Origin of the sequence: Streptomyces sp. 11-1-2 (assembly GCF_003595545.1) — a bacterium.
In the GTDB taxonomy this organism is placed as follows: Bacteria; Actinomycetota; Actinomycetes; order Streptomycetales; family Streptomycetaceae; genus Streptomyces; species Streptomyces hygroscopicus_B.
In genome coordinates this window covers 6,066,131-6,180,222 of sequence record NZ_CP022545.1, presented here as the reverse complement: position 1 = coordinate 6,180,222, position 114,092 = coordinate 6,066,131, and the positions used below count along the sequence as shown (strand labels likewise).

Annotated in this window: 99 protein-coding genes, 8 tRNA genes, 2 pseudogenes and 1 riboswitch (2 of these 110 running past the window's edge); of the genes and pseudogenes, 42 read left to right on the top strand and 67 right to left on the bottom strand. The window is 70.4% G+C overall.

The genetic code is table 11. The features are described 5' to 3' along the window. On the top strand, positions 1-30 hold the final stretch of the coding sequence (locus CGL27_RS26265) for an Ig-like domain-containing protein (protein WP_119990427.1). 1,173 nt of this gene lie to the left of the window's left edge; 30 of the gene's 1,203 nt are visible here — the last part of the coding sequence; its start codon lies off the left edge, out of view; it ends in the stop codon at positions 28-30. Between the two features lie 71 nt (positions 31-101). Here CGL27_RS26265 and CGL27_RS26260 read toward each other — a convergent pair whose 3' ends face one another. Continuing rightward, positions 102-1,202: a DUF3578 domain-containing protein gene (locus CGL27_RS26260; RefSeq protein ID WP_162953072.1), complete on the bottom strand. Its 1,101-nt coding sequence runs from the start codon at positions 1,200-1,202 to the stop codon at positions 102-104. Between the two features lie 161 nt (positions 1,203-1,363). Here CGL27_RS26260 and CGL27_RS26255 point away from each other — a divergent pair, with 161 nt between their 5' ends. Next, positions 1,364-4,504: a DEAD/DEAH box helicase gene (locus tag CGL27_RS26255; protein ID WP_119990423.1), complete on the top strand. Its 3,141-nt coding sequence runs from the start codon at positions 1,364-1,366 to the stop codon at positions 4,502-4,504. A 1-nt stretch (position 4,505) separates the two neighbouring features. Here the strand turns inward: CGL27_RS26255 and CGL27_RS26250 are convergent, their stop codons facing one another. Continuing rightward, the gene (locus CGL27_RS26250; protein WP_162953071.1) at positions 4,506-5,156 is read right to left on the bottom strand and encodes an ATP-binding protein; all 651 of its coding nucleotides are present in this window, start codon (positions 5,154-5,156) and stop codon (positions 4,506-4,508) included. Positions 5,157-5,356: 200 nt separating this feature from the next. Here CGL27_RS26250 and CGL27_RS26245 point away from each other — a divergent pair, with 200 nt between their 5' ends. The 3 genes from CGL27_RS26245 (at position 5,357) to CGL27_RS26235 (ending at position 6,813) form a co-directional block, all read left to right on the top strand. Further along, positions 5,357-6,202, top strand: a complete 846-nt coding sequence (locus CGL27_RS26245; RefSeq protein WP_119990422.1) for a helix-turn-helix transcriptional regulator — start codon at positions 5,357-5,359, stop codon at positions 6,200-6,202. Further along, positions 6,202-6,402: a DUF397 domain-containing protein gene (locus CGL27_RS26240; RefSeq protein ID WP_119990420.1), complete on the top strand. Its 201-nt coding sequence runs from the start codon at positions 6,202-6,204 to the stop codon at positions 6,400-6,402. The genes CGL27_RS26245 and CGL27_RS26240 overlap by 1 nt, the downstream gene beginning before the upstream one ends. A 102-nt stretch (positions 6,403-6,504) precedes the next feature. Further along, positions 6,505-6,813 carry a hypothetical protein gene (locus tag CGL27_RS26235; protein WP_240450641.1) on the top strand — a complete coding sequence of 103 codons (309 nt, stop codon included), beginning with the start codon at positions 6,505-6,507 and terminating at the stop codon, positions 6,811-6,813. 67 nt (positions 6,814-6,880) lie between these two features. Here CGL27_RS26235 and CGL27_RS26230 read toward each other — a convergent pair whose 3' ends face one another. The 4 genes from CGL27_RS26230 to CGL27_RS26215 form a co-directional block, all read right to left on the bottom strand. Then, positions 6,881-7,825 carry an aldo/keto reductase gene (locus CGL27_RS26230; RefSeq protein WP_119990418.1) on the bottom strand — a complete coding sequence of 315 codons (945 nt, stop codon included), beginning with the start codon at positions 7,823-7,825 and terminating at the stop codon, positions 6,881-6,883. Positions 7,826-7,953: 128 nt separating this feature from the next. Further along, on the bottom strand, positions 7,954-9,144 hold the full coding sequence (locus tag CGL27_RS26225; RefSeq protein ID WP_078642692.1) for a M23 family metallopeptidase: 1,191 nt from the start codon (positions 9,142-9,144) through the stop codon (positions 7,954-7,956). 11 nt (positions 9,145-9,155) lie between these two features. After that, positions 9,156-9,325, bottom strand: a riboswitch (cyclic di-AMP (ydaO/yuaA leader). A 247-nt stretch (positions 9,326-9,572) separates the two neighbouring features. Beyond that, the gene (locus tag CGL27_RS26220) at positions 9,573-10,991 is read right to left on the bottom strand and encodes a PP2C family protein-serine/threonine phosphatase (protein WP_119990416.1); all 1,419 of its coding nucleotides are present in this window, start codon (positions 10,989-10,991) and stop codon (positions 9,573-9,575) included. A 483-nt stretch (positions 10,992-11,474) separates the two neighbouring features. Further along, entirely contained in the window at positions 11,475-12,245 is a 771-nt protein-coding gene (locus CGL27_RS26215) for a DUF6227 family protein (protein ID WP_078642690.1), read from the bottom strand. Positions 12,246-12,787: 542 nt separating this feature from the next. Here CGL27_RS26215 and CGL27_RS26210 point away from each other — a divergent pair. From CGL27_RS26210 to CGL27_RS26200, 3 genes are all read left to right on the top strand, one after another. Then, complete coding sequence (locus CGL27_RS26210) at positions 12,788-13,147, top strand: hypothetical protein (RefSeq protein WP_119990414.1); 360 nt, start codon at positions 12,788-12,790, stop codon at positions 13,145-13,147. Positions 13,148-13,314: 167 nt separating this feature from the next. Next, the gene (locus CGL27_RS26205) at positions 13,315-13,869 is read left to right on the top strand and encodes a hypothetical protein (protein WP_119990412.1); all 555 of its coding nucleotides are present in this window, start codon (positions 13,315-13,317) and stop codon (positions 13,867-13,869) included. A gap of 276 nt (positions 13,870-14,145) precedes the next feature. Further along, positions 14,146-14,667 (top strand): hypothetical protein, encoded by a 522-nt coding sequence (locus tag CGL27_RS26200; protein WP_119990410.1) that lies wholly within the window; start codon positions 14,146-14,148, stop codon positions 14,665-14,667. 105 nt (positions 14,668-14,772) lie between these two features. On the opposite strand, the gene CGL27_RS26195 is transcribed toward CGL27_RS26200, so the two are convergent. The 5 genes from CGL27_RS26195 to CGL27_RS26175 form a co-directional block, all read right to left on the bottom strand. Next, positions 14,773-15,867 carry a right-handed parallel beta-helix repeat-containing protein gene (locus CGL27_RS26195; RefSeq protein WP_119990409.1) on the bottom strand — a complete coding sequence of 365 codons (1,095 nt, stop codon included), beginning with the start codon at positions 15,865-15,867 and terminating at the stop codon, positions 14,773-14,775. Between the two features lie 224 nt (positions 15,868-16,091). After that, a tRNA-Lys gene (locus tag CGL27_RS26190) sits at positions 16,092-16,164 on the bottom strand. 108 nt (positions 16,165-16,272) lie between these two features. After that, complete coding sequence (locus CGL27_RS26185) at positions 16,273-18,606, bottom strand: DEAD/DEAH box helicase (protein ID WP_119990407.1); 2,334 nt, start codon at positions 18,604-18,606, stop codon at positions 16,273-16,275. A 274-nt stretch (positions 18,607-18,880) separates the two neighbouring features. Then, positions 18,881-19,483, bottom strand: coding sequence for a hypothetical protein (locus CGL27_RS26180; RefSeq protein ID WP_119990405.1), 603 nt, complete (start codon positions 19,481-19,483; stop codon positions 18,881-18,883). Between the two features lie 197 nt (positions 19,484-19,680). Further along, positions 19,681-20,031 carry a metallopeptidase family protein gene (locus tag CGL27_RS26175; RefSeq protein ID WP_205587755.1) on the bottom strand — a complete coding sequence of 117 codons (351 nt, stop codon included), beginning with the start codon at positions 20,029-20,031 and terminating at the stop codon, positions 19,681-19,683. Positions 20,032-20,357: 326 nt separating this feature from the next. On the opposite strand from CGL27_RS26175, the gene CGL27_RS26170 reads away from it, so the two are divergent. From CGL27_RS26170 to CGL27_RS26150, 5 genes are all read left to right on the top strand, one after another. After that, a complete protein-coding gene (locus tag CGL27_RS26170; protein WP_119990403.1) occupies positions 20,358-21,950 on the top strand; it encodes a metallophosphoesterase in 1,593 nt (530 codons plus the stop codon). An 81-nt stretch (positions 21,951-22,031) separates the two neighbouring features. After that, positions 22,032-22,107: transfer RNA gene (locus CGL27_RS26165), tRNA-Glu, on the top strand. Positions 22,108-22,301: 194 nt separating this feature from the next. Beyond that, positions 22,302-23,123 (top strand): DUF1684 domain-containing protein, encoded by an 822-nt coding sequence (locus CGL27_RS26160; RefSeq protein WP_119990400.1) that lies wholly within the window; start codon positions 22,302-22,304, stop codon positions 23,121-23,123. A gap of 202 nt (positions 23,124-23,325) precedes the next feature. Then, a tRNA-Asp gene (locus CGL27_RS26155) sits at positions 23,326-23,400 on the top strand. Positions 23,401-23,404: 4 nt separating this feature from the next. After that, a tRNA-Phe gene (locus CGL27_RS26150) sits at positions 23,405-23,478 on the top strand. 90 nt (positions 23,479-23,568) lie between these two features. Here the strand turns inward: CGL27_RS26150 and CGL27_RS26145 are convergent. From CGL27_RS26145 to CGL27_RS26085, 13 genes are all read right to left on the bottom strand, one after another. Next, entirely contained in the window at positions 23,569-24,780 is a 1,212-nt protein-coding gene (locus CGL27_RS26145; protein ID WP_119990399.1) for a site-specific integrase, read from the bottom strand. Further along, positions 24,781-24,981, bottom strand: a complete 201-nt coding sequence (locus CGL27_RS26140; RefSeq protein ID WP_119990397.1) for a helix-turn-helix domain-containing protein — start codon at positions 24,979-24,981, stop codon at positions 24,781-24,783. It abuts the gene before it with no gap. Positions 24,982-25,206: 225 nt separating this feature from the next. Beyond that, positions 25,207-26,379 carry a DUF3631 domain-containing protein gene (locus CGL27_RS26135; protein ID WP_119990395.1) on the bottom strand — a complete coding sequence of 391 codons (1,173 nt, stop codon included), beginning with the start codon at positions 26,377-26,379 and terminating at the stop codon, positions 25,207-25,209. After that, positions 26,376-26,738, bottom strand: coding sequence for a hypothetical protein (locus CGL27_RS52270; RefSeq protein WP_240450640.1), 363 nt, complete (start codon positions 26,736-26,738; stop codon positions 26,376-26,378). Before CGL27_RS52270 ends, CGL27_RS26135 begins: the two co-directional genes overlap by 4 nt. After that, on the bottom strand, positions 26,735-27,646 hold the full coding sequence (locus tag CGL27_RS26125) for a bifunctional DNA primase/polymerase (RefSeq protein WP_119990391.1): 912 nt from the start codon (positions 27,644-27,646) through the stop codon (positions 26,735-26,737). Before CGL27_RS26125 ends, CGL27_RS52270 begins: the two co-directional genes overlap by 4 nt. An 89-nt stretch (positions 27,647-27,735) precedes the next feature. Next, a complete protein-coding gene (locus tag CGL27_RS26120; RefSeq protein ID WP_119990388.1) occupies positions 27,736-28,182 on the bottom strand; it encodes a hypothetical protein in 447 nt (148 codons plus the stop codon). A gap of 168 nt (positions 28,183-28,350) precedes the next feature. Continuing rightward, entirely contained in the window at positions 28,351-30,372 is a 2,022-nt protein-coding gene (gene traB, locus CGL27_RS26115) for a plasmid transfer protein TraB (protein WP_119994554.1), read from the bottom strand. A 60-nt stretch (positions 30,373-30,432) separates the two neighbouring features. Then, positions 30,433-30,990 carry a plasmid transfer protein TraA gene (traA, locus tag CGL27_RS26110; protein WP_119990386.1) on the bottom strand — a complete coding sequence of 186 codons (558 nt, stop codon included), beginning with the start codon at positions 30,988-30,990 and terminating at the stop codon, positions 30,433-30,435. A 17-nt stretch (positions 30,991-31,007) separates the two neighbouring features. Then, complete coding sequence (locus CGL27_RS26105; RefSeq protein WP_119990384.1) at positions 31,008-31,511, bottom strand: hypothetical protein; 504 nt, start codon at positions 31,509-31,511, stop codon at positions 31,008-31,010. Between the two features lie 36 nt (positions 31,512-31,547). Next, positions 31,548-31,931, bottom strand: coding sequence for an RRQRL motif-containing zinc-binding protein (locus CGL27_RS26100; protein ID WP_119990383.1), 384 nt, complete (start codon positions 31,929-31,931; stop codon positions 31,548-31,550). Continuing rightward, complete coding sequence (locus tag CGL27_RS51080; protein ID WP_205587754.1) at positions 31,931-33,085, bottom strand: hypothetical protein; 1,155 nt, start codon at positions 33,083-33,085, stop codon at positions 31,931-31,933. Before CGL27_RS51080 ends, CGL27_RS26100 begins: the two co-directional genes overlap by 1 nt. Continuing rightward, positions 33,082-33,417 carry a hypothetical protein gene (locus CGL27_RS26090; RefSeq protein WP_119990381.1) on the bottom strand — a complete coding sequence of 112 codons (336 nt, stop codon included), beginning with the start codon at positions 33,415-33,417 and terminating at the stop codon, positions 33,082-33,084. Before CGL27_RS26090 ends, CGL27_RS51080 begins: the two co-directional genes overlap by 4 nt. Beyond that, a complete protein-coding gene (locus tag CGL27_RS26085; RefSeq protein ID WP_119990379.1) occupies positions 33,414-33,677 on the bottom strand; it encodes a DUF6284 family protein in 264 nt (87 codons plus the stop codon). The genes CGL27_RS26090 and CGL27_RS26085 overlap by 4 nt, the downstream gene beginning before the upstream one ends. 411 nt (positions 33,678-34,088) lie before the next feature. Between CGL27_RS26085 and CGL27_RS26080 the strand changes: the two genes are divergently transcribed. From CGL27_RS26080 to CGL27_RS51075, 4 genes are all read left to right on the top strand, one after another. After that, entirely contained in the window at positions 34,089-34,931 is an 843-nt protein-coding gene (locus CGL27_RS26080) for a GntR family transcriptional regulator (protein ID WP_119990377.1), read from the top strand. Then, a complete protein-coding gene (locus CGL27_RS26075) occupies positions 34,928-35,608 on the top strand; it encodes an HAD-IA family hydrolase (protein ID WP_240450639.1) in 681 nt (226 codons plus the stop codon). The genes CGL27_RS26080 and CGL27_RS26075 overlap by 4 nt, the downstream gene beginning before the upstream one ends. A gap of 299 nt (positions 35,609-35,907) precedes the next feature. Further along, positions 35,908-36,450 (top strand): NUDIX hydrolase, encoded by a 543-nt coding sequence (locus CGL27_RS26070; RefSeq protein ID WP_078642653.1) that lies wholly within the window; start codon positions 35,908-35,910, stop codon positions 36,448-36,450. Positions 36,451-36,534: 84 nt separating this feature from the next. After that, entirely contained in the window at positions 36,535-36,912 is a 378-nt protein-coding gene (locus tag CGL27_RS51075) for a nuclear transport factor 2 family protein (RefSeq protein WP_018088611.1), read from the top strand. A 153-nt stretch (positions 36,913-37,065) separates the two neighbouring features. On the opposite strand, the gene CGL27_RS26065 is transcribed toward CGL27_RS51075, so the two are convergent. The 3 genes from CGL27_RS26065 to CGL27_RS52260 form a co-directional block, all read right to left on the bottom strand. Then, positions 37,066-38,187 (bottom strand): IS630 family transposase, encoded by a 1,122-nt coding sequence (locus CGL27_RS26065; RefSeq protein ID WP_240450638.1) that lies wholly within the window; start codon positions 38,185-38,187, stop codon positions 37,066-37,068. Positions 38,188-38,271: 84 nt separating this feature from the next. After that, on the bottom strand, positions 38,272-38,733 hold the full coding sequence (locus CGL27_RS52265; RefSeq protein ID WP_240450637.1) for a hypothetical protein: 462 nt from the start codon (positions 38,731-38,733) through the stop codon (positions 38,272-38,274). A gap of 734 nt (positions 38,734-39,467) precedes the next feature. Further along, positions 39,468-40,049 (bottom strand): hypothetical protein, encoded by a 582-nt coding sequence (locus CGL27_RS52260; RefSeq protein WP_240450636.1) that lies wholly within the window; start codon positions 40,047-40,049, stop codon positions 39,468-39,470. 287 nt (positions 40,050-40,336) lie between these two features. Between CGL27_RS52260 and CGL27_RS26050 the strand changes: the two genes are divergently transcribed. After that, entirely contained in the window at positions 40,337-41,695 is a 1,359-nt protein-coding gene (locus tag CGL27_RS26050) for an MFS transporter (protein WP_078642652.1), read from the top strand. A 150-nt stretch (positions 41,696-41,845) separates the two neighbouring features. Beyond that, a complete protein-coding gene (locus CGL27_RS26045) occupies positions 41,846-42,937 on the top strand; it encodes a DUF1152 domain-containing protein (RefSeq protein ID WP_119990376.1) in 1,092 nt (363 codons plus the stop codon). Positions 42,938-43,163: 226 nt separating this feature from the next. Here CGL27_RS26045 and CGL27_RS26040 read toward each other — a convergent pair whose 3' ends face one another. Further along, complete coding sequence (locus CGL27_RS26040; protein WP_119990375.1) at positions 43,164-44,390, bottom strand: ABC transporter permease; 1,227 nt, start codon at positions 44,388-44,390, stop codon at positions 43,164-43,166. Positions 44,391-44,500: 110 nt separating this feature from the next. Here CGL27_RS26040 and hrpA point away from each other — a divergent pair, with 110 nt between their 5' ends. From hrpA to CGL27_RS51070, 3 genes are all read left to right on the top strand, one after another. Further along, positions 44,501-48,427: an ATP-dependent RNA helicase HrpA gene (hrpA, locus tag CGL27_RS26035; RefSeq protein ID WP_119990374.1), complete on the top strand. Its 3,927-nt coding sequence runs from the start codon at positions 44,501-44,503 to the stop codon at positions 48,425-48,427. Positions 48,428-48,565: 138 nt separating this feature from the next. Continuing rightward, positions 48,566-48,640: transfer RNA gene (locus CGL27_RS26030), tRNA-Asp, on the top strand. Between the two features lie 115 nt (positions 48,641-48,755). Then, on the top strand, positions 48,756-49,016 hold the full coding sequence (locus CGL27_RS51070; protein ID WP_119990373.1) for a DUF6274 family protein: 261 nt from the start codon (positions 48,756-48,758) through the stop codon (positions 49,014-49,016). Between the two features lie 450 nt (positions 49,017-49,466). Here CGL27_RS51070 and bldC read toward each other — a convergent pair whose 3' ends face one another. Next, positions 49,467-49,673: a developmental transcriptional regulator BldC gene (gene bldC / locus CGL27_RS26020; protein ID WP_003949541.1), complete on the bottom strand. Its 207-nt coding sequence runs from the start codon at positions 49,671-49,673 to the stop codon at positions 49,467-49,469. Positions 49,674-50,170: 497 nt separating this feature from the next. Beyond that, positions 50,171-51,007 carry a hypothetical protein gene (locus CGL27_RS26015; protein ID WP_059146546.1) on the bottom strand — a complete coding sequence of 279 codons (837 nt, stop codon included), beginning with the start codon at positions 51,005-51,007 and terminating at the stop codon, positions 50,171-50,173. A 175-nt stretch (positions 51,008-51,182) separates the two neighbouring features. Between CGL27_RS26015 and CGL27_RS26010 the strand changes: the two genes are divergently transcribed. Beyond that, a complete protein-coding gene (locus CGL27_RS26010; RefSeq protein ID WP_240450635.1) occupies positions 51,183-52,337 on the top strand; it encodes an amino acid dehydrogenase in 1,155 nt (384 codons plus the stop codon). 368 nt (positions 52,338-52,705) lie between these two features. Continuing rightward, the gene (locus tag CGL27_RS26005) at positions 52,706-52,960 is read left to right on the top strand and encodes a DUF3073 domain-containing protein (RefSeq protein WP_078642646.1); all 255 of its coding nucleotides are present in this window, start codon (positions 52,706-52,708) and stop codon (positions 52,958-52,960) included. Between the two features lie 120 nt (positions 52,961-53,080). On the opposite strand, the gene purM is transcribed toward CGL27_RS26005, so the two are convergent. From purM to CGL27_RS25990, 3 genes are all read right to left on the bottom strand, one after another. Beyond that, the gene (gene purM, locus CGL27_RS26000) at positions 53,081-54,148 is read right to left on the bottom strand and encodes a phosphoribosylformylglycinamidine cyclo-ligase (protein WP_078642645.1); all 1,068 of its coding nucleotides are present in this window, start codon (positions 54,146-54,148) and stop codon (positions 53,081-53,083) included. A 40-nt stretch (positions 54,149-54,188) separates the two neighbouring features. Further along, positions 54,189-55,748: an amidophosphoribosyltransferase gene (gene purF, locus CGL27_RS25995; protein ID WP_119990372.1), complete on the bottom strand. Its 1,560-nt coding sequence runs from the start codon at positions 55,746-55,748 to the stop codon at positions 54,189-54,191. Between the two features lie 189 nt (positions 55,749-55,937). Continuing rightward, positions 55,938-56,726, bottom strand: a complete 789-nt coding sequence (locus CGL27_RS25990) for a sterol carrier family protein (protein WP_119990371.1) — start codon at positions 56,724-56,726, stop codon at positions 55,938-55,940. A 93-nt stretch (positions 56,727-56,819) separates the two neighbouring features. Between CGL27_RS25990 and CGL27_RS25985 the strand changes: the two genes are divergently transcribed. Beyond that, a complete protein-coding gene (locus CGL27_RS25985; RefSeq protein ID WP_119994551.1) occupies positions 56,820-57,218 on the top strand; it encodes a nuclear transport factor 2 family protein in 399 nt (132 codons plus the stop codon). Between the two features lie 95 nt (positions 57,219-57,313). Here the strand turns inward: CGL27_RS25985 and purL are convergent, their stop codons facing one another. The 3 genes from purL to purS are packed head-to-tail and all read right to left on the bottom strand — an operon-like array spanning position 57,314 to position 60,521. After that, positions 57,314-59,563 (bottom strand): phosphoribosylformylglycinamidine synthase subunit PurL, encoded by a 2,250-nt coding sequence (gene purL, locus CGL27_RS25980; RefSeq protein ID WP_119990369.1) that lies wholly within the window; start codon positions 59,561-59,563, stop codon positions 57,314-57,316. Beyond that, positions 59,560-60,240 (bottom strand): phosphoribosylformylglycinamidine synthase subunit PurQ, encoded by a 681-nt coding sequence (purQ, locus tag CGL27_RS25975; protein WP_093463487.1) that lies wholly within the window; start codon positions 60,238-60,240, stop codon positions 59,560-59,562. The genes purL and purQ overlap by 4 nt, the downstream gene beginning before the upstream one ends. Next, positions 60,237-60,521 (bottom strand): phosphoribosylformylglycinamidine synthase subunit PurS, encoded by a 285-nt coding sequence (gene purS, locus CGL27_RS25970; protein WP_078642640.1) that lies wholly within the window; start codon positions 60,519-60,521, stop codon positions 60,237-60,239. The genes purQ and purS overlap by 4 nt, the downstream gene beginning before the upstream one ends. A 303-nt stretch (positions 60,522-60,824) precedes the next feature. Between purS and CGL27_RS25965 the strand changes: the two genes are divergently transcribed. The 5 genes from CGL27_RS25965 to CGL27_RS25945 all read left to right on the top strand — a co-directional run bounded on the left by CGL27_RS25965 (position 60,825) and on the right by CGL27_RS25945 (position 62,477). Further along, positions 60,825-61,142 carry an Lsr2 family protein gene (locus tag CGL27_RS25965; RefSeq protein WP_078642639.1) on the top strand — a complete coding sequence of 106 codons (318 nt, stop codon included), beginning with the start codon at positions 60,825-60,827 and terminating at the stop codon, positions 61,140-61,142. A gap of 104 nt (positions 61,143-61,246) precedes the next feature. Further along, positions 61,247-61,318: transfer RNA gene (locus CGL27_RS25960), tRNA-Gly, on the top strand. A gap of 81 nt (positions 61,319-61,399) precedes the next feature. Next, positions 61,400-61,475, top strand: a tRNA-Gly gene (locus CGL27_RS25955). Between the two features lie 191 nt (positions 61,476-61,666). Beyond that, positions 61,667-62,287 (top strand): response regulator transcription factor, encoded by a 621-nt coding sequence (locus CGL27_RS25950; RefSeq protein WP_059146535.1) that lies wholly within the window; start codon positions 61,667-61,669, stop codon positions 62,285-62,287. Between the two features lie 117 nt (positions 62,288-62,404). Beyond that, a tRNA-Gly gene (locus CGL27_RS25945) sits at positions 62,405-62,477 on the top strand. A gap of 53 nt (positions 62,478-62,530) precedes the next feature. Here CGL27_RS25945 and CGL27_RS25940 read toward each other — a convergent pair. The 4 genes from CGL27_RS25940 to purD all read right to left on the bottom strand — a co-directional run bounded on the left by CGL27_RS25940 (position 62,531) and on the right by purD (position 69,040). Continuing rightward, a complete protein-coding gene (locus CGL27_RS25940; protein WP_119990366.1) occupies positions 62,531-63,451 on the bottom strand; it encodes a phosphoribosylaminoimidazolesuccinocarboxamide synthase in 921 nt (306 codons plus the stop codon). A 316-nt stretch (positions 63,452-63,767) separates the two neighbouring features. Next, positions 63,768-65,279, bottom strand: coding sequence for a N,N-dimethylformamidase beta subunit family domain-containing protein (locus CGL27_RS25935; RefSeq protein WP_119990364.1), 1,512 nt, complete (start codon positions 65,277-65,279; stop codon positions 63,768-63,770). A gap of 273 nt (positions 65,280-65,552) precedes the next feature. Continuing rightward, positions 65,553-67,400 (bottom strand): hypothetical protein, encoded by a 1,848-nt coding sequence (locus CGL27_RS25930; protein WP_119990362.1) that lies wholly within the window; start codon positions 67,398-67,400, stop codon positions 65,553-65,555. A gap of 374 nt (positions 67,401-67,774) precedes the next feature. Beyond that, positions 67,775-69,040 carry a phosphoribosylamine--glycine ligase gene (gene purD, locus CGL27_RS25925; RefSeq protein ID WP_119990360.1) on the bottom strand — a complete coding sequence of 422 codons (1,266 nt, stop codon included), beginning with the start codon at positions 69,038-69,040 and terminating at the stop codon, positions 67,775-67,777. 601 nt (positions 69,041-69,641) lie between these two features. Here purD and CGL27_RS25920 point away from each other — a divergent pair. Then, positions 69,642-70,376: an SLATT domain-containing protein gene (locus CGL27_RS25920; protein WP_119990358.1), complete on the top strand. Its 735-nt coding sequence runs from the start codon at positions 69,642-69,644 to the stop codon at positions 70,374-70,376. A 90-nt stretch (positions 70,377-70,466) separates the two neighbouring features. On the opposite strand, the gene CGL27_RS25915 is transcribed toward CGL27_RS25920, so the two are convergent. The 3 genes from CGL27_RS25915 to CGL27_RS25905 form a co-directional block, all read right to left on the bottom strand. After that, positions 70,467-71,117 (bottom strand): hypothetical protein, encoded by a 651-nt coding sequence (locus tag CGL27_RS25915; protein ID WP_014053817.1) that lies wholly within the window; start codon positions 71,115-71,117, stop codon positions 70,467-70,469. 200 nt (positions 71,118-71,317) lie between these two features. Further along, complete coding sequence (locus CGL27_RS25910; protein ID WP_119990357.1) at positions 71,318-72,037, bottom strand: GntR family transcriptional regulator; 720 nt, start codon at positions 72,035-72,037, stop codon at positions 71,318-71,320. A 243-nt stretch (positions 72,038-72,280) separates the two neighbouring features. Further along, a complete protein-coding gene (locus tag CGL27_RS25905) occupies positions 72,281-73,642 on the bottom strand; it encodes an aspartate aminotransferase family protein (protein WP_078642631.1) in 1,362 nt (453 codons plus the stop codon). A 307-nt stretch (positions 73,643-73,949) separates the two neighbouring features. Between CGL27_RS25905 and CGL27_RS53580 the strand changes: the two genes are divergently transcribed. The 4 genes and pseudogenes from CGL27_RS53580 to CGL27_RS25885 all read left to right on the top strand — a co-directional run bounded on the left by CGL27_RS53580 (position 73,950) and on the right by CGL27_RS25885 (position 81,441). Then, positions 73,950-77,288, top strand: a complete 3,339-nt coding sequence (locus tag CGL27_RS53580) for a protein kinase (RefSeq protein WP_346345741.1) — start codon at positions 73,950-73,952, stop codon at positions 77,286-77,288. Between the two features lie 51 nt (positions 77,289-77,339). Continuing rightward, positions 77,340-79,151 (top strand): DUF4328 domain-containing protein, encoded by a 1,812-nt coding sequence (locus CGL27_RS25895; RefSeq protein ID WP_119990355.1) that lies wholly within the window; start codon positions 77,340-77,342, stop codon positions 79,149-79,151. Between the two features lie 95 nt (positions 79,152-79,246). Further along, positions 79,247-79,822: an IS607 family transposase gene (locus tag CGL27_RS25890; protein ID WP_119990353.1), complete on the top strand. Its 576-nt coding sequence runs from the start codon at positions 79,247-79,249 to the stop codon at positions 79,820-79,822. Then, positions 79,815-81,441: pseudogene (locus tag CGL27_RS25885) on the top strand (IS200/IS605 family accessory protein TnpB-related protein). The gene CGL27_RS25890 and the pseudogene CGL27_RS25885 overlap by 8 nt, the downstream one beginning before the upstream one ends. Before the next feature lie 6 nt (positions 81,442-81,447). Here CGL27_RS25885 and CGL27_RS25880 read toward each other — a convergent pair. Then, entirely contained in the window at positions 81,448-82,731 is a 1,284-nt protein-coding gene (locus tag CGL27_RS25880) for an adenylosuccinate synthase (RefSeq protein WP_119990351.1), read from the bottom strand. 214 nt (positions 82,732-82,945) lie between these two features. On the opposite strand from CGL27_RS25880, the gene CGL27_RS25875 reads away from it, so the two are divergent. Next, positions 82,946-83,968 carry a hypothetical protein gene (locus tag CGL27_RS25875; RefSeq protein ID WP_119990349.1) on the top strand — a complete coding sequence of 341 codons (1,023 nt, stop codon included), beginning with the start codon at positions 82,946-82,948 and terminating at the stop codon, positions 83,966-83,968. Positions 83,969-84,352: 384 nt separating this feature from the next. Here CGL27_RS25875 and CGL27_RS25870 read toward each other — a convergent pair whose 3' ends face one another. Continuing rightward, positions 84,353-84,889, bottom strand: a complete 537-nt coding sequence (locus tag CGL27_RS25870; RefSeq protein ID WP_119990347.1) for a MarR family transcriptional regulator — start codon at positions 84,887-84,889, stop codon at positions 84,353-84,355. 92 nt (positions 84,890-84,981) lie between these two features. On the opposite strand from CGL27_RS25870, the gene CGL27_RS25865 reads away from it, so the two are divergent. Next, on the top strand, positions 84,982-85,899 hold the full coding sequence (locus tag CGL27_RS25865; RefSeq protein ID WP_078642626.1) for an ABC transporter ATP-binding protein: 918 nt from the start codon (positions 84,982-84,984) through the stop codon (positions 85,897-85,899). Continuing rightward, on the top strand, positions 85,896-87,548 hold the full coding sequence (locus CGL27_RS25860) for an ABC transporter permease (protein WP_119990345.1): 1,653 nt from the start codon (positions 85,896-85,898) through the stop codon (positions 87,546-87,548). Before CGL27_RS25865 ends, CGL27_RS25860 begins: the two co-directional genes overlap by 4 nt. A gap of 147 nt (positions 87,549-87,695) precedes the next feature. Here CGL27_RS25860 and CGL27_RS25855 read toward each other — a convergent pair whose 3' ends face one another. From CGL27_RS25855 to CGL27_RS25830, 6 genes are all read right to left on the bottom strand, one after another. Then, positions 87,696-88,922, bottom strand: a complete 1,227-nt coding sequence (locus CGL27_RS25855) for a cytochrome P450 (RefSeq protein WP_078642624.1) — start codon at positions 88,920-88,922, stop codon at positions 87,696-87,698. A 382-nt stretch (positions 88,923-89,304) separates the two neighbouring features. Further along, positions 89,305-90,000 (bottom strand): response regulator transcription factor, encoded by a 696-nt coding sequence (locus CGL27_RS25850; RefSeq protein ID WP_078642623.1) that lies wholly within the window; start codon positions 89,998-90,000, stop codon positions 89,305-89,307. Continuing rightward, positions 89,997-91,415, bottom strand: coding sequence for a histidine kinase (locus tag CGL27_RS25845; protein ID WP_240450634.1), 1,419 nt, complete (start codon positions 91,413-91,415; stop codon positions 89,997-89,999). Before CGL27_RS25845 ends, CGL27_RS25850 begins: the two co-directional genes overlap by 4 nt. Positions 91,416-92,506: 1,091 nt before the next feature. Continuing rightward, the gene (locus CGL27_RS25840; protein WP_119990342.1) at positions 92,507-93,364 is read right to left on the bottom strand and encodes a class I SAM-dependent methyltransferase; all 858 of its coding nucleotides are present in this window, start codon (positions 93,362-93,364) and stop codon (positions 92,507-92,509) included. A gap of 23 nt (positions 93,365-93,387) precedes the next feature. Next, the gene (locus tag CGL27_RS25835; RefSeq protein ID WP_119990340.1) at positions 93,388-93,732 is read right to left on the bottom strand and encodes a VOC family protein; all 345 of its coding nucleotides are present in this window, start codon (positions 93,730-93,732) and stop codon (positions 93,388-93,390) included. A 1-nt stretch (position 93,733) separates the two neighbouring features. Next, complete coding sequence (locus tag CGL27_RS25830) at positions 93,734-93,913, bottom strand: CopG family transcriptional regulator (RefSeq protein ID WP_119990337.1); 180 nt, start codon at positions 93,911-93,913, stop codon at positions 93,734-93,736. A gap of 25 nt (positions 93,914-93,938) precedes the next feature. Between CGL27_RS25830 and CGL27_RS50210 the strand changes: the two genes are divergently transcribed. After that, complete coding sequence (locus CGL27_RS50210; RefSeq protein WP_162953070.1) at positions 93,939-94,721, top strand: hypothetical protein; 783 nt, start codon at positions 93,939-93,941, stop codon at positions 94,719-94,721. 123 nt (positions 94,722-94,844) lie between these two features. On the opposite strand, the gene CGL27_RS25820 is transcribed toward CGL27_RS50210, so the two are convergent. The 13 genes from CGL27_RS25820 to CGL27_RS51065 all read right to left on the bottom strand — a co-directional run bounded on the left by CGL27_RS25820 (position 94,845) and on the right by CGL27_RS51065 (position 108,664). Next, positions 94,845-95,687, bottom strand: coding sequence for an IS5 family transposase (locus CGL27_RS25820; RefSeq protein WP_119990333.1), 843 nt, complete (start codon positions 95,685-95,687; stop codon positions 94,845-94,847). A gap of 100 nt (positions 95,688-95,787) precedes the next feature. Continuing rightward, the gene (locus CGL27_RS25815) at positions 95,788-96,663 is read right to left on the bottom strand and encodes an alpha/beta hydrolase (RefSeq protein WP_119990331.1); all 876 of its coding nucleotides are present in this window, start codon (positions 96,661-96,663) and stop codon (positions 95,788-95,790) included. A 3-nt stretch (positions 96,664-96,666) separates the two neighbouring features. After that, positions 96,667-97,875 (bottom strand): kynureninase, encoded by a 1,209-nt coding sequence (gene kynU, locus CGL27_RS25810; protein WP_119994550.1) that lies wholly within the window; start codon positions 97,873-97,875, stop codon positions 96,667-96,669. Between the two features lie 298 nt (positions 97,876-98,173). Then, positions 98,174-99,196 (bottom strand): tryptophan 2,3-dioxygenase family protein, encoded by a 1,023-nt coding sequence (locus tag CGL27_RS25805; RefSeq protein WP_240450633.1) that lies wholly within the window; start codon positions 99,194-99,196, stop codon positions 98,174-98,176. A 195-nt stretch (positions 99,197-99,391) separates the two neighbouring features. Continuing rightward, positions 99,392-99,805 carry a DUF3151 domain-containing protein gene (locus tag CGL27_RS25795; RefSeq protein WP_078642619.1) on the bottom strand — a complete coding sequence of 138 codons (414 nt, stop codon included), beginning with the start codon at positions 99,803-99,805 and terminating at the stop codon, positions 99,392-99,394. A 107-nt stretch (positions 99,806-99,912) separates the two neighbouring features. After that, entirely contained in the window at positions 99,913-101,637 is a 1,725-nt protein-coding gene (locus tag CGL27_RS25790; protein WP_119990329.1) for an MFS transporter, read from the bottom strand. A gap of 256 nt (positions 101,638-101,893) precedes the next feature. Next, a complete protein-coding gene (gene fbaA, locus CGL27_RS25785; RefSeq protein ID WP_078642618.1) occupies positions 101,894-102,916 on the bottom strand; it encodes a class II fructose-bisphosphate aldolase in 1,023 nt (340 codons plus the stop codon). A gap of 176 nt (positions 102,917-103,092) precedes the next feature. Further along, the gene (gene pyrE / locus CGL27_RS25780) at positions 103,093-103,638 is read right to left on the bottom strand and encodes an orotate phosphoribosyltransferase (protein ID WP_119990327.1); all 546 of its coding nucleotides are present in this window, start codon (positions 103,636-103,638) and stop codon (positions 103,093-103,095) included. A gap of 115 nt (positions 103,639-103,753) precedes the next feature. After that, positions 103,754-104,569, bottom strand: coding sequence for an aldose 1-epimerase (locus CGL27_RS25775; RefSeq protein WP_119990325.1), 816 nt, complete (start codon positions 104,567-104,569; stop codon positions 103,754-103,756). A 25-nt stretch (positions 104,570-104,594) separates the two neighbouring features. Then, positions 104,595-105,536 carry an SRPBCC domain-containing protein gene (locus CGL27_RS25770; RefSeq protein WP_162953069.1) on the bottom strand — a complete coding sequence of 314 codons (942 nt, stop codon included), beginning with the start codon at positions 105,534-105,536 and terminating at the stop codon, positions 104,595-104,597. A gap of 354 nt (positions 105,537-105,890) precedes the next feature. Beyond that, the gene (locus tag CGL27_RS25765) at positions 105,891-107,486 is read right to left on the bottom strand and encodes a polyamine aminopropyltransferase (RefSeq protein WP_119990324.1); all 1,596 of its coding nucleotides are present in this window, start codon (positions 107,484-107,486) and stop codon (positions 105,891-105,893) included. A gap of 120 nt (positions 107,487-107,606) precedes the next feature. Continuing rightward, complete coding sequence (locus CGL27_RS25760; protein WP_014053793.1) at positions 107,607-108,197, bottom strand: DUF2617 family protein; 591 nt, start codon at positions 108,195-108,197, stop codon at positions 107,607-107,609. A gap of 251 nt (positions 108,198-108,448) precedes the next feature. Then, positions 108,449-108,664: a hypothetical protein gene (locus tag CGL27_RS51065; protein WP_205587752.1), complete on the bottom strand. Its 216-nt coding sequence runs from the start codon at positions 108,662-108,664 to the stop codon at positions 108,449-108,451. A gap of 307 nt (positions 108,665-108,971) precedes the next feature. Here CGL27_RS51065 and CGL27_RS25750 point away from each other — a divergent pair, with 307 nt between their 5' ends. Beyond that, positions 108,972-109,352, top strand: a complete 381-nt coding sequence (locus tag CGL27_RS25750) for a VOC family protein (RefSeq protein ID WP_119990322.1) — start codon at positions 108,972-108,974, stop codon at positions 109,350-109,352. Between the two features lie 21 nt (positions 109,353-109,373). Here the strand turns inward: CGL27_RS25750 and CGL27_RS25745 are convergent, their stop codons facing one another. From CGL27_RS25745 to CGL27_RS25730, 3 genes and pseudogenes are all read right to left on the bottom strand, one after another. Further along, positions 109,374-110,318 (bottom strand): DUF5996 family protein, encoded by a 945-nt coding sequence (locus CGL27_RS25745; RefSeq protein ID WP_119990320.1) that lies wholly within the window; start codon positions 110,316-110,318, stop codon positions 109,374-109,376. 225 nt (positions 110,319-110,543) lie between these two features. Further along, entirely contained in the window at positions 110,544-111,077 is a 534-nt protein-coding gene (locus CGL27_RS25735) for a flavoprotein (protein WP_119990318.1), read from the bottom strand. Continuing rightward, positions 111,074-111,454 (bottom strand): annotated as a pseudogene (locus tag CGL27_RS25730) (transcriptional regulator); the annotation flags it as partial. The gene CGL27_RS25735 and the pseudogene CGL27_RS25730, both read right to left, overlap by 4 nt. Before the next feature lie 315 nt (positions 111,455-111,769). Here CGL27_RS25730 and CGL27_RS25725 point away from each other — a divergent pair. Further along, a complete protein-coding gene (locus tag CGL27_RS25725) occupies positions 111,770-112,942 on the top strand; it encodes a pyridoxal phosphate-dependent aminotransferase (protein ID WP_240450632.1) in 1,173 nt (390 codons plus the stop codon). A gap of 194 nt (positions 112,943-113,136) precedes the next feature. Continuing rightward, positions 113,137-114,092, top strand: the 5' portion of a protein-coding gene (locus CGL27_RS25720) for a hypothetical protein (RefSeq protein ID WP_205587751.1). The gene runs 232 nt beyond the window's last position; only the first 956 of its 1,188 coding nucleotides appear in the window; it begins with the start codon at positions 113,137-113,139; its stop codon lies off the right edge, out of view.

The following is a 114,092-nucleotide window of genomic DNA, read 5'->3' as shown; positions in this document are numbered from 1 at the left end:
TCCTGGCAAAAGCTCAGCGCTCTGCGCTGAGTCTTCGTACCGATGTGGTCACCCGCACCGGTAGGGCGCGGGTGACCACAAACACGCAGGGCGAAAGATCGTTACTGCTCGTCAGCCATGCCCCAATCGACAGCCATGGGCGACCCCGCCCACCCATCCACCGTCTTCCAGACGGACGCGATGCCCCGCTTCTCGAGATAGGGGGCATACGCCTTGATGTCCTCGGTAAAGAGCGCCAGAAGGAACGGCTCCTCCTTCCCCCGCTCCTCGTACAGGAAGTGGCTGTACTCGTAGAGCTGCCCCAGTGCCTCACGCACTGCCTGGGTGGGGTTGCCCCGCTTCACCGTCTTGGCTTCCACCAGCCACTCCGCACCATCCCGCCGCAACACAATGTCCTTCGGGTGCATCTTCTTTGTGATCGGCACGAAGCCGCGCTGTTCGATGTACTCGCCGAACAAGCGGACCAGCACTTCGTGGCTACGGGACTTCTTGATCTTCCGCTGGCGGATAAGCACGTAGTAGTCGCTGCCATCCTTCGGGCGGAAGCCGTTCAGCCCTGCGTGTTCCTCTGGCTTATCCTCCACGCGCTTGGTGACCGGTATCCCGTTGGAGGCAATCTCGTCCCTGAACGCCCGCTCCACGGCAGCCGCATGTTGAAGCACTTCGGCCATGTGCCAGAGGTCCTCACGCAGGCTGATCTCCGTGGGCATGGCGCTGGTGTCGTAAGCGCGTGCTGCCACGCTCCCCGCCTCATAGGAGCGTGCTCTCAACACGTCGCACCTGAAGTCCGGCTGGGCATCCCAGCCCTCCACCAGGTCCTCGGCTAGCCCGCCTCGCAGATGCTTAGCCCTGTTCCTCAGATACCTACGGCGCTTCTCGCCCTCACCCAACTTCGCTTGCAGTGAGGTCACTCCTTGTTGGAGCGTCAGGGTCACCGTGCTGAGGTCAGCCGCGAAGATGTAGGCCAGGTAGAGCCCCTTCTTTGGGTCACTCGTGATGTCGGGGTCGTACACGCCGATCCACGGGGTCCGGCTGGCACCACCGCTTCCCCCATTGCCCTCGGCCTCAAAGCCCCCGGGTAGCAGGTGACTCCACTCCTCCCCTGCCCTGCGAAGAAGATCTTGCGCAGGGACGCCCGACGACGTCCCCTTGTCTTCGTCGTAGGTCAGGGCGAGTTCAAGGAGTAGATCACGTATGTCCATGCTCAAAAACTATGCACGAACGGACCGACAAGGACACGACTCGATCATGTTCGATCACCCCTGGGCTGCGTGGTCCGCAGCATCTCGGTGGATCCACCTGAGGACTGTCAGGGGCCGCTGGTACAACATCATGGGGACAATCGAGACGGGGAGGCGCTGCGATGGCCGATCACCTTGCGGACCAGACGACCCCGGTGCCTGGGCTGTATGAGCGGCTGATCACCTCGCGGATCGAGGAACAGCTCAGCGCCCTGGATGCCAGCGGGTGGAAGACCATCCGACAGAAGGTTGGCGAGCACTCCTCGCCTCACGTACTCGCCCGCCACATCGGCGAGACCGTCCGGCAGATCTTCATCACCCTGTCGACCGATGAGCAGGTCGTCGCGGCGAATCACATTCTCGAGTCGATGAGCACCCTGGACGGGGCCAAGCAGTGGGTGGACCTTGTCGCAGACGGGCCTCATCAGCTGACGGCCATTGCCGAGCAGGAAGCGCCGGGCGTCTACAGCGTCCGTCCGGCCACACCACTATCTGAGACCGCGCTGATCACCAACGCGCCCGAGGATCCCAACCTTGGCTTCGAGCTGAGGGCCGAGCTGGCCACGGCCGACCGCGTCGATCTGCTCTGTGCGTTTGTGAAGTGGCATGGCCTACGCGTCCTGGAAGAGTCACTCAAAGCGGCTCGCGATCGTGGAGTGCCGATCCGCGTCATCACGACCACCTACATCGGCGCTACGGAGCGGCGTGCGTTGGACCGCCTCGTGACGGAGTTCAGCGCCCAGGTCAAGGTCAACTACGAGTCGCGGTCCACGCGTCTCCATGCAAAGGCATGGCTGTTTCGGCGAAACAGCGGCTACGACACCGCCTACGTGGGGAGTTCCAACCTCTCCAAGGCGGCGCTTCTCGATGGCTTGGAGTGGAACGTCCGCTTGTCATCCGTAGCGACACCACCGGTGTTGCGGAAATTTGAGGCCACCTTCGACTCGTACTGGGCTGAGCCCGCCTTTGAGACCTATGACCCCCAGCGCGATGCCACTCGGTTAGACGAGGCCCTCATTCTGTCCAGCGGTAAGCAGAAGGCCGATACCCACGCCATCAGCCTGTCCGGCCTTGAAGTACGTCCGTATCCCCATCAGCAAGACATGCTCGAGCGACTCCGCATCGAGCGTGACATCCACAGCCGGCACAGGAACTTGCTCGTCGCAGCAACCGGGACCGGCAAGACGGTCATGGCGGCCCTCGACTACAAAGCACTGAAGCACGCCCATCAAGGACGTCCCCTCAGCATTCTCTTCGTGGCCCATCGCCAGGAGATCCTCAAGCAATCGCTGCGCACCTACCAAGAGGTGCTCGACGACGCGAACTTTGGTGAGCTGCTCGTCGGAGGAGAGGTACCGAAGGACTGGACGCATGTCTTCGCCAGCGTTCAGTCCCTCAACGCCCGGTCTCTTGAGGAGTTCACTCCTGACCACTTCGATGTCGTGGTCATCGATGAATTCCACCATGGCGTTTCCCCCACCTATCGGCGCATCATCGACCATTTTGAGCCCATCGAGCTCCTTGGGCTGACCGCCACACCTGAGCGGATGGACGGGAGGAACGTCCAAGATGAGTTCTTCGACGGACATATCGCAGCCGAGATGCGGCTATGGGAAGCGCTGGAGAACGATCTCCTCAGCCCGTTCCACTACTTCGGCATCGCGGACAACACCGATCTGGAAGGGCTCACCTGGAAGCAAGGCTCATACGTCGCAAGTGAGCTCAGTCAGGTCTACACCGGCAACCACGCTCGAGCTCGGCTCATCGTCAAGGCCGTCCAGGAGAAGGTCAGCGACCCAGGAACCATGCGAGCGTTGGGGTTCTGCGTCACCGTGGCACACGCCCACTTCATGGCTGACTTCTTCCGTCAGGCGGGTTTCAATGCCAGGGCCCTCGACGGTTCCACTCCTGCCGCTGAGCGCGCCCAGGCCCTGAGGGACCTCCGCGAAGGCAACGTACAGATCCTCTTCTCAGTCGACCTCTTCAACGAGGGGCTTGACGTGCCGGATGTGGACACCCTCCTCTTGCTCCGCCCCACCTCCAGCGCCACGGTCTTCCTCCAGCAGCTTGGCCGGGGGCTTCGGCGTACGCCAGACAAGCCCGTCCTCACCGTGCTCGACTTCATCGGCCAGCACCGTAAGGAGTTCCGATTCGAAGAGCAGTTCCGTGCGCTGACGAACTTCACCCGTCACCGGCTGACTGAGCACATGGAGCGAGACTTTCCTCAGCTCCCTTCTGGTTGCCAGATCATCCTGGACCGCAAGTCCAAGGAACGGATCCTGGACAACATCAGAAGCCAGATCAATGTCAACGTGCGACAGTTGGCACAAGAGGTTGCTGCGTATGCCGAACCGCGACTCGACGCCTACCTTCGCGAGAGTCGCCGCGAGCTCAAAGAGCTCTACCGGGCCAACAACTCTTGGACGGTCCTGCTGAGGCGAGCCAATCTCCTCACCGGCGAGCCCCCCGAAGGGGAGGCCGCACTTCTCAAACGCGTCTCTGCATTTCTCCACGTCGGTGACCCACAGCGCGTAAACGCCTACGGCCGGATGCTCGCCGATGACGCCCCGGGGTACGACTCACTCGACCCCTCAGGGCAGGCGTACGCGCGGATGCTCTTCTTCTCCTTGTGGCCACTGGGCGGTGGGTTCAGCAACTATGCCGATGGCTTTGAGTCGTTGCGCCAGCAGAGCGCCTTCCGAAGCGAACTGAGTCAGGTGTTGGCGTACAACCTGGAGCACACCGACCACTACCCCATCCCGCTCTTGGGTGAGCATGGCGGCCTACCCCTGGCCATCCATGCTTCGTACAGCCGGGAGGAAATTCTCCCTGCTCTCGGGCAGGCAGAGGTAGGCGGCTTCGTGCCAGGGAATTTTCGCGAGGGTGTGAAATGGTGCGAAGGGATCCAGACGGACGCGCTCCTGATGACGCTCGAGAAGGACGATAAAGACTTCTCACCGCAGACCCGGTACAAGGACTTTGCGATGAGCTCAGACCACTTCCACTGGGAATCGCAGAACCAAACGTCTGATTCCTCCCCCACGGGACAGCGCTACCAGCAGCACCGGGAACGAGGATCCCATGTGCTGCTCTTCGTCCGGCGCTACAAGAAGACGGACATTGGAGGGCCTCAGCCCTGGATGCTGCTCGGCCCTGCCGAATACGAATCCCACGAGGGCAGCAAGCCCATGGGCATTGTCTGGCGACTCCAGCATGAGCTGCCCGCCGACGTCTGGACCTACTCAGCCATCGCAGCGGGGTAACTCAACCGGCTGCGTGCAGCTCTGCCTCGAAGTGCGTTTGGGCTCGGTCCAAGGCCGTATCGGGATCCTGCCCATGGGCGCGAAACCAGTGGAGCAAATCGGCAATCAATGCGATCGCCGCCTCCTCCCAGCCTGCCAGCCCCAGTCGAGTCGGAGAGCTTGATCGGGCCACAGATCGGCCATAAAGGGTGAGCAGAGCCTCGGCACGGTGAACTTGGGGGCTGTCTACATGAGCGTCGTTCCTGGCGAGCTGAGTGGCGATCTCACACCAGGTGGTCTTGCCCGTCTCGGTCGGGACCACTCCCCAACGGTCCGCCACCGCCGTTACTAACGCCAAGCCGCGGCCCGACTCGGCTGTGCTTGTTGCGCTGAGCAGCGTCGGTAGTGCCCTGCCGTCCGGGTCGTGGACCTCGATGCGCACATGGGTGCCATTCATAGCGACCACCAATGTCGTCGGAGTCCCGATGCCGACATGGGTGATGACGTTGGTGACGAGCTCGGTGACGCAGGTCTGTGCAACCTCAACCAGGTTAGGCAGTCCCCACACCGTCAGGTGTGTACGCACGATCCGACGCAGGGCCGCGACTCCGCTGGGCTCCGCAAGGAAGGGAAGGTCCCATGCCTTCCTCGACATGCAGTGTTCGATGTCCATGACTCAGCCTTTCGCCGTTAGGCGACCACCACGTCATCACCCCTGGCGATCACGCGATGGCTCTTGGTTACTTCACGTGAGAGCATGGCAGCGCATATCCCGACGTGCAATGTGCAGATACGGATTCGCTCGATCGAGTGATTGGCGGGCCTCCCATCGCCCGACAAGACTGAACGGCCCCTACGTATCGAGGAGTTAGCGTGCCCGGATCACCCACCGCGCGACGCCGTCGCCTGGCGATTGAGCTCAAGAAGCTCCGTGAGGAACACCAACTCACCTGTGGCCAAGTGGGCAAAGAACTGGACTGGAGCGGTTCGAAGGTCAACCGCCTAGAGACTGGCCAGGGCCGCGTGCAGCCGTCTGACGTCGATGCCCTCTGCCGGTTCTACGGAACGTCTGATGAGCTTCGTGAACTTCTCAAGGACCTCGCCAAGCAGTCCAAGACGCGTGGGTGGTGGCATGCGTATGGCAGCGCCGTGCCCCCGTGGTTCTCGGTCTACGTTGGGCTGGAGCAGGCCGCCTCGGGACTACGTACGTACGAGTGCGAGTTTGTCCCCGGCCTGCTTCAGACGGCCGACTACGCACGAGAGCTCCATCTCGCCGCCCCTGCTCAGGACCCCAACGATGTCGAGCGCATGATCAACGTACGGATGGAGCGCCAGGCGCTCCTGACGGGCACGGGTTGTCTCGACCTGTGGGCGATCCTCAACGAAAGCGTGCTGCAACACACCATCGGCAACGCCAAGATCATGCGCGGCCAGTGCGAGCACTTACTGAACATGGCGGAGTTGAAGAACGTCACGGTCCAGGTGCTGCCGTTCGATGCTGGCACCTACCCTGCCGTCGGGGCATTTACGATCCTGGGGTTCCCGGACCAAGAGGATCCCGACATGGTGTATCGCGACGGCCTGACGGACGCGGTGTATCTCGAGCGTCCGGAAGAGATCGCTCTCTACGCCAAGGCGTTTGACAATCTACGCGCTCTGTCCTTGAGTCCTCAGCGGTCGAATGACCTGATCAGACGAGCGGCGCAAGGACTGTACTGATGACTGATATATCGCCTCTCCAATGGCGGAAGAGCAGCTACAGCAATGGCAGCGGAGGCAACTGCATCGAGACAGCCGATCTGGCGAGCGAGGGTACCGCCGTACGGGACTCCAAGGATCCGGACGGGGCCATGCTCGGGTTCTCGCACCGCGCGTGGGCGGACTTCGTGACGGCCGTGCGGGATAGGCAGTTGGGTTGAGGTGCGTTTTCGCGAAGATCTGACCGTCTACTTCGTACGTCGACCTGCCTACCCTGCCGAAGCGCCTTGCCCAGTGCAGTGGCTGCGGACGATCATTCGGGGATGAGAGCCGAGGTGCAGCTATTCGTTGTCGATGGGCCGCTTCCCGATGTGGGGGCGAGTGGAGAAGAGATCGACAGGCGCGTCGAGCAACTTGATGCGATCTCCAGACCTGTCACGGCCCAGGAGGCCAGGGCTCTGGCCGATTGCTTTGGGCCGGACGATTGCCATGGCGTCGCCTGGTCGCTGCTGCACCTCATCGAGACGGGCCCGAACCCCGTCCTCACCGTCAAGCCCGCGCCGGACGCCAATGAATGGCAGGACCGTCTCTGGACACGGGCCTTGAATGCGGGCCTCGTGCGGGAGGAGTGACGAGGGCGGGCTGGTCTGGTCTTGGGGGCGCCCGCCCTCGTTGGGGTTCTGCCTGGTCGGCCGGCGGTCAGTCCGACGCCGAGGTCAGCAGGTCCAGTTCCGGTTGGGTCAGCTTGAGGTCGACCGACGCCAGCAGGGGCGGGAGCTGGTCGACGGAGCGGGCGCTGGCGAGGGGGGCCGCGACCGTGGGCTGGGCGAGGAGCCAGGCGAGGGCGACCGTGGTGGGCTCGGTGGCGTGGTTGGCGGCGACGTCGTCCAGGGCGGCGAGGACCTTCTGGCCGCGCTCGGTCTCCAGGTACTTGGCCGCGCCGGTGGAGCGGGGGCTGTCGACCGCCGTGCCGGGGCGGTACTTGCCGGTGAGGAAGCCGGACGCCAGGGAGTAGTACGGGATGGTCGCCAGGCCGTGGCGGGCGGCGACGTCGGCCAAGTCGCCCTCGAAGGTGTCGCGCGAGACCAGGTTGTAGTGCGGCTGGAGGGCGACGTAGCGGGCCAGGCTCTCCTGGGTGGAGAAGGCCAGCTGGGCCTCCAGGCGCTCCGCGCTGACGTTGGACGCGGCGATCTCGCGGACCTTGCCCTCTCTGACCAGCTCGTCCAGGGTGGTGATGATCTCCTCCACCGGCACCGACGGATCGTCGTAGTGGGTGTAGTAGAGGTCGATGTAGTCGGTGCGCAGCCGCTGGAGGGATTCCTCGACGCCCGTTTTGATGGCGGACGAGGTCAGACCGCGGGGCTCCGGGTAGCCGGCGCCCACCTTGGTGGCGAGTACGACGTCGGAGCGGTTGCCCCGGGAGGCGAACCAGTTGCCGAGGACGGTCTCGGACTCGCCACCCTCGTTGCCCGGCACCCACGCGGAGTAGACATCGGCGGTGTCGATGAAATTGCCGCCCGCCGCCACGAAGGCGTCGAGCACCCGGAAGGACTCGGCCTCGTTGGCGGTCCAGCCGAAGACGTTCCCGCCGAGGGAGAAGGGGAAGACGGACAGATCGCCGATCTTCTGTGTGTTGTCAGCCATACGTTTTTACAACAGGTGGCTGGGCGGGGTTGTTCCTGGGGGCGGCCCCGTCGGGACGTAGCCCCGTCGGGACGTAAACCGGCGGCCCTGGCGTCAAGGGGGGAGAGAGCGCCAGAGCCGCCGGAGTATCAGGGGTTCATCCCGTGCTGGCGCAGCCAGGGCATCGGGTCGATCGGCGAGCCGCCGCCCGGCCGGACCTCGAGGTGGAGGTGCGGGCCGGTCACATTGCCGGTGGCGCCGACGCGGCCGATGACGTCGCCCGCCGTCACCTTGCCCGAGGTGACGACCATCGAGGACAGGTGGCAGTACCAGATCTCGGTGCCGTCGCTGAGGGTCAGCACGATGCGGTAGCCGTACGAACCGGCCCAGCCCGCCTGGGTGATGGTGCCGCCGTGCACCGCCTTGGCCGGGGTGCCGGTCGGGGCGGCGAAGTCCTGGCCGGTGTGGTCGGCCGACCAGATGTCGCCAGCCTGGCCGAAGCTCGCGGTCAGGGTGTACGAGCCGACCGGGAGGGTGTACGCGGCGGCGAGCCTGGCCTGGCGCTCGGCCGCGGCCTTCTTCTCCGCCGCCTCCTTCGCCCGCTGCTCGGCGGCCTTCTTCTCCGCCTCTGCCTTGGCCTTCCGCTGGGCGGCCACCTCCGCGGCCTGGTCGGACGCCTTGTCCGCGGCGGCCTTCGCCGCGGCGGTGCGGCTGTCCTCGTCCGCCGCGTTCTGCTGGTTCTCGGCCTGCTGGAGGATGCGGGCGCGGAGCGCCTCGCCCGCGTCGGTGGTGCCGCGCTGCTCGTCCTCGCTGGTGAGGCCGGCCTGGGAGAGGGGGGCGGCGGCCGTCTGCGGGCCGCTGCTGTCGTCCGACGTCCAGGAGCCGATGCCTGGCAGGTCCTTGGCGGCGGGCAGGCTGGCTTTGACCTCATCGGCGACGTGGCCGAGATCCGGCATGGAAATGGGCGGCTTGGGACGGTCCTTGGCGCTGGCCATACCGCCCGCGCCGACCGCGGCGATCACGCCGACCCCGAGGACGGCGCCGCTGCGCGCCATGGTCCCGCCCCGCTGCTTGGCCACGCGGTGCCGGCCGCGTACGGGAGCGATGGACTCCTCGGTGGGGTTCCACTCCTCCCAGGGCTCGGTCTCGAATCCGGCACCCGGGCCCTCGAACGCGTCCCCATTCGCGTCCAGGTACCGATCGTCGGGGGCGAAGTGGCCGTCCCCGGAGCTCATCCCGCCGCCGGCGTCAAAGCCGGGGCCGTAGGCGGTGGCGGTCCCCAAACCGCCTCCCCGTGTGCGATACGGGGCCTCGTCCAGGGCAGACCTGTTGGACGCCACGGAGGCGCACTCCTTTCCTTCCTTCTCGCCTACCGGGTTAGCTGACGGGTTCGGAGCAGGAAGGTCTCCTACGGGTCAGGTTCGACCCGATTCACCCCAAGGTGTTGGTTCCCCGGTTCCCTTGGTGCTGCTGGTGGTGCGGTACTGCCAGTGTGCGTACGGGATTCGGCGACGGCGCACGGTGCCGCCCTTGCGACGGTTGTGACGACCGCGCTGCGTTATCGAACGTTAATAGAGAGCGCGATGTGATTCCAAGCTGTTCTGAGGAATCCGCGCACCTTTGGCATGAACTTAGCGCTCAAGAGGGGACAAAAGAGGGCGAATCAAAGCACTGGCCAAAGGTTCGCAAAAACGCGTGCGGACCGATCGTGCAGCAATTGTTATGCGGAGGGGGCTCGGTCGACTACGCACGGTATGGACCCGGTCGGCTACGGACGGTGTGGGACGCCGCTGTCCCCCGTATGGCCGCCGCGGCTCGCACCGCCGTCGCCGTCGTGCCCGCTCCCTCGGCCGTCCCGCTGCCCATTGCCCCGGTTGCCCCCATTGCCCTGCCCGTTCCCCCGTCCGTTCCCGCGGGCCGGGGTCCGGCGGACCGCCAGCAGCGCCATGTCGTCCGATGTCCCGCCGTCCGTATGGCGCTCGACATCGGCGACCAACGCGTCGAGCAGCTCCTGCGGATCGGCGAAGCGGCGGCCGCGCAGCCGCTTCTCCGGGTCGTAGAACTCGCCGTCGCGGTTTCGGGCCTCCGTCACCCCGTCCGTGAACAGCAGCAGCGTCTCCCCCTCCTCGAACCCCAGCTCCATCACCCGGTCCGGCCACCCGGCCAACTCCCCCATCCCCACCGGCAGCGCCGACATCTCCGGCTCCAGGGCACGCACCGCGCCGTCCTCCGCCATGAGCAGCGGCGCCGGATGGCCGCGGTTGATCAGCCGCAGAGTGGAATCGCCGCGCGGAATTTCGGCCACCACGGCCGTCGTGAACCCCTCGAACACCTCCAGGTCGGCCCGCCGGGCACCCTCACGCTGCAGCGCCCGCTCCAGGCGGCCCACGAGCGCCTCCAGGGTCGTCTCCTGCTCCGCCGCCTCCCGGAAGCAGCCGAGGAGGATCGCCACGACCTCCACCGCCTGCAGCCCCTTGCCGCGTACGTCCCCGACGATCAGCCGTACGCCGTGCGGGGTGTCCTGGACCGCGTACAGGTCACCGCCGATCGCCGCGTACTTCTCCGCCGGTACGTAGCGCGCGGCGATCTCCAGCCCGGCGAGACGGGCGGGCGGCGCGGGCAGGACGGCGCGCTGGGCCGCCTCCGCGACACCGCGCGCCGAGGCGAGCCGGTGATAGCTGCGGCGTACGACACGGTTGATCGCCACCGCCAGCACGGTCACGGTGGCGACCGTGACGATCTCGGTGGCCGCCTGGGTCGGGTCCTTCACACCGTGCAACTCCGCCAGCAGACAGGTCGCGAGGACGGCGACGCAGGCCATGATGACGGTCTGGCGCAGCGGTAAGAGCGCCGCGGCGACCAGGGGGGCGGCGGCGAAGAAGGGCGAGGCGGTGTAGCCGGACGGGGTGGCCAGGTCGAAGCTGACGCCGCCGAGGAGGAGGATGGCGGGAAGCCAGCGGGCCACCCGGCGGCCCGGCAGCCCCTTGCCCTCATCCTCCGCCGGGCCAGGTCCCGCGGTGGGCCCGGTGAGCCCGTCGGCGGAGGCGCCACCGGCCGCGGCGCCGGTGGCGATGAGCGTGTGCAGGCGGGTGTGGCGGCGGTGGGCGTGCGGGCGGCTCAGCCGGGGCCAGGCCGTACGCCACTCCGTACGGGCGCCCGTACGAGCCCTGCTCCCTCGCACCCGCACCGGCTTCTCTCGCTTCCCTGGTCCGCGTCCCGCCGTCGTCACAGCGTCGCCGTCGTCACAGCGTCGCCTTCGCCGCCCTCGCCACCCTCGCCGCCCTCGTCACCTTCGTCACCAGGCTTCCGGCTGACGGGCTGCCAGGCGAATCGGTGTCGGCCAAGCGGGTGCTGGACGGGCGCCGTGAGCGGGCCCGGCTACCGCGCGTGCGCCGCGGGCACGCGACGGGCACGCGGCGGGGGCACTGCGGGCACGCGAGGGGACACTGCGGGCACATGGCGGGCACACGGCGGCGCGTCAGGGGCTGTGGGCGCGTCAGAGCCACGAGGCGTCAGGGGTTACGCGGCGGGCGCCCTGTCGGCCCGTCAGGGGCCACGAGAGCGTCAGCGGCTACGGGCGCATCAGAGGTTCGGATACGCCAGAGGTTACGGATGCGCCAGAGGTGACGGACGCTTCAGAGGTGACGGATGCGCCAGCGGCACCGATGCGTCAGAGGTCGACGCCGAGCGCGCGGGCGTGACGGTCGGCCGCGAGCTCCGCCGAGACCTCGTCGAGGTACACCTCGCACACCAGCCGTCCGTCCCGGGTGAGATTGTGCTCCAGCTCCCACAGCACGACCTCGTCCCCTCCCGCGAGCAGGAAGGCGTGCTCATAGAAGCGGCACCAGGTCGCGTCGGGACCGCCGGAGCGGCGCCGGGGCTTGGGCGCGAGGGCGATGTCATGGGCGAACGCGGTCGCCAGCAGCCGCTCGGTCTCCTCGCCCGGGCGGTCGGCGTTCTCCGCGCGGCGCAGGACGCGACGGGCGTGGTCGGCCGAATTGTCGGCCACATACGCACGGGAGCTCTCCAGGGGCTCGGCCGTGTGCAGTAGCTGGTCCGGGAGCCACAGCGGTAACCCGTCGAGCTCCTCCCAGCGGGCGCCGCCGAGGCGATCATGGACGCGGCGCTCGGCCAGCGTCAGGGCGTCCTCGTCCGCGTAGAGCTCGTACAGCGGGCGACCGCCCTCGCCGGTGTTGTGCTCCAGTTCCCACAGCAGCAGGCTGCTGCCGTCGGGGAGCAGGAAGACATGCCGGTAGGTGCTGTAGCCAAGCTGGCCGCACCGCTCATTGCACTGCCGGCAGGACCGCAGCTCGGACTGGTGCATCAGGGCGCTCCGCGCCTGGGCCAGCACCGCCTCGCCGATCTCGAAGCCGTTCTGCGCACGGGCGAGCAGCCCGTCCATCAGCTCGGCCGGGGTCCCGTCCGCTCGTGAGTGCCCCATGTCTCTCCTCCCGCCTCCCGGCGTTGATTCGCCGCGCCCCCCGGGCGACCACCTCGCGCACTTAGCGTAGCGGCGCGAACACGCGCCGCGCTGCGGTTCCGCGAAGCTGTCGGTGTGACTGTGCCTCACTCACTCCTGCGTCGCAGGGCTTGGATGTATCACTCGTCCGACCGGTCGAACAAGTGCGTGGGCGGGGCAGGGTGGGCCGGTCGGCCACCGTGGGCGCCGGGTCCCAGCGCGTCCAGGCTCCCTCTGCCGGGGATCGCCGGGGATCGCCGGGGAGTCGCCGGGGAGTCGCCGGGGAGTCGACTTCCCCTCATTCAATTAAAGGGATTCAGGTGTCCACCGGGCCGAGTCGGCCCGAGCTGGGCCAAATGGACCTTGCGCGGTCCCCCTTAGCGGGATTCTCGGAGAACACGCGCCGGAAGAGCCGCACTATGCCGGACGGGTGAAGCTGACTGGCAGCCCGAAGCCTTAACTGATGAGCTTCGTTGTGTCATGCGTCCGTGGAATTCGCGGAGCAACCCAGACGGAGGAATTAAGTGAACATCGGCAAGAAGGCGATTCTCCTGACCGCGGCCGCCGGCGCTCTGGTCATCGGTGGTGCGGGCGGTGCCCTGGCCAACAACAACGACGACTTCATCGTGCAGCTCAACAGCTGTGACACGGCCACCGGTGCGACCAGCAACCTCGGCGGTGTCGCTCCCACCGGCGACATCAACATCGGTTCGGACTGCGTGAACTTCACCAACAGCCACGGTTCGGTCGTGCAGGCCAACGACTGCGACACGTCCACCGGCATCACCCTTGTCACCGGCGCTGCCGCCCCGACGGGCGACACCAAGATCGGCTCGAACTGCGCGAACATCGCCACCGACGACGACAGCGTCAAGCGTCACTGAGTCGCTGACCCTTTCATGGTGTTCCCGCCCGCGGTAACACCATGAGGCATCCCCCCCGTTGGGAATCGCGGCCCTGGAAGCTTCTCTTCCAGGGCCGCTGCCATGAAAAAGGTTTTTCGGTGACGGTGCCGAGCGCACCGCACCGAAAGCCAGATTGGAGGCTCTTTATGCACATGCGCAAAAGGTCGGCGCTCCTTGTGGCCGCCGTGGGTGCGCTGCTCATCGGCGGTGCGGGCGGAGCCGACGCCACCGATCCCGGTCCCAGCCGCGCGGCAGGCGCCAACGGCGGGAAGCAGAGCAATCGCTGCACCACCAGTTCCGTCGTCGGCGCCGTCACCGTGGCCGCAGGCCCGACCGAGATCAGCAATCAGACCGACTGCGTCAACACCGCCGAGTCGGGTGTGTCGGAGCAGGAGAACCGCTGCCGTACCCACTCCGTCGTCGGTCCGATCACCGTCGCGCTGGCTCCCGGATCCGAAATCAAGAACGGGACCAACTGCGTCAACGTCAGCAAGTCGGGTGATGTGACGAAGCAGAGCAATGACTGTCGCACCACCTCCGTGCTGGGCCCGATCACGATCGGCCCCGGCTCCGACGTCACCACCGAGACCAACTGTGCCAATGTCGCCGGCTCCGACCCCCAGAACGGAAGTCAGGGGACGAGCGCGAACGGCACGAAGAGCGGTAAGAGCGGTGGCCAGGGAAACCGTCAGCGGTCCTGAAACACCGAGCTCACCGGAGTTCGCCACCGAGCTTCCGGAAAAAGCTGCTCGACATGAACGCGGCCTTGGGGAAATTTCCCCGGGGCCGCGTTCATTTTTTGCGAAGAGAAACCCACCGACTTCCGCACCGACTGAATATACCTTTGCTGAATATACCTTTACTGTGGCGGATGGGTGATGCTTCGCATAGTCCCGGATCCCGCATTGCGGAAATCTCGTTCAAGGGGTGTCTGCGGAATATTCGCGGAGAAGACCCGATATGGAGGCACCAGAACAATGCAGATCGGCAAGAAGGCAGCTCTCATGGCCGCGGCGGCCGCGGGCACAATGGTGGTCGGCGGCGCCGGTAGCGCGAGTGCTCATGGGCTCTTCCCGCAGTCCAGCAGTGCTCAGCGAAACCACTGTGAGACCAACACCGGCGCCACCACCAACACCGGTGCCGCGGCCCCGACCGGTGACATCACCCTCGGCTCGGACTGCGTGAACTTCGCGCAGAACGTGGGTTCGGTCTTCCAGTCCAACGAGTGTGACACGGCCACCGGCCCCACCCTCATCACCGGCGTGGCCGCCCCGACCGGCGACACCAACATCGGCTCCGACTGCACGAACATCGCCGTCAACGAGCCGGCCCCGGTCGTGGTCGTGCACAAGGACCCGCCGAAGAAGCACAAGGCCAAGGACTCGCACCACAAGGCCAAGAAGGTCCACAAGGCCAAGGCCGACCCGCACAAGGCCAAGAAGCACCACAAGGCCGCCAAGGCCAAGGTGAAGGCCAAGAAGAAGGACTGCAAGCACTGACGGCCGATCTCGCGATCGAGCGTGCGGCGCCCCCGGAAGCAGCGGCTTCCGGGGGCGCCGCGGCATTCAGCCGGGTCGTTCAGCGGCGTGCTTCAGCGGCGTGGGTCAGCATCCCGCGAGAGCCGGCACGCACTGGTTCGGGTTGTTCCCGGAGACCGTGGTCGCGGCGAGCGAGATCGTGCCGCCGTCGGTGAAGATGCCGCCGCCCTGGCCGCCATTGGCCGTATTACCGGTGACCGTGTCGCCGATCATTTGTGTGGTGCCCGCGTGCTGGAACAGACCACCGCCGTTCAGCGTGGCGGTATTTCCGGACACGGTGGTGGCCAGCACGCGCAGTGCGCTGCCCATATTGGCGATACCGCCACCGAAACTGCCGGCGGTGTTCTCGGCGACCCGACTGCCGTTGATCGTGAGATCTCCGACCGCGGTGGCGATGCCGCCGCCCTCGAAGTTGGTGGTTCTGTTCCGCGCGACCGTGACGGCGCCCAGCAGCGTCGCTCCGAAGTTGCTGACGCCGCCGCCCGAGCTGGACGCGGTGTTGTCGGAAATGTTGCCGCCCGAGACGCTGAGGGTGGCCGACGTATTGATGTGGATGCCGCCGCCGTCCCCCGCGGAATTGTGCGTCACATCCGTGGCCGAAAGGACCGCTGAGCCGCCCGAGGCAACCTCGACGCCACCACCGATGTTGCTCGCGGTGTTGCCCGTGACCGTGGCGTTGATGAGCCTCAGTGAGCCCGCGTCGAAGATGCCACCACCGTCGGTGCCCGCCCCCGAGGTCGCCTGGCCGCCCGAGAAGGTCACGCCGTTGACCGTAAGGCTTCCACCGGGCCCGATCTCCGCGAGCCGGAAGTCGCCCGCGGACGCACTGCGTCTGATGGTCGCTTGGGTCCCGCTGATGGTCACGTCACGGGTGATGAGCGGCAGTCCGTCGGCGCCGTTGGGGCCGGTGTACGCCGCGGTACCCAGTGTGTACACACACCCCGTGGCCAGGGAGACGGACCCGCCCGATGGTGAGCTGTTGGCCTCGCTGACCGCGGTGATCAGCGCCGCCACGTCCCCGCAGGGCACCGGTGCCGCCTTCTCGCCCGCCCCTCCTCCGCCTCCCTTCCCTTCGGCGGACGCCGGTGCGGAAACCGCCCATGCCGATACCGCCAGCGCCATGACGGGGATCAATCCGCGGATCGTTGTCGCGAGTCGCACGAGGAGTCTCCTTAAGCGTTTCCGAGCAGCGGGTCAGACGCAGCAGGTTCAGGCTCTGCGGTCGAGTACCGTTCGGCATCTGCTCAAGCGCCGGTCGAGTGAGACTCGATCTTCTGTACGACGAGGGTGTGAACACCCCGCTCCCAGGCCGCGGAAGACCGCGCGACCGGACCTTCAGAAACGATGAAACCGCAGGTCACCGATGGCGCCTGCGGTTTCCGAGGTGGGTCATCAGGGGCTCGAACCCTGAACCAATGGATTAAAAGTCCACTGCTCTGCCAATTGAGCTAATGACCCGCACCCCCGCAGCATAGCTCGGCCAGTGGCCAACACCCGAGCCAATACCCTCCGGGAGCGAAGGGCCGTGCAACAGCGCGGTGTTGCACGGCCCTCTTGACGGCCCGATCAGCCGTTGCGCTTCCAGCGCGGCTTGTCGGCGCGCCGGTCGAAGGACGAGCCGCCGGAGCGCTCGTACGAACGGCCGCCGGTGGAGCCGCCCCGGTGGTCGTCACGGCGGGCCGGGCGGTCGTCGCGACGGTCGCGGTTGAACGGACGGTCCCCGCCACGGTGGTTGTGGTCGCGGCGCTCGAAGGAACGGCCGCCACGGTCGTTCTCCCGGCGGTCGCGGCTGAAGCCGCCACGGTCGTCACGGCGCTCGTACGGACGGCCGCCACGGTCGTCCCGCCGTCCGAAGTTGCCACGGTCGTCACGGCGGTCGCGGTTGAAGCCGCCACGGTCGCGGTCGTTGCTGTCCCGACGGTCGAAGGAACGACCGCCACGGTCGTTCTCCCGACGGTCGCGGCTGAAGCCGCCACGGTCGTCGCGACGGTCATCGCGGCGGTCCCGGTTGAAGCCGCCACGGTCGCGGTCGTTGCTGTCCCGACGGTCGAAGGAACGACCGCCACGGTCGTTCTCCCGACGGTCGCGGCTGAAGCCGCCACGGTCGTCACGGCGGTCGTCGCGACGGTCATCGCGGCGGTCCCGGTTGAAGCCGCCACGGTCGCGGTCGTTGCTGTCCCGACGGTCGAAGGAACGACCGCCACGGTCGTTGTCCCGGCGGTCGTACGAGGAGCGGCGCGGCGCCTCGTCGCCACCCACGCCCTCGGCGGCGTCCGCGGCCTTCACCGCGGGCACGGTCGCGGGCTCCGCCGTACGCTGCGCCGGCAGCGTCACAGCGGCCTCGGCCACCGTCTCCGCCCCGGCCTCGGCCGCGGGCTCCACCGGTGCCACGGTCTCGCCGCGCTCGCGCGCCGCCCGCGCGGACAGCCGGTCGGCCTCCTCGCGGAGCTCGACCGCGCGCCGCTGCACCCGCTCCAGCTCCCGGCTGAGGTCCTGCGCCTCGCGCTCGGCCTGCTTGGCGGCGTTCGAGGCCGCCTCCGCCTGCACCTCGGTGAGCGAACGCGCGCCCGTGATCAGGGCCACGTCCTCGTCGAACGCACCGCCGCCGCCGACGATGTGACGCGAGGCGTCGACGCCCGCGTCCTCCATCAGCCGGAAGATCTGGCGGCGCTGGTGCGGCAGGGCCAGCGAGACGACGGTGCCGCTCTGGCCCGCCCGGGCCGTACGGCCGGAGCGGTGCAGATAGTCCTTGTGGTCGCCGGCCGGGTCCACGTTCAGCACCAGGTCGATGCCGTCGACGTGGATACCGCGCGCGGCGACGTCCGTGGCGACGAGCACATTGACGTACCCGTCCTTGAAGTCGGCCAGGGTGCGGGTACGGGCGCCCTGCGTCATGCCGCCGTGCAGCGCGTCGGCGCGTACGCCCGCGTCGCACAGCTGCTCGGCGACGCGGTCGGCGCCCAGCTGGGTCCGTACGAAGATGATGGTGCGGCCCTTGCGCGCCGCGATGGCGGCGGTGACCGGGGCCTTGTCCTTCGGCTTCACGACGAGCACGTGGTGGGTCATCGTGGTGACCGCGCCCTGTGCCGAGTCGACCTCGTGGGTGACCGGGTCGACCAGGTAGCGCTTGACCAGGCTGTCGATCTCGTTCTCCAGCGTCGCGGAGAACAGCAGCCGCTGGCCGCCCTGCGGCACCAGGTCCAGAATCTCGGTGACCTCGGGCAGGAAGCCCATGTCGGCCATCTGGTCGGCCTCGTCGAGGACGGCGACCTGGACCTTGTCGAGGGACGCGGCGCCGCGGTCGATGATGTCGCGCAGCCGGCCCGGGGTGGCGACGAGGATGTCGACACCGCGCTCCAGCGCGTAGATCTGATTGCCCATCGAGGTGCCGCCGCAGACGACCTTGAGCTTGAGGCCGAGGACGTCGCCGTAAGGCTGCAGCGCGTCGCTCACCTGCATCGCCAGCTCGCGGGTCGGGGTCAGGATGAGGCCCCGGGGGCGCTTCTTCTCGGTGTGTCCGCCGGCCAGCGTGGTCAGCAGCGGAAGACCGAACGAGAGGGTCTTGCCGGAGCCGGTACGGCCGCGACCGAGGATGTCCTTCCCGGCCATGGCGTCGGGGATGGTCGCCGCCTGGATCGGGAAGGGCGTGGTCACGCCGTTCTGCGCCAGCTTGCGGACGATCTGTTCGGGGAGGCCGAGGTCGGCGAAAGTGATGTCGGGCGCCTTAGGGGTCTCGGGGGCTTCCGTGGCGGTTTGCTCAGAGGACGCCGTTGACGCCGTCTGGTCGGCTTGCTCGGCCTGCTCGTCGCGCTCGTCCCGTTCGAACGGCTCGGCCGGAGCGGTCAGCTCGCTCGGCTCGTCGACAGCGGGCATGACGGCGTGATCAGTGGAAACGGACATGCGAAATGCGAAACCTTCCGGAGTCTCGGCACGCGCCCAAACTCCGTGTTGTCGCAAACGACCGCCTCTATGCGGTCAGCCACGGGATGGCAAGGAACGCGCCTCACGGCGCACTTTTACGAGGCGCCGGGCAAATGGGATCAAACGATCTACCACCATACGCACCTTCACCCCTCAAGAGCAAATTAGCTCCGTCGGTGGTGGACAGCGGTGCCAGGCGGGGGGCTTCTGGGCCTGGGTCGTCGCGGGGTCGGCCCGTGACGTCCGGTGTCGCTCAGCCCGCCGGCTGGGCCGGCGGGGAGGCGGGCGCGGTCGGGGGCTCGGCGTCGGTCGGCTTCGGGTCCGGCGCGCTCGGCGGCGGGCTCGTCGGCCGGGGCGCGGGTGGCGCGTCGGACGGGGTGGCGCCGCCCGGCTGCGGCAGGGCGGTGGGGGCCGGGCCATGGTGCGGGGCCCCGTGCTTACCGGGCGGGGCCGAGGGCTCGGTCTCGGGGTCGGTCGCGGAGGCCGAGGCCGACCGGTCCTCGCCGTCCTTCCGCTTCTCGCCCTTCTTCCCCTTCCCGTCCTTCTTGTCCCGGTCGGAGTCCTCGTACGCACGCCCCCTGCCGTCCGACCGCACCGCGGCGCCGCCCGTGTCCGCCGCGTCACCCTTCTGGTGGGAGCCGCGGTGTTTGTCCGGCCGCTCGGGGTCGTCGGCGATGCTCATGCAGCCGCCCAGCGCCATCGTGACGGCCACGAGCGCCGCGAGCGCCGCCCCGCGCGCCGCGGGATGGGGCGCGGGATGGGGCGCGGGATGGGGCGCGCGCCGGGAGGGCCGGGACGTCCGGGGGGAACGGGCGGTGCGAGGAGCGGGGGATCCGGGCACGGGGAATCCAGGCATGCGCGGGACACCTCCAGACGGCAGGGATGTGACGCCCTGCCCAACTGGCCCCGCCCCGCCCAGGACACGCATACGGCGCGGACCCGGCCCATCGCGTAGACCGCGCGTCCGGCGTCGGTCGTAGGCGGGGGCGGCCGGAGGCCGATACCGGCTGCGGACCGGGGTAGGCAGAAGCCGGGGCCGGCAGAGGGCAGGGATCAGCCGTAGCCGAGCACGTGCAGCCGGGCGTCGTCGATCCCGAAGTGGTGCGCGATCTCATGGACCACGGTCACCTCGGTCTCCTGGACGACGTCCTCCCGCGTCTCGCTCATCCGCAGCGTCGGACCCCGGTAGACCGTGATCCGGTCCGGCAGGACGCCCGCGTACCACTCACCCCGGTCGGTGAGCGGCGTCCCCTCGTAGAGCCCGAGCAGCTCGGGATCCTCCGCCGACGGCTCGTCCTCCACGAACACGGCGACGTTGTCCATGAGGCGTGTCAGCTCCGGCGGAATCCGGTCCAGCGCCTCGGCGACCAGTTCCTCGAACTCCTCGCGCGTCATCTCCAGCACGAGGCCATTGTCAGGCAGCCGGGCCCGGAAAAGGAGCGGTCCGCGCCAAGGCATCCGCGCCGGACGCAGGACAGGCACCTGGCGCGCCGCCACCGCACAGGCACCTGGCGCGCCGCCACCGCACAGGCACCTGGCGCGCCGCCACCGCACAGGCACCTGGCGCGCCGCCACCGCACAGGCATCAGACGCGCCGCCACCGCACAGGCACCGGGCGCACCGCCGCCTCCCCCGGCACCAGGCGCACCGCACCGCACCGCCCGCCCGCACAAGGCCCGCCCCCGCCCCGCCCAGGCATACGCCCCCGTACGGCCGGGCATACGGGAGCAATGGCCCGCGAACCGCTCCGGCTGGTCCGTGCCACCGCTCAGCGCGCACGTACCGCGGCCGTCTCCCCCATTCGCCGCTTCCGCCGCCCCTCGCAGACGCCCTCCCCCGCCGCCTCCCCCAACGCCGCAGCGTTCGATCCCTCGGCGCTAGACCCCACCGCGCGCCCCCGCCCCCTCGTCCGCGCCGCCGGGCTGGCCGCCGTGACCGTCCTCGGCGCCTGGATCGGACTGCTGGTGGTCGGCAGCGTCCATATCTCCGTGGGCCCCATGGACACCCGGATGGCGCTGCGGCCGTCCCTCACCGGCGGCACCAAGATCAACGTGGCCCCGCTCGGCGCACTCGAGCTGGACAGCCACCACGCTCCGCTCCGCCTGGACGTGGATGTGGACCGGCTCGACCCCATACGGTCCCAGGCCCTCGTCCACCACCCCGAGCGGCTCTCCGGACTGCAGGACGAGGTCGCGACCGATGTCACCCGCGGCACCCTCGGCCTCGCGTTCCGCTCCTGCGTCGCCGTCGTCTTCGGCGCCACCGCGCTGGGCCTGGCGGTCTACGGCCGTCCGCGCCGGGCGCTGGCCGCCGGGGGGCTCGCGCTCACGCTGCTGACCGCCTCCGGGGGCGCCGTATACGCGACCTGGAACCCCAATTCCGTCCTGGAGCCGCGCTACTCCGGGCTGCTCTCCAGCGCCCCCTCGGTGGTCGGCAACGCGCGCAGCATCGTGAGCGATTTCGACGTGTATCAGCGGGAGTTGGCCCGGCTGGTGACCAATGTCACCCAGCTCTACGAGGCGACCTCGACGCTCCCCGCGTATCAACCCGATCCGACCACCATGCGGGTGCTGCACATCTCGGACGTCCATCTCAATCCGGCCGCGTGGCACATCGTGGAATCGCTGGTGCGGCAGTACAAGGTCAGCGTGATCATCGACACGGGCGACACGATGGACCACGGCACCGCCGCCGAGAACGGCTTCCTCGACCCCGTCTCCGACCTCGGCGCCCCCTACGTCTGGGTGCGCGGCAACCACGACTCGGCGTCGACCCAGCGCTACCTCGCCCAGCGCAAGGGGGCGCATGTGGTGGACCACGGCGAGGTGATCAACGTCGCCGGGCTGCGGATCGCGGGCATCGGCGATCCGCAGTTCACCCCCGACCGTTCCAGGGCGGCCGCCGGTGACGCGGCCGAGCACAGCGCCGGGCGGCGACTGGCCGAGGCGATCCGGGACCGTAAGGCCACCGGCGCCCCGGTCGACATCGCCCTCGCCCACAACCCGATCGCCGCCCGGGAGACCGACGGCACGGTGCCGCTCGCCCTCACCGGCCATGTCCATCACCGCCGTACGGAGGTGCTCCCCGGCGGCACCCGGCTGATGACCGAGGGGTCGACGGGCGGCAGCGGGCTGCGCGCGGTGGACGACGGCACACCGGACACGGTGCAGGCTTCGGTCCTCTATCTGGACCGGGACACGCGACGGCTCCAGGCGTGGGACGAGATCGATCTGGGCGGTCTGGGCCTGGCGAAGGCCGAGGTCAGCCGTCATCTGCCCGCCGAGAACCGCCCAGGGGCGACGCCGACACCCACCACTCCGTAAACCGTTTTGGCGAACCTCACCGGCATCCCATATGCTTCTCGCGTCCCCGAAAGCGCCGCAAGGCGCCCAGGTGGGCCATCGGCCCTCATCGTCTAGTGGCCCAGGACGCCGCCCTTTCAAGGCGGTAGCACGGGTTCGAATCCCGTTGGGGGCACCACTTTCATTTAGTCACCGCAGGTCGGAACGTACCTGCCGGTGACTTTTTTTATGCCCACACGCACTCCGGAAACCCCGGAACTCCCAGAACGCCCAGAACTCCCCGGAACTCCAGAACTCCCGGAATGACTTCCTCCCCCACGGGGTTGTACGCGACGGACCCGCCGCAGACCCCACGCACGCGAGGGAGCGCAGATGACCGTCCAGGACGTCGACCGGATGAGCTTCGCCGAGGAGTGGGAGCGGTGGCACCGCGCCCATGAGCAGGCACTCGCCGACCCCCACGGCTTTCTCGCGATCACCGGCCTGCACTGGCTGAGCCCGGAGCCTGCCCGCTTCGAGGACGCCCCCGGGGCGTGGTCCAGCGGCCCGGAGGGCGTGGTCGTGGAGCTGGCCGACGGCGAGGAGCTGACGATCGACGGCACGGCGGTGCACGGACGGTACGCCTTCGGGGCGATCGCCGAGCGGGACAGCCTGTACGCGGGGTACGGCGACGCGGTGATCGAGGTCGCCAAGCGCGGCGGCCACGACATCGTCCGCCCCCGCCACCCCGGCAACCCCCTCCGCACCGCCTTCACCGACACCCCCGCGTTCGCCCCCGACCCCCGCTGGGTCCGCGGCGGCCGTTACCTCCCCTTCGACGAGCCGCGCGCGATCACCGTGGGCGCCGTGGCGGAGGGGCTGGAGCACGTCTACGACGCGCCCGGCCAGGTCGAGTTCGAGCTGAACGGCGAGACCTTCCGGCTCACCGCCTTCAACGGCAAGTGGCCCGGCAGCCTGATGGTGCTCCTCACCGACGCGACCTCGGGCGTGACCACCTACGCCGCGAACCGCTCCCTCCAGATCGACGCCCCCGACGACGCCGGCCGGGTCACCCTCGACTTCAACCGCGCCACCAACCTCCCCTGCGCCTACACCGACCTCGCGACCTGCCCCCTGCCGCCCGCCGAGAACCGGCTGCCGGTCGCGATCGAGGCGGGCGAGCGGATCCCCCTGGAGCGCGGCGGCCGCCCCTGAACCGGGCCGACACCGGCCGTGTCCTGACCCCTCGGTGAGCGGTCAGGACACGGTCAGAGGTCTGATACGCTGATCCAGCGACAACGACGCGGCGGAGAAAAATCAAGGCCCCGGTTCGAAATCGCGAGGAGTGCGAATCCACGGCGGGAAATCCCGTTGGGACCGCACCCCACATGTGCGAGACTCGTGCTCGTACACGCAAGGTCCTGTGGAGCAGTTTGGAGTGCTCGCCACCCTGTCAAGGTGGAGGCCGCGGGTTCAAATCCCGTCAGGACCGCTGCGGCTGGGTAGCTCAGTTGGTACGAGCGTCCGCCTGAAAAGCGGAAGGTCGCCGGTTCGACCCCGGCCCCAGCCACCGCAGCCCTCACCAGGGCACACGCCCTCTCCGAAGATCATCGGAGAGGGCGTTTTCGTGCCCGTGACATCACCTGGTGACATCAACCGCTCAGGAAAGTGCCTCGTCCAGCCGTTCCAGCGCCCGGCGCTTCTCGTCCAGCGAGGCGTGAGCGTAGACACCCATGGTCACCTCAAGGTCGCTGTGTCCGGCAATCTGCATCACCACGTGCGGCGGCACCCCGAGGTCGAGCAGCAGGGTGACGCAAGTGTGACGAAGATCGTGGAAACGGTGAGTCAGCCCGTACTTCCGGCGGACCGGCCCCCAGCTCCGGCGAAGGTTGTCCGGCTCGTACGGCGTCCCGATCCGGGACGGGAACACCAGGTCGTGCTCCCGCCACTCCATACCGGCCGCTGCCCTCTCCTGCGCCTGCCGCTCCTGGTGCTCTCGCAGAGCGGCCAGGGCCAGAGGCGGTAGAGGCAGGGTGCGCTGTGAGGTCTTGGTCTTGGGGAGAACGATCCTCAGCTCACCGCCGACCCGCTGAAGGTTCGTGGCGACCGTGAGCGTGCCCTTGTCCAGATCCACGGCGGCCCAGTGGAGTCCGAGCAGTTCGCCGCGGCGCATCCCCAGCGTCATGGCGAGCACGTACAGCGCGTACATGCGGTGCTCACGCAGTTCCTTCAAGACCAGCTTGGCCATGGATGCCGAGAGACCTTGGCCGGTCCCGTACGAGGGCGTGGTGACCTGGACCAGCTTGGCGACGTTCCTGGTGATCAGTTCCTCTCTGACTGCGTGCTGGAGCCCGTTCCGAAGGACTGCGTGGATGAACTGGACCATGCGCGGCGAAAGGGTGGACTGGCAGCACTGCCCGGCAGCGCAGCACTCCGAGCGCTTCCGCTGTGCGTCCCATTCGTGCTTGCAGCACTGGCACTCGGCCCGGACCCGGTTGATCCAGGCGCGTACCTCCTGTGCGCGCAGCGTCCGGATCTTCTTCTTGCCGAGCCCAGGTACGAGGTGCGTGCGCACCACGCTTTCGTAGCCCTGGTACGTCTTGGGCCTCCGGTTGGGCTTGATTTCCTCGGCCAGCCAGTAGGTGAAGTACTCCTTCACCGTCGCGTTCGTGTCCGGGATCGGTACGCCGCTGTGCTCCATGGCGTGCAGCTCGACCAGCTTCTCGTGCGCCTCGTCCCAGGTCTTCCCGTAGACGAACTTCCTCTTCCTGTGGCCTGAGGCAGTCGTGACGTAGGCCATGCCCATGTACCGGCCGTCTTTGCGCTGGGTGATCGAACCCGCGCCGTTGGGGTTCTTACGGCCTCGGGGCATCTATGCAGCCTCCTTGAGCTGTTCATCAATGAATGTGCGGAGCGCATCGGCGGGGACCCGTCGCGCCCGGCCGATGGTGAAGCTCCGGAGTTCGCCGGAGCGGATGAGGTCGTAGACCTTGAAGCGGCTGAGCCGCAGGGCCGCCATGACCTCAGGGACTGTCAGGAGTTCGTGCGTCGTCGGCAGGCTCGTGATGCTCATTGGGGCAACGCCTCCGTGAACGGCTGTAGGGGCGCCCGGCCCCTCCCTCTCAGGTCCGCTACTTCCGCTACCTCCGCTACCGCCCTGGTCAGGGGCATGATCCAGGTAGCGGATTGGGGTAGCGGTAGCGGATGGGTGCCGCTACCGGCGCCCGGAGCGGGCCGGGGCCGGTAGCGGCAGGGTGGTGCTCGGTAGCGGATGATTCGCGCTGATCCGCTACCGGTTTTAGGGCTCTGACCTGCCCGGTAGCGGAGGTAGCGGAAGTAGCGCTGTTTCCGGGGGTGGGGGGCAGTAGCGGGCCCAGGCATCGGCGAGATCGGCCGCGTAGTAGCCCTTGAGGACCCCGCCGCCGGTCTTGATGTTCCGAGCGGTGACGGGCCGGTTGTCGGCGGTCATGTACTCGCGCAGCAGCTTGGCCAGCCCGCGGGAGTCGAGCGGCTTGCCGCCCATGTCGGCCCAGGGGGCTTCGTCCAGGCTGTGCAGCCGCTCCAGCACCGCGACGGTGGGAAGTCGGTCGATGCCGTTGAGCACGTGGTCCCGCAGATCGGTCAGCAGCCGGATGCCGACGCTGCCTTTGTCATCTGCCTTGGCCGCGTTGACCAGCTCCACGCACGCCGCGCGGGCCCGCTCCGGCCAGTCCCCACCGGCCGCATCAGCGACGGCGATCAGGGGCTCCCAGACGTCCGCGGGCCGGTCGGTCACCTCCTCCGGCATGGCGGGGAAGACCCCATCGACCAGGTGCCGCACGCTGTCAGCCCAGGCCGCGAGCCGGTCCCGCAGCGCGTGACCCTCTTGGGTGTGGACGCGCTGCCGGAACGGCTGGACCTTCTCGTTCCTGGCCCGGCGGCGCATGCGGATGATGACCGAGCGGGTCAGGATCGTGTCGGGCAGCGAGCCCAGCCCCGCGACGGCCACGCCCGCGTAGGAGGGGAACGCCTGCACGCTCTGGTTCCCGCCGTCTCCCACGCACCGGTAGGTGACGCCGGAGCGGCGGTGACCTGCGTTGAGGAACCCGCGCAGCTCTTCGTTGTCTCCTGCCTTGGGGCCGAAGACGGTATCGATCTCATCGAAGAGGATCGTGGGTCGTCCCTCGGCACCGGAGACGGCCCGGAACAGGGCCGCCGCACTGGCGTTGACGGCCACCATGGGCTGAGGCACCAGGGTTTCCACGATCTCCAACGCCCGGGACTTCCCCGACCCCGGTTCCGGGGAGAGGAACGCCAGGCGCGGGGTGGAGTCGAAGCAGTCCAGCAGGTGCGCGTGAGCGTCCCAGAGCGTGACAGCGACGTAGGCCGCGTCGAGCGGGAAGACGTTGAACCGGCGGTGGAACTGCTCCACCTCGTCGAGCAGGGCCGCGCCGTCTGTCGTGGCGGTGGTCTGTGCTGCGGGGCTGGTCATGCGGCGAACCGCCTTTCCGTCTCAGCAGCCGCGGGGGTGCGGTGGGGGCATTCGCCGACGCGTACGCGGGTGGTCAACTCGATGACCGCGGTGCGACCGACCGCGCGTTCGTGGTGGCCACAGCGGCACAGCCAGTCCGCGATAGGCACACGCTTCAGCAGGCCGCGGATCTGGAGACCCGGCGTGATGCCGCTCACCGTGACCTGGTGCGGGTCAGGACGAACAGCAGAAGGGACGCCCTGACGGGCGACGTCTTTCGGCGCGCTACGACCGTCCCGAGTCTGGGCCGGTTCGGCGGTGCTCGGCTGGTCGGGGGTGCTGGGCAGGCTCTTCAGGTGGGGGCGGGGAGGGGTGCTCATGCGGTCCTCCGCTGCTGGTTGCGTGCGATGGACCAGTTCAGACCGCTGCGGATGGTGGTGCGGCACTCGGCATCCGGCAGTCCGGCCCACGCCCCCGCCTCCTGAAGAGCCTCCTCCACCACCGACCGGGGAAGGTCGCCCCACACGATGAACCGCCCCAGGGCCCGCGCCGCGCGCAACAGGGTGGCGTTACGCTCACCCTCGCCAGCGTGCTGCACCGCCGCCGTCTCCGCCGTCAGGGCCGTAGAGGCGTAACGAGAGGCCCTGTACGACGCGCGGACGGACGACGGATCGATGACGGCCCGCGCAGCCTGACGGGGCGACAGGAGGGCATACAGCCACCCCGGGAGCGGGGCGACCGGCGCCGGATCGGTCACGGCGTACGTGCCGCGCGGGGTGGTGCTGCCGGGGGCGACGACGTAGCCGCCCCAGGCGCGGGTGTCGATCCGCTTGCCCAACCTTCCGGCGCTGTTGCCCAGCCGGGCGCCCTCGGGGGCGGTGAAGTACAGGTGCTGCCCGCCGCTCGCGGTCCGCACCGTGAGGGTCGTGGGGACGACCTGCCCGGCGCGCTCGCAGAGCGCCGCAAAGGTCGTCACGCCGGAAGGCGTGTCCGCGCTGCCCTTGTGCTTGGGCATGTCGAGATCCACGACGACCAGCCCGGACGGGCCGGTGGCGATGCCGACGTTGAACGGCACATCGCCCCAGGCACGACGGATGCGGCCGGGGTCGGTGGTAGCGCGGTCCTCCCACTTGCGGTGGAAACCCGCGCAATCCCCGATACCGGGGCAGGACTCCTCACCGTGCAGCGCTGGCCGCTTGGTGCCGGGGCGGAGAGGGAAGACCGCCCAGCCGCGTTCGGCAGCGTCCATGGCCGCGCGCAGCAGTGCGGAACGTGCTTCATGGGTCATGCTGGAGACCTCCAACAGGTCTGTTGAGGCTGGTTGGGCCGGGGCGACCGCGCTTCTTTGGCGAGATGGGGCGGTCGCTCCGGGCATATCTAGTTGTGGAAGTGGTTGCGCTTGATGACTGCCTTGCGGATGTTGACCGTGGTCCCGTGGCTGGGGCGGTTCGCGCTGAAGATCTGCACGGCGATCCAGCCGCCGAAGATGACCGCGGCCAGGATGATGAGCTGTGTGATGAATGCGGTCAGGGCAGCGATGAACGCAGTGAGCAGGAACAGCCCGCCACAGACCGCGGCGAACCCGATCCCGCCGAGGGCGATGTTCACCGCCGTGGGGGAGATGGCGGGCTTGGCCGTGACGGGTTCGGGCTTGACCGGCTCGATGGCGTAGCCGGTGATGACCCGACCGTCCGGCAGCACGACGCTTTGAACCTGAGCCGCCGTGCCCGGCTGCACGGGCACCAGGGGTGCGGCGGTCGGGTGCGGGGTGATGGGTTGGGGGTGGTGGACTTCGACGGCCGGGGGCCGGTCGAGGTGGGTCATCGCGAATCCCTCCGGGATGCCCGCGGGCCCGCGCCGAGGGGTGGCGCGGGCCCGCGCATCGGGTGTCAGGCTCGGGTGTCACGGGTGTCACGCGGGGGGTGTCACGCGTTTCTGACAGCGGGTTTGCCTAGGGGTTTGGGTGTCAGGCGGCCGTGACGGTGTCAGGCGTCAGGCGGCCGTCAGGGCGGGGACGATGCGCCACCGGCCGGTCGTGTTGGTCGGCTCCAACCGGCCCTCCATCGCGGCCTCCTTCAGCCGCGCGGACACCCACGGGCGGGAGAGGTTGTTCCGGTCGCACCAGTCCGTGAAGTCCTTCGGACCCACGACCATCCGGCCCTCTTCCTCGAACTCCTCCAGCGCGCGGGCGAAGAGCTCACGCGCCTCGGCCGGGGAGGGCTTGCGACCGGTGTCCTGCCCGAAGATCGGGGCGTCATCGCCCTGCTCCGGCTCGGGCAGCTCGGCCTCGGGGTCAATGTCGGCGTCCTCGGGGTCCACCAACAGCCCGTACTCCATGTCGCCCTCCTCCTCCACGGTGTCCGGTGCCACAGCCTGGTCGTGGCCGGGGGTGGTGCGGCCGGTGTAGAGCCGTCCAGCGACCCCGGAGGCTGCGCCCGCGGTGATGGGGTCGGCGGTGGCGCCGTTGCGCTGCGCCCAGGAAGCCAGCACCTCCATGAGCGAGACCGCGCGGTGGCTGAACGCCCGCGTACGGCCCGGAGAGGGGTACCGGTCCTCCGGGACACCGGGCGAGACCAGGTAGCAGTACCCGGGGCGCCGGTTGCCCCACGCGCCCGGGTGGGCACCTGCGTCCAGCACCGAATCCGGCAGGGAGAACCCCTCATCGCGCGGGTCGCACCCGAGGGCGAGCACGGAGGGCAGGGAGGCGCGGGTGCTGGTGCTCATCTGGTCATAGCTCGGCCGCTGGAGCGAGACCACCAAAGAGATGCCGGCAGAACGGGCCTCCTGCGCGATGCCGGTGAACGCGTCATCCCCCAGCGCGCGCAGAGTGTTCGCGGCCTCCTCCATCCAGGCCACCAGGAACGGCATCCCGGGGCAGCCGCACGCGCGGCCATCCGGGCGGCAGGTGTGCTCCGGGCTGTCCTGCACCTGCGCGCACTCCGGGACCCACTGCCGGTAGCTGTGGGCACCGAGCCAGCGTGTCCGGGCCGGGATGGCTGCCTTGACGCCCTCCACCATGACCTCGGTGTCGGGGCCGCCCTCCACGCCCCAGTCCAGACCGGGACGCAGCGGCCCGAAGTCCTGGAACGCCTTCGGATCGGACAACCACACCAGCACATCGCGGCGGGAGAGAATCTCCGTGAGCAGGTTCAGTGCCGCGTCGCCCTTGCCGGAGCCGGTGCCGCCCGCGATCAGCAGGTGCGTGGAGTTCCGCTTGACCTCCGGACTCGGGTCACCGGGCAGCCACAGCATCAGCGGGGCGCCGTCGTCGTAGCGGCCGATGACCAGCGGATCGGCGATCGAACCGCCCAGGTCGGACGGGCCTTCCCACTCGACCGTCTCGGCCAGCATGTCCTCCGGCACGATCACCAGCTCGCCGCGCCGTGCCGAGTCGGCATCGGGCGTGTACCGCACGGCCGACGTCGGCAGGTCCAGCGCGGAGGCGATGTGAGCCAGCGCCTTCGTCACATCATCGTGGGTGTGCTCCCCGGCCGCCCCAGCGATCGGGGCAGTGACGCGGTTCGGCTCCACCTTCGCGGCCCCGATCTGCGCCCGCGCCAAACCGACCTTCTCCAGCAGACCCTTATCCCCGCTGGAGCCTTCCGCGTCGGTGTCGGTGCGGCGCATGGCCATGCGCACGTTCCACGACAGCGCCACACCAGGCCCACCCATGAGGTAGAGGTCATCGATCGGGCCGGTGGTCGGTCCGGCCAGGCAGGCGGCCGTGAGCCAGGCCGACCCCGCGGCCACCGTGATGGCTGAGTGGAGACGGCGCTGTTTGCCGGTGGTGCGGCCGACCCACCAGGTGGTGCCGGTCAGGGCTACGGACGCCAGGGTCAGGCCGACCCCGGCCCCGGCACTGTTGGCCCACCGCTCGTGTCCGAGGGCCCCGGCCACGCCGGTGGCGGCGATGCCGAGCCACGGGGGGAGGTGGGGCTTGACGCGGTGCAGCAGGTATCCGCTGATGCTGCCCCCGCCCGACCCGCCGCGCGGGTCCATGATGTAGCCGTTCATGGTGCCGTCGTCGTTGTAGGCGGTCACCCTGTTGCTGCGGGCCATGGCCGCACCTCCTTCTTACTGCTGGGTGAAGTCCATACGCGGCTGCTGAGGCTTCCGGGCACGGTGACGGACGCGGCTGATCTCTTCCTCGTACTGCTGCTGGAACGTGGAGTAGGCAGCCGCGGCGTTCTTGGCCGCATCCCGCAGCGCATCCGCGGACTTCTGCATCTTCCGGGCCACCTTCTGCGCCCGGATGCGCGAGCCGAACGTCTTGCCCTCGGGGTCCGGCACCGCGCTGAGCACGCCCTTGAGGATCTCGGCGCCCATGGCCACCTCGATGGAGAGCGTGACGGCCGCTGCACGGATGCTGTTGCAGTAGAACCGCACCTGCGCCGGGGAGGTGAACTCCGGGGAAGGCAGCAGGGCTTCGGAGTGCGGACGAGAGCCGTTGGCGTGGGTCTTGTTGCGGTTGTTGTTGACCGTGACGTTGATCGGCGGGACGAACGAGCCGCCCATCGCGCCGACGAACCCGCCCGCGGCAGCGCCCGCGTTGGCGAACTTGTTGGGCTTGCCGTTGTCCGCGCGGCCGTTGGTGGGCCGGTGCGGGCGCTGGCCATTGGTGTGCTGAGCCATCAGACGGTCCCCTTAAGTCAGTTGGCGGTGCGGCGGACGATGAGCCAAGTGGTCTGTGCGGCGATCAGGTTCAGCAGCCACCACAGCTCGAGCGGACCGGCCAGCGGACCGAACCCCGCAGCCGAGGCGGCCCAGGCGATCCCGGAGGTGCCGAGCAGGGCCGCGGCTATGCGCCAGCCCCACACCGTGCCATCGGCGGCAGGGCGACGGCGCTGCGCGATGGCCAGCCACAGCGCCGGGACCACCGCGGCGGGGGCGAGCACGAGGGCGGACCACCAGGCCAGCACGTGCAGGAGCGCGGTGATGGGGAAGGCCAGCAGGCCGAGGGTGAGCGGGGCGAGGGCGCGGCGGTGCTTCCACAACCACCGCGCCGCGGCGTCCAGGGCCAGGCGGGTCAGGGTCGGACGTTCGGGCACCACGACCACGAACGGATCGGAGCGGCGCCCACGCTGACGCGGGATACGAACGGTGGTGACGCCCGCCGCCGTCTTCACGGTGCGGGCACGGGTACGGCTGGACACAGCGAATCTCCCTCAACAGGACTGCAGTGGAGTGGGTTAGGCGGCGCGCTGTTCCTCGGGGAAGGCGCAGGGGACGCACAGGCCGAGCGAGGTCGGGATGCAGTACCCGGCATCGGTCCGGCAGGCGGGGCAGGTGCGGCGGGTGAGCATCGCCGCGGCGAGCGCCGCGGACTTCGCGACAGTCATCGGCCGCACCGGCTTGGCCTGGTCCAGCCGGTACAAGAACGCGACCTGCGTCCCACCGGCACGGCGGTTGGCTCGCATGATCTGTGCCTGTATCGGCTGCCCGCCGGGACGTAGTCCGCGGGCCCGTAACTGGCGCCTCGTGGCCAGCCCATCCGGGGCGAACTGCCACGGGAAGGTGGGGATGCCGTAGCGGGCGCCGGAGGGGTCGTAGCACTTGCCGAACGCCGGGGACATCAGACCGCCACCGCCGTTACGTCAGGCTGACGAGAATCGGTAACGGCGTTGTTCCACTCGGCCCGCTCGGGGGCGGATCCCTGGTCCCGGAGACGCTGGTAGATCTTGTGGACGTAGGAGGTGGAACGGGTGGACTTCCGGGCCGCCTCCGTGATCGTCTCCCCCCTCATCCAGCACACGCGGATGACGCGCAGCGCCTCCTCCGCGGGCAGCTTCTCCGACTCCACGGCCTCGTCCTCAGCCGAGGTGGAAACCGGGGGGACGGTGAGCTCATACACCCGGCTGTCACCACAGATGACCAGCGGCGACGGCTCTACCACCGCCGGTACCGGCGCGGGAGCCGGGGCAGGTGCGGGGGGTGCGGTGGCCGGGGTGGACACCGGGGGGACGGTGAGCTCATACACCCGGCTGTCACCACAGATGACCAGCGGCGACGGCTCTACCACCGCCGGTACCGGCGCGGGAGCCGGGGCAGGTGCGGGGGGTGCGGTGGCCGGGGTGGACACCGGGGGGACGGTGAGCTCATACACCCGGCTGTCACCACAGATGACCAGCGGCGACGGCTCTACCACCGCCGGTACCGGCGCGGGAGCCGGGGCAGGTGCGGGGGGTGCGGTGGCCGGGGTGGACACCGGGGGGACAGGGGCGGATTCCACCAGGGCGTCCACCGTTTCCACCTCAGCGCGCAGTTCCGCGATTTTGCCGAGGATCGCGCGCCGGTAGTGGGTGATCGCTTCGGCCAGAACGATCAGGAGGACAGGGGGGATGGAGTGGAGCACCAGCCCCGCCGGATCCACCTGACGAGGAACGCCGAACGCGCTCCCCTCCGGCCACAGCGAGCCCCAGCAGTTCATGACCCAGGTGCCCAGACCGGCGAACCAGCGCAGCCCCGAGGCCCAGCCGGAGGGGTTCACGCCGTACTCCGACAACCGGCCATCCACGATCAGAACGGCCCCGAGCGCGACCGCAACCATGGGGTCCAACAGCCACGCGATCCACGGCGATACCTCGTGCTGGATGGCGAACATCGTGACGTTGGTCGCGGTGAACGCCAGCGCCACCAAGGCCACCAGCACCAGGACCGTCGTCAGCCCCGACTGAAGCCGGTTCAACGCGGCGATCTGAGCCCGCGGCAGGGCGGACCTGCCGTTCATCGGGCGTCCCTCCCCGCGGCCGTAGCCGGGGCGAGGACATCGCCGTAGGCGACCAGGAGCAGCTCGGCACCCGCGTAGTCGGTGGTCAGGGACAGGGCACGGGTTTGGCCGCCGCCCTGCTCACGGCACTCCACCGCGTCCGGAGCGATGCCCAGGGCATCACGCCATGCCTCGAAGTCAGTCAGGCCGTCGTGAAACGACAGCTCCAACTGGTTCGGGTAGATGGTGGACACGTGCGCGTGCGGTGCGGGCAGGTGCCCGAAGTCCGCAGCCAGCAGGCGCAGCGCCCGCAGCGGCACGGCCAGCTCATCGAGCGTCAACGCGTCGTTCACGCCCCCACCCCCGTCACCGGAGCGACCTGGTTGGTCAGCTCCAGCCGGGCGGCCAGCACCTTACGGCGAGCCCGCCGCAAACGGCGTGCGTCCAGCTCGGACGCGGGCCGGTCCAGCAGGCTGATCCGCACGTCCAGCAACTCGACTTCCGCCTCGATGAGCGGCGTCTCGTACGCAATGGCGTCCAGCTCCGCGGCGGTCGGCTCGCGGTCGGACAGGTCAGCGGTAACAACCGCCTGAAGTGCACCGATGTGCTTCATGGGTCGTGGTTCCTCTCAACGGTTGGAACGGCCCGAAACAGCGGCCCCGGTGTTCGAGCACCGGGGCCGCACGCCGTTCACGGGTGGAGTGCCCCGGGCCGGATTCGATCCGGCGCCCTCACGGCGAGATGCCGGGGCTGGTTGTGCGTCGTCTCCTTCGGGAACACGAGCTCCCGTTTCAGGCAGAGACGTGACCTTTCGGTCTGTGCCCTCCGGTTGACCAGGGGTCCGGGTCCCTCGGCCCGCTCTGTCCCGGGCCCCTATTCGTGCGTCGGAGCAGCCCAAAGAAGGCCCTCCGGGCCGCCTCCGGTCTTGCTCGGTGGCGACGTGTTCAACATAGCCAACCTGCTTAGGCAGGTCAACCAGGATGGGTAGCTCGCCTAGGCTGGGCAGGTGCCTTACCATGGCGGGATGAGCCTTGACCCGAACGACGACCGACCGCCGTACATGCAGGTCAGCAGCGTTCTACGAGCGGAAATCCTCACAAGGAAGTTCGAGCCCGGAACGCAGTTGCCGTCAGGCCCGGACCTGGCCAAGCGGTTCGAGGTAGCCCGCGGGACGGTGACCAAGGCGCTGGACTTGCTGAGGGACGAAGGACTGATCGTGACCCGCAAGGGGTCCGGCTCCTTTGTGCGGGAGCGCACGGAACGACCTGTCGGCCTGCGCCCCCACCTCGAAATGGCATTCGCAGATCCGCACGTGACGGTGGACTTCGCGGGGTTCAGCAGCGAGACGCTGCACGGCGCGATGCAAGAACCACTCGACAAGATCCGCGCCGGGCGACTCCGCCCCGAGTCGATCATGGTCCGGCTGCTCCTGCCGGACACCACAGCCCCCATGGCGGTGCCCACGCTCGTGGACGGCCTCGCGGACGACCCAGCCCTTCGCAATCGCGCCCGGGACATCGCTCTGACGCACGCGGCCGGTATAAAGCACTCGGTCGAGGTGCTGGCCGAACTCGGCCTCGTCGAGAAGGCGACAGTGGAGGTCAAGGTCTACCGTGCGACGTCACTCTTCAAGCTCTACGTCCTGAATCACCGTGACGTGTTCTTCGGCTTCTATCCGCTGCGAGAGCGCACTCTCACGGTCGAGGGGGAAGCCCGTACGTTCTTCGACATCACCGGCAAGGACACGACACTCTTCCACCACGCTGCCGGTCCTGACGGAGAGTCGATGGGATCGCAGTACGTTCAGCAGGCCACGAAGTGGTTCGAGAGCATCTGGGACACAATCGCCTACGAACGCGAGGCATGATCATGGCACCCGAGACCCTCGATGGAACCCTGGCCCCCGTACGGCACGTGCTACTCGACTTCGACGGCCCAGTGTGCTCGGTCTTCGCGGGCTTCTCCGCCGGTGACGTCGCCCGAAGTCTGGTTGCACTCCTGGGCGGCCCCGACGGTCCACCACCGGGGCACGAGGAATCCGACCCCTTGGCGATGCTCCGCCGTATCGCTGAGACCCGGGAAGACCTGGTCTCAGCAGCGGACTCGCACCTCACCCAACTAGAAGTCGAGGCCGTTGAGCGGGCCCGACCTACGCCGGGGGGCGTCGCCTTCATGGAAGCCTGCACCGCTACCGGCCGCTCGGTGTGGGTGGTCAGCAACAACGCAACAGCGGCCATCGACCGGTACCTATCCGATCACGGGCTCCGCGACCTGGTCGCGGGCACTTTCGGTCGTACCGCCGGTCGTCCAGAGTCGATGAAGCCTTCGCCGGAACTCCTCATCGCAGCCATGCGCGCGGCTGACGCGAAACCTGGCGAATGCGTGTTCATCGGGGATGCGGTCCGGGACGTCGAGGCCGCCCACGCGGCCGACATGAAGACGATCGGGTACGCCAACAAGCCGGGCAAGGCAGATGCTCTGTCCGCGGCTGGAGCTGTCGCGGTGGTGACCTCCATGGAGACGCTGGCAGCAAGCGTCACCTGACATCAACACTGACATCAACGTCCACAAACAACGGCTCACATGCACGCACCTTGACGCTCAATCAGCCTGACTCGGCCCCGAGCGGTAGGGTCCCCCAGCTCGCCTGAAAAGCGGAAGGTCGCCGGTTCGACCCCGGCCCCAGCCACCGCAGCCCGACCAGGGCAAAGCCCCCTCCCGGTCCGTCCGGAGGGGGCCTTTTCGTTGGCACAGCGGCGATGTCTTACAGCTCTGGTACGCACCGTAAGAGCGCGGGCCCAGGGAGTGAAGCTGGCACCGCGTCGACGAAGGGGAGTGGGCTCATGCGGTGGACCGTCCATGGCGAACGGCAGATCTACAGCAACCCTTGGGTCAACCTGTGGCTCGTCGACGTACAGCAGCCGGACGGCCGCCGTTGGGAACACCATGTCGTACGCATGCGGCACCTCGCCGTCGCCGCCGTGGTCGATGATCACAAGCGCGTCCTGATGATGTGGCGCCACCGGTTCATCACCGACGCCTGGGGCTGGGAACTGCCCATGGGGCTCATCGAGCCCGGCGAGACCCCGGAGCGGGCCGCCGCCCGCGAGGTCGAAGAAGAGACCGGCTGGCAGGTCGAGGCGATGAAGCCCCTGGTGTACGCACAGCCTGCGAACGGGATCACCGACTCCGAGCACCATGTCTTCCGCGCCGATGGGGCCACCTACACCGGGCCGCCGACAGAGCTGAACGAATCGGACCGGATCGAGTGGATCCCCCTCTCGGAGATAAGGGGGATGATCGACCGCCGCGAGATCGTCAGCAGCGGCAGCCTGGTCGGCCTGCTGTATCTGCTGCTGGACGAGGCGACCAAGAGCGCCGGCTAGTGCTGTGACCGGGATGGTTCACCGTGGTCGGGAGACGGCTCACGGGACGAGCGCGGTCCGCGCGGCGACTGGTATTACTGGTGCATGCAGGAAGAGACCGCACGGTCCGCGATCGACACGTTCATCTCCGCGTTCAACGCCTCGGACGACAGCTATGTGACTGCGCTGCTCTCCCAGGCCCTAACCTCGGACGTGGTCTTCTGGGGACCGTTGGGCCGCAGTGAGGGGATCGAGGCGGTCGAGCGGTTCGTGCTGGACATCCGGCGCCACCCCGCGGGGACCGGCACGATGGTGCGCTGTTCGGCGGTGGACATGCCGGGCGAGTGGGCCCGGTACCAGTGGGTCTTCACGACGCCGGATGGAGGCCCCCGCCTGGCGGGAACGGACGTCGTCCATCTGCGGCGGAGCCTCATCGACCAGGTCATCGTCTTCGCGGGGGAGATCGAGCCGTCCGCCTCTTGAGTCATTCTCCTCTGGCGCCGTCCTTCTCCTGAACCGGCCCCGTTCGGGGCTCCGGGTCTGCCCAGCCGAGATCATCTTCACAACACTTCGGTCGTCCGCGCTTGGCCACGAGCGGACCGATGATGCGCTGTGGCTGTGTAAGTTCGCGGTTGGTCAGGCTGCGGTGTTGAGGGGGCGTCCGCCCCAACGGATGCCCTTCTCGCTTCGGATGCGGGCGCGTTCCTTGCGTTCGGCGTCCAGGACGTCGCGGTGGCGGGCGTTGGCGTTGCGCCAGCGTAGATAGGCGTGCAGGGCTCGTGTCTGCACGGTGTGGTTGGGGTGGTTGGAGTTGGCGATGGTGAACTGCCTCAGCGGTCCGAAGTGGGCCTCGATGGGGTTGGCCCAAGAGGCGTAGGTCGGGGTGAAGCACAGCTCGACCTTGTGCTTTGTAGCCCAGCGGCGGATGTCGGTGCCTTTGTGGGCGGACAGGTTGTCCAGGATCACGTAGCTGGGGACGCCGTCGGGCCGGGCGGCGCGGATCGACTTGAGCGCGGCCAGCGTGTTCGCGGCACCTTTCTTGCGGCGGTTGACGCCCCACAACATGTCGTCGCCGACCGAGTAGCAGCCGTGGAAGTACCGGACTCCATGGGTGCGGTGGTAGGTGGCCGGCACCCGGTCGGAGTGTTTCCGTTCGGCCCGGCCCGAGCCTGCGGTGGGCCGGATCCCGAGTGGGCCGAACTCGTCGAACGCGAAGACCCGGTCGGGGAAACGGTCCAGGACGTGCTCGATCCGGTCCAGCTTCGCCTCGCGGTCGGGGTCGGTGGATTCCTTCCAGGTCTTGGTGCGCTGGAAGGTGGCTCCACGGCGGGCGAGCAGGCCGCGTAACGCCTCGCGGCCGATACGGATCACTCGGCCGTGGACTGTGCGCAGGTAGGCGACGAGTTTGCGTAGCGACCAGCGAGTGAAAGGCTGGCCGAGCTTGGTGGGGCGGGTGGTGCCCGCCTGGACGACGAAGTCCTCGTCGTCATCGCTGAGCAGGCGGGGACGGCCTCCCACCCACCGAGGGTCCAGGCAGGCCAGGCCGATCTCGTTGAACCGGTGGATCACATCGCGCACGGTGTCCTCGTCGGCCGCCACCAGCTGGGCGATCACCGGCACCCGATTCCCGCCGGCCGAGGCCAGCAGCATCATCGCGCGCCGATAGCGCACCGAGTTGGTGCTGCCCCGGCGCAAGATCTGCTGCAGCCGCTGCCCCTCCTGGTCGGTCAGCCTGCGCACACGGACAGGCTCGGCCACCGCGCCTCCAGCGGTCGGATCGGACGTCACCGCACATCCAACCGCCACGACGACCAACCCGGCGAACCTATGCGGTCACAGCACCTAGCCAAGTGACTCTCGCATCCGCTGCTCGAACCTGATCACCGGTGCCTCACGGGCGTACGGAGCCAGACGGCGGTGGAATTCATGGACATGCCCAGCGACCCGGGGAAAGTCGATCACGGTGTTCAGCTCGAGTGCGAGTCCGGCGCTGTGACATGCGTCGCCGAGCTTGCCCTGCTCGAGCTGGGTGCTGGCGAGCCAGAAGGCGTGGAGAGCCCGTCCGCGCTGCTGTCCGGATGTTTCCCGGCGCAGTCCCTCGGCGATGAGAGGTTCGGCCCGTGGTGCCTCGCCAAGTCGGGCCAGGGCGATTCCGGTGTCGACGATGAGCTTGGTCTCGTCGAAATAGCGCACCCAGGAGGGCGCCTCGTCCGTCCGGCCGCGTGCGCATTCGAAGGAGTCGCGGGAACGGTCGATGGCCACATAGGTGGCCTGCAGGCTCATGCAGGACAGCACATTGGCCACGAAGAGACGATCTTCCTGCTCCCGCGAGAGGCTAAGGGCCTGGCTGAAGTAGATACGTGCCGTGCTGTACTGACAGGCATCGAAATACGCCCAGCCCGGCCCGCAAGACGGGCCAGCTCTGCGGCGAGGGACCGTAGGTCCCGGCCCAGTGCCTCCCCAGCGTGCCGCATCACCTGTGTGACGTAAGTGAGACTTCCGACGACCGCAGGCCGCATTGGCGCACCACCGTGCTGGTCGTCCCGACGCCAGTAGAACGCCAAACCGAGGCTCTGGGGCCCCCGAGAGCTTTCCGGACTGGGGTTCGACCTTCTCCGTAAGTGTCACCGGCTCGTGAACGCGGCTCACCTCTGGCACGAAGCAGTGAGCGATGAAACAACAACAAGCACTGCTGAACAGTCAGGGTTTCGGGCGGCCGACGGCCTGCTGATCAGCGCGTATACAGATTTCGTCTGGGCTGCAGGCGAGGCGCTCAGGGATCCGCACTCAGTCTGACGTCATACGCCAACCCGTACGCCAACAGCAGCAGACAACCACGGTCAACTAAGCACCCCCAGGCACCCACGACCGGGCCCAGCCGGGCACCGGCACGGCCTGAAAAGCGGAAGGTCGCCGGTTCGACCCCGGCCCCAGCCACTGCCGCCCCTACCAGGGCACAGCCCCCTCCCGGTGCATCCGGAGGGGGCTTCTTCATCGCCTGCGACGCCTACGGGGGAACGCGTGTCTTGCATGAACGATCAGACGTTGGCGCAGATCGCGAAGACGCTGATGCCCACGTTGTCGGTGGAGGTCTGGCGGCCCAGCCCGATCCAGCCCCGTGCGTCATTGGTGGGGAAGCTGCCGACGAGGATGGCGGTGTCGCCCCGGGCCTCGGCACCGCCGCCGATGACCTTCTTCCCCGGCGGGCAGTACACCGTGCGCCGCTGGAAGTTCGGGACGTTCTCATTGGGCAGGGTGACCACCTCGTAGCCGGGCACACCCTCGCCGGGGCGGGGTGCTTCTTGGGAAGCGGTCGCGTCCGACTGGGAACCGGCGGCCCCGGAGCTCTGGGAGCCGGTCGCCCCGGAGCCCTGGGAGTCTGTCGCCTCGGAGCTCTGAGACTCGGTCGCCTTGGAGCCTTGGGACCCGGTCCCCTCGGCGCTCTGGGCCATGGTCCCCTCGGCGCTCTGCGACATGGTCCCCTCGGAGCCTTGCGACATGGTCGCCTCGGCGCTGTAAGAGCCGGTCGTCTGGTCGTCGCCGCCCTGTGTCGCCGACGCGACGCCTGGTGTCAGCGCCATGGTCAATGCCGCGGCAGCGATGACGAGCCTTCCACGCATGTGTGTCTTCTCCTTCGTCACGGGCCCCTGGACGGGACCGACACCGTGAAAGCGTGACCAGGCGAAGCGGAGAGTAAGGCATGAAAGTATGCAAATCCCACGAACGTGGGACGCGTAAGAGGCGTACGGGTGCAGCTCTCCCGAGCGGCCGAAGACCGCCGGTTCGCGCAGTGTCCCGGTGAGCGGAACGTCGCCATTCCCGCCATGAGAATCAGCGGCGAACAATCCCCGAACACAACCGAGCCGCAGGTCTTGATCCCATCCGAAGCGGCCATTGGAGAGCCGACATGGCAGACGTGAAGGGCACCCCGAGCGAAGTACGCAAGGCAGCGATCGCAAGTTTGTTCGGTAGCGCATTGGAGTGGTACGACTTCTTCCTCTATGGCACGGCCGCCGCGCTCGTGTTCAACACCCTGTTCTTCCCGACCTTCAATCCGCTGGTGGGGACGATCGCCGCCTTCGGCACCAACGCGGTGGGGTTCCTCGCCCGGCCGTTGGGCGGCATCATCTTCGGGCACTTCGGGGACCGGATCGGCCGAAAGTCGATGCTGGTGACCACCCTGGTGATCATGGGCGTGGCGACCTGTCTGATCGGCCTGCTGCCCACCTACGCCACCGTCGGGGTCTGGGCGCCGGTGCTGCTGGTGGCGCTGCGGATCGTGCAGGGCATCGCCGTCGGCGGCGAGTGGGGCGGCGGGGTGCTGATCGTCAGCGAACACGCGCCGAGCCACCGCCGCGGCTTCTACTCGGCCTGGAGCCAGACCGGCGTGGGGCTCGGGTTCGTCCTCTCCGCCGCCGCCTACGCGCTGGCCCAGGAGGTGACCACCAAGGAGTCCTTCCTCGCCTGGGGATGGCGCATTCCATTCGTGGTCGGCATCCTGCTCACCGCCGTCGGACTGCTGATCCGGCTCCGGATCATGGAGACACCCGCGTTCCAGGAGAAGGAGTCGGAGCCGAAGAAGTCCACCCCGCCGCTTCTCGACGTCATCCGCACCCACCCCAAGTCCATCCTGATCGCCTTCGGCGCGCGGGTCGCCGAAACCGGTGCGAGTTACCTCTTCCTCACCTTCAGCCTCTCCTACGCGTCCGAGATCGGAGTGGGCAAGGGCGTGGTGCTGGCCGCGCTCGTGGTGGGGATGCTGTTCGAGTCGTTCGCGATGCCCATGTTCGGGGCGCTCTCCGACCGCATCGGACGCCGACCGGTGTATATCGGGGGCGCGATCGCGGTGATCGTCTGGGCGTATCCGTTCTTCGCGTTGTTCGACTCGCGCAATCCGGTGCTGATCTTCGTGGCGATCTTCGTGGCGGTCGTGATCGGCCACGGGGCGATGATCGGTACCCAGCCGGCGTTCTTCACCGAACTTTTCGCCAGCCGGGTGGCCTACAGCGGGCTCGCCCTGGGGCATGAGCTGGCGTCGATGATCGTCGGCGGGTTCTCCCCCATCGTCGCCACCGCGCTGCTCGCCTGGTCGGGCGCGTCCTGGCCGATCGCACTGTTCCTCATCGGCATGGGCCTGGTCACCGTGTTCGCCGTGGCGGCCGCTCCCGAGACCAACCCGAACGTCCTCGGGGACGGCAAGGCCCGGCAGGAGGCCGAGGCGGAAGAGAAACCCAAGCCGTCCGATTCATCGCCGATTCATTCATAACCGGCCTCCGTAATCGGCCTCCGTAATCGGCCTCCATAACCGGTCTCGCCCTGCCCCGCCCGCCGCCGGTGCGGCCGGGGCAGGGCGACGGCTGGGCGGGGCATGCCCGAAGTACGACGGTATCGGCCGTTCCGGCCGTACGCTGGGCTGATGACGCGGCTGATCGTGGCGGGGGGAGGTGGCGGGGACGCCGTTGCCGCCGCGGTGATCGACCGGGCTCTGTACGGGCACGGGACGGCCGACGACCGGGCGGTGGTCCTGACCTACGCCTGGGACCGGCTGCTCGTCGATCCCGTCCCCGGGCCCCGGGGAGCGGCCGACTTCACCGGTCTGCGGACGCTCACGCCGAGCGTGTACGCCGTGCCCAAGAACGCGAGGCCGGTGGCGCCGGCCGGGTCCACACTGCCCCGGCTGGCAGCCGAGCTGCCGCACACCTTCGCGCTGCTCGACCCCCACCACGGGGTGGAGGGCATGGTCCGGCAGCTCGAAGAGCTGATCGAGCACCTGGCCCCGGTCTCCATCGACCTGCTGGACGTGGGCGGCGACATCCTCGCGCGAGGGGATGAGCCCACGCTGCGCAGCCCGCTCGGGGACGCGCTGTCGCTTGCCGCGTGTGCGCAGGTGACCGCGGAGATCCGGCTGCTGGTCGCCGGGCCGGGGCTGGACGGGGAGATCCCGGTGGAGGTGCTGCGCGAACGGCTGGGGTCGGTGGTCCACACACTGACCGCCGAGGACGTCACGCCCATCGGCCCCGTCATGGAGTGGCATCCGTCGGAGGCCACCGGCATGCTCACGGCCACGGCGCGGGGGGTGCGCGGGCTGTGCGAGGTACGGGACGCGGGGCTCACCATCCCCCTGACCGACGACGGGCCCGTGGTCCATGAGGCGGATCTCGACGCCGCGTTCCGCCGGAACCGGCTCGCCGGGGCCATCGCCGACACGACCGGTCTCGCCGAGGCCGAGCGGCACTGCCGGGACATCTGCGGATACTCGGAGATCGACTACGAGCGGGAGAAGGCCGCGCGGTCCGGGTCGGCGCCCGAGGGCCCGTTCCGGCCCAGAGCCGTACTGGCCGGGGTCGCCGGCTTCGCGGAGGAGGCCCGCGCCCGCGGGGTCAGCCACACCACCTTCCGCCACCTCACCGAGGCCCTCGGCCTGAGCGGTGTCCAACGCGCCGATCTGCGGGCCCTGCTGATCGGGACTCAGTCCGAGCGGTACGACGCCCCGCTGTGGCGGCTGTGATCACCCGGATGGGCTATAGTTGATCTCGCAACGCCGCCCCCGCGGGGCGGGAGTTGATGCGTCGGTCGTCTAAGGAAAGATACTCGTCTCCAAACGAGGGATGTAGGTGCAAGGCCTGCTCGGCGCTCCTTAGGAAAGTCCCTCCCCTGATCTCAAGGGGAGGGACTTTTTCGTGTGCCCACAGCGCGCCGCACCGCACCGCGCCGCACCCCACCGCTCTCCCCCCTCAGCACCGCGTCGGCGTCGCCCTCGGCGGCCGCCCTCCCGGGTGGCGGTGGCGCCAGGTCCAGAAGACCACGGCGGACACCAGACACCAGCCCCCCAGCACCAGGAAGGGGAAGGGGTGCTGGTGGCGGGGGAAGTAGATCGCGGTGTGCTGGGCGTTGACCGAGGCACCCGGCGGGAGCCAGCGGCCGACGGTGCCCAGGAGGGAGGGGAGCAGGGGCCAGGAGACGGCGCCGCCGGAGGAGGGGTTTCCGAGGATCACCATCAAACCCCAGGTGGGGAGGAGCGCCCAGCGCCCGAAGAGGACGTTGAACATGGAGAACACCAGCCCCGAGGTGAACATCGTCAACGCCAGGATCGCCCACGACTCCGCGAAGGGGAGCCGGAGCGATTCCAGCCCCCAGTCGACGATCGCCGCGATCGAGAAGGCGCCGAGCAGGGCGTACGCGAGGTTGAAGGCGATCCGCTCGGCCGGGTTGAGCTCGGCGGCGTTGACACTGAGCTGGATGGCGCCGAGGAAGCCGATGATCGTGGCGGCCAGGGAGATGTAGAAGACCGCGAGTCCACGCGGATCGCCGGGCTGCAGCGGTTTCAGATCCCTCACCGTGACGGGCACCCCGGAGGCCCGGCCCACCTTGCCACCCGCCTGGCTGAGCACCTGGGCCACGGTCGCCCCCGCCGCGCCCGCGACATCCAGCTCGAGGCCATGGTCGCGCGCCCGCAGGATCGCGAAGACCCGCTGCTCCTCCAGGGACCAGCGGGCCTTCGCATAGCTGGGGTAGGGGTGCAGCCGGAGGGACGCGTTCAGGGCCTTCTCCATCCCGGTGAGGAACCGGTTCCGCAGGGCGGCGTCGTCATCGGTGATCACGACGGCGGTGGGGATGTTCCGGGGGGTGGGGTTGGCGAAGGCGAAGGTGTACGAGCCCGCGAAGAGTCCCGCGCCCGCGGAGATGAGCAGCACGATGACGGTCGCGGGGAAGAAGGCGGTGTGCTTGAAACGGGCCCATGGGGAGAGCCGGTCCGCCCCGCCCCTGCCCGCGTCCGCCCCGCCCCCGCCCTCGGCGGTCGCGCCCCCGCCCCCACTCGCGTCGCCTCCGCCCCCACTCGCGTCGCCTCCGCCCCCGCTCGCGTCGCCGCTGCCCCCACTCGCCTCGCCGCTGCCCCCACTCGCGTCGCCCCCGCCCGCGTCGCCCTCGCTCGCGCCTGCGCCGCTTTCGTCGTCCGCCATGCGCCCACGCTAGAACGGACAATCCCGGCATACCGTGCGACGTGGCCCGGACAACACCCGGCGGAAATGGTTCGCCAGTCGTTTTGCCGAGGTGAGATCCTGGGATCCGTATGTCCACCACGCCTGCCCCCGCCCTGCCCGCCCTGCTGGAGCGGCTGCCCGAGCTGATGCTGCGCGACCAGCAGCGGCTGGGCCGCCGGCTCGACGGCGCGCGCCGGATCCGTAAACCCGAGGCCCGAGCGGCCGTGCTCGGTGAGATCACCGAGGAGATCACGCGTGCCGAGCTGCGGGTCGCGGACCGCCGCGCCGCCGTGCCGGCCATCACCTATCCGCAAGAGCTGCCGGTCAGCCAGAAGAAGGACGCGATCCTCGAGGCCGTCCGGGATCACCAGGTGGTGATCGTCGCAGGTGAGACCGGCTCCGGAAAGACCACCCAGATTCCGAAGATCTGTCTGGAGCTGGGGCGCGGCGTCAAGGGACTTATTGGCCATACGCAGCCACGCCGTATCGCCGCCCGCACCGTGGCCGAGCGCATCGCCGAGGAGCTGCGGTCGACGCTGGGCGAGTCCGTCGGCTGGAAGGTCCGCTTCACCGATCAGGTGGGGCAGGACACCCACGTCAAGCTGATGACCGACGGCATTCTGCTCGCCGAGATCCAGACCGACCGCGAGCTGCGCCAGTACGACACGATCATCATCGACGAGGCCCATGAGCGCAGCCTCAACATCGACTTCCTGCTGGGCTATCTGGCCCAACTGCTGCCCCGCCGCCCCGACCTCAAGGTCGTGATCACCTCCGCCACCATCGACCCGGAGCGCTTTTCCCGCCATTTCGGCGACGCGCCGATCGTCGAGGTCAGCGGGCGTACGTATCCGGTCGAGGTGCGCTACCGCCCGCTGCTCGAGGAGGGCGGCGAGGACAGCGACCGCGACCAGATCACCGCGATCTGCGACGCGGTCGACGAGCTCCAGGCCGAGGGGCCCGGCGACATCCTGGTCTTCCTCTCCGGTGAGCGGGAGATCCGCGACACCGCCGACGCGCTGAACAAGAAGAAGCTCCCGGTCACCGAGGTCCTTCCGCTGTACGCCCGGCTGTCGCACGCCGAGCAGCACCGGGTCTTCCAGAGACACACCGGCCGCCGGATCGTGCTGGCGACCAACGTCGCCGAGACCTCGCTGACCGTCCCCGGTATCCGCTATGTGATCGACCCGGGCGCCGCCCGGATCTCCCGCTACAGCCATCGCACCAAGGTCCAGCGGCTGCCCATCGAGCCGATCTCCCAGGCCAGCGCCAATCAGCGCAAGGGCCGCTGCGGCCGGACCAGCGACGGCATCTGCATCCGGCTGTACTCCGAGGACGACTTCCTCACCCGCCCGGAGTTCACCGACGCCGAGATCCTCCGGACCAATCTGGCCTCCGTCATCCTCCAGATGACCGCCGCCGGCCTCGGCGACATCGAGAAGTTCCCCTTCATCGACCCGCCGGACCGCCGCAATGTCAAGGACGGCGTCCAGCTCCTGGAGGAGCTGCACGCCCTGGACGGCAAGCAGAAGGACCCACGGAAGCGGCTCACCCAGGTCGGCCGGAAGCTGGCCCAGCTTCCGGTGGACCCGCGGCTGGCCCGGATGGTGCTGGAGGCGGACCGCAACGGCTGTGTCCGCGAGGTCATGGTGATCGCGGCGGCGCTGTCCATCCAGGACCCGCGCGAGCGCCCCTCGGACAAGCAGCAGCAGGCGGATCAGCAGCACGCCCGCTTCAAGGACGAGTCCAGCGACTTCCTGGCCTTCCTCAATCTGTGGAAGTACATCCGGGAGCGGCAGAAGGAGCTGTCCTCCTCCGCCTTCCGCCGGATGTGCCGCAATGAGTTCCTCAACTACCTGCGCATACGCGAATGGCAGGACATCTACAGCCAGCTCCGCACGGTCGCCAAGACCATGGACATCCATATGTCCGAACAGGACGCGGCGCCCGATCACGTCCATACGTCGCTGCTGGCGGGGCTGCTGTCCCATGTGGGGCTCAAGGACACCGATAAGAACGAGTACTTGGGCGCGCGCAGCGCCAAGTTCGCGGTGTTCCCCGGCTCGGCGCTGTTCAAGAAGCCGCCGCGCTGGGTGATGTCGGCGGAGCTGGTGGAGACGTCCCGGCTGTGGGCGCGGGTCAACGCGAAGATCGAGCCGGAGTGGATCGAGCCGCTCGCCCAGCACCTGGTCAAACGCACCTACAGCGAACCGCACTGGGAGCAGAAGCAGGCCGCGGTGATGGCGTATGAGCGGGTCACGCTCTACGGGGTGCCGATCGTCGCCCAGCGGAAGGTCAACTACGGCCGGATCGACCCGGAGACCAGCCGCGATCTGTTCATCCGCAACGCCCTGGTGGAGGGCGACTGGCGCACCCACCATCAGTTCTTCCACGACAACCGCAAGCTGCTGGGCGAGGTCGAGGAGCTGGAGCACCGGGCCCGGCGCCGCGACATCCTCGTGGACGACGAGACGCTCTTCGACTTCTACGACCAGCGGATCCCCGAGCATGTGGTCTCCGGGGCCCACTTCGACTCGTGGTGGAAACACAAGCGGCGCGAAGAGCCGGAGCTTCTCAACTTCGAGAAGTCGATGCTCATCAACGAGCGGGCGCAGGACATCACCAAGGACGCCTACCCGGACTCCTGGCGCCAGGGGAAGCTCAAGTTCAAGGTGACCTATCAATTCGAGCCGGGGGCGGACGCGGACGGTGTGACCGTCCACATCCCGCTGCAGGTGCTCAATCAGGTCACCGCGGACGGTTTCGACTGGCAGATTCCGGGGCTGCGGGAGGATCTGGTCACCGAGCTGATCCGCTCGCTGCCCAAACCGGTGCGCCGTCACTACGTCCCGGCGCCGAACTATGCCAAGCGCTTCCTGGAAAGCGCTGTCCCCCTCCAGGAGCCGCTGACCGCGGCGCTCGGGCGTGAGCTCCAGCGGATGGTGGGCGTACGGATCGAGCCGGAGGACTGGGACCTGGCGAAGGTCCCCGACCACCTCAAGGTCACCTTCCGGGTGGTGGACGAGCGGCGCCGCAAGCTGGCCGAGGACAAGGACGTGGAGGTGCTGCGGCAGCGGCTGCGGCCGAAGACGCGGGCCGCGATCTCCAAAGCGTTCGAGTCCTCCAAGGAGGGCGTGGGGATCGAGCAGCGCGGCGGGCTGACCCGGTGGACGGTCGGGACGCTGCCGCGCACCTTCGAGACGCGCCGCGGCGGCCAGCCGGTCAAGGCGTATCCGGCGCTCGTCGACGAGGGCGCCTCGGTGGCCGTACGGCTCTTCGACACCGAGGCCGAGCAGCGGGAGGCGATGTGGCGGGGGACGCGCCGGCTGATCCTGCTCCAGCTCCCGTCCAGCCCCGCCAAGTTCGTCCAGGGCAAGCTCTCCAACCAGGCCAAGCTGGCGCTCTCCAGCAGCCCGCACGGCGGTGTGCAGGCGCTCTTCGACGACTGCGTGGCCGCGGCGGCCGACCGGCTGATCGCGTCCCGTGGCGGCCCGGCCTGGGACGAGGAGTCGTTCCGCAAGCTCTTCGACGCGGTGCGCAGCGACATCACGGACGCCACGCTGGACACCGTGCGCAAGGTCCAGGAGGTGCTGGCGGCCTGGCAGTCGTGCGAGCGGCGGCTCAAGGACACCAGGAGCCCGGTGCTGCTTCCGTCCCTCACGGACATCAGGGAGCAGCTCTCGGAGCTCATCGCACCGGGCTTCGTGACCGCGCACGGCGTACGGCGGCTTCCGGACCTCATGCGCTATCTGGTGGCCGTGGACCGGCGGCTGCAGCAGCTTCCGGGCAACGCCGACCGGGACCGCGCCCGGATGGCGAAGGTGCGGGAGATGCGGGACGAGTACGCCTGGCTGCTGGAGCAGTTCCCGCCGGGGCGCCCGGTGCCCCAGGAGGCGCTGGAGATCCGCTGGATGATCGAGGAGTTGCGGGTCAGCTACTTCGCGCACGCCCTCGGTACGGCCTATCCGGTGTCCGACAAGCGCATCGTGAAGGCCATCGACGCGGCGGCGCCGTAAGGGTGTCCCAGGGGCTCCGGCGGCCCGCCGGAGCCCCGCCGGGCGCGAGTTCGACCGCACCCCCTGACCTGCTGTAGAGTCTGCATCGCAGCGCACACCAGCGCGGCGCAGGGCGACGAAGTCGCAGGCGTCACTGTTGGTCCTGTGGAGCAGTTTGGAGTGCTCGCCACCCTGTCAAGGTGGAGGCCGCGGGTTCAAATCCCGTCAGGACCGCTTAACCGGAAGGCCTGGATCCGCATATGGATCCGGGCCTTTGTCGTCTTGACGGCGCACCACACCCAGAGGTACCCAAGCTAAAAGGCGCGGGGGCGCGCGGGAGGTGCGGCGTATGACGACGTCCGCGAGGCATGAGACCAGGGCGCTGCTGCGCGCCCATCTGGCGGCTGCCGCGGGCAACCGCCACTTCACCCGGCACTGTCCGATCTGCCATCGCCTGCTGCGGCTGGCGATGGAGCCCTCGGCGGCCGAGGAGGCGGGTGACGGGGCCGGCAACGGGGCTGGCAACGGGGCTGGCGACGGCGCCGGAGACGAGGCCGGCGACGGGGCCGACCAGGAGGCGACGGCCGCCGCTCCACCGCCAACTCGGTAAGCCCTTACCGCAGTTGCCCATTAGCGCAACCAGTGGACACAGGGCAATGGTTGGGCAGTGTGACGGGAGTCACCGAATGAGTTTCCGGAGTGAGGGAACTTACACCCCGCTCACCATGGGTCAATTTAATATGTGCAATTGCACCGTCTGTCCGCGGTGGCCCGAACGCCCCCCCGAGGACCCCCCGGGGGCCTCCCGGAGACACCGCGGGACACCCCGGGCAAGCCGAACGATTGCCCCTCCAGGGGCACTTGCGACCCCTCTGGAGGCACCCTCCGGAAGGCCGTTCCCAGGCATAAAAAGATCGCGCCGGACCCGGCGGAGTCCAGCGCGATCAACGACGCACCCATGTCGAGCGGTGGCGGGCCTGTTGGGGCAGGCACCCGTCGTGTGGAGCTATACAGGCGAAAACCGGGCTGGGGGCCCGGAAATGCCCGGTTATGCGGTTGTTCAGGCCTCGCTGCGCTGCTGCGGGATGCCCGCAAGAAGTGCACGGACCTCCGCTTCGCGGTAGCGCCGATGCCCTCCGAGCGTGCGGATGGACGTGAGTTTGCCTGCCTTCGCCCAGCGAGTGACCGTCTTCGGGTCCACGCGGAACATCGTGGCAACCTCAGCCGGGGTCAGCAGCGGCTCGGCATCAGGGGTGCGAGCGGTCATGAGCGGCCTCCTCGGGAGAACCGAACCATCACGGTTCTTTCCTCTAAATTCTGCACCTTGACCCGCGTTGCCCGAAATGGCGGACGCGGGCCGAGTCGGTTATAGGACGAACGGCTTGTCCTCGGCACTACAACTACACCATCTGTCCAGCCCCGTCGGCCAAACCGATGGAATTGCCCTCTCAGGTGTCCAACCTCAACGGAAGCCGATGGACCATGCCATAGCGGACAGTCACACGGCCGTGACGATCAGTCACAACAGGATCAGGGGTAACCAGATCCATCAAGGAGTGCAATACCGATGAATCCGCCCATAGTTGGGCGAAAGGAGTCCCTCCCGGACTCCTTGTCCTATTTTGACACGAGGATGGGCGATTACCGCAAGGCCCGAAGTCAGTGCTTTAGGTCACGATTGAGGCAATGGCCCGGATCGGGACCTACGTCCCCGTCTGTTCCGGCCGACCGTCAACCAGCCGTCCGGCGCCGCTCCGGTCGCGCTCAGCTCGCGTTCTGCCGCCCGCGGATCACGCTCCAGCGGTCGGTCAGCCGCTCGTACGCGCTGCCCGCCCGCTCCCCGTCCCCGTCACGCAGCGCCGCGAGGCCCTCCGCCACGTCCGCGGCCGAGTGATCCTCCTCGAGCTGCCCGGCCGGCAGAGTGTGCACCAGGCCGCCGTAGTCCAGCTCGACCAACGACCGGGGGTGGAACTCCTCGAGCCACCGGCCGACGTCCACCAGTCCGTCGATCAGCGGCCCTTCGCCGAGGGACTCCTTGAGCACCTTAAGGCCACGCGCAACCCGGCGCCTGGCCTGGACCATCGGGGTGCGGTAACGGAGAATGAGGCCGTCGTCACCCTTGGTGAATTCGCGCTCCTCGTCCCCGAAGAGCACGAACCAGCGCACCGGCACATGCCAGGTGGCCGAGCGGATCCACGGCCGGGCGTCCGGGTTGCGCTCCAGCCACCGCTCGAAGTCCGCCACCGCCTGCCGGCGCACCACCGGGGGCAGGGCCGCGTCCAGGAGAGGCCCGGGAAGGCGCTCCGGCAGCTCCTCCAGGGCCAGCCAGCCCCTCAGCCGCGTACGCCACGGACAGACGCATGTGACGCCGTCCACGAGCGCCACGAAGGCGTCCGCGCTCTCGTGCACCGGAACCGCCACCGGAGGGACCGGCAGGAGGTCCGCGAGCGAGCGGCGCAGCTCGTCCTGCGCACCGGGCAGGTCGTCGCGCTTGGCATACCGCGCCCAGTGCGATCTCTCCGGCTCCGGAAACGCTGCCAGTGGCTCATAGACCCGGAGATACGCCGCGTACGGGACAATCACCGAAGACGCCAAGGTCACACGCGCTCCCTCAAGGCTGAGACCACCGCCAGGGGCTCCCTCACCCCACCTGACGGCATCGTCCCATGCCCAGTATCCGGACTCGTCGGGGACATGGCCGATCCCCTGGGACCCCAGGGCTTACCCTCTTGCCCACGGCCCTCCCCACCAGTCAGGAGGGCGTCTACCCCGACCTATGGGAGTCACCACCGTGACCGACGTACGTCACACCGTCAGCGTCGACGGTCCGACGGAGAGTCGCGTGCCGAACCCTCTCTCACCGCTTGCGACGCTGTTCCGGTCCGATCTCGGCGGGCATGAGCAGGTCCTGCTCTGCCAGGACCGCGAGAGCGGCCTCAAGGCCGTCATCGCCCTCCACTCGACCGCCCTGGGCCCGGCCCTCGGCGGCACCCGCTTCCACGCGTACGCCTCCGAGGAGAACCCCGAAGAAGCGGCGCTCCTCGACGCCCTCAACCTCGCCCGCGGCATGTCCTACAAGAACGCGCTCGCCGGGCTCGACCACGGTGGCGGCAAGGCCGTGATCCTCGGCGATCCCGAGGAGATCAAGACCGAAAAGCTGCTGCTCGCCTACGGCCGCTTCGTGGCCTCTCTCAGCGGCCGCTACGTCACCGCCTGTGATGTGGGCACCTATGTGTCCGACATGGACGTCGTCGCCCGTGAGTGCCCCTGGACCACCGGCCGCTCCCCCGAGAACGGCGGCGCCGGCGACTCCTCGGTGCTGACCGCCTTCGGTGCCTTCCAGGGGATGCGGGCGTGCGCCCAGGCGTCCTGGGGCGCGCCCACGCTGCGCGGCCGCCGGGTCGGCATCGCGGGGGTCGGCAAGGTGGGCCACCACCTGGTCGAGCATCTGCTGGAGGACGGCGCCGAGGTCGTGGTCACGGATGTGCGCGGTGAGTCGGTGGACCGCGTGCTGGCCCGCCACCCCCGCGTGCGGGCGGTCCGGGACACCGACGCGCTGATCCGCGACGACCTGGACGTCTACGCCCCGTGCGCGCTCGGTGGCGCCCTGGACGACGCCACGGTGCCCGTCCTGACCGCGAAGGTGGTGTGCGGTGCGGCCAACAACCAGCTGGCCCACCCGGGGGTCGAGAAGGACCTGGCCGGCCGCGGGATCCTCTACGCGCCGGACTACGTGGTGAACGCCGGTGGTGTCATCCAGGTGGCGGATGAGCTGCACGGGTTCGATTTCGATCGGGCCAAGACGAAGGCGGCAAAGATCTTCGACACGACTTTGGCCATATTCGATCGGGCACAGACGGACGGAATCCCGCCCGCCGCCGCCGCCGACCGGCTGGCCGAGCACCGGATGGCGGAGGGCCACGACGCCTGAGCCGTGGCCCGCAGGCGCCTGAGAGCTTCTGGGCGCAGCCGTGGGCAGGCCGTGCGGGATCTTGCCGGAGGCCGCCACACGGGGGCGTGGGAGCCCCCTGGGAGCCATCGGCGAGAGATCCCTCACGGCCTGTCGGCGGGTCGGCCCGCAAGACACGTTAAAATCGCAGTTGACCAGCGAGGAACGGGCTCCTCGCGGGTTCTGCCTCGTGGCACGTCGTGTGGGCGACGTACCGTATGGCCACAGAAGCAGGTACCGTTGAAGCCCTACGGACCGGTCTCTCTTATGAGAGTCCGCTCCGATTTATGAACGTGAACGCGTGTCAAGACTCTGGGGCCGTCGAGCCCCGTCGTTGAGGGGGTCGAGCCATGGGGCGCGGCCGGGCCAAGGCCAAGCAGACGAAGGTCGCCCGCCAGCTGAAGTACAACAGCGGTGGGACGGATCTCTCACGCCTGGCCGAGGAGCTGGGCGCATCGCCAACGAATCAGCCGCCGAATGGCGAGCCGTTCGAGGACGATGAGCTGGACGACGACCCGTACGCACAGTACGCGGATCTGTACAACGACGATGAGGACGAGGACGACGACCAGTCGGATCCGTCTCCGCAGCGTCGCCGCGCCTGAACCAACCGTTCCAGGCGCTCGGCTTTTCGCCGCACACCTCCACCGGTCCGGGGTACCCGCCTCGGACCGGCTTCTGTGCTGTCCGCGCACGTCGCGCGGTCAACTCAGCCCGCATGGTCATCAGCTCGCATGGTCACCGGTCAGCGTCACCGCTTCCGCGTCCTCGGCCGTGCGCTCGGTGATCTCACCGCTGACCCAGGCTTCGACACCGCGGTCGGCGAGCGTGGTGAGCGCCACATCGACGGAGTCGGCCGGGACCACCGCCATCATGCCGACGCCCATGTTGAGGGTCTTCTCCAGCTCAAGACGCTCGACCGAGCCGGCCTGACCGACCAGCTCGAAGATCGCGCCGGGGGTCCAGGTCGAGCGGTCCACGACCGCGCGCAGCCCCTCGGGGATGACTCGCGCCAGGTTGTTGGCGAGCCCGCCGCCGGTGATGTGCGAGAAGGCGTGCACCTCGGTGGTGCGGGTGAGGGCCAGGCAGTCCAGCGAGTAGATCCGGGTGGGCTCCAGCAGCTCCTCCCCCAGCGTCCGGCCGAGCTCCGGCACCTCGCGGTCCAGCGCCCAGCCGGCCCGGTCGAAGAGCACATGGCGGACGAGTGAGTACCCGTTCGAGTGAAGTCCGGACGAAGCCATGGCGATCACCGCATCACCCGTTCGGATGCGATCGGCGCCCAGCACCCGATCGGCCTCGACCACGCCCGTACCGGCCCCGGCGACATCGAAGTCATCGGCGCCCAGCAGCCCCGGGTGCTCGGCGGTCTCGCCGCCCACCAGGGCGCAGCCGGCGAGGGTGCAGCCCTCGGCGATGCCCTTGACGATGGCGGCGACGCGCTCGGGGTAGACCTTGCCGACGCAGATGTAGTCGGTCATGAAGAGCGGCTCGGCACCGCAGACCACCAGGTCGTCCACGACCATGCCGACCAGGTCGTGGCCGATGGTGTCGTACACGCCCATCCGCCGGGCGATGTCCACCTTGGTGCCGACCCCGTCGGTGGCGGAGGCGAGCAGCGGACGCTGGTAGCGGGCCAGGGCGGAGGCGTCGAAGAGCCCGGCGAAACCGCCGAGGCCGCCCACGACCTCGGGTCGGCTCGCCTTCTTGACCCACTCCTTCATCAGCTCGACGGCGCGGTCACCCGCCTCGATGTCGACGCCCGCGGCGGCGTAGGTGGACCCGGACTCAGGCATGACGTTGAGATCTTTCGTATCGGGGATGACAGGCGTGCGCTCAGGGACGGCGCAGGGCGTCGGCGCCGCCGACACCAGCGGTCAGCGTCGTCACACCGTCGGCGTCGGCGCTGTTCGGGGCCTGTGTTTCGGACTCCAGGAGGTGCTTGCCCAGCAGCCCCGGATCCGGCAGCTCCATCGGGTACTCACCGTCGAAGCAGGCACGGCACAGATTCGGCTTGGCGATCGTGGTCGCCTCGATCATGCCGTCGGTGGAGATGTACGCCAGCGAGTCGGCGCCCAGCGACTTGCCGATCTCCTCGACCGAGAGGCCGTTGGCGATCAGCTCGGCGCGGGTGGCGAAATCTATGCCGAAGAAGCACGGCCACTTGATCGGCGGGGACGAGATCCGGATGTGGACCTCGGCGGCACCGGCCTCACGGAGCATCCGCACCAGGGCGCGCTGGGTGTTGCCGCGGACGATCGAGTCGTCGACGACCACCAGGCGCTTGCCCCGGATGACCTCCTTGAGGGGGTTCAGCTTGAGCCGGATGCCGAGCTGGCGGATGGTCTGCGAGGGCTGGATGAAGGTCCGTCCCACATAGCTGTTCTTGACCAGTCCGGAGCCGTACGGAATCCCGCTGGCCTCGGCGTAGCCGACGGCGGCGGGGGTGCCGGACTCGGGCGTCGCTATGACCAGGTCGGCGTCGGCCGGGGCCTCCTTGGCCAGCCGGCGGCCCATCTCGACCCGGGAGAGGTACACGTTCCGGCCCGCGATGTCGGTGTCGGGGCGGGCGAGATACACGTACTCGAAGACACAGCCCTTGGGGCGGGCCTCGGCGAAGATGGTGGAGCGCAGCCCGCTCTCGTCGATGGCGACCATCTCGCCGGGCTCGATCTCACGGATGAAGGACGCGCCCACGATGTCCAGGGCGGCCGTCTCGGACGCCACCACCCAGCCGCGCTCGAGGCGGCCGAGGACCAGCGGGCGGATGCCCTGGGGGTCGCGCGCCGCGTACAGCGTGTGCTCGTCCATGTAGACGAGGCTGAAAGCGCCCTTGACCTTGGGCAGCACGATGGGGGCCGCCTGCTCGACGGTCAGCGGCTTGCCGTCGTCGTCCACCTGGCCCGCGAGCAGGGCGGTGACCAGGTCGGTGTCATTGGTCGCCGCGACCTGGGTGGCCCGGCCGCCGTCCCGGGGCAGGGCCGCGACCAGCTCCGCCAGCTCGGCGGTGTTGACCAGGTTCCCGTTGTGGCCGAGCGCGATCGAGCCATGGGCGGTGGCCCGGAAGGTCGGCTGCGCGTTCTCCCACACCGAGGCTCCGGTGGTGGAGTAGCGGGCGTGACCGACCGCGATATGGCCCCGGAGGGAGCCGAGAGAGGTCTCGTCGAAGACCTGGGAAACCAGGCCCATGTCCTTGAAGACGAGGATCTGGGAGCCGTTGCTCACCGCGATGCCCGCGGACTCCTGTCCGCGGTGCTGCAGTGCGTACAGCCCGAAATAGGTGAGTTTGGCGACCTCTTCACCCGGTGCCCAGACTCCGAAGACGCCGCAAGCGTCCTGGGGGCCCTTCTCACCGGGGAGCAGGTCGTGGCTGAGTCGTCCGTCACCACGTGGCACGTCATCGAGTCTAGGCCAGTTCGGCGGTGCCTCCGAACGAGGGACCCGTCAGGGGGGCGTAAGTCACATTCCCCGCACCGCTCCGGGCCCCCGGAACCCGTGCCCGACCTGCGAACGGCCAGGGGCGGATATCCGTGGCCGAGGCAAGGATCACATCTCGCGCCCCGAAAAGGATCACATCGCGGGCGCTCAGCCGAGCACGGGCAGGTGCGCGGAGAGGTCGGCGCGGTCGCCGCTCGCGGTCAGCGGCGCCGACTCCAGGGCATCGGCCCAGGTCAGACGGCCCGTGGCGAGGCGGACCCAGGTCAGCGGATCGGTCTCCACGACGTTCGGCGGGGTGCCACGGGTGTGCCGGGGGCCCTCGACGCACTGGACCACGGCGAACGGCGGGATCCGGAGCTCGACCGAGCCGCCGGGCGCCTTCTCCGCGAGGGCGTCGGCGAGCACCCGGACCGCGGTGGCCAGCGCCTGGCGGTCGTGCCGTACGGGCACTCCGGTGGCGGCCGTCAGATCGTCGGCGTGGACCACGAGCTCCACACAGCGGGTGACCAGGTAGTCCTCCAGCCGCATCGCGCCGACGCGGGTGGCCAGCAGCCGGTCGCCGGGCGCGACGGAGGCCGCCTCCGCGAACCGCGCCTCGGCGCGCTCCAGCAGCTCGCCCAGGTCCTCACCCGCCGCGAGGGCACGCGTCTCCTCGTCGATCGGCCCGGAGTGCGCGGCCAGCGCCGCGGCCCAGCCATTGACGGCGACCTCCCGCGCGGGCGGCGCGGGCTGCTCCAGGAGCCGGACGACGGAGGTCACGGCCATCGCCAGATGCGCGACCAGCTCCCGGACCGTCCAGCCGCCGAGCCGGGTGGGGGCGTCCAGGCCCGCGTCGTCCAGCCCCTCGGCCGCCTTCCGCGCCAGCCGCAACTGCGCGATCACGGCGGTACGGGTCTTGGCAAGGTCGTACGTACGGGCGCGAGTACGGGGCGGCATGGCGCCGAGCCTATCGACAGCCCGGCGGGGCAGGCGGAGGATGAATGAAAGGAGATAGGGCGGTATCAATCAGGATGAAAGGTGTGAATGACCATGGGCGAGCATCCCGATGCCGCCGTGGTGCGCCGCGCATGCACCGCGTTCCAGCAAGGCGATCTGGACACCCTCTCCACGCTGCTGACGGCGGACGTCGTCCAGCATGTGCCCGGTGACAACATGCTCTCCGGACACCACAAGGGCCGGGACGCGTGCATGGATCTGTACCGCACCGAGTTCGAGGAGACCGCCGGCACGCTGCGGGTCGATCCGGAGTCGGTGATGCCCGACGGGCGCGGGCATGTGATCTCCGGCCACCACGTCCGCGCCGAGCGCGGCAACCGCACGCTGGACATGAAGACCGGGCTGTTCTTCACCATCGTCGGCGGGAAGATCAGCGACATCGACCAGTGCGTCGAGGACATTGACGCCGCCAACGCCTTCTGGGGCAAGTGAGCCCCCGCAAGGCCCGAAGCGACCGTACGGCCCGCTCCCTGCCGTCAGGGAGCGGGCCGTACGTCGCAAGGACGCAGGTTCTCAGGACAGCAGGCTCAGGCCAGCAGGCCCGGGATCGTCGCCTCGTACGGCTCCCTCAGCTCGGCCAGCGGGATGGAGAACTGCCCCTGGACGTCGATCGCGTCGCCGTCGATCACACCGATACGGGCCGCCGGAAGCCCCCGCGCCCCGCACATGTCCTTGAAGCGGACCTCCTCGCTGCGCGGTACGGCGACGACCGCCCGGCCCGCGGACTCGGAGAACAGCAGGACGAACGGGTCCAGACCGTCGGGGACGACGATCCGGGCGCCCTTGCCGCCGCGCAGACACGACTCGGTGAGCGCCTGGATCAGACCGCCGTCGGACAGGTCGTGGGCGGCGTCCACCATGCCGTCGCGCGAGGCCGAGATCAGGATCTCGGCGAGCAGCCGCTCCCGCTCCAGGTCCACCTTCGGCGGCAGTCCGCCCAGGTGGTCGTGGATCACCTGGGACCAGGCCGAGCCACCCAGCTCCGCCGTGGTGTCGCCCAGCAGATAGAGCAGCTGGCCCTCCTCCGCGAAGGCGATCGGGGTGCGGCGGGCCACATCGTCGATCACGCCGAGGACGGCGACGACCGGCGTCGGGTGGATGGCCACCTCGCCGGTCTGGTTGTACAGCGACACATTGCCGCCGGTGACCGGGGTGCCCAGGGTCAGGCAGCCGTCGGCGAGGCCGCGGGTGGCCTCCGCGAACTGCCACATGACCGCGGGGTCCTCCGGCGAGCCGAAGTTGAGGCAGTTGGAGATGGCGAGCGGGGTGGCGCCGGACGCGGCCACATTGCGGTACGACTCGGCGAGCGCGAGCTGCGCCCCCGCGTACGGGTCCAGCTTGGCGTAGCGGCCGTTGCCGTCCGTGGCGACGGCCACGCCCAGGCCGGTCTCCTCGTCCACGCGGACCATGCCGGAGTCCTCGGGCTGGGCGAGGACCGTATTGCCCTGGACGAAGCGGTCGTACTGATCGGTGATCCAGGACTTGGACGCCTGGTTCGGCGAGGCGACCACCTTGAGGACCTGCTCGCGCAGCTCCTCGGCGGTGGCCGGGCGCGGCAGCTTGTCCGCGTCGTCGGCCTGGAGCGCGTCCTGCCACTCGGGGCGGGCGTAGGGGCGCTCGTAGACGGGGCCCTCGTGGGCGACGGTGCGCGGCGGGACGTCGACGATCTGCTCGCCGTGCCAGTAGATCTCCAGCCGCTCGCCGTCGGTGACCTCACCGATGACGGTGGCGATGACGTCCCACTTCTCGCAGATCTCCAGGAAGCGGTCGACCTTCTCGGGCTTCACGATCGCGCACATGCGCTCCTGCGACTCGCTCATCAGGATCTCCTCGGGGGAGAGCGAGGAGTCGCGCAGCGGCACGGTGTCCAGCTCGACCCGCATACCGCCGGAGCCGGCGCTGGCGAGCTCGCTGGTGGCGCAGGACAGGCCCGCGCCGCCGAGGTCCTGAATGCCCTCGACCAGGTCCTCCTTGAAGACCTCCAGGGTGCACTCGATGAGCAGCTTCTCCTGGAAGGGGTCGCCGACCTGGACGGCGGGGCGCTTGGTGGGTTTCGAGTCGTCGAAGGTCTCCGAGGCCAGCACGGAGACACCGCCGATGCCGTCGCCGCCGGTGCGGGCGCCGTAGAGGATCACCTTGTTGCCGGCGCCGGACGCCTTGGCGAGATGGATGTCCTCATGCTTCATCACGCCCACGCAGAGCGCGTTGACCAGCGGGTTTCCCTGGTAGCAGGGGTCAAAGACGACCTCGCCGCCGATGTTGGGCAGGCCCAGGCAGTTGCCGTAGCCGCCGATGCCCGCGACCACACCGGGCAGCACCCGCTTGGTGTCGGGGTGGTCGGCGGCGCCGAAGCGCAGCGGGTCCATCACGGCCACCGGGCGGGCGCCCATGGCGAGGATGTCGCGGACGATGCCGCCGACGCCGGTGGCCGCGCCCTGGTAGGGCTCGATGTACGAGGGGTGGTTGTGCGACTCGACCTTGAAGGTGACCGCGTAGCCCTGGCCGACGTCGACGACACCCGCGTTCTCGCCGATGCCGACGAGCAGGGCGTCGCTCTCGGGGGCCTTCTCACCGAACTGCCGCAGATGGACCTTGCTCGACTTGTACGAGCAGTGCTCGGACCACATGACGGAGTACATCGCGAGCTCGGCGCCGGTGGGGCGGCGGCCCAGGATGGCGCGGATGCGCTCGTACTCGTCCTGCTTGAGACCGAGCTCGGCCCAGGGCTGCCCGTCGTCCGGGGTCTGCGCCGCGTGCTTGGTGGTGTCCAGGGTCATGCGCTGACCAGCCTCTTGAGGATCGAGGTGAAGAATCCGAGACCGTCGGTGCGACCGGTGCCGATCAGCGGTTCGACGGCGTGCTCGGGGTGGGGCATGAGGCCGACGACATTGCCCGCCGCATTGGAGATACCGGCGATGTCGCGGAGCGAGCCGTTGGGGTTGAGCTCCTCATAGCGGAAGACGACGCGTCCCTCGGCCTCGAGTTCATCGAGCACACGCTCATCGGCGACATAGCGTCCGTCGATGTTCTTCAGCGGGATGTTGATCTCCTGACCCTGCTCGTATGAGCGCGTCCAGGCGGTCTCCGCGTTTTCCACTCGCAACTTCTGATCGCGGCAGATGAAGTGCAGATGGTTGTTCCGCAGCATCGCACCGGGGAGGAGATGGGTCTCGGTGAGAACCTGGAAGCCATTGCAGATGCCAAGCACCGGCATACCGGCCTTCGCCTGATCGATCACCGACTCCATTACCGGAGAGAACCGGGAGATCGCTCCGGCGCGCAGATAGTCGCCATAGGAGAAGCCGCCCGGCAGGATCACCGCGTCGACCTGCTTGAGGTCCTTGTCGCGGTGCCACAGCGGTACGGCTTCGAGACCGGCGGTGCGGACCGCGCGCTGGGTGTCGCGGTCGTCGAGCGTGCCGGGGAAAGTGATGACTCCGATGCGTGCGGTCACGACTCGGCCTTCACGGCGGTGGCGTCGGCGCCCTCGCCGACCTCGACCTTGACGGAAAAGTCCTCGATCACGGTGTTCGCCAGGAAGGTCTCGGCGATCTCATGGATACGGGCGAGGGCGGCATCGTCGACCGGGCCCTCCACCTCGAGTTCAAAGCGCTTGCCCTGACGGACATCGGCGATCCCCTCGAAACCGAGGCGGGGCAGCGCTCGCTGCACCGCCTGGCCCTGAGGGTCGAGGATCTCCGGCTTGAGCATGACGTCGACTACGACGCGTGCCACTGGCACTCCCGGTGGTGTGGTGCTGGTGCGTAAGGCGGTGGCCCAAGACTACCCCGGCGAAAATTCTACGCGAGTAGATACGCAAGGGTTCGGTCACGTTTAAGCATCGTCGGTGGCAACCGATGGGGAAAGGTCGGGGAAAAACGTATGGTCCCGATCGCGGCGTGACACGCGGATGGAATTACCGGGGTTCACAATGCAATGCCAGTCGCTGTACAAATGAAAAAGCATTGTTGGACACAACTGGACAGCTGACATCTTTGCACGTCAACGCATCGATGCAGCCCGAAAGGACCGATATCCGTGGCGCAGCGCGTAGTAGTCACGCTCTCCGACGACCTCGAGGGCGGCCAAGCGGAGGAGACGGTCACGTTCGGACTCGACGGCAGGTTGTACGAGATCGACCTCAACTCTGCCAATGCGTCGAAACTGCGCGACGCCCTCGCGCCGTACGTGGAGGCCGGTCGCAAGCGGGCCCGCTCGGGCAAGACGTACCGCCGCACCGATGTCGCCCCGGACCCGGCCGCGGTGCGCGCCTGGGCCAGGTCGAACGGCATGGAGGTGCCCCCGCGCGGCCGGATCCCCAAGAAGGTCTACGAAGCCTTCAACGAGTCGGCCTGAGTGACCCGTTCAGCCGAGTTGCACACCACCCCGGGTGATCCGCTAAAGTCTGGAGCACGCCGAGGGGCGAGGCCGAAAGGCCGAAGGCCCGAGGAAGACACCATGCGGGTGTAGCTCAGTAGTAGAGCGCCCCCTTTCCAAGGGGGAGGCGCAGTGTGCGATCCCTGTCACCCGCTCTCATCGTCTATCGCCCTCTTGCTGAAGAGGATCAGGTAGAGTGATGCACGCGCCGATCGGTGAAAGCTGGTCGGAGGCATGCGGACGTGGCTCAGTTGGTAGAGCATCACCTTGCCAAGGTGAGGGTCGCGAGTTCGAATCTCGTCGTCCGCTCCAGATCTGAGGCGCCGGTCGAATCGACCGGCGCCTCAGGCGTTTTCAGGCCCAGAATCCCTGGCCGGGGCCGGGGCGGGAGCGAACGGCGGTGCCGCTGAGGGAAAGTGACGGCGTGCCGGGTCGGTGTGGTCCCGCTGGAAGGGGCCCCTGTGCGAGGGCCGCGCTGGATGAGGTCCCGCTGGGAGGGGCGTGTGAACGACACCGCGGCGATCCGGGTGCTGCTGGCCGACGACGAGCATCTGATCCGGGGCGCGCTGGCCGCCCTGCTGGCGCTCGAGGACGATCTGCTGGTGGTCGCGGAGGCGGCGTCCGGGCCCGAGGCGCTGGCGATGGCGCGGGCGCACCGGCCCGATGTGGCGGTACTGGACCTCCAGATGCCGGAGGCGGACGGGGTCTCGGTGGCCGCGGCACTCCGGTCGGAGCTGCCCGGCTGCCGGACGATGATCGTGACCAGCCACGGCCGGCCGGGTCACCTCAAGCGGGCCCTGGAGGCGGGGGTGCGCGCGTTCGTACCGAAGACCACCTCCGCGCAGCGGCTCGCGGAGATCATCCGCACGGTGCACGGCGGGTCCCGCTATGTCGACCCCGGACTGGCCGCCGACGCGATCAGCGCCGGGGACTCCCCGCTGACCGCGCGGGAGGCGGAGCTGCTGGAGCTGGCGGCGGACGGCGCCTCCATCGCGGAGATCGCCCAGCGCGCCGCGCTCTCCCAGGGGACGGTCCGGAACTATCTGTCGGCCGCGGCGGCGAAGCTGGGGGCGGAGAACCGGCACGCGGCGGCGCGGATCGCCCAGGAGCACGGCTGGCTTTGAGCGGCTCCCGAGCGCTCCGCGCCGCCACCCTGAGCGGCCTCGACACCCGGGTGGTAGTTCACCGGTCGAGGGTTTGGTTATAGTAGAGGCGCGTCGAACCGGAAAAGTCCGGCGCAGGCGGACGTAGCTCAGTTGGTAGAGCGCAACCTTGCCAAGGTTGAGGTCGCGAGTTCGAGCCTCGTCGTCCGCTCCGTGCACCAAGGGTCCCGGCCGATCGGCCGGGACCCTTGGTCGTTCTCCGGCCTACTTCCAGCGGGTGCCGGTCAGCAGCTCGTAAGCCTCCGCGTACTTCGCCCGCGTCCGCTCGACGACCTCCGCCGGGAGCGGGGGCGGCGGCTGCTCGCCGGCGCGGTCCCAACCGGAGGCCGGGGAGGTCAGCCAGTCGCGGACGTACTGCTTGTCGAAGGACGGCTGCGCGCGGCCGGGCTGCCACTGGTCGGCGGGCCAGAAGCGGGAGGAGTCCGGGGTCAGCACCTCGTCGGCGAGCACCGGCTCGGCGCCCTCCGCGCCCAGGGTCGCCTCCGCGTAGCCGAACTCGAACTTGGTGTCGGCGAGGATGATCCCGCGGGCTCGGGCGATCTCCCGGGCCCGGTTGAAGATGGCGAGGGTGGCCTGGCGAAGCTGGGCGGCGGGCTCGGCGCCGATGCGGTGGGCCACCTCCTCGTACGCCACGTTCTCGTCGTGCTCGCCGACCTCGGCCTTGGTGGCCGGGGTGAAGATCGGGGAGGGGAGCTCGGAGCCGTCGGTCAGCCCCTCGGGGAGGGCGATCCCGCACACCGTACGGGTCTCGCGGTACTCGGCCAGGCCGGAGCCGGTCAGATAGCCGCGCGCCACGCATTCGACCGGGACCATCCGCAGCGACCGGCACACCAGGGTGCGGCCCTCCCAGTCGGCGGGGGCGCCGGGGGGCAGCTCGCTGGACAGGACGTGGTTGGGCACGAGGTCGGCGAGCAGATCGAACCACCAGAGGGAGAGCTGGGTGAGGATCTTGCCCTTCTCGGGGATCTCGGTCGGCAGGACCCAGTCGTAGGCGGAGATCCGGTCGCTGGCGACCATGACGAGCTCACCGCGCTCGTTCCGGTAGAGGTCGCGCACCTTGCCGGTGTGCAGGTGCTGAAGGCCCGGAACCTCGACCGGTTCGGGCTTCTCGACGAATCCGGACACGCTTCCTCCTGATGCTTTTGTCCATTTGTCCCAGCCCTCCTCGATTCTGCCGCACGAAGCGGCGGTGACCGGCGGCGGGGCGCGGACCGCTGGGCCCGGCGGTTCGGGTTCCGCTTCCGGCCGGTTCGAACACCTCGCAGGAGGAACTCGTACGGCAGGACGCGCGCCGGAGGGTTTCGGGACACGCGACGGAGGGCCCCGGATGGGTCCGGACGGGGCTGGGTCCGGAGGGGGCCGGAGGGCTCCGGACGGGGCCGTATGGGAGGCATCTCACCGCAAGCCGCAACCCACACGGCCCCGATCGGGTCCGCCCGCCTCAGCCCCGCTTGCAGATCCGATCCAACAGATTCGCCGTCGCCCGCTGAATCCGCTCATCCGTATGCCCCGGACGATCGAGCGCGGGCGACCACGCAAACGTCCCCGACGCGAACACCAGAGCGCCACTCGGGGCACGGTAGAGCGAAGTCTCCTGGTGGCGGACAACCCCCTCCGTGTCCTCGTACGGCGAGTGGGCCAGCAGGATGCGGCGGAGGTGCTCGGGCAGGACCGTGCGCGGGAAGTAGCGGTCGGCCTCGCCCGCGACCAGGCCGGGCAGCTCATCGCCCTCCTCCGCGCCCGTGGCCTCCCACAGCCAGTGGCCGGCGTTGCGCACGATCAGCGGGCTCGGCTCGGGCACCCGGCCCGCGTACTGGATGCCGATCAGTTGCTGTTCGGGCGCGGTCTCGCGCCACAGCGCCGAGCGGCCGGGGCCGCGGCGCTTGCGGCAGGTCAGCAGCCGGTCCGGACCGGAGGGCGAGGCGGTGAGCTCGACCTGCCAGTACATGGTGTTGGCGGAGAGGAAGACCAGCGAGGTGCCGCTGTCGCGGGCCGATTCCACGGTCCGGCGCATCGGCGCCGACCAGTACTCGTCGTGGCCGGGGAAGACCAGCCCCCGGTAGCGGGTGGGGTCGACCCGGCCCGCGTGCAGATCGCTCACCTCGGCGTAGGCCAGGTCGTAGCCGTAGCGCTCGGCCCAGCGGATGAAGTCGTACGCGTGGCCCACATGGAGGGGCAGCCCCGCGCCCGCGTACGGCCGGTCGAAGGAGACGGTGATCGCCGCCTCCGACTCGCCCAGCAGTTTTCCCCGCTCGTCCCAGGCGTGGTAGAGGCTGGCGCCGGTCCGGCCGTCCTCCGGGTAGAGGTTGTACGCCTGCCAGGTGAGGTCGGGGAGGACGAGGAGGAGATCGGCGGGGCGGGGGTCGTGGACGGTGAACGGGATATGGCTGCGGTAGCCGTCCACGGTGGTCAGCACCGCGACATAGGCGCCGGGCTTCCAGTACGAGGGGATCTGCAGCCGCCAGGACAGCCACCAGTGGTGGCAGGAGACGGTGCGGTCGGCAGTGAGCGGGGGCGGCTGGACGATCCCGGACAGCCGGGGGCTGGTGGTGATCTTCAGCGCGCCGGCGCCGTCGTAGTAGCCGATGCGGTAGATGTCCACGCTGAACTGCTGGGGCGGGTCCACCGTGATCCGGAAGTCGATGGCCTCGCCGGGGGCCGCCGCGGAGGCGGAGGGGAAGCCCTTGATCTGCCGGTGGACATCGTCGGCGGTGCGGGGGCCGGGGATCCTGGCGGACCCCTTCGCGCGGACCCGCCCGGCCGCCCGGTCGATGGCCCCGGGGTGGGCCCCGGAGGGCTGGACATGGTCGACGTACCACGGGACCACCCGCCCGGTGTCGTCGAAGTAGTTCTCACTGTCGCGCAGCCAGGGCAGCGGGCCCTGGCCGAAAGGATCCGTCACCGCGTGCGCGAGCGCTCCTGACTCCCAGCGCCGGATCTGGTCCGTCCCCACAATTGTTCCCCTCCCCTGCGTGCCCGGCGGCGCCTCGCCCCGCTGTCCTCGCACACCGCACCGCAGCGGATCCGGCCTTGTGGGCCGGGCTGCGGGGCCGGTCTGGCGGTCCGGGCCGGTGGGCCGGAACTCGTGGGCCGGGCGGACAGCGACCGGTCCAAGCACATCACATTGCGCACCCACTCCGTCACCGATAGTCGCTAATTGCCGGGAACAGACGCCGAACGCGCGACAAGGCTGGACATAGGACCGGATCCGGCGCAGTATGCGCGCCTACACCAGCCGGACGGGCTTTTCCGGACGGACCCCCACCTCGCCGAGCCAGACGCGCAGCGGCCCGTCGTCGCCGTCCTCCACCAAGCTCAGCACCGGATGGGCCAGATCGGCCCGTCGCCGCCCGCCGACGAGCAGCGCGGGCCCGTCGAGCCAGTCGAGGCCGGGGGCCGCGCCCGCGCTGTCCACGGCGGCACAGCAGACCATGGCGGTCACATGGTCGGCGAGCAGCTCGCGGCCGGTGCGCGGCGGCTGCAGCGGGAACGCCGGGGCGAAGTCGTCGATCCACGGGTCGCCGCCGGACCCGCCCGCGGCCCCCTCCGCCCCCGCCGCGGGACCCTTGCCGTACGCCCGGGTGGCGGCGGCCTCCTCACGGGCCACCTCGACGCTGAGCCGGGCGGCGAGCCCGGGGGCGCCGCCGTCGGGGGCGTCGGCGGGGTCGGCCGCGGTGGCGGTGAGCCGGTCCATGACCCGGGCCAGGGTGGGCGGCGCGGGCGCGCTCACGGGGGCCGGTGCGCGAGCGGCACCGACGAGGTCGTGGGTGTCCTCCCGCTCGTCCAGGAGCCGGTTCAGCCGGGCGGCCTCCTGCCGCCATTTGCGGTCCACGACCTCCTCCGGATACGCGCTCCAGTCGACCGGGGACCAGTCGGGGCCCGGCTCCGGCGGGCCGCCGTGGAAGAGGCGGGCGGCCAGCAGCGAGGTGGCCTCGTCCATCACCCCGGGCTCCTCCAGGAGGTCGCAGGCCGGGCGCTCGCTCAGCCGGGAGGTGAACCCCTCGGCGAGCCGGTCGCGGCGGGAGAGCTCGGTGAGCGCCGAGACCACGCCCGCGTCCAGCCGGGAGGGCCAGCGGCCCATCCGCCAGGCGGGCAGCGCGACCCGGGTCAGCAGCCGGTCCCAGCCCGCGTAGGCGAGGCCCACCTGCTCCTGGGCGACGATCCGCAGCCCGTAGTCGACCGACCGGGCCCGCTCGGAGGCGGCCGCGGCGACCGCGCGCTCCATCTCGGCCGCATGGTCCCGGCAGCCGCGCAACAGCAGCCGGGCGACCCAGCCGACGAAGGCGAAGGCGGGGCGGCGCACCACCGCCACCAGGGCGGGCGCGGGGCCGGACGACGGCTCGCCGCCCTGGGCCGCGACGGCCACGGCGGCGTCCAGCCCGCGCACGAAGCGGCGGGCGGCAGCTATGTCGGGGTGGACGGACGGGCCGGTGCCCGCCACCACCGGGGCTAGCAGCGCGCGCAGCTCGGCGACCCGCATCCACCACAGGAACGGCGAGCCGATCACCAGCACCGGCGCCTGCGGGACCCGCCGCTCGGGGCGGTCCACGATCCGGTCCGCACCGCTCGCGGGGCCGGGGGCGCCCCGTGCTGAGCGGGGCTCCTCGACCGCCAGGGCGCCGCGGTCCCTATGCTCCCGGCGCTGGGCATGCGCCGGATGCGTACGGTCCTCCAGCCAGCTGTCGCAGTCGGGGGTGAGCGCTATGGCCGAGGGCGCGGGCACCTCCAGGCGCTCGGCCAGCTCGCGCACCAGCCGGTAGAGATCGGGTGCCGTCTCCTCGGCGATGGGCACCGTCGGGGTGAGCGCGGGCCTGGCCCGGACGACCACGGCGGCCACGGCCGCCGCCAGCAGCAGGACCAGCAGTGCGCCCCCGGTCACCACCCAGCGCAGGGCCGTCCAGCCCTGGTCCTGGGAACCGCCGACGCTGCCGGTGGCGCTTCCGGCCAGCAGCACGACGGCGGCCGCGGCCGGGAGGAGCGCGACCGCGAGCGCGGTGCTCCGGATGCGCAGTACCGCCAGGGCGCGAGCGCGCGCCGCCAGGGCACCTGCTTCGGTACCTGCCACGGTTCTCATCACCCCCTACTGTCCGGCCGATGTTTGTACAGCGGACGACGGCGGCGTTTGTCTCCCCACCCACTGTCGCACTGGCCGCCCACTCCGCAATGCCGGTGGGCCAGTTGCCGCACCTCGCCTGAGCGGCACACTAGTTGGGGGCCGGGCGTGCGTCAGCAGGATGCGGAAGCGCTCACCCGATGGAATGGCCTTGGGTAAAACCGGGAACTTCGCGATGGCGACGCCTGGCCCCGTGTGAACAGGCACAAGCGGGCTTCGGGACCGTTCGCGGGCCCGCCTGGGACACCGCTTGAGACTCTTCTTACAGCGTCTCTTAAGCGTCGCTTTACGAGTCTTACGGCTTGTCCTTACAAGGCCGCTCTTACGGCTTGTCCTTACGAGGCCGCTTCGGCCGCAGCCTTCGCGGCGATGTCCGAGCGGTGGTGGGAGCCCTCCAGGCCGATCCGGCCCACCGCGCGGTAGGCCCGCTCGCGCGCCTTCGCCAGGTCGGAGCCGGTCGCGGTGATGGAGAGCACCCTGCCCCCCGCGCTCACCACCTCACCGGACGCGCCGTCCCGCTTGGTGCCCGCGTGCAGGACGTACGCCTTGGGGCCGTCCTGCTCGGCCACCTCCTCCAGCCCGGTGATCGGGTCGCCGGTGCGAGGGGTGTCCGGATAGTTGTGCGAGGCGACGACCACGGTCACGGCGGCGCCGTCGCTCCAGCGCAGCGGCGGCTCGGCCTCCAGACGGCCGGTGGCGGCGGCGAGCAGCACCGCGGCCAGCGGGGTCTTCAGCCGGGCCAGGACCACCTGGGTCTCCGGGTCGCCGAAGCGGGCGTTGAACTCGATCACGCGCACCCCGCGCGACGTGATCGCCAGGCCCGCGTACAGCAGCCCGGAGAAGGGCGTGCCGCGGCGGTGCAGCTCGTCGACGGTGGGCTGGCAGACCGTGGCCACGACCTCGTCCACCAGCTCGGGGTCGGCCCAGGGCAGCGGGGAGTACGCGCCCATGCCGCCCGTGTTCGGGCCCTCGTCGCCGTCGTGGGCACGCTTGAAGTCCTGGGCGGGCTGGAGCGGGACCACGGTCTCGCCGTCGGTGATCGCGAAGAGGGAGACCTCCGGGCCGTCCAGGAACTCCTCGATCACCACCCGGCCGCAGGCCAGCGCGTGCGCGCGGGCGGCCTCGACGTCCTCGGTCACCACGACGCCCTTGCCCGCGGCCAGGCCGTCGTCCTTGACGACGTACGGCGCGCCGAACGCGTCCAGCGCCTCGTCGATCTCGGCGGGCGTGGTGCACACATAGGCGCGGGCGGTGGGTACGCCCGCCGCCGCCATCACGTCCTTGGCGAATGCCTTGGAGCCCTCCAGTTGCGCCGCCTCGGCGGATGGCCCGAAGGCCGGGATCCCCCGTTCGCGCACGGCGTCGGCCACCCCCGCCACGAGGGGGGCCTCCGGCCCCACGACCACGAGGCCCGCCCCCAGGGAGGCGGCGAGGTCGGCGACGGCGGCGCCGTCGAGCGCGTCGACCGCGTGCAGCTCGGCCACCTCGGCGATGCCGGCGTTGCCGGGGGCGCAGTGCAGTGCGGTGACGTCGGGGTCGAGGGAGAGAGCGCGGCACAGGGCATGTTCGCGGGCGCCGCCGCCGATGACGAGGACCTTCACGGTATGCAGCCTATTGCCTCGGGCAGGAGGCGCTGCGCGGCGGGGGCTGCCACCCTGCACGCGACGGGGCTACCGCACCGGGGACCACCGCACGGTGGGCCCCTCCGCCCATTGCCTCGGGCAGGAGGCGCTGCGCGGCGGGGGCTGCCACCCTGCACGCGACGGGGCTACCGCACCGGGAACCACCGCACGGTGGGCCCCTCCGCCCATTGCCTCGCGCGGGAGGCGCTGCGCGGTGGAGGCTGCCACCCTGCACGCGACGGGGCTACCGCACCGGGAACCACCGCACGGTGGGCCCCTCCGCGCTGGGGCCGCTGCTGCGTGGGGCAGCGCCTTGGGCGGTGGGTGAGGTGTCCGGCCGTGGATTTCGTCTCGCGCCTTCGGCGCAGGGACGCGGCCCCGGCCGAGCCGACCAGCCCCGGATCCGGTGAGCGGGGCCACTCTTTTGGGTGAGGAGTGGGCGGTCCTATACCCGATGGGGCAGCTCTTACGGGCTGAAAACCCGTGATCGGGTCTTCGTGGCCAGCCGTTCGGCGGTAGGAATGGTGGTCGCGCATCAGCCGCGCGCCAGGAGAAACGCCGCCGCAGAGGGAGTTGCACGGTGAGTCAGCCGGAGATGCAGCCCGAGGGGCTCCCTCGGCAGGAGGGTGCGAGAGCCCAGGGTGACCTGCTCGGTCGGCCCTTCCCGCACGGCGACTGGGGGGAGCCGGCGGAGCGGCTCGACGAGTTGTACCGGTGGGTCGAGGAGGGAGCCCTGGAGGTCGCGGGGTGGTACCTCGCCGAACGGGTGTGGAAGCGGCGGACCGCCCGGGTGCTGCGGGTGGGCGCCGCGGTGGCGGCGGTCGTGGCGGGCGTGCTGCCGCTGCTGGATCTGAACGGGGCGCTGGACGGCGGCGCCGGCTGGGGCGCGCTGGCGCTGCTGCTGGCGGCCGCCTGCGTCGGCGGCGACCGGTTCTTCGGGCTGACGTCCGGCTGGATGCGGGACGTGGCCACGGCGCAGGCGGTGCACCGGCGGCTGGAGGCGCTGCAGTTCGACTGGGCGTCGGAGAGCGTGCGGGAGGTGCTGGGCCCGACCGAGGGCACCGCGAGCGAGGCCGTGGAGCGGTGTCTGTCGGTGCTGCGGCGGTTCTGCGAGGACGTGTCGGAGCTGGTACGGGCCGAGACGGCGGGCTGGATGGTGGACTTCGGGGCCGGTGCGGCACCGCTGGTCACGCAGGCGCTGATGGCCCAGGGCTCCCGTCCGGACAGCGGGAGCCCCGCGAGCCGCTTTCCGCTGCCGCCGGGCTCCGCCCGGCCCAATATGCCGCGGCAGCGTCCTCCGGAGCCGCCCCGCTGACGGCCACGACGCCTGTCGAAGACGCTGCCGGAGACGCCTGTCGTGTAGGCCTGTCGCAGACGCTGGTGGAGCGGTAAGCCGAAGGAGCGATTAGCTGAAGACGATCATCGAGCCCTGGCCCAGGCTGCGCGTCGCCGCGGCGTGCAGACCCAGCCAGACATGGCGCTCCCGTGCGAAGGGGCTGTCCTCGTACGGGACCGAGGCCGCCGGCTCCTCCAGGCTCGTGGGGCGGGCCGGGGGCGCGGGGGCGGCCGGAGGGTTGGACGGGTCGATACCGAGCGCCGGGGCGACCGCCTCCAGCTCGCGCAGCAGGCCGTGGCTGGATCCCAACGGGCCGCCGCCCTCGAGGAGTTCGTCGTTGGACAGCGGGCTCTGGAAGTCGACGGGGACATACGCCCCCGCGTGGTCGTAGTGCCACACCAGATGCGACTGCTGGGCCGTGGGCTCGAACATCTCCAGCAACTGCTCGTAGTCCCCGCCCAATTCGTCCACCGGCGTCACCGCGAGTCCGCACAGTTGCAGCAGATAGGCACGGCGGAGAAAGTGCAGCGCGTCGTAGTCGAAACCGGCCACCGGGGCGACATCCCCGGACAGTCCCGGCATATAGCTGAAGACGGGTACGGGCGGCAAACCGGCATCACTGAGCGCCTTGTCGTACGCGGCGATCTCTTCGGCGAAGGGGTTGTCGGGGCTGTGGCACAGCACATCGACGAGGGGGACCAGCCAGAGGTCACATGCCACGCGATCTCACTCTCGTATCCGTACGGTCGATGGTCGGCCCAGCGTAATGCCCCGCGTACGCGTCGCGAAGAGTGCCGGAAGCCAACCCTGGCGGGTCGGTTCACCTGCCGCCGCTCCGGCCTCCCCGGCCTCCGGCTCACTCACCGCCCCGGGGAACCGCTGACGGGCCGGGAGGAGTTCGGGAAGAGTTCAGGAGGAGATCAGGGGGAGTTGACCTCCGACGTCCGGTTCTGCGCGCGCGACTCCTCCCGCTCCACCAACCGCTCGATCAGCGCACGGAAATGCGCGTTGTACGCCACTATCAACCGCTCCGAGTCATGCGGGTCCCCGCGGGTGACCGCCGCGGTGAGCTCGGAGTGCCCCGTCCAGAGCTGGCCGCGCAGATCGGGTACGCGACGCAGATACGGCACCGTGAAGACCCAGGTCTGCACGCGTAGCCGCTGCAGAAAGTCCGACACATACGGATTGCCCACCAGCCCGCAGATCTCGCGCCAGAAGCGCAGGTCATAGCCGATGAGGATGTCCAGGTCACCGGAGCGGGCGGCCCGCTCGGCCTCCTCGGCCCGCCGCCTTACCGAGGCCAGCACCTGCGGGGTCATGGCTTTCAGCTCGACGTAGTGCCGGAAGACCCCCTCGACCACCATCGTGCGGGCGTCGACCATGTGCCGGAAGTCGTCGATGGTGAAGTCGTGGACCCTGAAGCCCCGGTGCTCCTCGACATCGAGCAGCCCCTGGGAGCACAGGTCCAGCAGCGCCTCCCGGACGGGGGTCGCGGAGACGCCGTACTGCTGGGCGATCTCCTTGACGGTGAACTGGCGCCCCGCAGGGAGCCGGCCCGCGAGCACCTCGTCACAGAGCGCGTCGGCGATCTGCTGCCGCAGGGTGTTCCGCTTGACCGGGCTGGCGCCGGGCACGGGCATCGAGGACCGTCTCCTTCCACGGCCGTCGGTGTAAGAAAGCGGACGGCCCTCGCATCACGATATGCGAGGGCCGTTGCGCGGAACACGCAGAGTGCGGCAGTGGTCTACACCGGGCAGCGGTCGGGCGGCGGCCGGAGTGCAAACGGGCAGGGAAACGAGGACGAGCCAGGCAGCCATCCGGGGTCGGCCCGGGGACGGCCCGGGGGCGGCCCGGGGGCGGCGTTCCCCGGGCCCCCGGTGCGGCTACGCCGTATGCGCGTCGGCCGCGGCCAGCGCCTCGTCCAGGATCGCGAGCCCCTCCTTGGCCTCGGCCTCGGTGACGGTGCACGGCGGCACCACATGGGTGCGGTTCATGTTCACGAAGGGCCACAGACCGCCGCGCTTGCAGGCCGCGGCGAAGTCGGCCATCGGCTGGTTGTCCGGTCCGCTCGCGTTGTACGGGACGAGCGGTTCGCGGGTCTCCTTGTCCTTGACGAGGTCCAGCGCCCAGAAAACGCCGAGGCCGCGCACCTCGCCGACCGAGGGGTGGCGCTCGGCGATCTCCCGCAGCCCCGGGCCGATCACGTTCTCCCCGATCGCGGCGGCGTTCTCCACGATCCCCTCCTCCGCCATCGCGTTGATCGTCGCGACGGCCGAGGCACAGGCCAGCGGGTGGCCGGAGTAGGTGAGACCGCCGGGGTAGGGGCGCTGGTCGAAGGTCGCGGCGATCTCGGCGGAGATCGCGACGCCACCGAGCGGCACATAGCCGGAGTTGACGCCCTTGGCGAAGGTCAGCAGGTCCGGGGTGACGCCGAAGTGGTCGGCCGCGAACCAGTGGCCGGTGCGGCCGAAGCCCGCCATGACCTCGTCCAGGATGAAGACGATGCCGTAACGGTCGCAGATCTCGCGGACCCCGGCGAGATAGCCGGGCGGCGGGACCATGATCCCGGCGGTGCCGGGGATGGTCTCCAGGATGATCGCGGCGATGGTCTGCGGGCCCTCGAAGGCGATGGTGTCCTCGAGGTGGCGCAGCGCGCGCTCGCACTCCTGCGCCTCGCTGTCGGCGTGGAAGGGCGAGCGGTAGCGGAACGGCGCCCAGAAGTGCACCACACCCGCCGAGGCGCTGTCGGAGGCCCAGCGCCGGGGGTCGCCGGTGAGGTTGATCGCGGTGGCGGTGGCCCCGTGGTACGAGCGGTAGGCGGAGAGCAGCTTGGGGCGGCCGGTGTGCAGCCGGGCCATCCGGACCGCGTTCTCCACCGCCTCGGCGCCGCCGTTGGTGAAGAAGATCTTGTCGAGGTCGCCGGGGGTGCGCTCGGCGACCAGCCGCGCCGCCTCGGACCGTACGTCCACGGCGAAGCCCGGGGCGATGGTGCACAGCTTCGCGGCCTGCTCCTGGATCGCGGCGACGACCTTGGGGTGCTGGTGGCCGATGTTGGTGTTCACCAGCTGGCAGGAGAAGTCGAGGTAGCGGTTGCCGTCGTAGTCCCAGAAGTACGAGCCTTCGGCGCCCGCGACGGCGAGGGGGTCGATGAGGCCCTGCGCGGACCAGGAGTGGAACACATGCGCACGGTCGGCGGCCTTGACGGCGGCGCCGGCCGCGAGGTCGGGGCTGGGCTGCACGGACACGTTCGGTACCTCGGATCGCTCGCGGGTCGGGGTGGAACCAGCGTACGGACCGGGCCCCCGGGCCGGGCACCGACAGGCTGTCAGGGTTTCGGGCCTGTCACCGACACCTTGCCGGGCGGCGGCGCCCTTATCGCCGCCGCCGGTGATCGGGGCGCGGCGTCCGGATTTCGCTCCCCGGCCCGGGAGTGACACAGGACGGATACGGAACCGATAACGGATCGTCCGCGTCGTCCACTTCGCTCTCAGCCGCCTTTATTCTCTCCAAGGGGCTGATCAGGGGGATTCACGGGGAAGGGGCGATCGACGCATGGAAGACCTGGGGGCCGAGGACCCTCGATGGATCGGTGAGTACCGGCTGCTCCGGCGCCTTGGCGCGGGTGGCATGGGCCGGGTGTTCCTGGCCCATTCTTCGCGCGGCCGTACGGTGGCGGTGAAGCTCGTCCAGACCGAGCTCGCCCAACAGGCCGAATTCCGGCGGCGGTTCAAACAGGAGGTACGGGCCGCACAGCGGGTCGGCGGCGCGTGGACCGCGCCGGTGCTGGACGCCGACACCGAGGCCGCCACCCCATGGGTCGCCACCGGCTATATCGCCGGTCCCTCCCTGCACGCGATCGTCTCCGGGTCGGGCCGACTGCCCGAGCGGACCGTCCGCATCCTGGCCCACGGCCTCACGCAGGCCCTGCGCGACATCCACGACGCCGGTCTGGTCCACCGCGACCTCAAACCCTCCAACGTCCTGGTCACCATCGACGGTCCGCGCGTCATCGACTTCGGTATCGCGCGGGCGCTGGAGACCGTCACCGACGGCATCCTCACGCGCAGCGGCGCCGTCGTCGGGTCGCCCGGTTTCATGTCGCCCGAGCAGGTGCGCGGCGAGCGGGTCACCCCCGCCAGCGATATCTTCTGCCTCGGCTCGGTGCTCGCCTACGCGGCGACCGGCCGTCAGCCGTTCGGCACGGCCAACAGCGGGGTGCACGCGGTCATGTACCGCATCGCACAGGAGGAAGCGGACCTGGAGGGGCTGCCGGAGGGGCTGCGCGAGCTGGTCACCGACTGCCTGAAGAAGGCCCCGGACGACCGGCCCTCGCTGGAAGCGCTGCTGGACCGTACGGCCGGTGCGGACGACGACGGCGAACCGTGGCTGCCGGGCGGGCTCGTCGCCCAGCTCGGACGGCATGCGGTGCAGCTCCTGGAGGTGGAGACGCCCGCGGGGCCGGGGGTCCCCGCTGTGCCGGGTATGCCTGCGCGGCCGGCCGTACCGCCGATGGCCGGGGCGGCGGGACCCGCCGCGTCCATGGCCGGGGCGGCAGGGCCTGCCGCCCCGCCGCCGCCCTCCGCGCCGCCGTCGGCCACGTCGTACCCGCTGGCTCCGGCGGAGCCCCCCACGCCCCCGCCACCCACCACACCGCCGCTCCCCTCGGCCGCGCCCCAGGCGGGCGCGGCGCTCCCCCCGGCTCCGTCGGCGCCTCCTTCGGCGGGCGCGGGACAGGGCGGCACGGCCCAGCCGGGCGGGCACGCCGCCGGACCGTACGCCGCCGCGTCGCAGGAGGGCGCGGGACAGGCCGCCGGACCCGCGACGCCCGGCGGGCACCCTGCCGCGCCGTACAGCGCCACACCGCGGGCGGGCGGGGACCAGGGCACCCCGGACCCGGCCGGCGGGCCGCAGGCCGGGTCCGGGGTGCAGGCCGCCGCGTCGTCGGCCGACGGCGCGCAGGCCGGTTCGGGCCACGGCGGTTCGGGCCACGGCGGGCCGGGGCAGGGCGGGCCGCAGCAGGGCGCGCCGCAGCGGGCCGCCGCGGGCCAGGACACCCCGGGCCACCCCGCCGCCGCGCCCGCAGCGCCGGGCGGGGCAGCCGCCGGGCCGCAGGGCGCCGCGCCGAGCCACGACGCCCCGCACGCCGCCGCATCCGGAACACCTGCAACCGCCGGAACACCCGGAACACCCGGCCGACCGTCCGCCGCGCCCCAGGCAGGCGCGGCGCAGGCAGGTGCAGGGCAAGCAGGCGCAGGGCAGGCAGACCCAAGGCAGGCGGACGCGTCCCCGGCCGGTGGAAGCCAGGGCTCCGCCTCTGCCGCGACGCCGGGCGGGCCGCGGAAGGGCGCGCCCTCCTCCGCCGGACCACAGGCGGGCGAAGGCCAGGGCACACCCGGACACCCCACACCGCCGCACGCCGGAACGGGCGGCGCGGCAGCCGCGTCGCCCAACTCACCCGGCGGCGACGGGTCACAGAGCGCGGCGCCGTACGCGGCGCCACAGGCAAGCGGCGCGCAGGGCACACCTGGGAGCGCCACACCGCCGCAGGGCGTGCCGCCCCACGCCACACCCGGAAGCCCCACACCGCCACACGCCGCACCCGCCCATGGCGCTCCCGGCACCCCCACCCCACCTCACGCCGGAGCGGCTCCCGCCGCGCCCAACTCGCCCGGTTCCGCCGCCCCCTACGCCGCCCCGGCGTACGGCTACCCGCCGCACGCCACCCCGTCGCAGCCCGGCGCGGACGGCGAGCCGCAGACGCCGCCGCACGCCTTCGGGCCGCCCGCCGTCACCTCGTTCGGGCCCGCCCCGTCCCCAGGCCAGGCAGCCGCCGCCACGCCCTCCGTCGGCTTCGGCGGGCCGAGCGGACCAAACGCACCGGCGGCACCCGGTGGACCGGGCGGGCCCGGTGGCCCCGGTGGCCCCGGGTCCGGCTCGCCGCAGCCGCCACAGCCCAAGCGCCGCCGTAAGACGCTCATCGTCGTCTCGGCCGCCGTCGCCACGCTGCTCATAGCCGGGGTCGCCGCCCTCGCCGTGGTCAAGGGGAACGACGACAAGGGCGACAAGGCCAAGACCGACTACGACAAGATGACCCATACCCCGCCCGCCAGCCCGGATGGCGCCAACTCCAAGGCGCCCACCGGTGGTTCGGGCGCGCCCGATCCGTCCGCGACCAAGCTGGACACGACCGGCGATGTGCCCACGGAGTATCTGGGCGCCTGGGAGGGCGAGATCAAGGAGAGCGGCTCTTCCACCGGCAAGATCCGCCGGATCGTCCTCTCCCAGGGGCCGGTCGGCGCGTTCGTCGCCGAGACCCTGACCTCCGACTCGGACTCGTTCTGCCAGGACTCGGCCAAGCTCAAGTCGGCGGACAGCCTGCTGCTCATCGAGGACGACGAGGTCACCACCAGCATTCCCGAGGACAGTTGCAGCACGGTCGGCGAGCAGACCCTGCGGATAGGCAACGACGGCACCCTCGCCTGGAGCACCACGGACGGCTCCTACGAGGCGACGCTGCGCCCCTCGAAGAGCGGCGGCAAGCCGATCCCCTCCTCGTACGAGGGCACTTGGCTGGCGAAGGACGCGTTCGGGAAGCAGGACGCCACGCTGAAAATCACCATCAAGCAGGGCGCGATCGGCACCGCGGTGGCCCAGGAGGTCGCGGACAGTAAGAAGTACCACTGCGAGGGTGACCGGGTCCTGGCCTCGGTGGAGAAGGGCCTCGTCCTCAGCCCCTCGAAGTTCACGGGGGGTACCCCTAAGAATCTCTGTGGGCCCGGCACGTCACTGGCGTTCACCTCTTCCGGACATGACAAGCTGCGTGTCGAGTATGACGACCCGGACGATTACAGCGATGAGACGATGACACAGACGTTCACCCGCCTCGACTGATCGGCCGATCGGCGCAGGGACTATCGGCACAGGGACAGGAGCCACACCGCGATGGAGAACCTCGGGGCCCAGGACCCGCGGTGGATCGGCGAGTACCGGCTGCTCGGCAAGCTTGGCGAGGGCGGAATGGGCCGGGTCTATCTCGCCCGCTCCGCCCGCGGCCGCACCGTCGCAGTGAAGCTCGTACAGGCCGAACTCGCACGACAGCCCGACTTCCGCGGCCGCTTCAAGCGGGAGGTGGAGGCGGCCACACGGGTCGGCGGCCAGTGGACCGCCCCCGTACTCGACGCCGATACCGACGCCGAGGTGCCCTGGGTGGCCACCGGCTACATCGGCGGTCCGTCCCTGCACAGTGTCGTCGCCGAGGACTTCGGGGCACTGCCCGAGCGCTCGCTGCGGATCCTGGCGAACGGACTGGCCCTCGCGCTGCGCGACATCCACGGCGCCGGGCTGATCCACCGCGACCTCAAGCCGTCCAACATCCTCATCACCATCGACGGTCCGCGCGTCATCGACTTCGGCATCGCGCGCGCCCTGGACGCCGTGGGCTCCACCACGGGCGGCAATCTGACGATGACCGGCGCGGTCGTCGGCTCGCCCGGGTTCATGTCGCCCGAGCAGGTGCGCGGCGAGCCGGTCACGGCCGCGAGCGATGTCTTCTGCCTCGGCTCGGTGCTCGCCTTCGCCGCCACCGGACGTCAGCCCTTCGGCAACGTGGACAGCGGGATCCACGCCCTGATGTACCGAATAGCCCAGGAGGAGCCCGATCTGGTGGGGCTCCACGAGGGGGCGCGCGGGCTGGTCACCGCGTGCCTGAACAAGGACCCGGCCAAGCGGCCCTCGGTGGACGAACTGATCGCCGCCACCCACCCGGTGACCGACGACGGCGAGCCCTGGCTGCCGGGCGGACTGCTCGCCCGGCTCGGACGGGACGCGCTGCAGCTCCTGGAGGTGGAGGCCGAGAACGCTCAGCCGGGCGCCATGGCGACGCAGCAGGGCCCGTCGGCGTACGGCCATCCCCAGGCCGCCCCGCACACCCCGCCCGGCCCCTCCGCGTACGGCACGCCGTCGGCGTACGCGACACCTCACGCCCACGCGGCCGGGGGGCCCGCGTACCAGGTGCCGCCGCCCACCCAGCCCTGGCAGGGCGGCTATCAGACGCCGCTGGGCTATCCCGCCCCGGGCACCAGGCTGAAGCCGATACGGGGTCTGGCCACCGCTTTGATGAGCATGTTCGGCGTCTGGCTGGTGCTGACGCTGCTCGATATGGCGCTGAACATCTCGCTGCTCGACACGTACTTCGCGCTCGACAACGGCACGGTCACCACCGACCTGCTCTACAGCAAGAAGAGCGAGGTCGAAGCGATGGACACCGGCACGGGTGTCGCCGCGCTCGTGCTCATCGTGCTGTGGCTGGTCTGGTTCCGGACCGCCTACATCAACTCCACTGTGCTCAACCCCGGCCGGCAGCGGTTCGGCAGCGGCTATGCCGTGGGCGCCTGGTTCATCCCGGTCGCCCAGTTGTGGCTCCCCAAGCAGATCGCCAACGACATCTGGACCTCGAGCACTCCTCCGGGGCCCGGACGTCGCGGACGCGGTGTGCTGCACTGGTGGTGGACGTTCTTCGTGATCATGTTCCTCATGTTCCCGGTGAACGGGATCAGCGAGATGGTCGGCGACAACATCCGGGAACAGCGGCCCAGGGTCGCCATCAGCATCGCCGACGACGTCCTCGGCATCCTGACGGCGCTGCTGGCCATCGCGGTGGTGCGGCAGATCACCAAGATGCAGGAGCAGCGGGCCACGGCTCCCGTCGGTCAGGCGCAGCAGCCCGCCGGAGTGTTCGGCCCGCCCGCGGCGTAGTGACGCCGACGCGCGGGCCGCTCTCCCGTCCGAGGGTCAGAGGGTCTTCAACTGCTGGCCCTCGAAGTCGGGTAAGTGAGTGTCGTTGTCAGGGCGTGAATCTCACGGAATGGGCGAAGAAGCAGGGTGTACATCCGCAGACCGCGTATCGCTGGTTCCGTGAAGGGACGCTGCCGGTGCCGGCTGAGCGGGTCGGCCCGCGCACGATCCTTGTGAACGTGGGGGCCAATGCCGCGCCCGAGGCAGTCGGCGGGCTGGGTCTGTATGCCCGCGTCTCCTCGCACGATCAGAAGGGCGATCTGAAGCGTCAGGTCGCCCGGCTGGTCCGGTGGGCTGCCACTGCGGGCCACCGGGTAGTGCGGGTGGAGTCAGAGATCGCCTCCGGCATGAACGGTGCTCGTTCCAAGGCCAGGCGGCTGCTTGCCGATCCGGCCGTGCAGGCGGTGGTGGTGGAGCACAAGGACCGCCTCGGTCGCATGAACGTCGAGCTGGTTGAGGCCACCCTGTCCGCTGCCGGGCGCCGCCTGATCGTGCTGGACGACGGCGAGGTCGAGGACGACCTGGTACGGGACATGGTGGAGGTGCTGACCTCTTTCTGTGCCCGCCTGTACGGGCGCCGGTCGGCGAAGAACCGGGCCCGCAAGGCCCTTGAGGCCGCCGAACATGGCTGACCTCCGTTCGATCGATCCGCCGTTTGTTGCTCCCGGGCCGTGCGGTGTTGCGATCCGCACCAGCCTGGGGCGCCTCACCAGCGAGGATGACAAGGTGCTGCGCTTGGTCGGCGCGCACCTCGGTTCCCTCGCCTCGAGAGACCTGGGGCGCAGGTGCGCTGACGGGCTGGAGCACTCCACGGACACGTGGGCCCAGCGGAAGCGGGCCCTGACGCAGGAGTCGTCGTCGCGGTGGGCCGGGTCGATCACGAAGGCCAGCCATGATCAGTGGGCGCTGGCCCGCCGCGCTCAGCTTGCTCACATCCACGGGCTGGAAGCGGGCATCAGGACGATCGCACACCGGCTGTCACTGCCGGTCGGGCAGAAGGGCACCAAGCGGGCTCCGGGCGGCTACCGCAGCGCACAGGAGCGGTTCGCCAAGACACGGCGCCTGCACGTGCTTCAGGACCGGCTGACCACTGAGCGGGCCGACCGTGAGGCCGGGCGTGTCCGGGTAACACGGGGCGGCAGACGACTGCTCAACACCCGCCACAACCTGGTTAAAGCGCAGCTCACCGCCGAGCAGTGGCGCCGACGCTGGGAGGCCGAACGCTGGTTCCTCGCCGCCGACGGGGAGCCGGGCAAGCGGTTCGGTAACGAGACGATCCGCGTCACGCCGGACGGCGAGGTCAGCATCAGGCTGCCCGCGCCGCTGGCGTATCTGGCCAACAGCGACCACGGCCGGTATGTCCTGGCCTCCCGTGTGGTCTTCCGGCACCGGGGCGATGAGTGGGCCGACCGCGTCGGCGCGAACCGGGCGGTGGCCTACCGCATCCACCACGACGTGCCCCGGGGCCGCTGGTATGTCACCGCGTCCTGGACGACCCCGCCGGCTCTGACCGTGCCCCTGGCCCAAGCCCGCACCGGTGGTCTGATCGGCGTGGACACCAACACCGACCACCTGGCCGCGTGGCGGCTGGACGAGCACGGAAACCCGGTGGGCCGGCCGCGCCGCTTCTTCTACGACCTGTCCGGCAGCGCGAACCACCGGGACGCCCAGGTACGGCACGCCCTCACCCGGCTCCTGCACTGGGCCCGCACGGCGCAACCTGTCCATCGCGGTCGAAGACCTCGACTTCACCGCCGAGAAAACCCGGGAGAAGCACGGCCGCCGCAAGCGGTTCCGCAAGCTCATCTCCGGCATGCCCGTCGCCAGGCTCCGCGCCCGGCTCGTCAGTATGGCCGCCGAACTCGGCATCACCGTCGTGGCCGTCGATCCGGCGTACACCTCCCGCTGGGGTGCCGAGCACTGGCAGAAGCCCCTCACCTCGAAGACTCGCAAGACCACCCGCCACGACAGCGCTGCCGTGGCGATCGGACGACGCGCCCTCGGGCACCGTATCCGGCGACGGACGGCACCGCCCCACGACGACCAGAGCGATCGTCGTGGGCATCGGACCGCCCAGGCCGGGCACGGCACCCGGGGGCGTGAGGAACCCCGCCCCCGCATTCCCGGACCACGCACAGGATGCATGCCGCCGGACGCGGAGCGAACGCGGGCGACCAGTGCATCCACAACCGTTCGGGATGCGCCAGATATGCAGGTTTGGGTCCAAGACTCACTCCTGCTCACTGATTAGGAACGGTCAGAGGAACGAGTTGATCTGGATGGTCTCGTCGCGGCCCGGTCCGACGCCGATCGCCGAGATCGGGGCGCCCGACATCTCCTCGAGCGCCTGGACGTACTTCTGCGCGTTCTTCGGCAGCTCGTCGAAGGTCTTGGCCTGGGTGATGTCCTCCGACCAGCCCGGCAGGGTCTCGTAGATCGGCTTGGCGTGGTGGAAGTCGGTCTGGCTGTACGGCAGCTCCTCGACCCGCTTGCCGTCGATCTCGTAGGCGACGCACACCGGGATCCGCTCCCAGCCGGTGAGCACGTCCAGCTTGGTGAGGAAGAAGTCGGTCAGGCCGTTGACCCGGGTCGCATAGCGCGCGATGACCGCGTCGAACCAGCCGCAGCGCCGGTCGCGCCCGGTGGTCACACCGCGCTCGCCGCCGATCGTGCGCAGCTTCTCGCCGTCCTCGTCGAGGAGCTCGGTGGGGAACGGGCCCGCGCCGACGCGGGTGGTGTACGCCTTCAGAATGCCGATCACGCGGTTGATCTTCGTCGGGCCCACTCCGGTGCCGGTGCAGGCGCCGCCCGCGGTCGGGTTGGAGGAGGTGACGAAGGGATACGTGCCGTGGTCGACGTCGAGCAGGGTGCCCTGGCCGCCCTCGAAGAGGACGACCTGGCCCTGGTCGATGGCGTTGTTGAGGAGCAGGGTGGTGTCGGCGACATAGCCACTGAGCGGGTCCGCGTAGCCCAGCAGCTCCTCGACGACCTGGTCGACCGCGATGGCACGGCGGTTGTAGAGCTTGGCCAGCACCTGGTTCTTGTTGTCCAGGGCCGCCTCGACCTTCTGCCGCAGGATCGACTCGTCGAAGAGGTCCTGGACCCGGATGCCCACGCGGTTGATCTTGTCCGCGTAGGCCGGGCCGATGCCGCGGCCGGTGGTGCCGATCTTCCGCTTGCCGAGGAAGCGTTCCGACACCTTGTCGAGGGTCGTGTGATACGGCGTGATCAGATGGGCGTTACCGCTGATCAGCAGCTTGGATGTGTCGACGCCACGCTCATCCAGTCCGCTCAGCTCGGAGAGCAGGACCGCAGGGTCCACGACGACACCGTTGCCGATGACCGGGGTGCACCCGGGCGACAGGATTCCGGACGGGAGGAGGTGCAGCGCGTACTTCTGGTCGCCCACCACCACGGTGTGACCGGCGTTGTTACCGCCCTGGTAGCGCACTACATAATCGACGGAGCCGCCGAGCAGATCGGTGGCCTTTCCCTTGCCCTCGTCACCCCACTGAGCACCGAGCAGCACAAGTGCGGGCACAGGCGTACACCCCTTCCGGGCGGGGCATGTCCAACGTGCATGGTGACGTGCGCCACCACAAGAGCCGTCGAACCGGTGCCCCGGATAGACGAAGCCCCTGGCGCAACAGCGACAGGGGCTCTTGCACCGAGAGATTACCTGAGGAAGGACCGAGGTGTCGGCTCCAGATCCCCGGCCCCCTGCGCCGGACACCGTCCGGGGGCGCCCGCTGCTCATGGTCATCGACCCCAACGCCCGGCGAACGGACGGGGAGTCGGTGCGGATCGCGAAAGATGTGCTCTGTGCGGGCGCGCAAACGAAAATCTGCCTGCCGGACGGCCCGGAGGAAGTCGAGCGGGCGCTGGCCCGCCGGGGTGCCCGCCGGCCGGTGCTGGTGGGCGACGACCGCGCCCTGCTGCGGATGGTGGAGCTGCTCCACCGGCGGCGGGAGCTGGCGGACGCGGCCCTGTCGGTGATCCCGGTCGGCGGCTCCGCGACGGTCGCCCTGGCCCATTCGCTCGGAGTGCCGACGGACGCGGTCGCCGCGGCCCGTACGGTCCTCGACGGGACCGCGCGCCCGCGTGATCTGCTGGTGGACGAGAGCGGCGGGGTGGTCCTCGGGGGCCTGCGGATCCCTTCCGGACGCGCTCCTTACGGTGCGCACGAGACACCGGGCGGCGGATGCGACGCGGCAGCCGGGCCGGACGGGCACGACCCGGGCCCGCACGACGGCGGGGCGAGGGGCTGGGACTGCCGCTGCGATCCCTGCGACCGCGACCGCCGCCGGGCCGAGGACGACGGGGACGGCGGAGGTGACGGAGAAGGCGGGGGCCCGCCCGGCGGCGATCCGGACGGCGACGGCAACCGGCCGTGGTGGACCCCGGCGGCCCGCACCGCCCGTACCGCGCTGACGCTGCTCTCGCTCCCCGTGATCGGGCTGGCCGGCGGCGCCCGGCGGCCGGCGCATCCGCCGCCGCAGCGGCTGCGGATCGAGGCGGACGGGGTGCTGCTGACCGATCTGGACCGGCCGGTGGAGCGGGTTTCGGTGTCGACGGCCACGCCGGGCGGCGGGCTGGCCGAGGTCGTCGTCCATCCACACGCGGCGGACGGTCCGCTGCGCACCCGGGCGCGGGCCGTCACCGTCTCCGGCCCGGACTTCCGCTATCACGCGGACGCGCTGATCCGGGGCCCGGTGCGCAGCCGCACCTGGACGGTCCTGGCGGAGGCGTGGTCTCTGATGCTGCCCCACCGCCCTTGAGCGACGCTAGCGCGGCCACAGGGCGGCACACTCGCCGCGGCCGGGCCGGACGCTCACGGGCACCGGGCCGGGCCTTGCGCCACCGGGCCGGAGCCTTGCCCCGCCGGGCCGGGACGCGGCCGCCCCCGGGCGGGAAGCACGGCCTTGGCGCCCGGGACACCGCCGCCGCGGCCGGACACTCAGCCCGGGACACGACCGCCACTCGGTCGGACGCGCACACGGCACCGGCCCGGGGCGGACAGCCAGGGCGGCGGGGTCGACGCACGAGCGCCGAGCGCGGCGGCACCGGGGCACAGACGACGAGCGCGGGGCGGCACCGGCACAGAGGCGCCGAGCGCGGGGGCGCCGAGCGCGCGGGGCACCGGGGCGCCGCTCGCGCCGTCGCTACCCCGCCTCCGCCTCGCGCGCCTCGGCGGCGCGGTCCGCGGCCTGGTGGGCGCGCCAGCGCTCCAGCATCTTGGGCAGCTCCTGCTGGACCCATTCGAAGAAGTCGGCGGTCTCGGTGATCCGCAGCCCCGCCGGGGTGCCCGGGCCGAGCACCTTCACGCCGTCCCGCATGGTGGTCTCCCAGCGGGCCAGGATCTGGTCGCGGCGGGTCAGGGTCTCGTACCAGACCTCGCTGTAGAGCCGGTAGCGATCGCGGCGGGAGCCCGGCTCGCGCTCGCGCACCACCATGTCCACCTGGGACAGATAGCGGATCGCGCCCGAGACCGCGGCCGGGCTGATCCGCAGCTGCTCGGCGAGCTCGGCGGAGGTGAGGGCCCCGGCGTCGGAGACGAGAAGCGCCGCGAAGACCCGCGCCGCCATGCGCTGCATACCGGCCTCGGCAAGATCGGCCGCGAACCGCTCGACGAACCTGGACACCGCCGCTTCGTCCCGCGCATCACCGGGCGCGTCCTCCGGTTCGATCGTCTCCCTCACCGCTTCATCATCTCCTCTCTTCGTCACATCATCATAAGTTTATATGGTTCCTTAACTTCACAATTTTGTGAAACTAGCGTAGCTTCGAAATCATGAAAACGGCAATCTCCGTGTCCGGCCTCCACAAGTCCTTCGGCCGGACCCACGCGTTGGACGGCCTCGACCTCGAAGTCGAGGCAGGTGAGGTCCATGGCTTCCTCGGGCCCAACGGCGCCGGGAAGTCCACCACCATCCGGGTCCTCCTCGGTCTGCTCCGCGCCGACTCCGGTGCGGTGCAGATGCTCGGCAAGGACCCCTGGCACGACGCGGTCGACCTCCACCGCCACATCGCCTACGTCCCCGGGGACGTCACCCTGTGGCGCAACCTGAGCGGCGGAGAGGTCATCGACCTGTACGGACGGCTGCGCGGCGGGCTGGACTCCGCACGCCGCGCCGAGCTCCTGGAGCGGTTCGAGCTCGACCCCACAAAGAAGGGCCGTACGTACTCCAAGGGCAACCGGCAGAAGGTCGCCCTGGTCGCCGCGTTCGCATCCGAAGTGGAGCTGCTGATCCTCGACGAGCCGACCTCCGGGCTCGACCCGCTCATGGAGGAGGTCTTCCGCGAGTGCGTCGCCGAGGAGCGCGACCGCGGTCGTACGGTCCTGCTCTCCAGCCACATCCTCAGCGAGGTCGAGGCGCTCTGCCGGAGGGTGAGCATCATCCGCAAGGGCAAGCGGGTGGAGTCCGGCTCGCTCACCGAGCTGCGCCATCTGACCCGTACGTCGGTCACCGCCGAGCTCGCCGAAGAGCCGAACGGCCTGTCCGGCCTCCCCGGTGTGCACAACGTGGACATTCAGGGCCGCCAGGTCAAGCTCCAGGTCGAGACCGACAAGATGGACGCCGTGCTGCGACAGCTCACCCAGGCCGGGGTGCGCAGCCTCATCTCCACCCCGCCCACCCTGGAAGAGCTCTTCCTCCGCCACTACCAGGACGACATCTCGCACACGGAAGCCGAGGCGATCGTCCGATGACCGCCGTAGCCGACGCCCGGGTCTCCCCCCGCACCCGCGGATCGGCCCGCGATCTGGCCGGCACGGGCACGCTGTTGCGGCTCGCCCTGCGGCGCGACCGGATCATGATGCCGGTGTGGGTGCTGTGCCTGGGGCTCACGGCCAGCAGCACCGTCGGCCGTCTGAAGAGCGCGTACGACACCCCCGCCCGGCGCGCCGACCTCGTCCACGACATGAACGGGAACGGCTCGACACGGGCCCTGTTCGGCGCCGCCTTCGACGATTCACTCGGCGCGCTCACCGTCTGGCGCGTGGGTGCCTTCCTTACGGTGTTCGCCGCGATCATGAGCCTGCTGATCGTGATCCGGCACACCCGTGAGGAGGAGGAGACCGGCCGTCAGGAGGCGCTCTCCGCCGGCATGGTCGGCCGCCGCGCCGGTCTCACCTCGGCCCTGCTCGCCGTGGGCATCGCCAACGGCGCGGTGACCCTGCTCATCGCGGGCAGCCTCGCGGGCCAGGGCGGCACCGGCGCGCTCGCCCTCGGCCTCGCCGTCGGCCTCGCCGGTATGGCCTTCGGCGGGCTGGCCGCCGTCGCCGCCCAGCTCACGGAGAACGCACGGCTGGCCCGGGGGCTGAGCTCCGCCGCGGTCGGCGTCGCCTTCGTGCTGCGCATGGCGGGTGACGCCGCCGAGGACGGCACCAAGAGCTCCGGCCATGTCCTGGTCTGGCTCTCGCCGCTGGGCTGGGCCGAGTACGCCCGGCCGTACGGGGGCGAGCGGTGGTGGCCGCTGCTGCTGATCGCCGTGCTCGCCGCGGCCTCGATCAGCCTCGCGTACTCCCTCGCGGGCCGTCGCGACGTGGGCGCCAGTTTCTACGCCAGCCGTCCCGGCCCTCCGGCCGCGGGCCCGCTGCTGAACGGCGTCTACGGCCTGGGCTGGCGGCTGCAGCGCGGTGCCCTGCTCGGCTGGGCCGCGGGCTTCGTCTTCGCGGGCGCCATCTTCGGATCCATCTCCGACGGTGCCGACGACTTCCTCGGCGACAGCAACCAGACCCGCGACATCATCCAGCGGATGGGCGGCGCCCAGGGGCTCAACGACGCGTTCCTGGCCGCCATGGTCGGCGTCCTCGGCACCATCCTCGCCGTCTACACCGCCAGCTCCGTGCTGCGGCTGCGCAGCGAGGAGACCGACCAGCGTGCCGAGCCCCTGCTGTCCAACGCCGTGGGCCGGCTGCGCTGGGCCGGGAGCCATCTGGTCATCGCCTACCTCGGCCCGGTCGTCATCCTCGCCATCGGCGGTCTGGCGCTCGGCCTGGGGTACGGCGTCGCGGCGGGCGATCTGGCCGACCAGCTCGGCCGCTGCATGGGCGCCGCCCTCGCCCAGCTCCCGGCGCTGTGGGTGCTCACCAGCGTGACGCTCTTCCTCGTGGGCGTATTGCCGAAGTACTCGGCCGCGGCCTGGGCCTTCGTCGGCTGGGTGGTCGCCCTGGGCTGGATGGGCCCGGCGCTGGAGCTGTCCGATTCCGTCATGAACACCTCGCCCTTCAGCCATCTGCCGAAGCTGCCGGGCGACGAGGTGACGGCCGCACCGTTCCTGTGGCTGCTGCTTCTCTCGGTCGTTCTCGCCGCCGGAGGACTGGTGGGTTTGCGCCGCCGTGACATCGGCGGCTGACCCCCGTCGGCCCACCACACCCCGGCAACCGCCCCCCGTTGTCCACAGGCTGTGGACAACGGGGGCCCTTTCGTCTGCGCAGTTTGCCGGCTGCTGTCTGCTGCGTCTGCTGTCTGCCGCGTCTGCTGTCTGACCGCCGTAGTCCGCTCAGAGCTCGACCAGCAGCTCCCGCAGCCCGCGGATCACGAAATTCGCCTGCGGCTCCGGCTCCTTGACCAGCCGCATGCCGGGCGCCTTACGGAGCAGCGCGCCGAAGGAGGCGGCGAGCTCAAGACGGGCCAGCGGGGCGCCGAGACAGTAGTGGATCCCGGCGCCAAAGCTGACATGGGGGTTGTCGGCGCGGGAGAGATCGAGGGTGTCGGGGCGGTCGAAGCGAGCTGGATCGCGGTTGGCCGAGCCGAAGAGCAAGGCGACCTCGCTGCCGCGCGGGATGACCGTGCCGTCGACCTCGATGTCCTCCAGCACCCAGCGCTCGAAGAGCTGCAGCGGGGTGTCGAAGCGCAGGAGTTCGTCCACGGCGGTGGGCAGCAGCGCGTCCGGGTCGGCGCGGAGCAGGGCGAGCTGCTCGGGGTGGCGGAAGAGCGCCCACCAGCCGTTGCCCGTGGTGTTGACCGTGGCCTCATGGCCCGCGTTGAGCAGCAGCACACAGGTGGAGATCATCTCCTGCTCGGTGAGCCGGTCGCCCTCGTCATGCGCGGCGATGAGCCCGCTGATCAGATCGTCCCCCGGGGCCTTGCGGCGCGCGCCGATCAACTCGCGCAGATAGCCGGAGAATTCGAGGGACGCGCGCACCGCCCGGCGCGCCGTCTCCTCGCTCGGCCCCAGCTCGTACATCCCGCAGATGTCCGCCGACCAGGGCCGCAGGGCGGGGCGGTCGGCCGGTGGAATGCCGAGCATCTCGGCGATGACCGCGACCGGCAGCGGTTCGGCGACCGCCGCGATGAGATCGCCGCCGCCCGAGGCGACGAGGGAGTCGACGAGTTCGTCCGCGAACCGCCGGATCGTCGGCACCAGCGCCTCGACGGTCCGCGGGGTGAACGCCTTGGAGACGAGCCGCCGCAGCCGGGTGTGGTCCGGCGGTTCGAGATCGAGCATGCCGTGGTCGTTGAGGGTGTGGAACGGCTCGTGCTCGGGCGGCGGCGCGGTGCGGCCGAACTCCTCATGGCTGAAGCGGTGCAGATAGGTGCGGCCGAGGCGGCGGTCCCGCAGCAGGGCGCTGACGTCAGCGTGCCGCGGGATCAGCCACTGGCGGGAGGGCTCGAACCAGTGCACACGGCCGCGCTCGCGCAGCGCGGCGTACGCCGGATACGGGTCCGCGACGAACGACGGCTGCCACGGGTCGAAGGCGGGGGCTTCCGCACGGCTGCTGCTCATCCCCGGACGGTACCGCCGGTTCCCCGCGGCCTCCAGGGCCTGCTCAGCCTTGGGGCATGCTCAGCGCCTGGCGGCATGCTCAGCCTCGGGGGCCCGCTCAGCGTCTGGCGGCATGCTCAGCCTCCGGGACCTGCTCACCCCCGGGGCATGCTCAGCGCCTGGCGGCATGCTCAGCCTCCGGGACCTGCTCACCCCCGGGGCATGCTCAGCGCCTGGCGGCATGCTCAGCCTCCGGGACCTGCTCACCCCCGGGGCATGCTCAGCCTTTGGGGCCCGCGCAGCCTCCGGGGCCCGCGCCTGTGGGGCCCGCGCAACCTTCGGGGCCTCTCAGCCTCCGGGGACCTCCTCAGCCTCTGGGGCCGCTCAGCCTCCGGGGGCCTCTTCAGCCTCCAGGGGTGACCAGGCGGGCCTCGTACGCGAACACCGCCGCCTGGGTGCGGTCGCGCAGCCCCAGCTTCACCAGGATCCGGCTGACATGCGTCTTCACCGTCGACTCGGCGACGATCAGCCGCGCGGCGATCTCGGCGTTGGAGCAGCCCTGGGCTACCAGCACCAGCACCTCGTTCTCCCGCTCGGTCAGCTCGGCCAGCCGCCCCTGCGGCGAGGGAAGCGGGCCGCCGAGCCCGGCGGCCTCCCCGATCCGCGTGAAGGTGGTGATCAGACGCTTGGTGACGGTCGGGGCGAGCAGCGCCTCGCCCGCCGCGACGACGCGTACCGCCTCGCCGAGCTGACGGGCGGAGGCGTCCTTGAGCAGGAAGCCGCTCGCTCCGGAGCGCAACGCCTGGTAGACGTATTCGTCCAGATCGAAGGTGGTCAGGACGAGCACCTTGGCGTCCGCGTCCGCCGCGACGATCTCACGGGTGGCCTCGAGGCCGTTGAGCTCCGGCATCCGGATGTCCATCAGAACGACGTCGGGGCGCAGGGCGGCGACCTGGGCGATGGCCTGGCGCCCGTCGACCGCCTCGCCGACGACCTCGATATCGGGCTGGGCGTTCAGCAGCACGGAGAAGCCCTCGCGGACCATCACCTGGTCGTCGGCGATCAGCACGCGGATGGGAGGAGTGACATCGGTCGTCATGGCTTCATCGTCTCCCCTTCCGGGGCGGGCCCCTTCGTCGGCCCCGACGCCGCCGGTCCGGACGCCTCTGACCCGGAGGGCCCGGACGGCCCTGACGGCCCGGACGGCCCTGACACCTCCGCTTCGGGAAGCGCCGCGGCCGGGATGAAGACCGCGACCTCGTAGCCGCCGTCCTCCTCCACCGCTCCCGCCGTCATCTCCCCGTTCAGCATCGCCACGCGCTCCCGCATCCCGAGCAGCCCATGGCCCATGCCCGGCGAGGGGCGTACGGGCTGGGTGGGTGGGCCGTTGACGATCCGCAGGCCCAGACCGCCGAGGACGTACGCGATCTCGACGCGGGCGGTGGAGCCGGGGGCGTGGCGCAGCGCGTTGGACAGCGCCTCCTGGACGATCCGGTAGGCGGACAGCTCCACACCGGAGGGCAGCGGGCGTACGGCGCCGGTGATGACGTGCTCGACCGTCAGCCCCGCCGCCCGGACCCCCGCGAAGAGCGTGTCGAGCGTGGCGAGGGTCGGCTGGGGCGCCTCGGGGTCGGCGTCGGCGTAGGCATCGGGGTCGTCGGCGCGGACGACGCCGAGGAGGCGGCGGAGTTCGGTGAGCGCGGCGACCGCGTTCTCGCGGATGGTCGCGAAGCTGGTGGCCAGCTCCTCGGGCGGGTTCGCCACCCGGTAGGGCGCGGCTTCCGCCTGGATGGCGATCACGGACATGTGGTGCGCGACGACATCGTGCAACTCGCGGGCGATGGTGGCGCGCTCCTCCAGCAGGGTGCGGCGGGAGCGCTCCTCGTAGGTGGCCGACTGCTGCACTGCCACCTGCTGCTTGGTCTCGCGCAGACTGCGCCGGGCGACGACGGCGCCCACGATGACGCAGGAGGCGACCACCATGGGAAAGGCGTTCGTGGGCCGCGCATTGATGCCGAGTTCACAGGCGAACCCGAACCCGGCCGTGAGCAGCAGCATCCGCCCGGCCACCCGCGGGCGGTTCTGGGTCGCGACGATCACCATCACCGCGATGTGCGAGGCGAAGAGGGTCGTCGGCCAGGGCCACATGCTCCCCCCGTACGTGTCGGCGATGCCCAGGCCCCAGACGACGGTCGCCGCGAACGACAGCCACCAGGCGCCGATCGGCCGGTAGAGCGCCAGCAACAGCGGCACACCGCTGAGCAGGGCCAGCCCTACGCCCTCGGTCTCGCCCGCCACGGCCATGAGATAGAAGGCGAAGGCCACGATCGCGGCCTGCGGCAAGCACGGCGCGAACGGCCGCATCGCCCGGGGCATCCGGCGCACCAGCACATGCGTGGCGGCCAGCGGCGGCACCGGGCGGAGGGCGAACGCGCCGGTGATCAAGTCCTTCCGCAGATCGGAGAACGCCCGGCGGATGGTGCGGAGTTCGGTCCGCGGAGTCGTCTGGGTCACGGCGTCCACGGTAGAGAGCGCCTGCGGCGCCGTCGTCCCCGGGAATGTGGATTGTGCGGCATCCGCCTCAAGTACTACGCGGCTGGGCGCGCGCTGCGGTGGGGCGCGGCCGGGGGCGCTGCGGCGCTGGGCGCCGGATGCGCCAGGGGTTGCGTGGCCAGGTGCACTGCGGCGCCGGGCGCCGAGTGCGCCGCGGGTCGCGCGGCCGGGAGCGCTGCGGCGCTGGGCGCCGAGTGCGCCGCGGGCCGCGCGGCCGGGAGCGCCCGGATGCCGTGTGGCCGGGAGCGCCCCGGCTACCCGGCCAGGTGCGGTACGGCACTGGGCGCCGGATGCGCCGCGGGCCGCGTGGCCAGGGGCGCCCGGATGCCGTGTGGCCAGGAGCGACCCGGCTACCCGGCCAGGTGCGCTACGGCGCCGGGCGCCGGATGCGCCAGGGGTTGCGTGGCCAGGTGCGCTACGGCACTGGGCGCCGGATACGCCGCGGGCCGCGCGGCCGGGAGCGCCCGGATGCCGTGTGGCCAGGAGCGACCCGGCTACCCGGCCAGGTGCGCTACGGCGCTGAGCGCCGGATACGCCAGGGGTTGCGCGGCCAGGTGCGCTACGGCACTGGGCGCCGAGTGCGCCGCGGGCCGCGCGGCCGGGAGCGCCCGGATGCCGTGTGGCCAGGAGCGCCCCGGCTACCCGGCCAGGTGCGCCCCGACACCGCGCGGCCGCGTACGTCCCCGACGCCACGCGGCCAGACGCGCCCCCGGACCAACCCGCCCCATTGCCGCGCGGTACTGCGCGGCCGGGCGCGGGCCGGCGGCACGCGCCAAGTGCGCTGCGGTGCTGCGCGGTCGGGGGTGCCCCCGGCCCCCGGCCCCCGGTGGCTAAGAACTGGCATAGCTACTGGACGAATCTCGGAGCTGTGACGTTCTGTGACCACTGGCGAGACCTATGTGCGTCCAATCATGGGCGGGCTGGTCCGTCATTGACGGAGGCAGACTCTGCCGATTGAAAGCCGGGGCGCCCTGACCAACACCTCGGTCGCCGCTACGACGCAGCGGCGACCGGCTGGACCGTCCTTGCCCGATTCGACGGGTCGACGAGGCTCAGGTGGCGGCGAGCAGCACGTCCTCTCCGGTCGACGGGCGAAGGCCGTCGGTGCGATCGGCGAAGTAGCGCCCGGCGTGCGAAGCCCCCGACACGTGCCGGGCGTCCGCGAAACCGGATTTGCGGGCGAGGGCCAGCATCTCCTCCGGGGTGTAGAAGCTGATGAACGGCGTTCCGGACGCGCGCGCACCTTCCCTGCTCGCCCGCAGGCCGGGGCGATCGGCCTCGTCGAGCAGTTCGGGCGGCAGGAGGAAGGTCATCACGAGCGTGGAACCGGGGGCGAGCCCGGCGACCTGGCGCAGGGTGGCCGCAGTGGCGTCCTCGGTGAGGTACATCGTGACGCCGGTGGACGCGATGAACGCCGGCTGGCCGGGGTCAAAGCCGACGGCAATCAGCTTCTTCAGCCAGTCCTCGCTCGCCTCGAAGTCGACCGGCACCAGCTGCAGCCAGTCGGGGATGCCGTAGCCCAGTTCGACCAACCGACGGCGCTTCCACGCCTGCGGGCCGGGCTGGTCGACCTCGAAGACCCGCAGGCGGGAGGCGGTCTCCGGCCTGCGCTGGGCGAAGGTGTCCAGCCCGGCTCCCAGGATGACGTACTGGGTGACGCTGCGGTCGGCCTGCTCGATGATCAGGTCCTCGATGAACCGGGCGCGGGCCGCCATGGCCGCCCGGAACCCGCTGGTGAGGGGCGGGTCCATGTCGGGGCGGCGGCGCCAGTCGTCGTCAGGGGCTGCCAGCTCCAGGCCGATCTCGTCCTCGAACACGTGGGGCGGCCGGTCGACCTGGACGTGCATCGCCCGCCAGAGGGCGGTCCGCACCGCGGTGCCGTCCGGCGCCGCGGTCGGTTCGTCTGCCATGGTGTTCCCCTTCTCCGTCGCAGTCAGTTCTTGACCGGAGCCTGGAGGCTCCACAGCCGCCCGTCGGGGTCGCGGACCGTCATCAACCTGGTCCCGAAGTGGGTGTCCTCGAACGGCGTCACCACCTCGACGGCCGGATTGGCACGGAACGCGTCCGCGTCCGGCACCTTCAGCACGACCTGCATCTGAGGCTCCCGGTCCTCGGGGACCTCCGCGATGAAGACGTAGGGACCGTCGCCGTTGCGGAGTTGGCCGGAGCTGTGGCCCGTCTCGAACTCCAGCTCGTAGCCCAGCGCCTGGAAGAAGCGTGCCGCCTTGCCCCAGTTGTGGGTCTCCAGGAACAGGGCCTCGATTCCCTCGGTCGCCATGTCATGCCTCCTTCTCGGTCGATTGGCGCTCTTGCCCATGGGCGTCGTCGAGGTAGGCACGCAGCGCCTCGGCGACCAGCGCCGACAGCGACATGCCCGACTCGATGGCGCGGTACTTCACCTGCTTGATCAGCCCGATCGGCAGGTACACGTTGAACTGCTTGACTTCCTCATCGCCCACGAGTCCAGACTAACCCGTTGCTAGCATGCTAGCAAGTAGCCCGGTCAAGACCGGGCGCGATCCCGAGGTGCTGCGGCTGGTGCTCCGCGTCAACCCGGTGCTCACCACCGCGCCAGTCCCCGAGGAGCAGGTGCCGCAGCGGGGAACCCTTCGGCAGATCGCCGGGTATCTGGCCGACGCCGTCCAGGAGACGGCTGCGGATGCGCGCGGCGGGCGGCGGCAACGGGCAAGGCATGGCGTGCGGCAGGCCGGTGACCCGGGTGATCGCCGGCGGCGCACGGTGAAGGCAGTGAGCACGCCCGCACCGCCTGGCCGCAGCTGGAGCAGCTGCACGTCCGCCACCACGGAGCCTTCGCCTGGTCAACCATCTGTGCAGAGCCACTACATACTGCTGATGGTCGGTGTCCCGACACTTGAGCACGTGACACGGGAAGAGAGCGACAGGATGACGCGTGAGACCGCCAGTGCCACGATGAGTCCGGTGTTCTGGGTGGCACCTTTGGCCTGGGGTGTGCTTGGGCTCTTCCTGCTCGCCTGGACGGTGTTCGAGGCAGTGAAGCACACGGGCCTCACTATCCCGTTCGGCGTGATCGGCCTTCTCGTCCCCTTCCTGAGCAGGCTCGCCCCGGGTTCGACGGCCGTTCACCACACGCTGCTGCGGGGCTGGGCACCGCTGGCCGTCATGGCGACCTGCTCCGCCATTCCCGGCCCTGCCGACAACACCGCCTTGCCCTTCACCTTCGGGATGGCCTTGCTGACCCACATCGCGCTGAGGCGCGCTCGGGGAAACGGCGTTCGTTCGTCCTGAGACAACCGTCAACTCCAGGGAAACCGGCCCGCGACCGCCCGCGCGGGTAGCCGTACGAGGCGGCACGAAACTCGCTGGCCGACACCGAGGCCAGCCGCCACGTCGGCGTGCATAGCTCGTAGGTCATGGACGGAGGTTCGGGCGGCGGTCCCAACGGTGGGTCGTCCACGCGCGGCGGATCAGGCTGCGGATGGTGATGATCGTGTCGGCGAGGTCGAAGAAGGCGTTGATGACGGTGGTGCGGCGTTCGTAGCAGCGGGCGAGCCGGTGGAAGGTGTTCTGCCAGGCGTGGGTGCGCTCGACATGCCACCGCTGGCTCGCCTGGATCGGTGCCTTCTCGCCCTTGTGCGCGATGCGGCCGTGCAGCTTGCGGGCGCTGAGTTCGGTGCGGGTCTTGTCCGAGTCGTAGCCGGCGTCCAGGTGCACAGTGATGTCGTCGGGCAGCGGTCCGAGGTCGTCCAGCAGGTCCAGGGTCGGGGCGAGCAGCGGGGAGTCGTGACGGTTCGCTCCGGCCAGTACCCTGCCGAGCGGGATTCCGTAACCATCCGTCATGCCCGAGCGTTTCAAGCCCTGTTTGCCCCGATCGACCGGTGAGCGCCCGGCGGCCTCGCCGCCGCCGGGGGCTTTGATGATGGAGCCGTCGATGGCGATCTGGTCGAGCACGAGCCCGACGATCCGGTCGTAGGACTGGAGCGCGATCTGCTTGAGCCGGGCGAAGACGCCGAGGGCGATCCACTCGTCACGACGGTTGCGGAGGGTGCTCGCCGAGCAGGTCGTGTCGGCGATCGCCTGGTAGGAGCAGCCGAACCGCAGCAGTTGCAGCAGCTTGTCGAACACGATCCGGTCGCTGATGCGTCGGCGGTGGCAGCCCAGCGGATGGTCGGGATCAACCGTCAGGCGTTTGGGTAGCAGCGCAGTGAATTGGTCCCAGAGCGGGTCGGTCAGCCATGATGGCAGGACGGGCACAGGTCTCCCCAGTGATCACAGAGCGTCGCAACTCCATGATCATCGAAACCTGTGCCCGCCTTGCTGCCGGGGCTCCCCGCTCCGCCTATCTGCGCGGGCTCTAACTTGCCGGGCCTGTCCCGGCCACGTGGGCGATCTCCTCCGCGACGGTGTGGGCGACGGGCGTGGTGGGGTCGATGGGCGGGAAGTGCCCGCCCTCCGTCCTGACCAGCCGGACGTCCTGCCCGGCGCGGGTCGCGGCCGTCGCGAAGGCGTCCGCGACCGCCGGTGGCACGTCGATGTCGGTGACGCCCTGCACGATGGTGGTGGGGATCGCGGTGGGCAGCAGCGCGGCGGGGTCGGCGAGGGCGAGCCGGGCCGTCAGTTCATCGCCGTCGCCGCGAACCTCGCCGAGGAGTTCGCCGACGGCGCCGGAGCACACGTCCAGCGCACGGGCCGTGGCGAGGTCCGCGATGGGGGCGAGGGCGACGACACCGCGGAGCGGGGAGGGGGAGGGCAGATGCCAGGGAGTGCCGGACGGCAGCCGATGCCGGGCCGCCGCCCACAGCACGGCGTGCCCGCCCGCGGAGTGCCCGGTGAGCACCACGCGGTCCGGGTCGACCCCAGGGAGCCCGAGCTCACGGGCGAGGCTCGGCACGGTGCCCACGGCGGCCGCGATGTCGTCGAACGTCTCCGGCCACCGCCCCGCCCGTGCGGGGTCCGCCCCGCCCCGGCGGTATTCGACCGACGCCACCGCGAGCCCCCGCCCCGCCAGGAAGGCGGCGAAGGGCGACACATGGCGGCGGTCGTAGGGGGCGCGCCAGGCGCCGCCGTGGAAGAGGAGGACCAGCGGGGCGGGGCGGGCGGCCCCGCGCGGCCCGCGCGGAAGGTAGAAGTCCGCCACCTGGTCCGGGTGTTCGCCGTACGCGGCGGTCCGGTCCGGAGCCACGGGTGTGAGCCCGAGGACCGACGTCTCCTCGGCCGCTGCCCCGCCCATCGGTCAGCCCTCCTTCAGCAGCACGTCGGCCAGCACCCGCGCCGCCCGCTCCACCTCGGCGAAGCCCGTATACAGCGGGGTGAAGCCGAAGCGCAGCACATCGGGGCGGCGGTAGTCGCCCACGACACCGCGCCGCGTCAGCTCCGCCATCACCTCCCCCGCGTCCGCGCACCGCAGCGCCACCTGGCTGCCGCGCTCGGCGTGTGCGGCGGGGGTGACGGACTGGACGCGGCCGGCCGGGACATAGTCCTCGACACAGCGGAGGAAGAAGTCCGTCAGGGCCAGGCTCTTGGCCCGGACGTCCTCGATCGTCACGTCGTCCCACACCTCGAGGGCGGCCTCCAGCGCCAGCATCGAGAGGATGTCCGGGGTGCCGACGCGGCCGCGGGCCGAGCCGTCGGCCGGGGTGTAGGCGGAGGCCATGCCGAAGGGGTCGGCATGCGAGTTCCAACCGGGCAGCGGCGAGTCGAAGCGGGGCTGATGCGCACGGGCGACGTACAGATACGCGGGCGCGCCGGGCCCGCCGTTGAGGTACTTGTACGTGCAGCCGACCGCAAGGTCGACCCCATGGGCGTCCAGCCCGACCGGCAGGGCGCCCGCGCTGTGGCACAGGTCCCATACGACGAGCCCGCCCGCCGCGTGCACGGCGGCCGTGGTCCCGGGCAGGTCGTGGAGGCGGCCGGTGCGGTAGTCCACGTGGTTGACGAGCGCGACGGCGGTGCGCGCGCCCACGGCGCTGGGCACGTCGCCCGCGGCCACCGGCCGCAGGGTGCAGCCGGTCATCCGGGCGGCGGACTCGGCGATGTAGCCGTCGGTGGGGAAGGTGGTCTCGTCGACCAGGATCTGATCGCGGTGGGCGCCGCGCTCCTGGGCGATCCGTACGGCCGCGACGACCGCCTTGAAGACGTTCACGCTCGTGGAGTCGCCCACGACCACCTGGCCGGGGGCGGCGCCGACGAGCCTGCCGACGCGGTCACCGATCCGCTCCGGCGCGGTCCACCAGCCGCTCTCCTCCCAGGAACGGATGCGCAGCTCGCCCCATTCGCGGGCGACCACATCCGCCAGGCGGGACGGGACGGCACGCGGCAGCGCGCCCAGCGAGTTGCCGTCGAGGTAGATCACATCGTCGAGGGTGAAGGCGTCGCGCTTGGCGCGCAGTCGGTCGGCCGCGTCGAGCGTGGTGGCCTCGTCGCTCAGCACGGTCCGGGGCAGACGGGGCTCGGCGGGACGGTGCTCGGCCGCACCATGCGCGGCCGGACCGGCCTCGGCCACACCGGGCTCGGCCACACCGGGCTGGACGCCGGTCGGCTCGGGCCCAGTCGACTCGGTACGAACCGCCCCGGCGTCGGTACCGGCCGCCCCGGCCGCCCCGACCTCGGTGCCGGTCAACTCCGTACCGGACGACTCGGCCGCGGGCGGCTCAGGCCCGGCGCCGGTCGGTTCCGCCCTCGTCGCCCCGGACTCGGCACTCCTCGGCGCGGCGCCCGCCGACTCCGTCGGGATCGTCGCGTCAGACATGGCTGCGCGCCGTCCACAGCTCGGGGAAGACCGTCTTGCCCGCGCGCTTCTCCAGCCAGGCGACCCCGGCCGAGCCGCCGGTCCCCGTCTTGGCGCCCATCGCCCGCCGGGTCGCCACCAAGTGGTCGTTGCGCCAGCGCCACACCAGCTCGGCGACCTCGGTGAGCGCCTCGCCGAGCTGGACCAGCTCACCCTCGCGCGGACCGGAGTAGATCTCCTCCCAGACCCGCTCCACCCCCGGATCGGGTTCATAGCGCAGGGCGGGATCGCGGTCCAGCACGGCGGCCGGGACGGCGAGGCCGCGGCGGGCGAGATAGCGCAGCACCTCGTCGTAGAGGCTGGGCTCGGTCAGCGCCTTCTCCAGCTCGGCGTGGACCCGCGGCGCGCCCCGGTGCGGGACGAGCATGGACGCGGACTTCTCGCCGAGCAGGAACTCCAGCCGCCGGTACATCGCCGACTGGAAGCCGGAGCCCTCGCCGAGCGCGGAGCGGTACGCGTTGAACTGGCCGGGGGTGAGATGGGCCAGCGGCGTCCAGGAGGCGTTGAGCGACTCCAGCTCGTAGGCCGAGCGCTGGAGCGCGGCCATCGCCGTGGGCAGATCGTCCTCGCGCAGCGCCTGCGCGGCGGTGTGCCATTCATGGACGATGACGGTGAACCACAGCTCCATGACCTGGGTGGTCACCAGGAACACCATCTCGCCGGGGTCGTCGGAGAGGGGGCGCTGGAGGTGGGTGAGCACGGACGCCTGGACGTAGTCCTCGTACGGGGTGGTGCCGTCGAAGTCCAGATGGGGGGCCTCGAACTCGGCCCCGCCCGGTGCGGTCCCGCTCGGATCGGTCCGGCCGGGGGCGGCACTGCTCGGCGTGGTCTCGCCCGGCGTGGTCTCCCCCGGCGTGGTCTCCCCCGGCGTGGTCTCGCCCGGTGCGGTCCCGCCTGGGGCGGTCCGGCCTTGAGGGGGCCCGCCTGAGGTGGCCTGGGCCGGGGCGGCGTGGTCAGGGACAGGCTGCTGCGACATCGCATCTCCTGAGTACTGCTCGCTACCGGGTAGCGGTCCGCCCCATCCTTTCGGTCTCGGAGCCCCGGTCCCCTCGGGGCCCACATCCGAAGGGGCCCCGCACCGCATCATCCGCGCCGCACGGACGATCGGCAAGTACGGAAGGGGCCCGTGGGGCGTACGACACCCCACAGGCCCGGTACGCCTCGTTACGTCTCAGGAGAGCGTGTCCGCCGCGGTCGGGGAGCTCTCGCGCAGGAAGGTCGAGCAGCGCTCGTACTCCTCCTGCTCGCCGATGGACTGCGCGGCGCGCGCGAGCGCGTGCAGGGCGCGCAGGAAGCCACGGTTCGGCTCATGCTCGAACGGCACGGGACCGTGGCCCTTCCAGCCGCTGCGGCGCAGGGCGTCGAGTCCACGGTGGTAGCCGGTGCGGGCGTACGCGTAGGACTCGACCACCCGGCCGGCCTCGAACGCCTCGTCGGCGAGCTGGGCCCAGGCGAGCGAGGAGGCCGGGTACTTCGCGGCGACCTCGGACGGGGCCGCGCCGGAGGCGAGCAGCTCCCGTGGCTCCGGGTCGTCGGGCAGATGGGTCGGGGGCGGTCCCCCGAGCAGGTTCTCGTGAATGGCCATGGGTTCCAGTCTGCCTGGTCCGAGGCCCCACCCGACACGCTCAAGCCACGTGGTCCGCAGATCGAGGGGCACGTCCAGGGGCGCGTCCGGCGCGAAGAGGGCGCGGGTCAGGTACCGGAGGGTCTCTCACCCGGATCCAGGGGCGGCGCGGACACACCGCAGTGGTAGGCGCACTCGGGGCGGCACGGCGGCCCCGTCGGCCGCGCGGCGCCCTCGGCACGCCCCGCCGACGCCGGTACGGCACCCTCGACACGTTCCCCCGCCACAGCACCCTCCGCACGTTCCCCCGCCACGGCACCCTCCGCACGCTCCGCCGCCACGGCGCCCTCGCCTCGCTCCGTGCGCGCCGCGGCCTCGGCCTCCTCCGGCTCCGCCCCCGCCTCCGCCTCTTCCCCCGCCTGCTCCAGGGCGTCCGAGCGCACCGTGCGCCAGGCGAGGACCGCCCCCAGCACCAGCACTCCGGCACAGATCGGCATCGCCCGCCGGAAGGTGTCCCCGAACGCGTCCGCCGACCGGTACGCCTCCGGGCCCATCCCCGCGAGCAGCGGCAGCGCCGCCACCGCGATCAGGCCCGCCGCGCGGGCCGCCGCGTTGTTGACGCCGCTGGCCAGACCCGCGCGGGCGACGTCCACCGAGGCCAGGACGGTCGCGGTGAGCGGGGCGACCACCACCACCATGCCCATGCCCAGCACCAGCAGCGCGGGCAGGATGTCCCGCCAGTAGACCGCCCCCACCCCGGCCCGGGTCATCAGCAGCATTCCCGCGGCGCACAGCAGCGGGCCCACGGTCAGCGGGATCCGCGGGCCGATGCGCTTGCCCAGCTCGCCCGAACGGGCCGACAGCAGCAGCATCAGCGTGGTCGTGGGCAGCAGCGCGGTACCGGCGGCGAGCGCGGAGTAGCCCACCACCACCTGAAGGTTGAGCACTGAGAGGAAGAAGAAGCCGCCGAAGGCCGCGTAGACGCACAGGGTCACCGCGTTGACGGCACTGAACTGGTGGGAGGAGAAGATGGAGAGCGGCAGCATCGGCTCGCGCCGCCTGCGCTCCACGGCGACGAAGACCACCCCCAGCGCCAGCCCGGCGACGGCCGGAACCACCACGGCGGGCGAGGCGCCCTTCTGCGGCGCGGCGATCAGCGCGTAGGTGATCAGGCCGAGGGTCGCCGCCCCCAACAGGGCGCCGAGGACGTCGAACCGGCCATGCGCCCGCGGATTGCTGGTCTCCGGTACATGGCGCAAAGCGACCGGCACGCACACCGCGGCCAGCGGCACATTGATGAAGAACACCCAGCGCCAGCCGGGCCCGTCCACCAGCCAGCCGCCGAGGAACGGCCCGATCGCCGCCCCGACCCCGCCGAAGCCGGACCACAGCCCGATCGCCCGCGCCCGGTCATCGCGGTGGATCACCGACTGGATCAGCGCGAGCGACCCGGGGGTGAGCAGCGCCCCACCGATGCCCTGCAGTGCCCGCGCGGCGATGAGCACCCCGGCGCTCGGCGCCAGCCCGCACACCAGCGAGGCCAGCGCGAACCACACCACTCCGGTGACGAACACCCGCCGCCGCCCGAACCGGTCCCCGAGCGCCCCGCCGAGCAGGATCAGCCCGGCGAGGGTGAGCATGTAGGCGTTGACGGTCCACTGCAGTACGGCGAGATCGGCACCCAGGTCGAGCCCGATGCGCGGCAGGGCGACATTGACGACGGTGCTGTCGAGCAGGGCCATGGCGGAGCCCAGCACAGTGGTGAACACCAGCCACCGCCCGGCCGGCACGGAAAGCCTGACCGGCTGACCGTTGCCCGGAGCGCGGCCCGCTCCGGGCGTGGCGCCGCCCATACCTGGATCATCCTCGTGTTGCCCGTGTGAGGCCAGCCCACGGGTGCGGCGCCTGCCGTTCCCCTTGAGGCTCGCTGCCGGGTGCGGCCCGGTGGCCGGTTGTGCCCACCCGTTCCTCCCTCAGCTACCGCTGGGAGGTGCCCCCGCCGCGGATCCGCGGAACGCTTGCCCACCACCGGCATCCGCGACGCAAACGGGCCCGGCGGCTCGCCGCGAAGGCGAGCGCCGGGCCCGTGAGAGCGAGCCGGAGAACGAACTACTTCAGCTTCGTCCCCGTGGACCGAAGGTTCGCGCAAGCCTGGGTGACCCGCTCCGACATCCCCTTCTCGGCCAGCTTGCCCCAGCTCCGCGGGTCGTACGTCTTCTTGTCGCCGACCTCGCCGTCGACCTTCAGCACCCCGTCGTAGTTGCGGAACATGTGGTCCGCGATCGGGCGGGTGAAGGCGTACTGGGTGTCGGTGTCGAGGTTCATCTTCACCACACCGTTCTCCAGCGCGGTGCGGATCTCCTCCTCGGTGGAGCCGGAGCCGCCGTGGAAGACGAAGAAGAACGGGTCCTGCTTGCCGTACTTGGCGGCGACACCGTCCTGGAGGTCACGCAGCAGGTCCGGGCGGAGGACGACATTGCCCGGCTTGTAGACGCCGTGGACGTTGCCGAAGGAGGCGGCCAGCAGGTAGCGGCCCTTGTCGCCCAGGCCGATGGCCTCGGCGGTGCGCAGGGCGTCGTCGACCGTCGTGTACAGCTTGTCGTTGATCTCGTGCGTGACGCCGTCCTCCTCGCCACCGGTCGGGGTGATCTCGACCTCGAGGATGATCTTCGCCTTGACCGCCTCGGCGAGCAACTCCTGCGCGATGCGGAGGTTGTCGTCGAGCGTCTCGGCGGAGCCGTCCCACATGTGGGACTGGAACAGCGGGTTCTGACCGTTGGCGACGCGCTCCTGGGAGATCTTGAGCAGCGGACGGACATAGCCGTCCAGCTTGTCCTTCGGGCAGTGGTCGGTGTGGAGGGCGATGTTCACCGGGTACTTCTCGGCGACGACATGCGCGAACTCGGCAAGGCCGACCGCACCGGTCACCATGTCCTTGCTGTACTGGCCACCCAGGAACTCGGCACCACCGGTGGAGATCTGGACGATGCCGTCGCTCTCCGCCTCGGCGAAGCCGCGGAGGGCGGCGTGCAGAGTCTGCGTCGAGGTCACGTTGATCGCCGGGTAGGCGAACTTGCCTGCCTTCGCCCGGTCGAGCATCTCGTTGTAGATCTCAGGGGATGCGATGGGCATCTGACCGCTCCTTGTATGTGCGGGTTAGTCGTACTTGGCCCTGACCTAGGGGCGACGTCATCGTCGGGGCCATAATCCCAGACTCCGTCGATTGCTCCACACGGCGCACGCGGAGACCACACGGACGGGGGTGGGTGGTTTCACGTGAAACGTCCGACCGCCCCACCCGCCACGATTCAGCTCAGCTCGAGGTCGGCGAGCGAGTACGCCGGGAGGTACGGCAGCCCGGCGTCCGCGATGGCCGGCGCGGCGCCGCGCTCGACGATCGTCGCTACCGCGACGACCTCCGCGCCCGCCTCCCGTGCCGCCTCCACCGCGGTCAGCGGCGAACCGCCGGTGGTGGAGGTGTCCTCGACCACCAGCACCCGGCGGCCCGCGATATCCGGGCCCTCGATCCGCCGCTGCATCCCATGCGTCTTCTGGGCCTTGCGGACCACGAAGGCGTCGATCCGGCGCCCGCGCGCGGCCGCCGCGTGCAGCATGGACGTGGCCACCGGATCGGCGCCCAGCGTCAGACCGCCCACGGCGTCGTACTCCAGATCGGCCGTGGCCTCGAGCATGACCTGCCCGACCAGCGGCGCGGCCTCGGCGTCCAGGGTGATCCGGCGCAGGTCGATGTAGTAGTCGGCCTCACGCCCGGAGGAGAGGGTCACCTTGCCGTGGACCACGGCCTTGTCCTTGATCTGCTGCAGCAGGGCGTCACGCGCATCGCTCATGCGCATGAGCTTAGGCGGTGGCCCTCGGAACCCCTCAAGGCACTCCGCTCCATCAGGCCCAGCCGCCCCGTTCCACCAGGCCGAGCCGCCCCGCTCCCGTCAGGCCAAGTGCTCCGCTCCCTCAGTCCAGCGTGCGCCAGCTCCAGGTCATGGAGAGCTCCAGCGGATCGATGGGGGTGACCAGGCGCGGCAAGAGGTTGAGGCCGTTGGGCGGGCCGGACTGCGGTTCGACGCACACCGCCTCCGCCTGCTCGTCGTAGACGACCACCCACTCCGTCCGGCTGGTGACCTTCAGCTCGAGCCGGCCGGGCCAGGTGAGCGTGACGTCCACCCCCTGCGGCATGCCGAAGCAGTCGTCCCAGGGGCCGGGCTTCGGGGCGATCCGGCGGCCGGTGGGGAGGTGGTCCTCCCCGCGCTCCTCCTGCCATGCGGCGTCGAAGGCGATCTCGGCATCGGCGCCGCCGTCGCCCAGGTTCCGCAGGAACCACGGATGCCAGCCCGCCTGCGCCGGGAAGGAATCGCCCTCGGTCTCCACGCTCATGGTGACGGTCGCGCTGTCCGGGGAGAGCTCGAAGGTCTGGGTGACCCGGCCCTCGTACGGCCAGGGGTCGGCGAGGTCGTAGGTGAAGGCCGCGCTGGACTGGCCGGTCCTGACCTGGCTCCATGCGACGTTCCGGCCGGTCCCGTGGATCGCGTGCGGCGGGGAGTTGATGGGGAGTTGGTGGGTCCGCCCGCCGTTGCGGAACCGGCCCAGCCCGGTCCGGCCGCACCACGGCACCATCGGGAACGCCCCGAACCGCGGGCCCTGTCGCAGCAGCTCCGTACCGCCGATGCGCAGTGAACCGATACGGCAGCCGTTCTCGGGTGAGACGGTCAGCTCGGCGTCCCCGGCGGTCAGCCGTACGCCCTTGGTCTCCGGTGTCTCTTCGGTGGTCACAGCTACCGACCCTATGCGCACACGCTCATCGGCGGCGGCGAAGTACGCGACGGCCCACGACGACGACGGAGGCGAGTACCACGGCCGCTGCGGGCGCGGCCCAGCGCAGCGTGGCGCTGGTGGAGACGGTCTGGGGCGCGGGGACGGGGGCGTAGCGGCCGCGCGGCGGGGCGTGGTCGACCTCCTCCGTGGAGCGGCCGATCATCGTGCGGCGGGCGTGGGCGGCCTCGGCCGGTGGCTCCTCGTCCAGGTCGTCGAGATCGGCGAGGTCGCCGAAGCCGACGGGCTCCTCGACGGCGTCCGCGTCGTCGACGTCCTCGAGGTCGCCGACGTCGTCGATGTCCATGTCGTCGGCCGACAGCGGAAGCTCGGCCTCGGTGGGCAGCCCGGACTCCTCCGCGGCGGCGGCCGTACCGGCGGCGTCAGTGGCCCCGTCCCCGGCCTCGTCGTCCCCGGCCTCGTCGTCGCCGATCTCGTCAGTGGGCCCGTCGGTGGGCCTGCCAGGGGCCTCGCCCTCGGTGGCCGCGGTGATCGGGGACGTCTGCAGTCCGGCGGTGAGCGCCGAGGCGAACCGGTCCAGCATGCGGCGGGCCACGGTCGTGGACGCCTCGTCGTCGAACTCGGCCAGCCGCCCCTCGCTGTGGACCGTCCCGGCGCAGATCAGCTCCGTACCGCCCTCGACGGGCTTCGGCGTCACGGTCAGCGCCAGCTTCACCGAGCCGCTGCCGCGCGCCTCGGTGCCCTCGCCCTCGATCTCGAAGGCATCGGCACGCCGCCCGACGCGCAGCACGCCGCGGTACGTGATGGTGGACCCGCCGATGCGCAGCCGCAGCCGGCCGGAGAGCGGCCCGGCGGCCTCATCGGCGTCCCGCTGGAGCCCGGGAACGCAACGGGCGACGCGATCGGGCTCCGCGAGCGCCAGCCGGACGGTGTCGACGGGAAACGGAACGAACACCTCATGCTCCATAGCTCAAGACACTACCCATCGCTCGTTACCTGAGACCCCTTCCCCGTCAACTTTCCGCACGGGCGCGCCGCCCACCGCCTTGCCCCTGGCGGCCTTGCCCCGGGCGGCCTTGCCCCGGGCGGGGCCTGCCGCGACCGGCGGCGCGTACCCCATCAGGCACGCGCCGACGACGCGCGCCCCCGGCGTGCGGGCGGGCGCCCGCGCCGAGCCCCGGAGGATCAGGCGGCTCCCCCACAGGCCCCCTCGCCCCACCGAGCGCCCTCGCCGCGGCAGGCGCCCCCGCCCCTCGGAAAGCGCCCCCTCCCCGAAGCGGGACGCACCCCACAAACACAAGGTGTGCCCTGCCAAGGCGCCTCACTCCCCATACCGCGGATGCATCAACGTGGAGGGAGGCAGCCCCGCCTCCCGATGGCGCTCGGCCGCGCGGCGGGCCGCCCGTAGCCCCTCCTCCGTCAGCGAGCGCGGCCGCGGATCGTGCGGGGCCAGCCGCAGCCCCACCGGGGAGCGCGCCGCCAGCACAAAGCCCCAGTCGTTCGGGGACCCACGGCCGGGGCGCGGGGAGCCACGGCCCGGGCGCGGGGTGTCGATCACGTAGGGCGCGGTCCGCAGCCCGACCGATCGCATCGTCGCGTCCACCGTCCAGAACGCCCGCGAATCGGGCCGCAGCGGCCCGGCGTGGACCACCAGCCGGCCGCCGGGCGCCAGCACCCGCTCGGCCAGGCCGTAGAACTCCTGCGAGTAGTACTTGGTGCTCGGGGTGAGCTCGGGGGCGGGCAGATCGCAGACCACCACGTCGTACACCATGGACCCGCGCAGCCAGTCGAAGGAGTCCGCCGTGACCGCCCGCACCCGCGGATCGCGGTAGGCGCCGCCGTTGAGCGCGGACAGGCCCGGATCGCGCCGGGCCAGCCGCACCACCTCCGCGTCGCGCTCCACGACGGTCACCGAACGGACCCCCGGGTACCGCAGGACCTCGCGCGCCGCGAGCCCGTCGCCCCCGCCCAGCACCAGGACCCGGCCGTGCGGTCCGGCGGCCATCGCCGGGTGGATCAGCGCCTCGTGGTAGCGGACCTCGTCGCGCCCGCTGACCCTCAGCCGCCCGTTGACGAAGAGGGCCAGCGGCCGACCGCTCGTTCCGCCGCCCACGAGCACGATCTCCTGCTCACCGGTGCGCAGCGCGACCCGCACCCCCGGTCCGTAGACGGCCTGCCGGGCGGCCCGCTCGAAGGAGGGGGTCAGCACGGCACCGGCGGTCAGCGCGGCGAGCACCAGCCCATTGACGACGATCAGTGTCCACCGCGCCCGTACGCTCAGATCGCGGCGGAACAGCCAGAGCACCAGCGCTCCGCCGGCGACCGTGTTGACCGCGCCGGTGACCAGCGCGCCGGTGAGCTGCCCGAACGCGGGCAGCAGCAGAAAGGGAAAGGCGAGCCCGCCGACCAGCGCGCCCACATAGTCCGCCGCGAACAGATCGGCCACGGCGCCGCCCGCGTCCTGTCGGCGCACCCGCTGGATGAGGGTCATCAGCAGCGGCACCTCGGCCCCGATGAGCACGCCGATCGCGAACGAGAAGCCGACGAGCGCGAAGCGCGAGTGACCGCCCCACGCGAAGCACGCGTACAGCGCCATCGCCGAACAGCCGCCGACGAGCGCGAGCACCGCCTCGACCGCGCCGAAGCCGACGGCGGCCCGGCAGCGCAACCGCTTGGCCAGCAGCGAGCCGACGCCCATGGCGAAGACCATCACGGACAGCACCACGGATGCCTGGGTGACCGAGTCACCCGCCAAGTACGAGGCCAGCGCGACGAGTTCGAGCTCGTAGACGAGGCCGCAGGCGGCGCAGACGAAGACGGTGCCGAGAACGAGGAAGCGGCCGAGCGCCGCCCTCACGGGCAGCCGCGCCGGAGGGCCGGACTCCGGCGACGACGGCGCATCCGAGACGGCGGACATCGGCGAATCGATCACAAAGGGAACGCTACGTTACATATCGCTTACGCCTCGTCCCCCACACGAGTGCATTGCCGTTCACGCGTCGGGCATCGACGGCCTCGCGAACACCCTGGACCCCCTTTAGGCACACGGCACTTGGGGCGACCGCCCATCGGGCAGGCCACCTATCTCGAGCCCACCCGCGCCCGGCGGCCGGAGCGCGGCCGGCACCCGGGCCCCCACACAGGTGCGGGTGGTGACCAACCGCCCCTCCTGGGGGTAGGCATGCCAGGTCCGCCACCCCACCGTGCCCTCGTGCCACTGCGCGAGCAGCGCCGTGAACGCGTTCGGACTGCCGGGAAACGTACCGGCCAGCCCGTGCGGATGGTCGGCCACCAGCGCGAGCAGCTCCTGCGCGCGCCCGGCGAAGGCCCCTTGCGACAACTCCTCGACGCGCGCCGCGAATTCGTATTCGCGGCCGTCGACGAGCGTGGAAACCCCCAGCGGAAGCGCGGTGCTGTTGCCGGACATGCAGGCCACGGTCTCCGAACAACGGCTGCCCTCCCCTTCGAGGAGGACCTGATGCGAGGCTCCCAGGAGCCTCAACTGGACGTCGAAACCATGTAGTTGAAGATCGAGCACGGCGAGGGCGGGAAGCGGTTCCCGTCCCAGGCCCCAGGCGAGGTCAGCGGCGCGGGTATCGGTGTAGGCAGTCTTGAGGGTCGTGAGCATGGATCGGCTCCGCAAGCACGCATTGGAAAAAAGATGGGCCGACTCGCCCCGCGGTGGACCAAGGGCATGCGCATACGCCGGCTCGTGCCCACGTGGGGCCGTAAGGTCGATGGTGGTATACGGAATCATGAAATGCTGGGCGCCACATCGTTTTTACCCATCTTCGCCGGGTTTCCACCCCCTAGGGCGCCTTCTAGGTCAAGTGTTCAACAAGCCCGCGCCCGGCGCACGTTGGCGCGCCGGGCGCGGGCTCATTGCTTCACGGCCGTAAGAACGGCGTGGCGACCATAAGGACGCGTGGCGGCCAGGGGATCCAGGGGATCAGGCGCCCCCACCGCAGCCACCGCCACCACCACCGCCGCCGCCACCGCAGCCACCTCCACCGCCGCCACCGCAGCCACTTCCGCCGCCGCAGCCACCGCCGCCATGGTGGCCACCCCCATGATGGCCACCACCGCCGTCGCCACCGGCCCACCAGCCACCACCGGCCGCCCCACTGGAACCCGCACCCCAGGACCGCTTGCGTCGTCCGCTGTACCCCTTCGACCGACCGGCGCTCAGCGCGGCGACCGCCGCGAACGTGAACGCCACCACGACCAAAATGACGACAGGACCCATGGTCCTCACTCTCCTTCCATCCCCCGTAGCGAGGTACCGCTTCGTACCTGTCGTCTCCCCTGCCCGACCTCACCCGGGTCGAAAGCGAAGTTGAGGAAGTCCAGAGGTTCGGCGAGGCGCGACTGACCGTCGGCTCAGGTGGGTAATTTGCCGTGCATGCACAGGAGCCGTGTGTACGCCGTTTTGATCGACGCGCCCAAAGCCGAGGCCGACCGGGCGACCGCCTTCTGGTCCGCGGCTCTCGGCGTCACCGCCGAGCCGTTTGCGCCGGAGCCGCAGTTCACCACGCTCCATGAGGCTCTGCCGGGGCTGGTCACCGCCGTCCAGGCGGTCGACGACGCACCCCGTATCCACCTGGACTTCGAGACCGACGACGTCGAGGCGGAAACCGCGCGCCTGCTCGCCCTGGGCGCCGAGCAGATCGCGCAGTGGCAGGAGTGCCGGGTGCTCCGCGTCCCCGGCGGCCACTTGATGTGCGTACTGCCCCTGGAAAGCGACCCCGAGACCTTCCGGGCACAGGCCAACGTCTGGCCCTGACACCGGCGCGACGGCGCGCCGCTAGCGGTGCTCCCAGTGGTGCGGGTCGGCTTCCAGCACCGCGCGGTCCCAGTCGCCCAGTTCGGCGGCCGCCACATAGGCGCTGTGCAGGAATTCGCTCAGCGTCCGGTCCGGATCGGCCGCGGCGGCGACCGTCTCGTAGGGCAGCACGAACTCACCGGCATCCCGCTGGTACGAGGCCGCCTCGGGGCGGACCATATGGTCGGCGAAGCCCGCGGGTTCCGGGTAGGCGTAGGTGTAGAACCCGCCCTCCTCACCGCCACCGGGCCAGAAGCCGCAACTGGACAGCTCGACGGAGTACGCCTCCCGCGTCACCCGGTCCGGCAGATTGGGCACCCCACCTGCGGGATGCTCCGGCGCGGACCGCCCGGAGAAGCGGGTCGCGGCCAGGTCCATCGCCCCCCAGAAGAAGTGCACGGGACTGGCCTTGCCGACGAAATGCGACCGGAATTCCCCGAACACCCGGTGTGCGCTCAGCAGCTGCCCCCAGAAAAGCCGAATGGCGTACGGGTCATACGCCGCATGCCGGTGGTCCTCCGGGAACGGAATCGCCAGCGCCACCTCGTTCGGCCGGGGATACATCCGGGTCTGAATACCCAGCTCTCCCAGCGCACCCATGATCTCGGCATAGAACTGGGCCACCGATTTGGACTCCAGCACCAGCTCACGCCGGCTCCCGTCACTGACCCGGATCCCCAGCCGCTGATCGACGAAGTCGAACTCGATCTCAAACGCCCCGGTCCGGTACGGAATCGTCGACGTGCTCAACCCGCGCGGGGTGACATACAAGGTCACCTGCCACCACTGATTGGCCGGTGGCGCATGATCCAGCCGGATCTTCCCGACGATCTGCGTCCACATATGCAGCGTGTCCCGCGCCTCGGCCCAGTCCTCCAGCCGAAGCCGCGGCCAGGCGCCCGCCTGCTGTGTCCTGTGCTTGGCCATCTCGCCTCCCGCGGGCCCCACCGCTTCGGCAACACCCGCAATCGATCACAGTCGACGGCTTCCGACCCGGCCGAGTACCCGCCCATCACGCCGATGAAAACGACGACAGGTCGAGAACAGCCCGGCATGGGAGAGGTCCAACGCCCTGGCGCCCTGCACCAGCAGGTCACCGCCCATATCCGCAGCAGCATCGCTCCAGGCGAATACAGACCCCGCGCGCCGCGATCACCGCACCATGGGGCTCAGCAGTTCCAGTGCCTGCTCCCACCGGAAGGTGTCGCGACCGCCACCCGCCTTCGGCTGGTGCGGCTCGTAGTCGGCGATCAGCACGCCCATGCCTCGTAGCCGCTCCAGGCTCTGCCCGTAGGCGGGATGGGCGGCCTGCGCGGCGTTCAGATAGGGCAGGGCGACGGTGGGGACGCCCAGGCCGTACGCCTCGCACAGGATGCCCACGGCCAGGGTGTCCGAGATCCCGGCGGCCCACTTGTTGATCGTGTTGAAGGTCGCCGGGGCGACGGCGATGGCGTCCGGCGGCGGGAGGGGGCGCGGGTCGCCGGGCGAGCGCCAGGCGGAGCGGATCGGGTAGCCGGTCTGAGCCTCAACCGCTGAGGCGTCGATGAAGCCCAGGCCCTGCGGGGTGGCGATGACACCGACGTTCCAGTCCCGTTCCTGCGCCGCGGTGATCAACTTGCCGACATCGTCGGCGATTCCAGCCGCGCAGACGACCACGTACAGGAACGGCTTGCTCCGCTCGCTCATGCGGGCACTCCCAGGTGTCGGCTGAAGTGATGCGGCTCGGGCACGGTTCGACGGCGGTCACGGGCGGCCATGTCAGCCACCAGCTCGCGCACGGCCGACCGTCGGACGTCCTGGGCCGCACAGCTTTCGGCGACGCGGAGGGCCCGGTATCCATCGGCGAGCCTGCCTTGCTGACTGTACGCACGGGCGGCGTCGACCCACAGGGCCGCACGCCGTTCGGGGACGGGGATCGGCCGACGCATCAGCGGCCGGGCCGCATCCAGGGCCACGCCCGCGTCGCCGAGGGCGACGGCGGCGCTGACGGCGTGCAGTTCGACATTGGTGGGGCGGAAATTGGCCCAGGCGTCGGGACGGTCAAGGGCCACGTAGCGGGCAATGCTCATTCAGAGCCGTTCACGGCCGTCCAGGCGAGACCCGAAGTCGGTAGCTGCTTCCATGACTGGCCACCCATGAACCCAGGTGAACGGCCACGTTCGCGGCCAACTCACCGCCGGAGAGATCGAGCAAGCCACAGCCATCACCAGCCGCGACCCACCGCAGATAGGCATCCGAGCCCGCGATGATCGGCACGGCCGATGGTTTCCGGCTCGGCCGAGCGCCCGTACATCGCGGTGATGAAAACCCCCGGGCTCGCCCCGCCCGGGGCAGGAGCGGGTTGAGGAATTCCGGATGTTCGGCGGAGTATGGGCGCCATGGGACGACCGCCGCTCAATCGCCGACTGGCCGCCTTCGGGACCACGATCTTCGCCGAGATGTCCGCCCTCGCCGTGCGCACCGGCGCGATCAATCTGGGCCAGGGCTTCCCGGACACCGACGGGCCCGAGGAGGTGCGCGAGGCCGCCGTCCGGGCGCTGCGGGACGGGCGGGGTAATCAGTACCCGCCCGGCCCCGGGGTGCCCGAGCTGCGCAGCGCCGTCGCCGAGCACCAGCGGCGCTGGTACGGGCTGGGCTTCGACCCCGACACCGAGGTGCTGATCACCGCGGGCGCCACCGAGGCCATCGCGGCGTCGCTGCTGGCGCTGGTGGAGCCGGGGGACGAGGTGGTCGCGCTGGAGCCGTATTACGACTCGTACGGCGCCTGCATCGCCATGGCGGGCGGGGTCCGCGTCCCCGTCACCCTCCGGCCCGACGGGGACACCTTCCGGCTGGACCTGGACGAGCTGCGCGCCGCCGTCACCGATCGCACCCGGCTCATCCTGCTCAACACCCCGCACAACCCCACCGGCACCGTGCTCACCCACGATGAGCTGGCCGCGGTCGCCGAGCTCGCCGTCGAGCGCGATCTGCTGGTGGTCACCGACGAGGTCTACGAGCATCTCGTCTTCGGCACCGCGCACACCCCGCTCGTCTCCTTCCCCGGGATGCGCGAGCGGACCGTCACCATCAGCAGCAGCGGAAAGACGTTTTCGTTCACGGGGTGGAAGGTCGGGTGGGTGACCGGCGCTCCCGAGCTGGTCACGGCGGTGCGCTCGGCAAAGCAGTACCTCACCTATGTCTCGGCGGGGCCCTTCCAGTACGCGGTCGCCGAGGCGCTGCGCCTCCCCGACGCCTATTTCCACGGCATCCGCGAGGATCTGCGCGCCAAGCGCGATCTGCTGGCCGACGGGCTGACCGACGCGGGCTTCCAGGTCTTCCGCCCCTCGGGCACCTACTTCATCACCACCGACATCCGGCCCCTCGGCGAGACCGACGGCTTCGCCTTCTGCCGCTCCCTCCCCGAGCGCTGCGGCGTGGTCGCCGTCCCGAACGCGGTCTTCTACGACCATCAGGACCAGGGCTCCCCCTTCGTCCGCTTCGCCTTCTGCAAGCGCGATGAGGTCCTTACGGACGCCGTCGCCCGCCTGAAGACGCTCGGCGCCGGCTGACGCGGCGCCTCCGGTCACCCGGGTGGGCCCCGGGTAGGCCGCGGGCAGGCCCCGGTAAGCCTCCCCCGGATGGGCCTTCCAGGTCGCGGGCGGCCGCGGTCTGGCGGAGGGTCGGTGTGTCCGCCGAGCCTCCTGGTCCGTCCCCTCCCGGGGGCTCGGCGCAGGTCCGTCGGGTGCCCGCACCGGAGGTTTCCGTGTCCGCCGACACCACCGCGTCCACCCGGACCCCGGAGCCGCCAGGGCGACCGGCCACATGGCGGGGGGTGCGGGCGTCGCTGCGGCGGGCGTGGCTCGCGCTGGCGGTGTACGCGACGGTGCGGGCCGCCGGGATCGGGTGCGTGGCGGTGGGAGCCTGGCGGACCGGGAAGCATCCGCGCACGCAGCTCGGGCACTACTGGGACAGCCTCTGGTACGTGGGCATCGCCCAGCACGGCTACGGCACCACCCGGCCCTCCATCACCCACCCCGGCCTGACCTTCAGCGATCTCGCGTTCTTCCCGCTCTACCCGGCGCTGATCAGGGCCGTCACCAGCGTCGTCCCCCTGAGCGCGGTGACGGCGGGGCTGCTGATCACCTGGGTCACGGCCGGGCTGGCGGCCTGGGGCATCCACGCGGTCGGGGAGCGGCTGTACGGGCGGCGGGTGGCGCTGATGCTGGTCGCGCTGTGGGGGCTGCTGCCGCATGCGGTCGTGGAGTCCATGGGGTACACGGAGTCGCTGCTGACGGCGCTGGCGGCCTGGTCGCTGTACGCGCTGCTGACCCGGCGCCCGCTGTGGGCCGGGGCGCTCGCGCTGTGCGCGGGGGCCACCCGGCCCAACGGGATCGCGGTCGCTGCGGCGGTGTGCGCGTACGCGGCCGCCGAGGTCTGGCGGCGCCGTGGGCGTACGTCCTGGCGGGTGTGGGCGGGCGCGGCGCTCTCACCGCTCGGCTGGCTCGGCTACACCGGCTGGGTGGGGGTGCGGCGCGGCACCTGGCGCGGCTATCTGGACGTCCAGGACCGCTGGGGCACCTCTCTCGATCTCGGCGCGAGCGGCTTCCGCTCCGCCCGCGGCCTGATCATGGGGAGCGGCTCGCTGCCGCACTACATGTCCCTGATCGTCATCGGCGCCTCGCTGATCTCGCTGGTCTGGCTCGCGCTGCGCCCGCCGCC

Excerpts from the sequence above, each read along its gene's own strand:
- CGL27_RS26260 (WP_162953072.1), bottom strand. The coding sequence starts at position 1,202 with ATGGACATACGTGATCTACTCCTTGAACTCGCCCTGACCTACGACGAA.
- CGL27_RS26255 (WP_119990423.1), top strand. The coding sequence starts at position 1,364 with ATGGCCGATCACCTTGCGGACCAGACGACCCCGGTGCCTGGGCTGTAT.
- CGL27_RS26250 (WP_162953071.1), bottom strand. The coding sequence starts at position 5,156 with ATGGACATCGAACACTGCATGTCGAGGAAGGCATGGGACCTTCCCTTC.
- CGL27_RS26240 (WP_119990420.1), top strand. The coding sequence starts at position 6,202 with ATGACTGATATATCGCCTCTCCAATGGCGGAAGAGCAGCTACAGCAAT.
- CGL27_RS26235 (WP_240450641.1), top strand. The coding sequence starts at position 6,505 with ATGAGAGCCGAGGTGCAGCTATTCGTTGTCGATGGGCCGCTTCCCGAT.
- CGL27_RS26230 (WP_119990418.1), bottom strand. The coding sequence starts at position 7,825 with ATGGCTGACAACACACAGAAGATCGGCGATCTGTCCGTCTTCCCCTTC.
- CGL27_RS26215 (WP_078642690.1), bottom strand. The coding sequence starts at position 12,245 with ATGGGGCACTCACGAGCGGACGGGACCCCGGCCGAGCTGATGGACGGG.
- CGL27_RS26205 (WP_119990412.1), top strand. The coding sequence starts at position 13,315 with ATGCACATGCGCAAAAGGTCGGCGCTCCTTGTGGCCGCCGTGGGTGCG.
- CGL27_RS26200 (WP_119990410.1), top strand. The coding sequence starts at position 14,146 with ATGCAGATCGGCAAGAAGGCAGCTCTCATGGCCGCGGCGGCCGCGGGC.
- CGL27_RS26185 (WP_119990407.1), bottom strand. The coding sequence starts at position 18,606 with ATGTCCGTTTCCACTGATCACGCCGTCATGCCCGCTGTCGACGAGCCG.
- CGL27_RS26180 (WP_119990405.1), bottom strand. The coding sequence starts at position 19,483 with ATGCCTGGATTCCCCGTGCCCGGATCCCCCGCTCCTCGCACCGCCCGT.
- CGL27_RS26170 (WP_119990403.1), top strand. The coding sequence starts at position 20,358 with ATGGCCCGCGAACCGCTCCGGCTGGTCCGTGCCACCGCTCAGCGCGCA.
- CGL27_RS26160 (WP_119990400.1), top strand. The coding sequence starts at position 22,302 with ATGACCGTCCAGGACGTCGACCGGATGAGCTTCGCCGAGGAGTGGGAG.
- CGL27_RS26145 (WP_119990399.1), bottom strand. The coding sequence starts at position 24,780 with ATGCCCCGAGGCCGTAAGAACCCCAACGGCGCGGGTTCGATCACCCAG.
- CGL27_RS26140 (WP_119990397.1), bottom strand. The coding sequence starts at position 24,981 with ATGAGCATCACGAGCCTGCCGACGACGCACGAACTCCTGACAGTCCCT.
- CGL27_RS26135 (WP_119990395.1), bottom strand. The coding sequence starts at position 26,379 with ATGACCAGCCCCGCAGCACAGACCACCGCCACGACAGACGGCGCGGCC.
- CGL27_RS52270 (WP_240450640.1), bottom strand. The coding sequence starts at position 26,738 with ATGAGCACCCCTCCCCGCCCCCACCTGAAGAGCCTGCCCAGCACCCCC.
- CGL27_RS26125 (WP_119990391.1), bottom strand. The coding sequence starts at position 27,646 with ATGACCCATGAAGCACGTTCCGCACTGCTGCGCGCGGCCATGGACGCT.
- CGL27_RS26120 (WP_119990388.1), bottom strand. The coding sequence starts at position 28,182 with ATGACCCACCTCGACCGGCCCCCGGCCGTCGAAGTCCACCACCCCCAA.
- traB (WP_119994554.1), bottom strand. The coding sequence starts at position 30,372 with ATGAACGGCTACATCATGGACCCGCGCGGCGGGTCGGGCGGGGGCAGC.
- traA (WP_119990386.1), bottom strand. The coding sequence starts at position 30,990 with ATGGCTCAGCACACCAATGGCCAGCGCCCGCACCGGCCCACCAACGGC.
- CGL27_RS26100 (WP_119990383.1), bottom strand. The coding sequence starts at position 31,931 with ATGTCCCCGGCGTTCGGCAAGTGCTACGACCCCTCCGGCGCCCGCTAC.
- CGL27_RS51080 (WP_205587754.1), bottom strand. The coding sequence starts at position 33,085 with ATGAACGGCAGGTCCGCCCTGCCGCGGGCTCAGATCGCCGCGTTGAAC.
- CGL27_RS26085 (WP_119990379.1), bottom strand. The coding sequence starts at position 33,677 with ATGAAGCACATCGGTGCACTTCAGGCGGTTGTTACCGCTGACCTGTCC.
- CGL27_RS26080 (WP_119990377.1), top strand. The coding sequence starts at position 34,089 with ATGAGCCTTGACCCGAACGACGACCGACCGCCGTACATGCAGGTCAGC.
- CGL27_RS26075 (WP_240450639.1), top strand. The coding sequence starts at position 34,928 with ATGATCATGGCACCCGAGACCCTCGATGGAACCCTGGCCCCCGTACGG.
- CGL27_RS26070 (WP_078642653.1), top strand. The coding sequence starts at position 35,908 with ATGCGGTGGACCGTCCATGGCGAACGGCAGATCTACAGCAACCCTTGG.
- CGL27_RS51075 (WP_018088611.1), top strand. The coding sequence starts at position 36,535 with ATGCAGGAAGAGACCGCACGGTCCGCGATCGACACGTTCATCTCCGCG.
- CGL27_RS52260 (WP_240450636.1), bottom strand. The coding sequence starts at position 40,049 with ATGCGTGGAAGGCTCGTCATCGCTGCCGCGGCATTGACCATGGCGCTG.
- CGL27_RS26050 (WP_078642652.1), top strand. The coding sequence starts at position 40,337 with ATGGCAGACGTGAAGGGCACCCCGAGCGAAGTACGCAAGGCAGCGATC.
- CGL27_RS26045 (WP_119990376.1), top strand. The coding sequence starts at position 41,846 with ATGACGCGGCTGATCGTGGCGGGGGGAGGTGGCGGGGACGCCGTTGCC.
- CGL27_RS26040 (WP_119990375.1), bottom strand. The coding sequence starts at position 44,390 with ATGGCGGACGACGAAAGCGGCGCAGGCGCGAGCGAGGGCGACGCGGGC.
- hrpA (WP_119990374.1), top strand. The coding sequence starts at position 44,501 with ATGTCCACCACGCCTGCCCCCGCCCTGCCCGCCCTGCTGGAGCGGCTG.
- CGL27_RS51070 (WP_119990373.1), top strand. The coding sequence starts at position 48,756 with ATGACGACGTCCGCGAGGCATGAGACCAGGGCGCTGCTGCGCGCCCAT.
- bldC (WP_003949541.1), bottom strand. The coding sequence starts at position 49,673 with ATGACCGCTCGCACCCCTGATGCCGAGCCGCTGCTGACCCCGGCTGAG.
- CGL27_RS26010 (WP_240450635.1), top strand. The coding sequence starts at position 51,183 with ATGGGAGTCACCACCGTGACCGACGTACGTCACACCGTCAGCGTCGAC.
- CGL27_RS26005 (WP_078642646.1), top strand. The coding sequence starts at position 52,706 with ATGGGGCGCGGCCGGGCCAAGGCCAAGCAGACGAAGGTCGCCCGCCAG.
- purM (WP_078642645.1), bottom strand. The coding sequence starts at position 54,148 with ATGCCTGAGTCCGGGTCCACCTACGCCGCCGCGGGCGTCGACATCGAG.
- CGL27_RS25990 (WP_119990371.1), bottom strand. The coding sequence starts at position 56,726 with ATGCCGCCCCGTACTCGCGCCCGTACGTACGACCTTGCCAAGACCCGT.
- CGL27_RS25985 (WP_119994551.1), top strand. The coding sequence starts at position 56,820 with ATGGGCGAGCATCCCGATGCCGCCGTGGTGCGCCGCGCATGCACCGCG.
- purL (WP_119990369.1), bottom strand. The coding sequence starts at position 59,563 with ATGACCCTGGACACCACCAAGCACGCGGCGCAGACCCCGGACGACGGG.
- CGL27_RS25930 (WP_119990362.1), bottom strand. The coding sequence starts at position 67,400 with ATGAGAACCGTGGCAGGTACCGAAGCAGGTGCCCTGGCGGCGCGCGCT.
- CGL27_RS25910 (WP_119990357.1), bottom strand. The coding sequence starts at position 72,037 with ATGCCCGTGCCCGGCGCCAGCCCGGTCAAGCGGAACACCCTGCGGCAG.
- CGL27_RS53580 (WP_346345741.1), top strand. The coding sequence starts at position 73,950 with ATGGAAGACCTGGGGGCCGAGGACCCTCGATGGATCGGTGAGTACCGG.
- CGL27_RS25895 (WP_119990355.1), top strand. The coding sequence starts at position 77,340 with ATGGAGAACCTCGGGGCCCAGGACCCGCGGTGGATCGGCGAGTACCGG.
- CGL27_RS25875 (WP_119990349.1), top strand. The coding sequence starts at position 82,946 with ATGGTCATCGACCCCAACGCCCGGCGAACGGACGGGGAGTCGGTGCGG.
- CGL27_RS25865 (WP_078642626.1), top strand. The coding sequence starts at position 84,982 with ATGAAAACGGCAATCTCCGTGTCCGGCCTCCACAAGTCCTTCGGCCGG.
- CGL27_RS25860 (WP_119990345.1), top strand. The coding sequence starts at position 85,896 with ATGACCGCCGTAGCCGACGCCCGGGTCTCCCCCCGCACCCGCGGATCG.
- CGL27_RS25855 (WP_078642624.1), bottom strand. The coding sequence starts at position 88,922 with ATGAGCAGCAGCCGTGCGGAAGCCCCCGCCTTCGACCCGTGGCAGCCG.
- CGL27_RS25850 (WP_078642623.1), bottom strand. The coding sequence starts at position 90,000 with ATGACGACCGATGTCACTCCTCCCATCCGCGTGCTGATCGCCGACGAC.
- CGL27_RS25840 (WP_119990342.1), bottom strand. The coding sequence starts at position 93,364 with ATGGCAGACGAACCGACCGCGGCGCCGGACGGCACCGCGGTGCGGACC.
- CGL27_RS25835 (WP_119990340.1), bottom strand. The coding sequence starts at position 93,732 with ATGGCGACCGAGGGAATCGAGGCCCTGTTCCTGGAGACCCACAACTGG.
- CGL27_RS50210 (WP_162953070.1), top strand. The coding sequence starts at position 93,939 with ATGCTAGCAAGTAGCCCGGTCAAGACCGGGCGCGATCCCGAGGTGCTG.
- CGL27_RS25815 (WP_119990331.1), bottom strand. The coding sequence starts at position 96,663 with ATGGGCGGGGCAGCGGCCGAGGAGACGTCGGTCCTCGGGCTCACACCC.
- CGL27_RS25805 (WP_240450633.1), bottom strand. The coding sequence starts at position 99,196 with ATGTCGCAGCAGCCTGTCCCTGACCACGCCGCCCCGGCCCAGGCCACC.
- CGL27_RS25795 (WP_078642619.1), bottom strand. The coding sequence starts at position 99,805 with ATGGCCATTCACGAGAACCTGCTCGGGGGACCGCCCCCGACCCATCTG.
- CGL27_RS25790 (WP_119990329.1), bottom strand. The coding sequence starts at position 101,637 with ATGGGCGGCGCCACGCCCGGAGCGGGCCGCGCTCCGGGCAACGGTCAG.
- fbaA (WP_078642618.1), bottom strand. The coding sequence starts at position 102,916 with ATGCCCATCGCATCCCCTGAGATCTACAACGAGATGCTCGACCGGGCG.
- pyrE (WP_119990327.1), bottom strand. The coding sequence starts at position 103,638 with ATGCGCATGAGCGATGCGCGTGACGCCCTGCTGCAGCAGATCAAGGAC.
- CGL27_RS25770 (WP_162953069.1), bottom strand. The coding sequence starts at position 105,536 with ATGGAGCATGAGGTGTTCGTTCCGTTTCCCGTCGACACCGTCCGGCTG.
- CGL27_RS25765 (WP_119990324.1), bottom strand. The coding sequence starts at position 107,486 with ATGTCCGCCGTCTCGGATGCGCCGTCGTCGCCGGAGTCCGGCCCTCCG.
- CGL27_RS25760 (WP_014053793.1), bottom strand. The coding sequence starts at position 108,197 with ATGCTCACGACCCTCAAGACTGCCTACACCGATACCCGCGCCGCTGAC.
- CGL27_RS25750 (WP_119990322.1), top strand. The coding sequence starts at position 108,972 with ATGCACAGGAGCCGTGTGTACGCCGTTTTGATCGACGCGCCCAAAGCC.
- CGL27_RS25745 (WP_119990320.1), bottom strand. The coding sequence starts at position 110,318 with ATGGCCAAGCACAGGACACAGCAGGCGGGCGCCTGGCCGCGGCTTCGG.
- CGL27_RS25735 (WP_119990318.1), bottom strand. The coding sequence starts at position 111,077 with ATGAGCGAGCGGAGCAAGCCGTTCCTGTACGTGGTCGTCTGCGCGGCT.
- CGL27_RS25725 (WP_240450632.1), top strand. The coding sequence starts at position 111,770 with ATGGGACGACCGCCGCTCAATCGCCGACTGGCCGCCTTCGGGACCACG.